We start from the raw sequence: 115,343 nt of genomic DNA on the forward strand, positions 1-115,343 counted from the left end.
GCGGCGTCCGCGGTCTCGGCGTTGTCGGTGAACAGCGCGCTGCCGTCGGCCGTCACGGTGATCGAGTCGGCGGCGAAGCCCTTCTGCGCGACACCACCGTCGGTGGAGTAGCGGAAGCGGAGTTGGATGCTCTTGCCGGCGTAGGCGTCGAGCGGGTACGACAGCTTCTTGTAGCCGTCGACCGTGCCGCTGAGGGCGGGGTTGCCGCTGCCGTCACGCGGGATCGCCTGACCGTCCACCGTGCCGTCCACGGCGGTCCAGTTGGCGCCGCCGTCGGTGGAGACCTCGGTGTAGAGGTAGTCGAAGTCCTTCTCGATGTCGTAGAAGCCGTCGAGGGTCAGCGTCGCCGACGCCTTGCCGGTGAGGTCCACGGAACGCGTCAGCGTGTTGCGCAGGTCGTTGCCGCTGCCGCTCCACCACTGGTTCGCGCCCTCGGCCGGGGCGACGATCTCGGTGGTGACCTCCTTGTCGGGCAAGGAGACCACGAGGGCCTGCTTGTTCTTGGTGTTGTACTCCGCGACGCCCAGCGTGTGCTTCGACTTCGTCGCGGCCTTCGCCGTGCCGTAGTTGAGCCAGCCGAGCTGGAGCTTGTCCCAGGCGGTCATGTCGCCGGGCAGGTCACCGATGGTGTCCTCGCCGGTGCCGAGCCAGGAACCGGAGGACATCAGGGTCCAGAAGCCGGTGGAGTTCTCGCCGCCGGCGGTGTCGTAGTGGTCCGGCAGACCGAGGTCGTGGCCGTACTCGTGGGCGAAGACGCCGAGTCCGCCGTTCTCCGGCTGGATCGTGTAGTCGCCGACCCAGATGCCGGTGTCGCCGATCTGGGTGCCGCCGAGCTTGTTGTTGTCGGGGCCCGTGGCGCCGGCGTCGGAGCCGAAGGCGTACCAGCGGTGCGCCCAGATGGCGTCCTCGCCCTGTGCGCCGCCGCCCGCGGACTCGTCCTCACCGGCGTGCACGATCTGGAAGTGGTCGATGTAGCCGTCGGCCTCGTTGAAGTCGCCGTCGCCGTCGAAGTCGTAGCGGTCCCACTGGTCGTACTCGGCGAGCTTGGCCTTGATCTCGGCGTCGGTCTTGCCGGCCGCCTTCTGGCCCGCGGCCCACGCGGTGACGCCGTCCTGCACCGCGAACCAGGCGCAGTTGTCGGGGTCGCACTTGTTGGAGCCGTAACGGGCCTCGTTGTAGGGCACCTTGACCCAGTCGGCGACCTCGCCCTCGACCGAGTAGCGGCCCGAGGACTGCTTCTCGTAGTAGGCCTTCATCGAGGAGGAGCCCTCGCCGAAGTACAGGTCCTGGAAGTGCTCCTGGTTGTAGTCCGCCTGCCAGGCCGTGCTGTTGTCCTGCGCACGGTCCGGCTCGGCTATCTGGTTGTGCAGCGGGCCGGGCGTGCCGCCGTAGCGGGGGTCCGTCTGGTCGCCGAACTCGACCAGGATCGTGAAGATCTTGTCGGTCTTCTCGCGGCCCAGCTCGACGTACTTGCTGTCGCCCTTCTTGCTCTTCAGCTGGACGACCTTGGAGCCGTCGCGCTCCTTGACCTGGGCGTCGCCGGAGAGGACCTGGTTCAGGGCCTCCTGACGCTGCGCCTCCTGGGTCTTGCTGAACGGGCCGTCGAGGTCGTGGTCCTCCGTCTGCTTGGCCGGCTGCGGGTCGTGCCGGTTCACGGCAGCCGGCTCGGCGGTGGTGTCGGCCTGCGCCACGGCGTAGGTGGAGATGGTGGCCGTGGCGGCGGCGAGCGCGACGGTCGTCGCGGCCGCTCTGAACGTCCAGGGTCTTCTGGTCACTTGAGATCCTCCCCCGCGTCAGGGCACGCGGAAGGGGGTCCGGTCATGGAAAGTCCGCGTGCGCGTGAGAGACGCGTGTAGTCAAGTGACGACATTTGACTAGAGGTTGAATGGAAAAGACAGACCTTGACTTGAGCAGGTCAAGTGCATTACTGGGGCCTTGCTAGCGGGCGCGTGGGCCCGTCCACTGGGTGGACGATGTGACTCGATGCGCCCCCCATGCACCGATACTGTTGGTTAGGTCACGCTTACCGTTCGTTCCGCTCGGGCATGCCTGCGATTAGAGTCGGTTGGCGGAATGTTCGGCAGCCGGCGGAATGCCAGGCCGGCGCCCCCTCTCACCCCCATTTTCCGAGGACACGATTGCCATGCCTCGTCCGACTGCGCCTCGACCGAACGCCGCACAGCTCGTCTACGGTTCATGCACCGTGATCTTCTCGACCCTCGCCATGCTGCTGCTGTCACAGACAGGTTCAGGTGTGGGGATCGCGGTCATCGCCCTCGCGGCGCTCGCCCTCGGGCTCCTCGTCGCCATGACGGTTCCCCTGCCCAAGCCGAGCAGCGCACCCGCGCCCTCGGCGGAGGCCGCACCGGAGCGCGTACCGGTGAACTCCGGCAAGGCGGCCTGAACTTCACCAGCTGAACTTCAAGATCCGGTCTTCGCGATCCGATCTGCTACGACGACCGGCGGGCCCGTGGAATCCACGGGCCCGCCGGTCGTTCCTGCCGTGCCCTCGCGGTCAGCCGGCGCTGACCACCACCGTCTTGGCCGCCTTGTCGTGCAGGCCCTGCTTGTACGGCTTGTCGAAGAAGCTCCAGCCGCCGCAGATCGCCGTCCAGATACAGGCGCAGCAGAAGGCGAACGGAAGCCACAGCACCAGCGCCCGCACCAGTGCCGTCTGCACCGAGGGCGTGGAGCCGTTGTCCAGGTTGGCCACCCGCATCTTCAGCCACTTCTTGCCCAGCGTCTGCCCGGTCTTGGAGATCAGGAAGGTGTCGTAGGCGACGTAGAGCACGGCGGCGACCGCGGACTGCGCGAAGGACTTGCCGTACTCGACCTCGTCGGCGCCGACGTTGTACTCGCTGACCCCGAATCCCCAGGTGAGCAACCAGACGACGATGCCGACGAGGATCATGTCGATGATGCGGGCGAGCGTACGCCGGCCGCTGTCGGCGAGCGGGGGCATGCCGGCCAGCGGATCGCTCGGGTACGAGCCGCCGCCGTACGGGTCACCGCCGGCGGGACCGCCTCCTTGGTAGGGCGGGGGCTGGCCGCCGTACGGCGAGCCCGATCCCTGTTCTGGCGGGGGCTGCTTCCTGAACGGGTCCTCTTCCGGCGGCTGCTGACCGGAGCCGGGGGGCGGTTCACTGCTCATGGCCCGAGTGGACCGCGAACCTCCCGGCTCCGCATCCGGCGAGCGGCCGTCCGGAGTACGGAATCAGCTGGTGCTTACGACGTAGACGGTCATCCGGCGACGAACGTATGTGCGGCCTTGTCGTGCCAGCACTGGCGCCATGGACGGTCGATCAGGCACCAGGCGGCGCCCACGACACCGACGACCAGCAGTCCGGGCACGCTGTAGACCAGCCAGCGGCGGACGGCCGCGCCGAAGGACGGCGGCTCATGGCCCTCGATGTCCCGCACGTCCAGACCGAAGAGCTTCTTGCCGAGGGTTCGGCCCCACTTGGCGGTGGGCAGCGCCTCGTAGGCCACGCCGAAGAGCAGCAGGACGGCCAGGACGATGCCGAGATACGTCGATGTCGTGCCGTCGAGCAGCCAGACGGTGACGGTCTCGCCGGACAGCTTGGCCGCGTCGATCTTCTCGTTGACGTGGTCGATCGCCTTGGTGCCGAGGGGGACGGCGGCGACGGAGGTGACCGCGGCGAGCACGAGGGTGTCGACGAGCCGGGCGGCGAGCCGCTTGCCGAGCGGGGCCGGGCGGGCCGACGCCTGGCGCATGGCGGCCGCCTGGAAGATGTCCTCCACGGGCGGCTTCCAGGGCGCCACGGGACGGCCCTCGTCCGGCCCTCCGGCGAGCCGGTGCACCTGCTGGGCCCAGGACGGCTGACCGCCGCCGGCGCCGCTCGCCATGGGCGTGGCGGACTGGGGGGCGCCGGGCTGCGAGGGGACGGCGGGGGCGGGCTGCTGGAGGGCGGCCGACGGCGGCTGCTGAGGGCCGGGGAGAGGTTCGGGAGCGGCAGGGGGCTGGGCGCCTGCCGCACGGGCGGCAGCGGCCTTTCCGGCACCGAAACCGGGGGCTCCCGGGGCGGCGGCAGGGCCACCGGCCGACGCGGCGGCACCGCCCGAGCCACCGCTCTGCGCACCCGTCCCGCCCGTGCCCGCCGAGCCCGCGGTCGTTCCGGCCGCGCTCCCGCTCTGCGCCCCCGCTCCCCTGGTCTGCTGGGGTGTGCGCGGGGAGAGCGCGCGGAATTTCATCGTGCCCTCGTTGGTGCCCTCGTCATTGCCGGTGTCGGCAGCCGCAGACGCAGCCGCCCGGCCCGGCCCGGCCGTCGGTCGGCGGAAGAGGAACGTGTTGCCGGAGTCGACGTCGTCCGACTCCGCGGGCGGGATGGACGCCGTACCGTCCGTGCGGGCGGACCGGCCGTCCGGCTGGGCCGGCAGTTCGGCGGACGCCCTCGGGTCGGCTCCCTGTGCGGCTCCCCAGGAGACGCGGTGGTCCTGGTCGCCGCCGAAGCCGGACTGCCGGGAGCGGTCGGCGCCCCACGCGGCCGCGGGCTCCGGCCGGCTGCCGTGCTGGGCGTCGGCCCGGCTGGGGGCACCGGACGAACCCTGCGAGTTCGCCGGTTCCTCGTCGAAGAAGTGCGGGCCCGTCTCCTCGACCTGTCCCGGAGCCGGGCCGGAGCCGGGCGGCGGGGCGAGCGGCTCGCCGTCCGTCGGGGCGGGGCGGCTGGTGCCCGGTACCCAGGCAGCACCGTTCCAGTACCGGACATATCCGGGAATGGAGGGGTCCGGGTAATAGCCCTCGCGGGGCCTGTCGTCACCTGGGGCCGGGGTTGGGGCGCTCATGTCCGTCGTCCCGTATCTGCTCGGGGGTCGTATAGGGGGCTCCACATCTATCAGACCGGCGCAACAACCACCGCCGGTCCCGTAGGACCCACCCCTTTCCGGGCAACCTCGTACACGGACTTCACACGTCCCGGAACTCGGCGAAAAAACTTCAGCGAACCCGCGTAATGGTTCCGGCCCTTCCTCTCTCTCCACTCGTACGGGCCCGCACCAGGGCTCACGAGACTGACACGAGAGAGGAAACACGCGCTATGCACAGCGTGGTAGAGCGGGAGCTGGAACTGAAGCTGATCCTGTCGCCGGAGCGGAGCATCCCGGTCCCCGCCCGGCTCAGCTTCCGCAGCGACGACCCGTACGCCGTCCACATCTCCTTCCACATCAACTCCGACGCCCCGGTGCACTGGACCTTCGCCCGGAGCCTGCTCGTCGAGGGCGTGTTCCGGCCCTGCGGGCAGGGTGACGTCAGGGTGTGGCCGACGAAGGCCGAGGGCCGCAGCGTCGTCCTGATGGCGCTGAGTTCACCCGACGGAGACGCACTGCTCCAGGCGCCGGCGCCACAGGTGTCGGCCTGGCTCGAGCGCACGCTGCGGGTGGTGCCCCCGGGGAGTGAGGGCGGGCGGCTGGGGATCGACGACGCGCTCGACCAGCTGCTCGCCCAGTGAGCCGTAAGGCAACGAGATCAGAACAACTTGCCCGGGTTCAGGATGCCCAGCGGGTCGAAGACGGCCTTCACGCCCCGCTGCATCTCCACCCCCACCGGGCCGATCTCGCGCGCCAGCCACTCCTTCTTCAGGACGCCCACGCCGTGTTCGCCGGTGATCGTGCCGCCGAGTTCCAGGCCGAGCGCCATGATCTCGTCGAAGGACTCGCGGGCGCGCCGGGACTCCTCGGGGTCCTGCGCGTCGAAGCAGACCGTCGGATGGGTGTTGCCGTCGCCGGCGTGGGCGACGACCCCGATGGTGAGCTGGTACTTCTCCGCGATGCGCTCGGTGCCTTCGAGCATGTCGCCGAGCCGCGAACGGGGCACGCACACATCGTCGATCATCGTCGTGCCCTTGACCGCCTCCAGCGCGGTCAGCGACAACCGCCGTGCCTGGAGGAGCAGTTCGGACTCGGCCGCGTCGTCCGCCGGTACGACCTGGGTGGCGCCGGCCGCCTCGCACAGCGCGCCCACCGCGGCGAGGTCCGCCGCCGGGTCCGGGGTGTCGAAGGCCGCCAGCAGCAGCGCCTCCGTGGACTCCGGCAGCCCCATGTGCGCCATGTCGTTGACGGCCTTGACCGTCGTACGGTCCATCAGTTCGAGGAGGGACGGCACGTGTCCGCCCGCCATGATCCGGCACACCGCGTCGCACGCGGCGGCCCCGGACGCGAACTCGGCGGCCAGCACCAGCTGCTGCGGCGGCTGCGGCTTCAGGGCCAGAGTCGCCCGTACGACGATGCCGAGCGAGCCCTCCGACCCCACGAACAGCCGGGTCATGTCGTACCCGGCGACGCCCTTCGCCGTACGCCGGCCGGTGGTCATGAGCCGCCCGTCGGCCAGGACGACGTCCAGGCCGAGTACGTACTCGGCGGTGACCCCGTACTTCACACAGCACAGACCGCCCGACGCCGTGCCGATGTTGCCGCCGATCGTGCACATCTCCCAGCTGGACGGGTCCGGCGGGTAGTACAGGCCGTGTTCGCCCACCGCGCGGGACAGGGCGGCGTTGATGACGCCGGGCTCCACGACGGCGATGCGGTCGACCGGGTTGATCTCCAGGATCCGGTCCATCTTGGTCAGGGACAGCGCGATGCAGCCGTCTGAGGCGTTCGCCGCGCCCGACAGGCCGGTGCGGGCGCCCTGCGGGACGACCGGGACGCGCAGTTCGGTCGCGACGCGCATGACGTGCTGCACCTCTTCGACCGTGCGCGGCAGGACGACCACCGCGGGCGCGCCGGCCGGACAGAAGCTGGCCATGTCGTTGGCGTAGGAGGCCGTGACGTCGGGGTCGGTGAGGACGGCCTCGGCGGGCAGACCGCCGAGCAGACGGTCGACGAGGTTGCCGGTCGCCGCTGTGCTTTTGGAGCGGGGCGCTTCGCTACGGCTCATGATCACAGGTTCGCACCCACGGCCATCGGTGTGAACCCCGTCCGCACACTGCTTCGGGTACGGGAATGTGGTCGTCGTATCGACGCACAGTGATCGCCATGGAGAACCACGAGGAAGCGCCGGACAAGGTGCGCAGGCCCGTTGCCCGGAGGGTGCTGATCGCGGCGGTCGCCGGGGCCGCCGTACTCGGCGGACTGCTGGTGCTGCTGCCCGGGGAACGGCCGGACTCGAGGCCATCCGCCGCGGCGCCGGGGGCGCAGGCGCTGACGGCCGTCGGGGCCGGGGTGCCGGCCGCGCTGCCCGACCTCGCGGCGCTGATCGGCGAGCGCGAGGCCCGGGTGCGTGCGCATCCCGAGGACGCGCGGTCATGGGCGGTGCTCGGGACGGCGTACGTCGAGCAGGGGCGCCGGGTCGCGGAGCCGTCGTACTACCCGCGGGCCGAGCGGGCACTGCGGACGTCGCTGCGGACGCGGGCGAAGGGGACCGCGGCGAGGGCGGAGGCGCTGACCGGGATGGCGGCGCTGGCGAACGCGCGGCGCGACTTCCGGACGGCGCGGAAGTGGGGGCGGGACGCGCTGAAGCTGGACGCGAAGCGCTGGACGACGTATCCGGTGCTCATCGACGCCTACACCGGGCTGGGTGACCACAAGGCCGCCAAGCGCGCCCTGGACGAGCTGCTGGAGCTGCACTCCGGTCCTGCCGTGCTCGCGCGGGCCGCGGCCGTCTACCGCGACCACGGCTGGCGCGAGGACGCGGCCGCCTCGCTGGCCGACGCGGCGGCGGGCGCCGAGGCGCCCGCCGAGAAGGCCGCGTATCTGGAGCGGGTCGGGCAGTTGGCCTTCGAGCGCGGGGACCTGGAGGTCGCGCTGCGGCACTTCCAGGAGGCGGTCCGTATCGACCCCGACCAGCGGGCCGCGCAGGCCGGACAGGGGCGGGCGCTGGCGGGGCTGGGGCGGACCTCGGAGGCACTGAACGCGTACCGGGTGGCGCTGGCCAAGCAGCCGTTGCCTCAGTACGCGCTGGAACTGGGCGAGTTGTACGAGTCGCTGGGCCTCGACCAGGCCGCGCGCGTGCAGTACGACCTGCTGCGGGAGCGGGTGCGCGAAGCCTCGGCGGGCGGGGCCGACGAGGAGCTGGTCCTCGGGCAGTTCGAGGCCGACCACGGGGATCCCGAGGCGGCGGTGGAGCGGCTGCGCGCCGAGTGGCAGCGCCAGCCGGGGATCGCCGTGGCCGACGCGCTGGGGTGGGCGCTGCACCGGGCCGGGCAGGACGAGGAGGCGCTGAAGTTCGCGGTACGGGCGACGGACAAGGAGCACGGGGGTGGGGTCCGCAGCGCGCTGTACGTGTATCACCGGGGCATGATCGAGGGCGAGTCGGAGTTGTACGGGCCCGCCCGGCGGCACCTTCAGGAGGCGCTGCGGATCAACCCGTACTTCTCGCCGTGGCGGGCTCCCGCGGCCCGGGAGGCGTTGCGGGGACTCGGCGATCTGCCCGTCGACGAGCCCCCGCCCGCCTAGTAGGGCCTGGTCACAGGTTGCCGCGCTTCTCCTGTTCCCTCTCGATCGCCTCGAACAGGGCCTTGAAGTTGCCCTTGCCGAAGCCCATCGAGCCGTGGCGCTCGATGATCTCGAAGAAGACGGTCGGCCGGTCCTGGACCGGCTTGGTGAAGATCTGGAGCAGATAGCCGTCCTCGTCGCGGTCGGCGAGGATCTTCAGCTCGCGCAGGGTCTCGACGGGGACACGGGTGTCGCCGACCCACTCGCCGAGGGTGTCGTAGTACGAGTCGGGGGTGTCGAGGAAGCGCACGCCGGCCGCCCGCATCGTCCGTACCGTCTGGACGATGTCGTTCGTGTTGAGCGCGATGTGCTGGACGCCCGCGCCGCCGTAGAACTCCAGGTACTCGTCGATCTGGGACTTCTTCTTGGCGATGGCGGGCTCGTTGATCGGGAACTTGACCTTGAGCGTCCCGTCCGCGACGACCTTGGACATCAGCGCGCTGTACTCGGTGGCGATGTCGTCGCCCACGAACTCCTTCATGTTCGTGAAGCCCATGACCTTGTTGTAGAAGGCCACCCACTCGTTCATATGGCCGAGCTCGACGTTGCCCACGCAGTGGTCGATGGCCTGGAAGGTGCGCTGGGCGGGCGGTTCGACGAGCGGGTCGGCGGCGATGAAGCCGGGGAGGTAGGGGCCGTCGTAGCCCGACCGGTCGACCAGGGTGTGCCGGGTCCGGCCGTAGGTGGCGATCGTGGCGAGTACGACCGTGCCGTGCTCGTCCTTCAGCTCGTACGGCTCGGCGATCGAGCGTGCGCCGTGCCCGACGGCGTACGCGTGGGCCTTGCGGGCGTCCGGGACCTCGATGGCGAGGTCGATGACGCCGTCGCCGTGCTCGGCCACATGCTCGGCGAGGAAGTGGCCCCAGGTGGAGGCGGGTTTGATCACCGAGGTGAGGACGAAGCGGGCGGAGCCGTTGGTGAGCACGTAAGAGGCGGTCTCACGGCTGCCGGTCTCCGGTCCGGAGTAGGCGACGAGCTGCATGCCGAAGGCGGTGGAGTAGTAGTGCGCCGCCTGTTTGGCGTTGCCCACGGCGAAGACGACCGCGTCCATTCCCTTGACCGGGAAGGGGTCGGCCTGCCGGGCGGTGTCGGGAGTGTGGTCTGTGTCAGCAGAAGATACGGCCATGGCGAAAGCCTCGCGCCGCCCTGCAAGGTGCGCAATAGTTTGCGTCATCGCTGGGCAATGTGACCAGTGCAGTTAGCGTTTCGTCGGGCTTCCTGTACAGGATGACCACTCGGGAGGGCCGTATGGGGATCGATCATCTGGACGGGCGCATCATCGTGCTGCTGGCGCGGGAGCCGCGGATCGGGGTGCTGGAGATGTCCCGGCGGCTGGGGGTCGCCCGGGGGACGGTGCAGGCGCGGCTGGACCGGCTTCAGTCGAATGGCGTCATCCGCGGCTTCGGTCCGCAGGTGGATCCGGCGGCCCTCGGCTATCCCGTCACCGCGTTCGCGACGCTCCAGATCCGGCAGGGGCAAGGGACGGACGTACGGGCGCACTTGGCGACCGTGCCGGAGGTGCTGGAGCTGCACACGACCACCGGCACCGGGGACATGCTGTGCCGGCTCGTGGCCCGGTCCAACGCCGATCTTCAGCGGGTGATCGACCTGGTTGTCGGTTTTGATGGCATCGTCCGGGCCTCCACCGCGATCGTCATGGAGAACCCCGTTCCGCTTCGGATCATCCCACTGGTCCAGCAGGCGGCACTGGGGGCGCAGGCGGCGGAGGGTTCGGTCGGACGGGAGTGACCGAGCCTCTGGGGTGACGCGTGAGCTTCTGGGAGTACCTGGGCAACCAGCATCAGCAGTTGCTCGCGGACGCCTATCAACACGCGAGTGCCGTCTTCCAGTGCATGGTCGTGGCGACCGTGCTCGGCGTTCTGATCGGCATCGTGACCTACCGGAGGGAATGGTCCGGAAGCCTCGCCACCACGACCACCTCGACCATTCTGACCATCCCGTCGCTCGCCATGATCGGTCTGCTCATCCCGATCGTCGGTCTCGGCGTGCCGCCCACGGTGATCGCCCTGACCCTGTACGGGCTCCTGCCGATCGTGCGCAACTCGATCGTGGGGCTGCGCGGGGTCGATCCGACGCTGGTGGACGCGGCGACCGGCATCGGGATGTCCCGGGTGATGCGGCTGGTCCGGATCGAGCTGCCGCTGGCCTGGCCGCCGATCCTGACCGGCATCCGGGTCTCGACGCAGATGCTGATGGGCATCGCGGCCATCGCCGCCTACGCCTCCGGACCCGGCCTCGGCAATGTGATCTTCCGCGGTCTCGCCTCGCTGGGCAGCAAGAACGCGCTCAACCAGGTGCTCGCGGGCACGCTCGGGATCATCGTCCTGGCGCTGCTGTTCGACGCCGCGTACGTCCTGATCGGACGGCTGACCATTCCCAGGGGGATCCGTGCCTGAGACAGCGACCTCCGGTGCCTCCATCGAGCTGGAGAACCTCACCAAACGGTATCCGGGCACTCCCGCCCCGGCCGTCGACAACGTCAACATGGAGATCCAGGCGGGTGAGCTCGTCGTCTTCGTCGGCCCGTCGGGCTGCGGGAAGTCCACGACCCTGAAGATGATCAACCGGCTGATCGAGCCGACCGGCGGCCGCATCCGCATCAACGCCGAGGACGTCACCGACATGGACCCGGTGAAGCTGCGCCGCAACGTCGGGTACGCGATCCAGGCGTCCGGTCTCTTCCCGCACATGACGGTCGCCCAGAACATCGCACTGGTCCCGGGGATGATCGGCTGGCCGAAGGCGCGGATCAGATCGCGGGTGGAGGAGATGCTGGACCTCGTCGGGCTCGACCCGGGCGAGTTCCACGGCCGCTATCCACGCCAGCTCTCCGGCGGTCAGCAGCAACGCGTGGGCGTGGCACGGGCGTTGGCCGCCGATCCGCCCGTACTCCTGATGGACGAGCCGTTCGGTGCGGTCGACCCGATCACCCGCGATCACCTCCAGGACGAGTTGATCAGGCTCCAGCACGAGTTGCACAAGACGATCGTCTTCGTCACCCATGACTTCGACGAGGCGATCAAGCTCGGTGACCGCATCGCCGTCCTGCGCGAACGGTCCCACATCGCCCAGTTCGACACCCCGGAGGCGATCCTCACCAACCCGGCCGACGACTTCGTCTCCGGGTTCGTCGGGGCCGGGGCGGCGCTGAAGCGGCTCAACCTCACCCGGGTACGGGATGTGGAGATCACCGACTATCCGACGGTCACCGTCGACGACCCGCTCCAGCAGATCTTCAACAGGCTCCGCTCCAGCGGCACGAACGAGATCCTGCTGCTCGACAAGCACCGACGGCCGTACAAGTGGCTCCGGCGCGGCGACATGATGCGCGCCAAGGGCTCACTGGCCCGCGCGGGCACGCTCGTGCACGACACGGTGACCCGGGACGCGACCCTCCGCGACGCGCTGGAGGCGGTCCTCACCGACAACGCGGGGCGGGTCGCGGTGACCGGGCGGCGCGGTGAGTACACGGGCGTCGTCGACATGGAGACGCTGATGAACTCCGTGCACGAGCTGCTGGAGGCCGACCGTCTGGAGGCCATGGAGCACCAGCACGAACTGGAGGAGCTGCGGGCCCACCAGACGCATGCCGAGCAGGAGGGCGTCGGAGGGGAGAAGGCGTGAGGGGAGAAGGCGGGGCCACCTCCGCCGACCGGCGCCGCCCCGAGGGCGAGCACGAGGTCAAGGGGCACGTCTTCCGGGACGAGGGCGAGGTGCCGGGCGACCAGGAACCGCCGCCGCCCGCGCCGGTCGTGACGAAACGCCGGATCGGCTGGCAGAAGCTCACCTTCCTGCCGGCCGTCCTCGTCGCCGTGCTGCTGGCCACCTGGCTCTGGTTCGAGCAGGCCGACCTGGACCCCATCTCCGAGAACGCGCTGTCGGACGGCGAGGTGTCCAAGCTCCTGTGGGAGCACATCCAACTCACCGCGATCTCCACCTTCTTCGTGCTGATCATCGCGATCCCACTGGGCATCCTGCTGACCCGCGGGGCGTTCCGGAAGGCGACCCCGGTGGCGATGGCGTTCGCCAACATGGGCCAGGCGACGCCCGCGATCGGCCTCCTCGCCCTGCTGGTGATCTGGCTCGGCATCGGCCGGCGGGCGGCCCTGATCGGCATGATCATCTACGCCGTGCTGCCCGTGCTGTCGAACACGATCGCCGGCCTGAAGGCCAACGACCCGACCCTGCTGGAGGCGGCCCGCGGCATCGGCATGTCCCCGATGGGCGTGCTCTCCCGGGTGGAGCTGCCGCTGGCGGTCCCGCTGATCCTGGCGGGCGTGCGGACGGCGCTCGTCCTGAACGTCGGCACGGCGACGCTGGCGACCTTCGGCGGGGGCGGCGGCCTGGGCGTCCTCATCACCACCGGCATCACGACCCAGCGGATGCCCGTGCTGATGCTGGGTTCGATCCTCACGGTCGCCCTCGCCCTGCTGGTCGACTGGCTCGCCTCGCTGGCCGAACTGCTGCTGCGGCCACGGGGACTGGAGGTGGGGACATGAAGCGGCTGCGCGTAGTGCTCGCCGTGGCCCTCGTGGCGGGCTGCGGTCTGACCAGCGGTTCGCCCATGGTGGACGACGTCCGTCCCGGCTCGATCGGACAGGGCGAGCCGCTCAAGGGCGCCAACCTCACCGTCACGTCCAAGGAGTTCACCGAGCAGCTGATCCTCGGCGCCATCATGGGCATCGCCTGGGAGGCGGCCGGCGCCGAGGTGCTCGACCGCACCGGCATCCAGGGCTCCATCGGCGCCCGCGAGGCCGTCAAGAGCGGGGACGCGGACGGGATGTACGAGTACACGGGCACCGCCTGGATCACCTACCTCGGCAACAGCAAGCCCATCACCGACCCCGAGCAGCAGTGGGAGGCGGTGCGCGAGGCGGACGCGAAGAACGGGCTGACCTGGCTGCCCCCGGCGTCGCTGAACAACACCTACGCGCTCGCCATGAACCAGGCCAACTTCAAGAAGTACGGCACGAAGACCCTGTCCGAGGTGGCCGCGCTGGCGAAGTCCGATCCCGGCGCGGTGACGCTGTGCGTGGAGAGCGAGTTCGCCAACCGGGCGGACGGGTTGCCGGGGATGCAGAAGGCGTACGGCATGGACGTGGCCGCGAGCAACATCACGCAGATGGACACCGGGATCATCTACACCCAGGCGGCGAAGGGGAGTTGCACCTACGGGGAGGTGTTCACCACCGACGGGCGCATCAAGTCGATGAACCTGGTGGTGATGGCGGACGACAAGAAGTTCTTCCCCAACTACAACGCGGCGCCCGAGATCAACACCAAGGCGCTGAAGAAGCACCCGGCCATCGCGAAGGTCCTCGACCCGATCACCAAGCGGCTGGACAACGCGGTGGCGCAGGAGCTGAACGCCAAGGTGGACGTCGACGGGGAGGACCCGCACCAGGTGGCGTTGGACTGGCTGAAGGAGGAGGGGTTCGTGAAGGAGGGGTGAGGCAGGCCGCCCGACATACGGAGTAGCGGGGCGGGGGTCAGCAGCTCGGTACCGAGCCCTTCCCCTGCTCCAGCGCCACCAGCGCACTCACCGCACCCTTGAGCGTGGTCACCGGAATCAGCCGCAGCCCCTTGGGCAGCTCCGACTCCGCATCGCCGCACTCGTCCTTCGGGACCAGGAACACAGTCGCCCCGTCCCGCCGCGCGGCCTGCGTCTTCAGGGCGACACCGCCGACGGCGCCGACCGTCCCGTCGGCGTCGATCGTCCCGGTGCCGGCGATGGTACGACCGCCGGTGAGCTGGCCGCCGCTGCCGTCGCCGTCGAGCTTGTCGATGATGCCGAGGGAGAAGAGGAGCCCGGCGCTGGGGCCGCCGACGTCGGCGAGCCTGAGCGTGACCTTCACGTTCTGGTCGCTGAGGTCGAGGTAGTTCAGCGCGGCCTCGGTCGCCGCGTCCTGGGACTCACGCATCTGCTCGGTGTTGTGCTGCTCGATCTCCTTGACGTTCTCGCCGCTCGGATAGACCGAGTCGCGCGGCATGACCGCCTTGTCCGTACGGAACCACGCATCGATCACATCGCCGAGCGAGACGTCGGTGTCAGGGTTGGTCGCCTCGATCGTCGTCATCCGCAGCTGCCCACTCGTGTCCCGCGTCGGCGCCCCGGAGATCGTGATCACCTGCGTCCCCCTGTTCTCCCCCAGCACATCCGCCGTCAGCCCCGGCTGCGTCAGCGAAAACGGCAACGGCGCGAACACCGCGGTCCCGATCAGACCGACAACGGGCAGAACACAGGCAACCAGTGCCTGCGGGCGCGTGAGACGAGAGAGGAGCACGGGATCAATCTAACGGGCGGGGGTGGGGAGGGTGGGCGGGGGCGGTCATGCCGCCCAGCTGCAGACACTGGCCGGCCTTGCTGCGGGCATTCGTGCCGCCTGGGGCGGCACGGGTGGGCGCAGGCGGCACCCCGTCAGCGCCGGGCTGCGCGACCGGCCCCCGGCCGGCACCAACCCACCGCGCCCTCCAGCTCCGGGCTGCGTGACCCGCCTCCGGCCGCCACCAACCCACCGCACCCACCGTCAGCGCCGGGCCGCAAGCCCCACCCCTCGCCGACGCCAACCGTCACCGCAGCGCCTCCGCAACCTCACGCGCCGCGTCCACCACCCTCGGCCCCACCCGCTCCGGCACCGCGTCCGCCAGCATCACGACCCCCACGCTCCCCTCGACCCCGGTCACACCGATCAACGGCGCCGCGGCCCCGCTCGCCCCCGCCTCCAACTCCCCGTGCGTCAGCGTGTATCCGGGCTCCCCCACCGTCCGCTGCCGCGCGGAGAGGATCGCCTTCCCGGCGGCCCCCCGCTCCAGCGGATGCCGAAAGCCCGCCCGATACGCCACGTGATAGTCGGTCCAGGTCGGCTCGACGACCGCCACGGCGAGCGCCTCCGCCCCGTCCACCAGCGTGAGATGCGCGGTCGCCCCTATGTCCTCGGCCAGCGACCGCAGAGCCGGCAACGCCGCCTCCCGCACCAACGGATGCACCTGACGGCCCAACCGCAGCACCCCGAGCCCGACCCGGGCACGTCCGCCCAGGTCACGTCGTACGAGTGCATGCTGCTCAAGCGTGGCGAGCAACCGGTACACAACGGTCCGGTTCACGCCCAGTTTGTTGGAAAGCTCGGTGACGGTCAGCCCGTGGTCCGTATCGGCCAGCAGCTTGAGGACACGCAGTCCCCGGTCGAGCGTCTGAGAGGTCTCCGCGGTCACGACGCCCACTCCTTAGTGGTGAGGTCGACGGCCCCCTCGCGACGGATGCGTCACCGAGTCCCGTCAGTGACGCGCTTCAGAGGCCGCCGATCGGCCGGCGGCCCGGACTTCCGGACCGCGTCGCTTCACGGCTGCGCTCCGCGGCGGCGCTGCCACGGGGCGTGTGCGTAGCGGGACAGTAGCGAAGGCGGTTCGCTGAGCGGAAGGCTCCGTCCAGAATCCGGTCAGCGGCCGGTACGGACCACGTCCCTTTGCCTTGACGGGTAAAGCCATTTACGCCGACATGTACGACGTCCCAGCACTCGCCGTGCACCACACCCGCACACAGCGCACACGCCGCAGGTCGTGCACGCCCCCGCGCCGAATCGACACGGCGGACGTCACTTCATACGGGTGGCCCACTCCTGCACCTTGGCGATCCGCTGCCGCAGCTGCCCCGCCGTCGCCTCCGCGCTCGGCGGGCCGCCGCACACGCGCCGCAGCTCGGTGTGGATGACACCGTGCGGCTTGCCGCTCTGGTGGACGTACGCGCTCACCATCGTGTTGAGCTGCTTGCGCAGCTCCATCATCTCCTTGTGGCTGACCACCGGCCGCCGCTCGGCGGGCAGTTCGAGCAGGTCGGCCTCCTCGTCCGGCTTCTTGCGGCTGTGCGCGATCTGCCGGGCCTGCCGCTTCTGGAGCAGCAGTTGCACCTGGTCGGGCTCCAACAGCCCGGGAATACCGAGGTAGTCCTGCTCCTCCTCGCTACCGGGGTGGGCCTGCATGCCGAACTCGGCGCCGTCGTACAGCACTCGGTCGAAGACGGCGTCCGACTCCAGCGCCTCGAAGGGCAGTTGGTCCTGCTCGCCGGTGTCCTCGTCCTGCTGCTGCTCGGCCTCCTGAAGGAGCTTGTCCTCCTCGGCGTACGGGTCCTCCTCGCCCTCCTTCTTGGGCTTGTCGAGGGCGTGATCGCGCTCGACCTCCATCTCGCCTGCGAAGGTGAGCAGATCGGGAACGGTCGGCAGGAAGACGGAAGCCGTCTCCCCTCGCCGCCGGGACCGTACGAAACGGCCGACCGCCTGCGCGAAGAAGAGCGGCGTGGAGATGGTCGTGGCGTACACCCCGACCGCGAGCCGCGGCACGTCGACGCCTTCCGACACCATCCGCACCGCGACCATCCAGCGGTCGTCGCTCGCGCTGAACTCGTCGATCCGGTTGGACGCGCCGGCGTCGTCGGACAGGACGAGTGTCGCCTTCGTGCCCGTGATCTCGCGGATGAGCTTGGCGTACGCACGCGCCGAGTCCTGGTCGGAGGCGATGACGAGCGCACCCGCGTCCGGGATCCCCTTGCGGACCTCGGTCAGCCGCTGGTCGGCGGCGCGCAGCACGCTCGGCATCCACTCGCCGCGCGCGTCGAGGGCGGTACGCCAGGCCTGGCTGACGGCGTCCTTGGTCATCGGCTCGCCGAGCCGCGCGGCGATCTCGTCACCGGCCTTCGTACGCCACCGCATGTTCCCGCTGTACGACAGGAAGATGACGGGCCGGACGACACCGTCGGAGAGCGCGGACCCGTACCCGTACGTGTAGTCGGCGGCGGACCGCCGGATCCCGTCGTTGCCCTCTTCATAGGCCACGAAGGGAATGGGGTTGGTGTCGGACCGGAACGGCGTACCGGTGAGCGCGAGCCGACGCGTGGCCGGCTCGAAGGCCTCCAGGCACGCCTCGCCCCAGGACTTGGAGTCACCGGCGTGATGGATCTCGTCGAGGATGACGAGGGTCTTGCGCTGCTCGACGCGGTTGCGGTGCAGCATGGGCCGTACGCCGACACCGGCATACGTGACCGCGACCCCCTGGTAGTCCTTGCCGAGCGGCCCGGCGCTGTACTCCGGATCCAGCTTGATCCCGATACGCGCCGCGGCCTCCGCCCACTGCTTCTTCAGATGCTCGGTCGGAGCGACGACGGTCACCTGCTGCACGACGTGGTGATGCAGCAGCCAGGACGCCAGCGTCAGCGCGAACGTCGTCTTCCCGGCACCGGGCGTCGCCACGGCCAGGAAGTCACGCGGCTGCTCCTGGATGTACTTCTCCATCGCCCCTTGCTGCCAGGCACGCAGCTTGCCGGCGGTACCCCAGGGGGCACGGCCGGGGAACGCGGGTGACAGATGATGCGACGACGAGGAACTGGCGGCGGCGGTGGTAGTCACGGTCTCCGGTGAAAGGGTCGAATCTAGGGGGCCGCGCGGAGCGCGTCGTTCAGGGTGGTGGTGGGCGACGGGCGGGCGGCTCTGCTGGGTATGACAACCGGGCCACCCTACCGGCGCCGGGTTTCCGTCAACGGGCGGACTGTGCCGGGTCACCCTGGATGGGACTGAGGTCACATGGCCTCGTGCAACGCCCTCAACCGGAGGGCGAGCAGCCCCACGTCCTCCAGGCTTCCGGACGCCACCTCGATGACGAGCTTGTATGCCTCGTCCTGATTGACGTCGAGCATCTCCGTGCCGTTGAAGTCGAGGAAAACGACGGTGCACATCCACGCCATGCGCTTGTTGCCGTCCACCAGGGGATGGTTCGCGGCCAGCGACTGAAGCAGTGCGGCAGCCTTCTCGAAGAGGTCCGTGTACGCCTCGACGCCGAACATCTGCGACTGGGGCCGGTGGACGGCCGAGCTGAGCAGACCCAGGTCACGTACGGCAACCTGCGTCTGCTCCCCGCACGCCGGCTCCGCCAGGTCCAGCACCTCCTGGACCGTGAGGTACTTCATCTACTCCCCCAGCCTCCGCAGCAGGTCGGCGTGGCCCGCTGCGTACTTCGCGCCCAGGCGTCTGACCGTGGCCCGGTCGGCCTCCTGCTCCAGATACCGGTCGATCGCCTGAAGCACTATGGCGTGCATACTGCGCCCCTCCTCCTCGGCACGCAGCTTGAGCGCCTCCTGCTGGTCGTCGCGCAGACGAAGGTTCATAGCCATACCACGACGGTACCACCATTGGGGCCACCGTGGTACCGGATTCAATTGGCCCGCAGCCGCGTGGTCACCCACGCCCCCACCAACGCCACCCCGGCCATCGGCAGGAAAACCACGGCGAACGCGGCCGGATGCGAGCCCGAACCCGTCGCCTCCGCCGCCTCCGTGGCCGCATGCGCCACCGCGCCCCCGCCCAGCGCCGCGAAGGCCGCGCCGCCTGCCGCCAGCAGCAGCACGTTGGACAGTCCGTCGGAGATCTGGAGGGCGGCGGAGTTGGTGCCGGCCTCCTCGGGCGCGGAGAGCTCGAGGAGCAGCACGCTGGTGGAGGAGATCACCAGGCCCATGCCGAAGCAGCCCACGCCCCAGGCGACGGCGAGGGTCCAGACCGGCACCGCCTCGATCAGCACGCTCGGCGCGGCGGCGATCGCGGCCGCCACCAGCACCATCCCGAGGGTCATCAGCCGTTCCCGGTACGGCGCCACCCGCGCCCGCGACTGCACCCACGACCCCAGCGCCCACGTCCCCCCGCCCGCCGCGAGCGAGAACCCGGCCAACGTCGGCGACAACCCCCGCTGGGTGACCAGCATCAGCGGCACGAAGGACTCGGCGGCAATGAAGGAGCCCGCGGCGACCCCACGCAACAACACGACGGACGGCAGCCCCCGAGAGGCCCGGTAAGTCCCACGCGGCAACAGCCCGAGAGCAGCCGGCACCAACAGCGCGGCGCCCGCCGCGCCGGGAACCAGCGAGATCCACTGCAGGTCCTGGGCGGCGTACTGCAGCAGCCCCGCACCGAGGGAGATACCGAGGGCGAGCCGGATGCGGCGACGGTCGAAGGAAGCCCGGGAGGCGTGCCCGGAGTCCCCTGCCACCGTTTCCGGCGTGTCCGCCATGTCCACCGGCCCCGCCGCCCGACGCCGTATCTGCGGCAGCGCGAGTGCCAGCGGGAAGACGACCAGCACCGGGATGCCGACGAACACCCAGCGCCAGCCGAGGTGTTCGGTCACCGCGCCCGACGCGAGGGGACCGACGACGGACGGCACGACCCAGCTCGCCGCGAACGCCGCCATGATCGCCGGTTGCAGCCGCCCGGGGTAGGCGCGGCCGACGACGACGTACAGCGCGACGATCACCAGTCCGCCGCCGAACCCCTGCACGGCCCGCCCCAGGATGAACAGCCACATCGCGCCTGCGGTGCCGGACAGCAACAGGCCGGCCGCGAAGGCGGCGATGCCCGTGGTCAACGCCCCGAGCGGGCCGCGCCGGTCCGACCACTGACCGGAGAGCACCATTCCGAGCAGGCTCGTCGTGAAGTACCCCGAGAACGCGAACGCGTACAGCGACACCCCGTCCAGCTCCCGCGCCGCCACCGGCATCGCCGTGCCGACGGCGGTTGCCTCAAAGGCGATCAGCAGCACGACCGAGACGATGCCGATGCTGAGCGCGCGGTAGCCACGGCTCAGGACGGTCTCGTCGGGCTCGGCGGCCGCAGGGGGGTCGGTGAGGTTCGCGACGCCGGTGTCGCGTGGTTCGAGGCCGGTCATGCCCGCCAGCGTAAGGGCCACAACACCCTTTGACCCCTGTCGAGAGAACGGCCCCACCTAGACCCTTGGTCGTACGACCGCCCCACCCGCCCCCGTTTCATGAACGCCGTATGGCAGTCCCATTGCACCGCCCCCACTCCCCTTGAGCCCCTCCCCACCCGCACCCTACGGTCAGTACACGAAGCAAGGCCGTGTGCCCGAGTGGTTTAGGGGCTCGCCTGCAAAGCGAGTTACGTGGGTTCGATTCCCGCCACGGCCTCTGACTGCCTGCCGATGAAGAACGAAATCATGGTTGACCTAGAGTGCGTGCCACGAAATTCGAGCACGTTTCCTTCGGCCTTCAGGCAGGGGGCCGAGAATGTCACACCGACGGTCTCTCAACGGTCCTTCTCGATCAGTTCAGCTTGCCCCTGGAGTCAGCGCATTCAGTCAAGGCGCCTTCGCCTTTTGGCACAGATGACTCAACGCTCTCGCCACGCACACCTTGCACTTGATTCGCCATATTCTTGACTCGATCTCAAGATGTGCTGTATTACACCCCTTAGGCCTCGACGAGGCAAGGGGAAAGAATCACGGGGGCATGATTCACATGGCCGAATCGACAACTCGTCGCGCCTTCTTGCGGCGCGTCGGGGCGACTCTAGTTGTGGGCGTGGGCGTTACATCTACCACTGCACACGGATGCAAATCACCTCGGCCGAGGAATAGGTCGCGCTTTCCGCGCCGTCGAAACCCCCCAAGCATCCCGCAAGACACATCCGACTCAGAATAACCGCGAGCAGGCCGATATACACGTTTGGGGGCCGAGGACGTGAGTGATGATCCCCCGGTTCCGGACCCTGTGCCGGGACAAGGTGAAACCCGATCTCCGACATCGCTTGATAAATTCAATGCGTCCACAGGAGCCGTGAGTGCCGCTGCCGCACTGGGCAGTTGGGCACATTCACTCAAAGACGAGACTCCAGACGTCCCAGGCGATGCATCGGCTTCATCCGATGGTCTTGTGTCCCAGATACTCGACGCCGGCGGCGAGGTCGTGGATTTCCTACAGGACCTGTTTGGATGGTGACCTGATCAGGCTCAGTTCACGTCCCGCAGCTCTTCCCTCCGCAGCAGCCACAGCGTGAACGCCAGCGTGGAGAGGTCCGTGGTCAGAGGGCGCGGCAGTGCGTCTCGCTCGGTCCAGTACAGGACCGTGCCCGTCGTGCCGTCGATCACGAGGCTGGTGTCGGGGGTGATGTGGCCGAGGCGTATCAGGCGGTCCGAGTCGGGCGGGAGCGCGAGGTCGGCGTCGTGGTCGTCCGTGCCGTACTCGGCGAGTGTCCGTGGCGGTACGTCGGTGTCCAACGTGAACCAGGCGGCCTCTTCCGGCAGGCCGATGTCGCGCAGGAAGCGGCGGGTCGGTTCGTGGGTGAGGGTGGCGGGGAAGTCGACGTCCTCGAAGGAGACGATCGCTCCGGTGCCGAACTCCTCGTCCAGCAGGCGCGGAGGCAGGTCGAGGGCCAGGCCGCTGCCGGGCTCCGCGATCCAGGCGAGCGGGCGGACCAGGGCGCCCATGCTCCGGAACGCCGGCATCGCGCCGCCCGTCCCCTGCTCCCACACCGTCAGCAGCCGCCGTGAGGCCACCGCCACGGCCCCGGGCCCGAAGCGCCCCGCATACGCCGCGAACTCGCCCCGCAGCCCGGCCAGTTCATCGGCCGCCGCCGCGAACCACGCCAGCGTCCGCAGCCGACCCTCCCGCCGCAGCTCACCGGTGCCCGACAACCCCCCACACACCGCCCCGTCCACCCCGAACGGACTCAGCTCCTCGTCACCCCGCAGCCCGTGCCCCGGTGGCGCGGCCACTTGGAACGGATCCGGATCGGCCCCGGTCAGGGCGGTCACCGCGAGGCAGGTCGCGCTGGTCGTGCTCATGGAATCCCCCGTGCATGCATGGTCGTTCACAGTCCCCGAGCGGGGCACGGCGTCGCAGCCGTCGTGCGTACGCAGTCAAAGACGCGCATCGCACCGGCGCGGTCGCAGCCGCACCGTCCCCACGCCGAAAACACTACGCCGCACCACTGACAACGGCCCGTAGCCCGGCAACGCCAAGGGTGTTACGTCGCACACAGCCGGTCACGCGAAGTAGATGCCGCCCAGCACGACCACCACCGCCGCGAACACGAACACCAGCACCCACACCAGCAACTTCCCCACGCCGGGCGACGGTTCGTACCGCGGTGGCTCGGGGTCGGGGGCAGTCACTGGCCGGTCACCACCGCCGCCTGCGGGCGGATCGGGAGGCGGTTGACGGGGCGGCCCGTCGCGGCGCGCACGGCGGAGGCGACGGCCGCCGGGGACGTCACCACCGGTACCGCGCTGGCGGCCTTCGCGCCGAACGGGGCGACGACGTCCCGCTCCTCGACGAGTTTGACGATGCGGATGTCGGGGGCGTCGAGGGAGGTGGGCAGGGCGTAGCCGGTCAGGTCGGGGTGGCGGATCAGACCGCGTGCCGTGCGCAGGTTCTCCGTCAGCGCGATGCCCACGCCCTGGGTGACGCCGGCTTCGATGCGCGCCGTCAGCTGGACCGGGTTCAGCACGCGCCCCACGTCCTGGGCCACGGCCAGTTCGACGACCCGTACGGAGCCCAGTTCGATGTCGACGTCCACGACCGCGCGGATCGCGCAGAAGGCGAGGCCCACGAAGGCGTCGCCCTGGCCGGCTTCGTTCAGGGGTTCCGTCGGGTGCGGGCGGCACTGGGCGGTGGCCCACAGTTCCTTGCCGTCCATCGCCTCGGTGACGGTGGTCGACAGGACTCCGTCGTACGACGTGATCTTGCCGTCGGTGATCTGCAGCAGTTCGGTGGACATGCCGAACTTGTGGGCCAGCGGTTGCAGCAGCTGTGTGCGGACCATCTTCGCCGCGCGCTCCACCGCGCCGCCGGACACCCAGGTGTGGCGGCCCCGGCAGCCGGCGCCCGCCGGCGGCTGGTCGGTGTCGACCGGGGCGACGTGCACCTCGTCGATGCCGAGTGTCTCCTGGACGATCTGCCGGGCGAGGGTGGTGAAGCCCTGGCCGGTCTCGACGGCCGCGCAGAGCACGGTGGCGATCCCGTCCTGGACCTTGACCGTCGCCGTGGAGACCTCGTCGGCGCCTTCGGCTCCGAGCATGTGCACCATGCCGAGGCCGTAGCCCACGCCCCGGCGCACCGCGCCCGGTTCGCCCGCGCCCTCGGGGCCGCCGGGCAGCAGCCAGTCCTCCTCGGGCGTGTCCTTGGGGAGCGCCGGGAGGGGGAAGTCCCGTACCGCCTGGAGGAGTTCGGCGACCGGGGCCGGGCAGGTCACCGACTGGCCGGTCGGCAGTACGTCGCCGGTGGCCAGGGCGTTGCGCAGGCGCAGCTCGGCCGGGTCGACGCCCAGCTTCTTCGCCAGCTTGTCCATCTGGGCTTCGTAGGCGGCGGCGACCTGCATGGCGCCCTCGCCGCGTACGTGGCCGGAAGGCGGGTTGTTGGTGCGTACGGCCCAGCCCTCGATGAACGCGTTCGGGACGACGTACGGGCCGCAGGCGAAGGACACCGCGGCGGCCAGCGCCTCCGAGGAGGTGTCCGCGTAGGCGCCCGCGTCCAGCAGGATCTGTGCCTCGACCTTGACCAACCTGCCCTCGGCGTCCGCGTGGTGGCGGTACCGCAGGAGGGTGGGGTGGCGGTGGGTATGGCCCAGGAAGGACTCTTCGCGTGTCGCGGTCAGCTTGACCGGGCAGCCGGTCTTCAACGCCAGCAGGCCCAGCGGGAGCTGGAAGCCCTGGTCCTCGCGGTCGGCGGTGGCGCCGGGGACGCCGGTGACGACGACCTTCACGCGGTCGGGCTCCAGGCCGTAGCAGGCGGCGGCCGTGTCGCGGTCGGTGTGCGGGTCCGTGGACGCGAGGTACAGCTCGACGCCGCCGTCCGGGCGCGGCACCGCGAGGCCCGCCTCGGCTCCTATGGGCGCCGGGTCCTGGCGGCCGATGCGGTACTGGCCCTCCACGACGATGTCGCCGGCCGCGTCCGGGTCGCCGTGGCGCAGCGGGATGTGGCGGATCAGGTTGCCGTCCGGATGCAGCGCTTCGGCCTCGAAGGCCTGCTCCGGGTCGGTCACCGGGTCGAGTACTTCGTACTCGACGATGACGGCGGCCGCGGCCATCCGCGCGGTGTCGGGGTGGTCGGCGGCGACGGCGGCGATGGGCTCGCCGTGGTGGCGTACGACTTCGGAGGCGAACACCGGGCGGTCGACCGCGCCCCGGCCGTACCGGGCGGCGCCGGGCACGTCCTCGTGGGTGACGACGGCGCGGACGCCGGGCATCTCGCGCGCGTGGGACGTGTCGATCGACACAATGCGCGCGTGCGGGTGCGGCGAGCGCAGGACGGCCGCCCAGAGCAGGCCTTCGGCCCACAGGTCGGCGGCGTACGGGAAGGTGCCCTCGGTCTTCGCGCGCGCGTCGGCGGCGTGCAGGGACGCGCCGAGGCCGTGCGGGATCTCCTCGGGGGCGGGGGCTGCCTCCGCGGCAGCGGTCGCGGTGGCGGCTTCGTTGCTCACGCCTGGCCTCCGTCCTGTCCGTACGCCTGGTCGCGCGGCTCGAACGCCGACGGGTTGACGCCGCCGGCTCCGGGGCCCGCCTGGTGCGGGATACGTGCCTCGTCGGTGTCCGTCTCACTGGCGGCCGCGCTGTGCGCCTCGCGTTCGGCGACGACGTCCTTGACGGCGTCCAGGACGCCCCGGTAGCCGGAGCAGCGGCACAGGTTGCCGCACAGCGCCTGGCGGGCCTCGAGTTCGGTCGGCGCCGGGTTGCCCTCCAGCAGGTCGTGCACGGTCATCGCCATGCCCGGCACGCAGAAGCCGCACTGCACCGCGCCGCACCGGGCGAGCGCCCGCTGCACGTCCGAGGGCTGTCCGTCCTCCGCCAGGCCCTCGACCGTACGGACCTCGCTGCCGGCCGCGGTGACCGCGGGCACCAGGCAGGAGGCGACGAGCCGGCCGTCGACCTGGACGTTGCACGCGCCGCACTCGCCCTGCGAGCAGCCGTCCTTGGCGCCCGCGAGACCGAGCCGCTCGCGCAGTACGTAGAGCAGCGACTCGCCGATCCAGGCGTCGGTGACGGGCCGTTCGACGCCGTTGACGCGCAGGACGTACGAGGCGAGCGGGTGCTCCTCGCCGGGTGGCGTGGGCGCGTCGTCCGGGGTCTGCGACGCGACGCGCTCGTCGCCGGTCTCCGCGTCGGTTCCCGACTCGGGCTCCGCAGAAGGCTCTACGGCGCCCTCAGCCGCCTCCGCGGCCCCTTGGGCGCCCTCAGCCGCCTCGGCCGCCTCACGGGCCTCCTGAGCGAGCTGTGCGGCGGCTACGGCGGTCTCGTGCGCCGACCGTGAGTCCGCTGGGGGGTGTCCGTCAGCGGGCTGTTGGTCGTGGGGCTGATCGTGCGGGTGCCGGGCGGGCGCGTCGCCGTGCTGTCGGGCGGGGGCCTGCGCGTGCTGCGCGGCGGCCTCCCCGCGCCCGTCCGTGTGCGGCTGAGCGGGAGAAACCGGATGCTGCTGCGCCGGAGTGCCCGGGTGGGCCCTCGTGTACGCCTGCGCGGACACCTCGCCGTGCGTGCGGCCGGGTGCGTCCACGGCGGGACCTGCCGCCTCGGCCGGAGTCGCGGTGTGTGTCGCGTCCTGCCCCCACGGCTGTCCGGTCGCCTCGGGCGCCCAGGGAGCGGCCGCGCCGCCGGGCAGTGTGGCCGGCGGCGTGCCGCCCCACTGCTCGACCAAGGACGATGTGGTGAACTCGCCCGATTCGTCCGGAAGGTCACCTCCGGCGACGGGAATCGACCACTGTCCGGTCACATCGTGACCCGACGCGGCGCCCGCATGATCGGTCGCCGATCCCGCTGAACCTTCGACGGTCTCGAAGTTCCACTGTCCGGTCGCCCCGGGGTTGTACGCGAACCGGTCGTTCCCGGCGTCCTGGGGCACGGCGTTCGGGTCGGGCCACTGCACGCCGTCGGCCGGCGACGGCCAGCCGCCGGGGGCGCCGGGGTCGGTCCCGGCGGGCATGGCGGGGTTGACCGTTATCGGCGGCGGCACATACCCGTGGCCCGGCGCCGCGAGCGGACTGTCGGCGGAGGCCAGGAGGGCGTCGATGCCCCCTTCGGGGAGTTTCACGAAGGCGGTGGCGCCGTCGTCGTAGTCACCCTGAGGCAGCGGATCCCAGCGGCCGCCGCCCTGGGGCGCGCCCTCTCCGTGCTGGTCGTCGGTCACGACAGTGCCCTCCCCAGTGCTCGTCGGGCCAGCGCGGCGACGGTGCGCCGCAGGTGCATTACGGCGGGCGGAAGCTGCGGTACGGAGCCGTCCTCGGCCGGTACCGGGTCGGGGATGCAGGCCGCGGCGACGTACTCCCCGAAGGCGGCCAGCGCTTCGGGGACGATCGCGCGGTTGTTGTCCCAGTCGATCAGCCGGGCGACCCACTGCTCGGCGTCCAGGGGCCTGAGCGGCATCGGCGCTATGGCGCCCACGGCGCACCTGACTCCGCGCCGGGCGGGGTCGAGGACCAGCGCGACCGAGGCGGCGGCGCGGCCGGGGCCGGTGCGGCCGGTCGCCTTGAGGAAGACCTGCGGGGCGTGCAGCAGCGGCACGCGCACGTACCCGATGAGTTCGCCGCCGCGCAGCATCTCCACACCGGCCAGCAGGTGCGACACCGGGACATCCCGGCGGGCCCCGCCCGGGCCCGCGATGACCAGCGTCGCTTCCAGGGCCGCGAGCACGGGCAGCGCGTCCCCGGTGGGGGCGGCCGTCGCGATGTTGCCGCCCAGGGTGCCCGCGTTGCGGATCTGCGGCGGGCCCGCGGCGCGTGCGGCGGCGGCCAGCGCCGGGATGAGGGCGGCGAAGTCGGGGCGGCCCATGCGGGCGTGCGTGAGTCCCGCGCCGAGCAGCGCATGGCCGTCCTGGTACTGCCAGCCGCGGATCTCGCTGATCCGGCCGAGGCCGACCAGCGCCGCGGGCCTGAGCTGCCCGGAGTTGACGGCGGCCATGAGGTCGGTGCCGCCGGCCACGGGGACGGCGGCGGGCATGGCGGTGAGCGCCGCCACGGCCTCGTCCAGCGTCGTGGGCAGCGTGACGGCCTGCGCCGCCTGCGGTGCGCTCGTGGTCAAACCGACTGCCCCTTCCCGCTGCCCCACCTGGTCCCACCTGTGCTGCCGTACGGTACGTGCTGACAGGGCGGACGTGGCAACTCTGGCACATCTTCGCAGGACCCGAACGCGGGGGTCCGCTAGGAGGCATTCGCCCCCCTCACCAGCGAGATGGTCCGTTTTCGCACGACATCAACCGTGCGCGCTAATTGCCACTCTTCGGTGACGCTTGGGGTCTTTTTCCACGGCCTGTTCCATTACCTGTTCGGGGGCGCCCCCTCGATGGGACGGCCCGGCACGCCCGGCCGCCGCTGCCACGGCAACGGCCCCGTGGGCGGCCGATAGCCGACCCCCAGAGCGTCAAGTCGCCGGTAGTGGACGTTCATCCGCCGCTCGAAGTCGACGAAGTCCCGCTCCGCGGGGGCGGGCAGGCCGGTGCTCCAGGCCACCTCGGCGAACGCCGCGAGCCTCGGGAACGCCTGGTAGTCCACGCGCGCGTGATCCTCCATCACCTCGGTCCACAGGTTGGCCTGAGTGCCCAGCACATGGCCGGCCTGTTCCTCGGTGAGCTGCGGTGGAACCGGCTCGAAGCGGTAGACGTCCTCCAGGGTGCGCACGTACCCGATGGGCACGGGCTCGTCCTCGCCCGGAGCCTGGCGGTGGTCCAAGTACACCTGCTGCTCGGGGCACATGACGACGTCGTGGCCGGCCTGCGCGGCGGCGATTCCGCCCTGGTACCCGCGCCAGGACGACACCGCGGCACCCGGCGCCAGGCCGCCCTCCAGGATCTCGTCCCAGCCGATCAGCCTGCGCCCGCGCGCGGTGAGCCAGCCGTCGAAGTGCGTGATGAACCACGACTGGAGTTCGTCCTCGTCCGCGAGCCCGAGTTCCTTGATGCGGGCCTGCGCGGTCGGCGACTGCTTCCACTGGTCCTTACGGCATTCGTCGCCGCCGACGTGAATGAACTCCGAGGGGAACAGGTCGAGGAGTTCCTCGAAGACCCCCTCGTAGAAGCGCAGGGTGTTGTCAGTGGGGGCGAGTACGTTCGGAGAGATCCCCCAGTTGTCCCAGACGGAGAGGGCGGTGGTGTCGACGACGTCGGTGTTGCCGAGTTCGGGGTACGCGGTGATGGCCGCCTGCGAGTGTCCCGGTACGTCGATTTCGGGGACGACGACGATATGCCGCTCGGCGGCGTAGGCGACGATCTCCCGGATGTCGTCCTGGGTGTAGAAGCCCCCGTGCGGCTTCTCCTCCCACAGCGGTGAGGCGCGGTGGCCGAATTTCGTGCGCGCCCGCCAGGAGCCCGCCTCGGTCAGCCGCGGGTACTTCTTGATCTCGACACGCCAGCCCTGGTCGTCCGTCAGATGGAAGTGGAAGACGTTGAGTTTGTGGGCGGCCATCAGATCCAGGTAGCGCAGGACGCCGTCCTTGGGCATGAAGTGCCGGGCAACGTCGAGCATCAGGCCGCGCCAGCGGAATCGTGGGGCGTCCTCGATCGTGACGTGCGGCACGGCCCAGGTGCGGTCACGACCGAGCGGGGCCCTGCGATACGCGTCGGGGCCGAGGAGTTGCCGCAGTGTCTGGGCTCCCCAGAAGACGGCCGCCGCGCTGCCGCCCTCGATCAGTACGCCGGTCCGGTCGCTGACGAGGCGGTACTCCTCGCGTCCGAGCACGGGGTCGAGCTGGAGCCCGATGCCGTCGACCTCGCTGTCGTCGAGCTCCCTCGCCTCGCTCAGCGGCAGACCGGTGGCCTGTCTCAGGGCGGTGCGCAGCCAGTGGCCGACGCTCTCCGTCCCGGTGCCGGCGTAGAGCTGGGAGTGCACCGTCAGCCGTACCTCGCCGGAACCGGCGACGACGCCTCGGGGGGCCGGAATCAGTTCAGTCACGTCAGTCCTTTACCGCTCCGCCCAGCCCGGAGACCAGCCGTCGCTGTACGAGTACGAAGAACACCAGCACCGGAATCGTCATCACCGTGGACGCCGCCATCACCCCGCCCCAGTCCGGCTCGTCGGGCTTGTAGAAGACCAGCAGAGCCATCGGCAGGGTCGACTGGGAGGTGTCGCTGATGATGAAGGACTTGGCGAACAGGAAGTCGTTCCAGGCCGAGATGAAGGAAAACACGCTGGTCGCCACCAACCCCGGGAAGACCAGCGGGAAAAGGATCTGCCACAGGAATCGCGCCCGGCTCGCTCCGTCGATGTAGGCGGCCTCCTCCAGCGCCTCCGGAACGGCTTTCACGAACCCCCGCAGCATCCAGATCGCGAAGGGCAGCGAGAAGGCGATGTGCGGCAGGATCAGCGAGCCCAGGGTGTTCAGCTGGCCGAAGTCCCGCATGAGGAAGAACAGGGGGATCGTCAACGCCTCGACGGGCACCATCTGGGCCACCAGAAACATGATCAGGAGGGTGGTCCGGAATCGGAAGCGGAATCGGGTCACCGCGGTCGCCGCGAGAAACGCGATCAGCGCGGAGGCGAGCACGACCGTGCAGGCCACCACCAGACTGTTGACGAAGTAACGGCCGAATTCCTGCTGTTCGAAGACGCGCCGGAAGGAATCCAGCGAGGGCGCGAGCGTCCACGGCCGGGGCTCCGTCGACTCGATCTCCCCCGCCGGTTTGAAGGCGCTGAGCACCATCCAGTACAGGGGAAAGGCGACGACGACCGCGATCAGCAGCGCCGACGCCTCGGCGGCCAGCCGCCAAGGACGCCGTACCAGACCACGCACGAGATTCACAGCTCCTCCCCCTGTCTGCGCAGCAACCGCAAGTACACGAGCGTGACCGCCAGCAGGATCAGCAGCATCACGACGCCGATCGCCGAGCCGAGGCTGTACTGCGAGGACGCAAAGGCCTTTTGATACGCGTACACGTTCAGGACGAGGTTCTGTCCGGCGATGCCGCCCCCGTTCGTCATGACGTAGATCTGGGTGAAGACCTTGAAGTCCCAGATCACCGACTGGATGGTCACGACCACGAGGATCGGCCGGAGCATCGGCGCGAGCACCGAACGCCAGATGCGCCACTGCGAGGCACCGTCCAGCGCGGCGGCCTCCAGCACCTCACCCGGTACGGCGCGGATCCCGGCGTACACCGTCACCATCACGAACGGGAAGGAGCACCACACCACTTCGAGCAGGACGAGGAAGAAGGCACTGACGCGCCCGTACGTCCATGAGTAGTCGCCGAGCCCGAGGACCCGGTTCACCGGCCCGAAGTCGGGATCGAACAGAAGCAGCCAGACCGTCGATCCGGTGATCGCCGGAGTGGCCCACGCCCCGAGCGCCGCCAGCATCAACGCCAGCCGAGGCACCGCACGCACCCGCGTGAGCAGCACGGCGAGGGCGCACCCGACCGCGAGCGTCGAGACGACACACGCGGCGGCGAACAGGACGGTAGCCAGCAGCACCTGCCAGAACTGCTCGTCGCCGAACAGCTCCGCGTAGTTCCCGAACCCCTCGAACGTGGTCGGTTCCCCGCCGCTGACCTGAGCCTGCGTGTACTGGAAGAACGAGATCAGCCCGAGCTGGTAGATCGGATAGACGAGCAGCCCGCCGAGAACGACGAGGGCAGGGGCGAGATAGAGCCACGGCGCCTTCTGACTCCGTCCACGAGGACGCCGGTAGGGGCGCGGGGAACTGCGCGACAAGCCACCGACAGCCCGCACCCGCGAACGATCCGCAACCCCCGACCCAGTAGGCGCCGTCACCCGGCGGAGCCAAACGCGTCGTTCATCTTCGTCGCCGCGCTCTTCGACGCCCCCGCCACGTCCTTCTTACCGCTGATGACCTCCTGGAACATCGTCGGCAGCACCAGCGCGGAGTCGATCTGCGCCCACGCGGGCGAGGCCGGCACGAACTTCGTTCCCGCGGACAGCGTCTGCGCGAACGGCTTCACGTACGGCTCCTTCGCCGCCACCTGCTGCCGCACATCCGCGAACGTCGGCAGGAACCCCATCGCGTCGAACAGCGAGGACTGGGTCTGCTTCGAGGCGAGCTGTTCCATCAGCTGGACGGCGAGCGTGCGGTGCGAGGTGGACTTCAGCACACCGATGTTGTTGCCGCCCGCGAAGGCCGGCGCGATCGAGCCGGACTCCACTCCCGGCAGCGGCACGACCGCGTACTTGCCCTTCACCTTGCCCGCCTCGACGGCGGTGTGGCTGAAGTCGCCGCCGATCGCCATGCCCGCCTTGCCCGCGGCGAACGCGGTGATGGTGTCGTTGCCGCCCATGCCGGCGCACTTGGCGGCGGGGCAGTTGTCGTCACCGAAGAGGGAGGTGTAGGCCTTGATGCCCTTCTGGGCGTCCGCGCTGTCGATGGCGGAGGCGTACGAACCGCCCTTGCCCGTGGCGAGTTCACCGCCGTTGGCCCATATGAACGGCATCGCGCCGTACGTGTAGGCGCCGCCCACGACCAGGCCGTACAGGTCGGGCTTCTCGGCGCGGATCGTGCGAGCCGTCTCAGTGAGCTCGGCCATGGTCTTCGGGACTTCGAGACCGAGGTCCTCGAAGACGTCCGTCCGGTAGTACAGGGCGCGGACGCCGACGTAGAGGGGCGCTCCGTAGATCTTGCCGTCGACGGTGACCGACTGCTTCGCGGTGGGATCGGTGTCCTTGGCCTCGCTCCAGTCGCCGAACTCCTTCGTGACGTCGAGGAGTCCGCCGTCCTTCACATAGCCGGCCGTGTCGGTGTTGCCGTACTCCATGACGTCGGGAGCGGACTCGGGGTCGTTGAAGGCGGCCTTGACGCGCTGGGCGCGGGTCTCGATCGGGATGTACTCGACGTTGACCTCGGTGCCCTTGTGAGCCTTCTCGAAGGCGGCGACCACGGAGTCGACGACCTTCTCCTTCGGCTGGTTGCCGACCTCCTGGAAGAGCCAGACCCGCAGCGTGCCGGACTTCTCGTCCTCGTCGGAGGAGGAGTTGTCGGACGTCTGGGGGGCGCAGGCCGTGACGACCAGGGCGGCGAGGAGGAGGGCGGGGAGTCTGGGAGAAAGCTTCATGGAGTAGTCCTCCGGAGTGCGTTGCAACATACGCAATGGCGGTTTCACTCTGCACAACACAACGGAGGTTAAGGACTGCATTAACGCGACCACAAGAGGTCTCAACCACTCTGTGACCGGCTGACGCACCCTGCGCAACGCACGGACAGCACAAAGGCCCCCAGGGCACGCAAAACGCGCCTCAGGGGCCCCACTCGTCTCCGACCGGCCGAAGGGCCACCGAGCCGAAGGGCTACTTGTCGCCCTTGCCGCCCTTGCCCTTGTCGTCGCCGCCGGCGCCCATGGACTCGTAGATCTCCTTGCACATGGGACACACCGGGTACTTCTTCGGGTCGCGGCCCGGCACCCACACCTTGCCGCACAGCGCCACGACGGGGGTGCCGTCGAGGGCGCTCGCCATGATCTTGTCCTTCTGGACGTAATGGGCGAAGCGCTCGTGGTCACCGTCGCCGTGGGACACCTGCGGCGTCGGCTCTACGAGGGTCCCCGTACCAGTCCCGCGCTGCGGCTGGGTCTCAGGCTCAAGAGTGCTCATAACAACCAGGGTACTGAAGCTCACATGTATCAGTTGAGCGAAGGGTCGTCCGGGTACGTCGCGACCATCGCGAGTTCGTTGCGCTGGCGGCGCAGGACCGCGCGCCAGAGTCTTTCCGGCGACGGGGAGGACACGTCGCCGGGCTCCGACTCGACCACGTACCAGGCGCCTTCCACCAACTCGTCCTCCAGCTGACCGGGTCCCCAGCCGGCGTAACCCGCGAAGATGCGCAGGGAGCCGAGGGCCGAGGCGAGCAGTTCCGGCGGGGCCTCCAGGTCCACGAGCCCTATCGCGCCGTGCACTCGGCGCCAGCCCAGCGGGACGTACTCGCCGGAGGGCTCGCCCGGGATGACGGCCACGCCGAGGGCCGAGTCCAGCGACACCGGGCCGCCCTGGAAGACGACGCCGGGCTCGCCGGCGAGACCCGCCCAGCCCTCCAGGATGTCGCCGACGTCCACCGGGGTGGGGCGGTTGAGGACGACACCGAGCGAGCCCTCCTCGTCGTGGTCGAGAAGGAGCACCACCGCGCGGTCGAAGTTCGGGTCCGCCAGGGCGGGCGTGGCCACGAGCAACCGCCCTGTGAGCGAGGACACCTCGGTCATGGCAGACATGATCCCGCATCTTCCCTTCGCTGGGGGAGGCAATGGGCGTACGGGAGTGAATGCAGCTCAGGGCTCACAGGTGCGTCCCGGGCGCACGACTCGGCCGGTGACCCCATGTGCCCGATTGTGAACGGTTCGTGTTGTGACAGAGCTATGACGCCGCTGAGCGGTACTTGGGCTTACGGAAGGGGGGTCGACGGCGATTACTCTGTCTCTCCGGCCCTGCCCCACTCATCGGAACGCGAGATACATGACCGTCAACGACGATGTCCTGCTTGTCCACGGCGGAACCCCGCTGGAGGGCGAGATTCGTGTCCGCGGTGCGAAGAACCTCGTACCGAAGGCGATGGTCGCCGCCCTGCTGGGCAGCGCACCGAGTCGACTGCGCAACGTTCCGGACATCCGTGACGTGCGTGTCGTACGCGGTCTGCTGCAACTGCACGGGGTGACGGTCCGTCCGGGTGAGGAGCCGGGCGAACTGGTCCTCGACCCCTCGCACGTGGAGAGCGCGAATGTCGCCGACATCGATGCCCACGCGGGCTCTTCGCGCATCCCCATCCTGTTCTGCGGTCCGCTGCTGCACCGCCTCGGACATGCGTTCATCCCCGGTCTCGGCGGCTGTGACATCGGCGGCCGGCCCATCGACTTCCACTTCGAGGTGCTGCGGCAGTTCGGCGCGAAGATCGAGAAGCGGGCGGACGGTCAGTACCTGGAGGCTCCGCAGCGGCTGCGCGGCACCAAGATCCAGCTGCCGTACCCGTCCGTCGGCGCGACCGAGCAGGTGCTGCTGACGGCCGTCCTCGCGGAAGGCGTGACAGAGCTTTCGAACGCCGCCGTGGAGCCGGAGATCGAGGACCTCATCTGCGTCCTCCAGAAAATGGGCGCCATCATCGCGATGGACACCGACCGCACCATCCGCATCACCGGTGTGGACCAACTCGGCGGCTACACCCACCGCGCCCTCCCGGACCGCCTGGAGGCCGCCTCCTGGGCGTCCGCCGCGCTGGCGACCGAGGGCAACATCTACGTCCGTGGCGCACTGCAGCGGTCGATGATGACGTTCCTCAACACCTACCGGAAGGTGGGCGGTGCCTTCGAGATCGACGACGAGGGCATCCGCTTCTGGCACCCGGGTGGCCAGTTGAAGTCGATCGCACTGGAGACCGACGTCCACCCCGGCTTCCAGACGGACTGGCAGCAGCCGCTGGTGGTGGCCCTCACCCAGGCGACCGGCCTCTCCATCATCCACGAGACGGTCTACGAGTCCCGGCTGGGCTTCACGTCCGCGCTCAACCAGATGGGCGCCCACATCCAGCTCTACCGCGAGTGCCTCGGCGGTTCCGACTGCCGCTTCGGGCAGCGCAACTTCCTCCACTCGGCCGTCGTGAGCGGCCCCACGAAGCTCCAGGGCGCGGACCTCGTCATCCCCGACCTCCGCGGCGGCTTCTCCTACCTCATCGCCGCCCTCGCCGCTCAGGGCACCTCCCGCGTCCACGGCATCGACCTCATCAACCGCGGCTACGAGAACTTCATGGAGAAGCTCGTGGAACTCGGCGCGAAGGTCGAGCTGCCCGGCAAGGCGCTCGGCTAGCGACACCCCGTAGATACGCCGATGGGGCGGCCACCCAGACTTCGGGTGGCCGCCCCATCGGCGTTACTGCAACGCTGCTAAGGGGCGCGGGGAACTGCGCGAGAAACCACGACGAACCCGCAGTCGCCCACGGCGCCAAGCCAGCGCAGCGATTGGGCGCCCTTACTTACCCTTGGCCGCTTCCTTGAGCTTGGAGCCCGCGGAGACCTTCACGCTGTAGCCGGCGGGGATGTTGATCGGGTCGCCGGTCTGCGGGTTGCGCGCGGTGCGAGCGGCACGGTGGGTGCGCTCGAAGGTCAGGAAGCCGGGGATGGTGACCTTCTCGTCGCCCTTGGCGACGATCTCGCCGACGGTCTCGGCGAAAGCGGCCAGAACGGCGTCGGCGTCCTTGCGAGTCACCTCGGCGCGGTCGGCCAGCGCGGCCACCAGCTCACTGCGGTTCATGTTGTTACTCCCGTGTTCTTCTTGCCGTATGAGGCGTGCCACGCGGCGGAGCCGCATATCGGGCACTACGAAGTCGATGCTGCCAGGGCCCTCGGACATTCCCCGGACCCGGGTCCGCCATCGGACCCTCGCGCCCAGGGAGGCATCCTGCCCCTACCTGCGGCGGGAAAGCCAATCCGGCACCCGTAGGAGTCGTGAGAACACCCTTGGGAGTCACACGAAAAGAGGGTTGAGCCTGGCCGCAACGATAAACGGCCGCCAAAGGCCCTGCGTTCCGCGACGCGCCGACGTGGGGCCTGCCGTGGCGATCCTCACAACAGGCACACACCGACGAGCTACGACGCCGACGCCCCCGCCGCCTTGGCGGCCTCCCGCACCGCACCCGCCACCGCACCCGCGACCTTGTCGTTGAAGACGCTGGGCACGATGTAGTTCGGGTTGAGCTCGTCCTCGGTCACGACGTCCGCCAGGGCCTTCGCGGCTGCGAGCATCATCTCGGTGTTGACCGTGCGGGACTGGGCGTCGAGGAGACCGCGGAAGACACCCGGGAAGACCAGCACGTTGTTGATCTGGTTGGGGAAGTCCGAGCGGCCGGTGGCCACAACCGCCGCCGTCTGGCGGGCGATTGCCGGGTCCACCTCGGGGTCGGGGTTCGCGAGCGCGAACACGATGGCGCCGTCGGCCATCGCGGCCACGTCGTCGCCGTCGAGGACGTTCGGGGCGGAGACGCCGATGAAGACGTCGGCGCCGCGCACGGCCTCCTTGAGGGTGCCGGTGACGCCCTCGGGGTTGGTGTTGTCGGCGATCCAGCGCAGCGGCGAGTCGGGGGCGGCGTCCACCAGGTCCTCGCGGCCGCCGTGCACGACGCCGTGGATGTCGGCGACGACGGCGTGCTTCACGCCCGCGGCGAGGAGCAGCTTCAGGATCGCCGTACCGGCCGCGCCGGCGCCGGACATGACGACCCGTACGTTCTCAACTCCCTTGCCCACCACGCGAAGTGCGTTCGTGAGCGCCGCCAGCACCACGATCGCGGTGCCGTGCTGGTCGTCGTGGAAGACGGGGATGTCGAGGGCCTCGCGCAGCCGGGCCTCGATCTCGAAGCAGCGGGGGGCGGAGATGTCCTCGAGGTTGATGCCGGCGAACCCGGGGGCGATCGCCTTGACGATCTCGACGATCGCGTCGGTGTCCTGGGTGTCCAGGCACAGCGGCCAGGCGTCGATGCCGGCGAACCGCTTGAAGAGGGCCGCCTTGCCCTCCATGACGGGCAGCGCGGCCTTCGGGCCGATGTTGCCGAGGCCCAGCACCGCCGAGCCGTCCGTCACGACCGCAACGGAGTTCCGCTTGATGGTGAGGCGGCGCGCGTCCTCGGGGTTCTCGGCGATCGCCATGCAGACGCGGGCCACACCCGGCGTGTAGACCATGGACAGGTCGTCACGGTTGCGGATGGGGTGCTTGGACTGCATCTCGATCTTGCCGCCGAGGTGCATGAGGAACGTACGGTCGGAGACCTTGCCGAGCGTGACGCCCTCGATGCCGCGGAGCTGCTGGACGATCTCGTCGGCGTGGGCCGTGGAGCTCGCCGCGATGGTGACGTCGATCCGGAGCTTCTCATGGCCGGACGCGGTCACGTCGAGGCCGGTCACCGAGCCTCCGTGGGACTCTACGGCCGTGGTGATCTGGGAGACCGCGGTTCCACTCGCGGGCACCTCCAACCGGACCGTAATCGAGTAGGAGACGCTGGGCGCCGTTGCCATGGCCGACTTCCTCTGCTTTCACCGGGTGACGCTGGGTACGCCGTCCGATGGTCGCACCTACTGTCGGGTAGCTGGTAGCCGCCCCGGATTGCGAACGTTTTGTTCTCGGTCACATGGCAATGAGTGAGGCCCACGTCACCAGGTGACGTGGGCCTCACTCGCGTTCAGTGACACCGACCCGCCATGCTCGCCTCGCGGCAAGTGGTCGCTCGTAGCGACGAAGGTTGGGCCCGGGGGCTTGGATCGGGCCGGTGTCACATCCAGGCTAACAAACAGATCCCGTAAGGCCATTCCCGTCCCGAGAGTTCGTCCCAGGGTCACGCGGAAGGGCCCCTGCGTCAGTCCCGCAGCAGGTCCGGCACCCCGTTCCCGTCCGGGGCGTCCCGCTCCCCCGACACCACCGTCAGCTGCTGAGTGGCCCGGGTCAGTGCGACATACAACACACGCAGGCCCGCCGGGCTCTCGTCGGCGATCTCCGCGGGCGAGACGACGATCGTCGCGTCGTACTCCAGGCCCTTCGCCTCCAGGCTGCCGAGCGCCACCACGCGGTCGCCGAGGCCGGCGAGCCAGCGGCGGGCCTCCTCGCGCCGGTTCATGGCGACCACGACGCCGACCGTGCCGTCGACGGTGTCGAGCAGCCGTGCGGCCTCGTCGCGGACGGTCCGGCCGAGGGAGGCGCTCACAGCGGTGAAGCGGGGCTGCACGCCGGTGGACCGGACCGCCCTGGGCGACTCGGAGCCGGGCATGGCCAGTGCCAGTACCTTCGCCGCGAGCTCGGCGATCTCGGCCGGGTTGCGGTAGTTCACGGTGAGCTCGAAACGGCGGCGCGGACGGGTGCCGAGGGCCTCGTCGCGGGCCTGGGCGGCCTCGTCGGGGTCGGACCAGGAGGACTGGGCCGGGTCGCCGACGATCGTCCAGGTGGCGTGCCGGCCGCGGCGGCCGACCATGCGCCACTGCATGGGGGTGAGGTCCTGGGCCTCGTCCACGATGACGTGCGCGTACTCCACGCGCTCCTGCGCCAGCCGCTCGGCCCGCTCCCGCTGCGACTCCTCGCGTGCGGGCATCAGCTCCTCCAGCCCGGTGAGCTGGTCGAGCGGGTCCAGCTCGCGTTTCTTGCGGGGGCGGGCGGGGGCGCCCAGGATCGCCCGGAGCTCGTCGAGCATGGCGATGTCGTGCACGGTGCGGCCGTCCCGCTTGAGTGAACGGGCCACCTTGCGGACCTCGCCGGGGTTGAGGATCCGCCGGGCCCAGCGGCCGAGCCTGCGTTCGTCGGCCATGGCGGCCAGGACGTGCTCCGGCGTCAGCTCCGGCCACCAGGCGTCGAGGAAGGCGATGAAGTCGTCCTCGGTCGTGATGTCCTCGTCGAACGAGGACCGCAGCTCGGCGGCCAGCTCGGGGTCGGTGTGGCGGGTCGCGGCACCCGACCGGTCCCACAGCGCGTCCAGGAGAAGCTTGCGGGCGCGCGGGCGGAGCAGGTTGACGGGGGCGGTGCCGCTGAGGGCGGCGTGGCGGATACGTTCCAGCTCGGCCGCCTCCAGTTCGAGACGGCGCCCGAACGCGACCACGCGCAGTCGGGTGGGCGGACCGGTGGGGGCCGGCGCCGATCCTGCCGTCGCGTCGTCGTCCTCCTCACCGAAGGCGAGCTGGCCGGAAGCCGGACGACCGGAAGCTGGACGACCGGAAGCGGAGCGGTCCGGGGCCGAACGGCCCGAGGCGGCGCCCGGGCCCAGCTCCAGCGCCCCCCGCGCCGCCTTCCGCAGCACCTTCAGCATGCGGTACGAACCCTTGGCGCGGGCCACCGACGGGGAGTCGTAGAGCGTGGCCTCCGCGCCGTCGACGAGGGAGCCGATGGCACGGATGGCGACCTGGCCCTCCTCGCCGAGGGAGGGCAGGACGCCCTCGGTGTACGCCACCAGCAGCGGGGTCGGCGAGACGATGAGGATGCCGCCCGCGTACCGGCGCCGGTCCTGGTAGAGGAGGTAGGCGGCGCGGTGCAGGGCGACGGCGGTCTTGCCGGTGCCGGGGCCGCCCTCGACGTAGGTCACGGAGGCCGCGGGGGCGCGGATGACCAGGTCCTGTTCGGCCTGGATGGAGGCGACGATGTCGCGCATGGTGTGGCTGCGGGCCTGGCCGAGGGCGGCCATCAGGGCGCCGTCGCCGATCACCGGGAGCTCATGGCCGTCCAGTGTGGCCTTCAGCTCGGGGCGCATCAGGTCGTCCTCGACACCGAGGACACGACGGCCCTTGGAGCGGATCACCCGGCGGCGCACCACCCGTCCCGGATCGACCGGGGTCGAGCGGTAGAAGGGAGCCGCGGCGGGGGCGCGCCAGTCGATGACCAGGGGTGCGTAGTCCTGGTCGAGGACGCCGATACGGCCGATGTGGAGGGTCTCGGCGATGTCGGCCGTGCCGTCGTCGCGTACGGCGCCGTCGGCGGGCTCGATCGCGGTGTAGGCGCCGTCGGGCCCCTTCTTGCCGTCCTTGCCGAGGAGCAGGTCGATCCGGCCGAAGAGGAAGTCCTCGAATTCGTTGTTCAGGCGGCTGAGGTGGATACCCGCCCGGAAGACCTGCGCGTCACGCTCGGCGAGTGCGCCGGGTGTGCCGACCTGGCCGCGCTTGGCGGCGTCGTGCATGAGGAACTCGGCCTCGTGGATCTTCTCCTCGAGTCGCTGGTACACCCGGTCCAGGTGTTCCTGTTCGACGCTGATCTCCTGGTCGCGAGCGGAGTCGTCGCGTACGGAGTTCTGGGAGGAGTCGAGCGCGGTTTCCTGCTGAGCCTGTGCGGCCACCGGGCCCCCTTCTGACGTGCTGGGCAGCCGTCAAAGGTACGCGAAGGGGGCCCCGGAAAGCTATGCGTCTACCTCTACGAGCCGCTTCCCTTCGAAGGTCATGACCTCGAAGTGGTCGATCTCGTTCGGGGTGAAGGCGGCGCCGCCGTGGACGTAGAGCGGGTTTCGCGCCTGCTCGGTCTTGGCGTTCTCGATGCCGTAGCCCCATTTCGGGACGGACCAGGAGGTGATCGTCTCGCGTTCGCCGTTCTTGCCGACGGCGATGAGGGAGCACTTCAGCGGGCCCTTGACGTTCTTGAGCTCCAGGACGGCGTGGGTGCCCCAGGCCTTGGACTCCAGTCCGACGGTGGCGCTGACCTTGGTGGTCGGGTCGGTCGCCGAGATCTTGTCGGACATATGGTCGAAGGCTTCCTTGGCGGGGCTGGCGGCCAGCGTCTCGTTGCCGCCGGAGCCCTGGTCGCCGGCCGTCGTCGCCACCGCGGCCACCGGACCGCCGATGATCAGCGCTGCCGCGGCCGCCACCATGTAGAAGGAGCGGCGACGGGTCATGGCGCGTCGCTCGGCGACTTCGTTGACCAGCTTCTCCGCGAGGCGCGAGCTGGGCTTGGTGGACAGCGACTCGCCGATGGCGGGCGTGCCGGTGCCGGGCAGGTCCGCGAGGGCGGCCAGCATCGGCTCCATCCCGGCGAGTTCGTCGAGTTGCTGGGCGCACCATTCGCAGGTCGCGAGATGGACTTCGAAAGCGGTTGCCTCGGCGTCGTCGAGAATCCCGAGGGCGTAGGCGCCGACGGTCTCGTGCTCATTCGGGCCCGGAGATCCCTGCATGGGGCCAGACATACCCGGACCACCCGAGCCGAATCCCTGATGTCCCCCGTAAACACTCATCACGCCGTCACCCCCCGCTCCTCCAGTGCCAGCTTCATCGACCGCAGGGCATAGAACACCCGTGAGCGCACCGTGCCACTCGGTATGCCAAGCGTCTCAGCCGCCTCATTGACCGTACGCCCCTTGAAGTACGTCTCGACGAGCACCTCCCGGTGGGCGGGGGTCAGGTCGTCGAGCGCATCCGACAGCGTCATCAACCACAGCGCCTTGTCGATCTCGTCCTCCGCGGGGATGACCTCCAGCGGCGACGGATCGACCTCCTGCGGCCGGGCCTGCCGGCTGCGGTGGCCGTCGATGACGATGCGGCGTGCGACCGTCACCAGCCAGGGGCGTACCGATCCGGTCGCTCGATTGAGCTGACCGGCGTTCTTCCAGGCACGGATGAGTGTCTCCTGCACGACGTCCTCGGCGCGCTGCCGGTCCCCGGCAACCAGCCGGAGTACATAAGCGAGCAGAGGTCCGGCGTGCTCTCGATACAGCGCACGCATCAGCTCCTCATCTGGTTCCGAGGGCTGGGACATGCGATGTCGGGCCCTCGATCCACGTTCATTGGCCACGACGGAATCCTTGCGCACGCCCACCTCCGATGTCCGGGGGTTCCCCCAGTCGGTCGCTCGACTACCGGTACGGAGGGGGGCCGTTGCGTGTTCAAAGTGACACGACAGTTTTCTTCGTGGTGACGTGACGAGGGAGGACATGGGCGCACATTCCCCCCGCCTTGTCTTTACATTCCCGCCACAGTGGCAAGATCGACGCCTTTGCCGGCGGCATGCCGCAACCTCACGGAGTGTTATCGAAATCACTTCGACAGCCGTTTCACATACGGCACTTATGGGACACCTAGGTTCGGGCGATGGCCGCGCGGCGCCGATGCCGGGCCACCCGTTCGCGGTTCCCGCAGACCTCACTGGAGCACCAGCGCCTCCTGCGACCCCGTGAAGTGTCGACGTAGACGATGGGGCAGTTGTCCCCTTCGCACTGTCTGAGACTGGCCCGGGCGACGGGGTCGGTGAGCAGCTCGACGGTGTCCCGGGCGATCGCACCGAGCAGCGCGGCGTACTCCGGCGGGTCCAACTCCCGCACCAGCGTGCCGTCTTCGCCGCGCAGGGCGCGCGGGGCCGGTGGTGCGGTGCGGGCGAGCTCGTTGACGCGGGCGATCGAGAGGTCGTACGGCGGTGTCGTGGGCGACAGCCTGCCGTGCACCAGCCGGCCGATGTGGCTGCGCAGTTCACGGAAGCCCGCCAGCCAGGAGGCGTCGGCGTGGGTGAGCGGGGTGCCCGGCGGGACGAGGCCGGAGCCGGTGATCCAGGCGCGCAGCACCTCGACGGAGTCGACCTTTTCGCCGGGATGGGTGGTCGCAAGGAGATCCAGACAGATCCGCCCGGCGTCGAACCGCAGCTCGTATGCGGACGTGGCCGCGCCCGTGGCCGTGCCCAGTGCCATGTGCCTGTCACCGCCTAGGTCCGGAGAACCGTTCCTCTAACAGTGCCTGCCCGTCCTCGCGCCCGGAACCCCTCGTACCGCCCGTGCATGGACGTCCGCTTATGCGGGCGCGGGTCTGGGCCATGTTCCGTCCACCGCGCTGCCCGTTGACTGACGGCATGACAGAGAACAGGACAGAGAACAGGACCGCCGGCGGATTCGTACTGGGTGCGGCCACGGTCGCGATGGGTCTGGGTGCCGGGGCCTTCTACACCTTCGCGTGCGCGGTGATGCCGGGCCTGGCCCGCAGCGACGACCAGGTGTTCGTCGATGCCATGCGGAACATGAACGACGCGATCCTGAACCCGGTGTTCTTCCTGAGCTTCTTCGGGGCGCTGCTGCTGACCGGGGTGTCGGCGTGGCAGCTGCGCGCGGCGCCCCACCGCAAGTGGGTGTGGGCGGGCCTCGCGGCGTACACCCTCACCTTCCTCATCACCGTCATGGTGAACATCCCGCTGAACGAGGAACTCGCCGACACCGGCAACTCGGCGTCGACCGCGCGCGAGGACTTCGAGGACATGTGGGTGGCCTGGAACGTCGTACGGACGCTGCTGTCGACGCTGGCCCTGGCGTTCCTGGTCCGGGCCCTGGTCCTGCACGGCCGTCAGACGTCGGCGTACTTGGCGTCGGCGGCCGGGTCGAGGGCGAGCCGGTAGCCGCGCTTGACGACGGTCTGGATCAGCTTGGGCGCCCCGAGCGCCGTACGCAGCCGGGCCATGGCCGTCTCCACGGCGTGCTCGTCGCGGCCGGCGCCGGGCAGGGCACGCAGCAGTTCGGCCCGGGCGACGACCCAGCCGGGCCGCCGGGACAGGGCCCGCAGCAGGGACATTCCGGCGGGCGGTACGGGTTTCAGCTCCCCGTCGACCAGGACCGCGTGCCCCCGGATCTCCACCCGGTGCCCGGCGACCGGCAGGGACCTCGCCCGGGCGGGCAGCTCCTTGCACAGCAGCTGGACGAGGGGGCCGAGCCGGAAGCGCTCGGGCGAGACCGTGTCCACGCCCACCGCCTGGAGCGGCAGCGCGGTGACCGGGCCGACGCAGGCGGGCAGCACGTCGTGGTGCAGGGCGGCGAGCAGCTCGGGCTGCAGACCGCGCTCCTCGGCACGGTTCAGCAGGGACGCGGCGGCGGGAGCGCTGGTGAAGGTGAGCGCGTCCAGGCCGCGTGAGACGGCGGCGTCGAGCAGCCGGTCGACGGGGCCGATGTCCTCCGGCGGCATCCACCGGTAGACGGGCACTCCGACGACCTCCGCTCCGGCGGCCCGCAGCGACTCGACGAACCCCGGCAGCGGCTCACCGTGCAGCTGTACGGCGATACGACGCCCCTCGACCCCTTCCTCCAGCAGCCGGTCGAGCACCTCGGCCATGGACTCGCTGGACGGCGACCACTCCTCGGTCAGCCCGGCGGCTCGTATCGCACCCTTCACCTTCGGCCCGCGCGCGAGCAGCTCCACACCGCGCAGCCGGTCCAGCAGGTCCTCGCCGAGCCCCCATCCGTCGGCGGCCTCGACCCAGCCCCGGAAACCGATCGCGGTCGTGGCGACCACGATGTCCGGCACGTTGTCGACGATGTCCTTGGTGGCGGCGAGCAGCTCGCCGTCGTCGGAGAGCGGCACGATCCGCAGGGCAGGGGCGTGCAGCACGGCGGCACCGCGCCGCTGGAGCAGCGCCCCGAGCTCGTCGGCCCGGCGCGCGGCGGTGACGCCCACGGTGAACCCGGCCAACGGGCCGTGTTCCGGTTGCTGCTGTTCGTCGTACATAACTCTCGTCCCGCACTCGAGTCGGTGCACCGCATGGCCTGGATGAGGCATTTCGGCTCTTCTGCCTCTTCTACCTACATGCCGAACGAGCCTGTCAACGGTGCGTGACAGGCTCGGTTCGACTTGATGTCGCTGGTGTTACGTCACACCTCGGCGTAGCTGAGCTGCGGCTTCTTCTCCGAGGCGACCGAGGTGGCCAAAGCCTGGACGGCCGGGCGGCGAAGGTATACGGCCCAGGTGACCACGAAGCAGACGCCGTAGAAGGCGAGGAAGGCGACGAACGCGCCGGTACCGGAGCCCACGCTCAGGAACGACTGCCGGAAGGCGAGGTTGATCCCGAGCCCGCCGAGCGCGCCCACCGCGCCGATGAGCCCCATCGAGGCGCCGGAGAGCCGGCGGCCGTAGGACGCGGCCTCCTCGCCCTCGAGCCCCAGGGCGGTCGCCTTGGCCTGGTAGATGCCGGGGATCATCTTGTACGTCGACCCGTTGCCGAGGCCGGTCAGCACGAACAGGACGATGAAGGCGGTGGTGAACAGCGGCAGCGACTTCTGCATCGACGCGATCACGATGACGGCCGTGGCGACCGCCATGCCGACGAAGTTCCACAGCGTGATCTTCGCGCCGCCGAAGCGGTCGGCGAGCGCACCGCCCACGGGCCGGATCAGCGAGCCGAGCAGCGGGCCGATGAAGGTGACGTACGCGGCCTGGAGCGGCGTACGCCCGAACTGCGTCTGCAGCACCAGCCCGAACGCGAAGCTGTACCCGATGAACGACCCGAACGTCCCCACATAGAGGAAGGACATGATCCAGGTGTGGGCGTCCTTCGCGGCCTCCTTGGCGGCGCCGGTGTCGTTCTTCACGGACGAGATGTTGTCCATGTACAGCGCGGCCAGGACCGCGGCGACGATGATGAAGGGGATGTAGATCCCGAGCAGCACGCGCGGTCCGCCGCTCGCGCCGATGACCGCGAGGCCGACCAGCTGCACGACGGGGACACCGATGTTGCCGCCACCGGCGTTCAGCCCGAGCGCCCACCCCTTCTTCCTGAGCGGGAAGAAGGCGTTGATGTTGGTCATGGAGGAGGCGAAGTTGCCTCCTCCGATCCCGGCGAGCATGGCGCAGAGCAGGAAGGTCGTGAACGATGTTCCCGGCTCCATCACGATGAAGGCGGCGATCGTCGGGATCAGCAGCAGCGAGGCGGAGACGATGGTCCAGTTCCGGCCACCGAAGACCGCGACCGCGAAGGTGTAGGGGACCCGGACGACCGCGCCGACCAGGGTCGCCATCGACACGATGAAGAACTTGTCGGCCGGGGTGAGCCCGTACTCCGGGCCCATGAAGAGCACCATCACCGACCACAGGGTCCAGATCGAGAACCCGATGTGCTCGGAGAGGACGGAGAAGAAGAGGTTGCGGCGGGCCACCTTCTCTCCGGTCTCGTTCCAGAAGGTCTCGTCCTCAGGATCCCAGTGATCGATCCAGCGGCCTCCCCTGCTCTGGGCGGGGACCTGGCTAGGGGCTGTCATGACGCCTCCACGGTGCTCCGGGGCTCGGGCGGTTCTTTACGGTGCTGAGCGGTATGAGTCCTGAAGGTAGGGAGGGCGCGTTTCCGGTCTGTGGCGCCGGGTGACCGGAAAGGAACTTTGCTCTCACCCTGGAGGAAGGGGGGATGAGAGGTCGTACGCCGAAACGAGCGCCGCGGGCCGTCCTCTGTCCCTGAGGAGGGCGGGCAGCACCGGGGCACGGATGTGGGACTGTTCCCGGCCCCGGAACCCCGGTCATGGAGCCGCAACCTCATTCGCCGTAAAGGTTCTCCATGCCCACGACGAGCACCCGCCCCGCGTCCGCGGCCTCCGCAAGCTCCGGTGCAACGGCAGTGCGCGCATACAGGGCGAGGACGCACCCCTCCGCGTCCCACCCCTGCGCGCACAGCAGATCGCGAATGTGCTCAAGCCGCCGTAGATCAGCGACTGTTCGCGTCTTGTTCGTCGCCTTCGCCTCGCCGAGCAGGGTGATCCGCGCACCCTTGTCACGCGCCCGGGAGGCACGGCTCATGGCTACGACGTCAACTTCGTGGCCCCGGTGTTCCCGGCAGGCCACGGTCGTCGTGCCGACCTGCCCGATGTCGTCGAGACCGCGCTCCCTCCCATGTCTGAGCGTCCACTGCCGGGCCAGGTCCTCGAAGTGCGGCCCCAGCACCTTGGACGAGAAGGTCTCCCGCGATCGTTCCCACGCCGCCCGCCCCTCCCGCATCTCGAAGTCGACGAGATTGGGTCGCACGATCAGGTCATGGAACCGCACGACGGGATCCGCGACGGTGATCACAGGTTTGCGCTGGAGCAGCAGATCCTGGTCGTAGCGGATGAAGGCGGCGGCTTTCATGATGTTGAGGTGGTACGTCAGTGACTTGGCGTCCATACCGACGAGCCCGCCGATCTGCGTGGGGGTGGCGGCGCCGGACGCCACGGCCTCCCAGATGGCGTGATAGGTGGCGCGGTCACTTATCCGCGGATCCTCGGCGAGCAGGTACTCGGGCTCGGTGAAGAGAATGTGGGAGGGGTTGAACACACTCCGCGCGAGCCACGCGTAGACACCCTCCTCTCCTCCCTCGGGGTCCGGCGGCTCCCCCACGACGTCCCGGTACCCGGCCGCGCCCCCAAGAACGGCATCCACGAGAAAGGCCGTGTCGGGGTTGCCGGCCAGTCCCCAGTACTCCGCCGCGTCCCGGAACCCGAACGGCCCGATCCGCATGTCCAGAACCGCTCGGCCGCGCAGCGCCTGGTCTCCGGCGAGCAGGGTCGACATGGTCGAGATCGCGGAGCCGCACAGGATGATCCGTAGCGGCGGCTTGCCGGTGGACGGACCGCGCTGGTCGTAGAGGGCCTGGAGGACGGACGGCAGTTCCGGGGAATGGGCGACGAGGTAAGGGAACTCGTCGAGTACGAGCAGGGGAGGTGGCGCTTCGTCACGACGGCTGGTCAGCACGTCGGCCGCGGTATCCAGCGCCTCCACCCACGACGTGAACCGCCCGACCCGGAATCCGAGCCCCTGCGCAAGACCGTCGGCGAACCGGTCCAGAGCCATGGCCCGGCTCTGCTGGAGAGCGAGCGTGTAGACACCGTCGACGGCTCGACAGAGATGCTCCAGCAGGAACGACTTGCCATGCCGCCTCCGACCTCGCACGACGCCGATACGCAGGCCGGGCGCGGAGTCGGTGCAGAAGCGGGCGAGGTCCTCCCACTCGTGAACGCGGCCGAAGACGGCTGCGGGCTTGGGGATGGGCATGGGCGCCGCCTGTCGGGTGTGAGGCGTGGATGCCAGGTTAGCCTGATTCTAGTTAGCCTAATCAGATTACGGCTAACCAAGCAGCGACTCGCGTCCAGTCACTCTCCGTGTCGGCCCACTCGCCCACCTCGAGCCACAGGAGCTTCCGGACGCCCCGCCCGAGCAGATCGTCCGCGACCTCTGCCCCCGCCACGCCCGGAACCATCCGGCCACAACTGTGGCTTCCGTCTTGCCGCCAAGTCCTCCGCCCAGCCGAACGCGACGACGCAGAACCCGATGAGCACCCAAGTGATGGCCAGTACGGGCCACGGGCTCTCCAGCAACCATGAGAAGTGCTGCCACATCACGTCGATCTCCCAGAGCCGGTCCCACTGTGTGGCGGCCACGAGGATGCAGGTGTTGTGCCAGAGATAGATCGTCACCGCACGGGAATTGAGCAGGGTGATGGGCCGGTCCCAACGGCGCAGTCGGCGGGGCCATTCGGACCAGGACGGGCTGACGTGCAACAGGAGCATGACCGTTCCGCAGGACCAGAGGGCCTGGGCCAGGGGCATGCTGTCGAGGTCGTGGTCCATGGTGAAGTTGTGGTTGAGGGCGTACCAGAGTCCTGTCAGCGCGACGGCCGGCGCCACGGACGGGACGACGTAGCGCGGCAGGCGCTGGAGAATGCCCTGCTGGTACGCCATGCCGAGGATCCAGCAGGCACCGAAGGTGCTGAAGTCCGTGAGCGCCGAGGGGATCCGCTCCCCGGGCAGGGTGATGTAACCCAGCTCGAACGCCAGCGACAGCATGATCGGCGCGGCGATCGTCGCCAGCGGAAGCGCACGCAGGGCACGCAGCAGGAACGGCGAGAGCAGGACGTACCAGAGGTAGGCGCGGAGGTACCACAGGGGTCCGGCGAGATCGATGGCCCAGTCCTCGCCGATGAAGCCCTGAATGCCGGGCAGCCCCTCGGCGTACGGCGGGTCGCTCAACGGGAGGATCCAGTACGTGAGGTGAAGCCACCACCAGCCCGGGTGGCCGTCCGAGTCGGGCCCCCAGCCCTGGAGGACCATGCCGGTGACGCCGACGACGCCCAGCAGCCAGAGCGGCGGGAGCAGTCGGCGGATGCGGCTCTTGATGACCTGCGCGGCCGGGCGCTTCAGTGAACGGGCCATGAGGTTCCCGGCGAGCGCGAACATCACGCCCATGGAGGGGAACAGCAGCGGGAGCCAGGCCCAGCCCGTCAGGTGGTAGAGGACGACGCGGAACAGGGCGAGTGCCCGGAGCAGGTCGAAGTAGCGGTCCCGGACCGGTGCACGCGGGGACTCCTGAACGGCCGGTTCCGTGGGCTCGGCCGCGGGCGTCGGATCGAACGATGGCGGCGCCGCCTGACGGGGCACGAAGGCGTCCTGTCCGGTCCCGGTCGTCGCTGTCCACGGAGGTCGAGGCGGGGGCTGACTCATCCGACCGGCCTCCGGTCCATCCGCTGCTCGCCCACGCCCGGCCGTCCGCCGGGCAGTCCCACCGCGCCGGTGCGGCGCAGCTTCTGCCAGCGCAGGCGGCCTCCGGTCAGCGCGGTGATCCAGGACTGCAGGAGTACGACATACATGAGCTGTCGGTAGAGGATCTGCTGGAGTGGGAGCGAGATCAGATGGGTCATCGGTTCCCGGTCCAGACGGAACGCGTATGCCGCGCACACCGCCTGGATGGCCAGTACGCCGGCCCACGCGACGATCGTCTGCTCCGTCGGGCCGAACACCAGCCCGTACAGCAGGAATACGTCGATCAAGGGGGCCAGCAGGGGCGCGAGCACCATGAACAGTGACACCAGGGGGAGGCCCACGCGGCCGAAGCGGCCGGACGGTCCGCGTTCGACGAGTGCGCGGCGGTGTTTCCAGATCGCCTGCATCGTGCCGTACGACCAGCGGTAGCGCTGGGACCACAACTGCTGGACGGTTTCCGGGGCTTCGGTCCAGGCGCGCGCGTTCTCCGCGTAGACGACCCGCCAGCCGTCGCGGTGCATCGCCATGGTGATGTCCGTGTCCTCGGCGAGCGTGTCGTCGCTCATACCGCCGACCCGTTCGAGGGCGGTCCGCCTGAACGCTCCCACCGCGCCGGGGATCGTCGGCATGCAGCGCAGCATGTCGTACATACGGCGGTCGAGGTTGAAGCCCATCACGTACTCGATGTGCTGCCAGGCGCCGATGAGCGAGTCCCGGTTGCCGACCTTCGCGTTGCCCGCGACCGCACCGACGCGCGGGTCGCCGAACGGCTGCACCAGCTCGCGGACCGTGGCCGGTTCGAAGACCGTGTCGCCGTCCATCATCACGACGATGTCGTAACGGGCGTTCGCCAGACCGCGGTTGAGGGCGGCCGGCTTGCCCGCGTTCATCTGCCGCACGACGCGTACGCCCGGCAGACGGAGGTCCTCGACGATGCGAGCGGTGCCGTCGGACGAGCCGTCGTCGATGACGAGCACCTCGATGGGGTGATCGCTCGCCACCAGTGATCGGACCGTCTGCTCGATGCACTTCGCCTCGTTGTAGGCGGGGACCAGGACGGACACCGGTTCCGTGACGGGCGCTCCCCAGGCGAAGTCGCGGTGCCGGACCCGTCGGGCGTGCACCAAGGAGAGCAGCAGCATCAGCCCGAAGCGGGCGATGACCAGGGCACCGATCACCGCAAGGCCCACGACGAGGACGCCGGTCGTCTTCTCGGAGGCCTGGACCAGGAAGATCCACGCCTTGCCCTTCCAGAGGTCGAGGCCGGTGACCTGAGTGTGTGCGCTGGGCGCCTTCAGGGCCCGGGTCAGGGTGTCGAACTGGTAGCCCTTGTCCTGGAGTCCTGAGATGAAGCGGTCGAGCGCGGCGACGGTCTGTGAGCGGTCGCCGCCGGAGTCGTGCATCAGCACGATGGCGCCGTCGCCGTTCTTGGGGGTGGCCCGGCGGATGATCTCGTCGACACCCGGCCTGCGCCAGTCCTCGCTGTCGGTGTCGTTGACGATCGTGATGTAGCCGCGCTTGCCGATGTACTCGGTGACGGGCCACGAGTTGTTGTCCATGTCCTTGGCGAAGGAGGAGTACGGCGGCCGGAAGAGCGAGGTGCGGATACCGGCGGCGCCGGCCAGAGCGAGCTGGTTCTGGGACAGTTCCCAGTCGATGCGGCGCTGCGACTGCAGTGAGAGGTCGGGGTGATTGAAGGTGTGCAGGCCGATTTCGTGGCCCTCGTCGACCATGCGCTGGACAAGGTCCGGGTAACGCGAGGCCATGGTGCCGGTGATGAAGAAGACAGCGTGCGCTTCATGCTTCTTCAGTACGTCGAGGACCTTGGGGGTCCACTCGGGGTCCGGGCCGTCGTCGAATGTCAGGACCAGCTCGCGCTCCGGGACACCCAGACTGGTCGTGCGCTGCGACCGGGTGTCGATCACCGGGCCGCCATGCAGGATCTTGTCCGGAACCTGGTCGTTGGCGGCCGGTGTCTGAACTCGGTGGTCCGCAAGGACCTCACTGTGCACATACCCCCGCAGCATCAACATCGCCATCAACGCGACAAGGACGAGCGAGGGCAGCAACAGACGCATGGGCAGGCGGCGGCGCCTGGAGCCGTCGGGGGCTCCGGTTGCGGGCCCGGGACGGCGGGTGCGGGATGCCATCAGAGGACGTTCTCCGGGGACGGGGAGGGTGCCGAGGTGCCGTTGGGCTCCTCGGCGACGGGGCTCGGCTCGCTCGCGCCGCCGGCCACCGTGTCGGTGTCGGTGCCGATCGCGGACTCACTGGATGAGGGCGAGGGTTCGCCGCCGTCCGTCGGGCTCGGGTCGGGCGAGGGGGACGTCGGCGGGTCGGGCGACGGGTCCGGGTCCACGGGGTTGCCGCTCTCCCCGGTGCCCGGGTTCTGGGTCGTCCGGGTCGCCGTCGGCTCGGGTGCGGTGGACGTGCCGGGGTTCTCGGCGCCGGCCGAGGCGCCGGGGGCGGTGGCGGACGCGCCCGGTGAGGGCGTCACGCCCACGCCCGGGGACTCGGTCGTGCCGGGTGAGACGAGCCCGGTGTCGGTGGACGGCACGGACTCGGCGGGCAGCGGCGGGCTGTCGACCTCGTCGGCCGGCTGCTCGTCCTGCTGGCCCGGCACGGGCAGCCAGGGCGCGTTGGAGTTGCCGGACACGAGGGTGGCCAGGATGACCACGGCGTAGACCGCGCAGGCGAGGCCCACGGCCATGCCGATCCGGCGGTATCTGCGGCTGCGGCGGCCCGACTCGTCGACGAACACCGGTCCGTCGGAGGACGAGGAGGAGGAAGAGGATGAAGAGGACGAGCTGCTGTGCTTGCCGGCCGGTCCGCCCCCCGCCGCCTGCAAGCGCATGTTGTCGAGTTGCAGTGCTATGCCGTCGAGCTGGACCGTCACCTCGTGCGGGTCATGGGTGTGCTCGGCCGTCTCGCCGGACTCCGCCCAAGGGTCTCTGGGAGCGGGAACCCGCGGGAGCATCTCGGTCTCGTCGACCCGTGAAGCCGAAGGCGACGCCGACGCCGACTCCTGCCGCGCTCTCATCCCTCCGGTCTCCGGAAAGGCCTGGGTGCCGGCACCCGGACCGTCGGCGGGCGCAGCACCCGTCACCGGCAGCTCCCGGGTCCCCGAAGCGGCCTCGGGCCACTCCGGTTGGGCGTCTTCTCGCCAATTCTTCACGCGCACGCACATCCCCCCACGGGACAGTTCTGGGCGCGCACACGACTCCGAGCACACGTCGCCGAACCGAGCCCCCACCCGGTTCGCGCGCCCCCCTTACCACACCGTGCTCGGGGCACGAATGTAGCGCACGCGGAGGATCCGTGGTCGCCACGTGTCAGTTATGCGCACTCATTGTGTTCACGTCAATGGCTGGAATCCATCCATCGGTGGGCCTCCGCAGCCACCCCTCCTCGGCCGCGAGCTCGGCCGCGGCCCGTCGAAGAGCGTCGAATCCGGGGTGCACCAGCCCCTTCCGCCACACCAGTGACACGAGTGACAGGGGGACGGGATCGATGAGGGGTCGCACCACCGTCGCAGGCATGGCCGGAAAATCCACCACGGCCAGGATCGGGTTCCGCATCTTGGCCATGATCCGCTGGAACTCCTCGTCACCCACCGCAAGCGGAGCGGGTGCGGCGACCTCGATGCCGCGCCCCTCGAACAGCCGGTGGGCCAGGTCGGTCCACTCCGGTGTACGTGGATTTCCGGCCCCCGCGTACACGGTCTCGCCCGCCAGCGCATCGAGCGTCACCACGTCGGATCCGGCCAGCCGGTGATCCTCGGGCAGGACGACCGCCATCGGCTCGTACCGCACCGGCTGGTGGTCCAACTGGGCCCGCAGTGCCGGGTCCAGGCCCGCGTACCGCCCGAAGGACGCGTCCAGCCGCCCCGCGACCAACTCCCCCGCCGCTCCGGTCAGCCCGCTCTCGAAGCGGGCCATCAGCTCGTGTTCGGGGGCGAGTTCACGCGCCCGGTGCAGCACGCGACGACCGGTGACGAGACCCGGCGAGTTCAGGTCCACCAGCAGCGGCCGGGCCTGCCCGAAGGCCACGAGCAGCTCCTCCTGCGCCGCCAGCACCCGACGCGCGTACGGCACCAGCCGCTCCCCGTCCGCCGTCAGCGTCACCTGGCGCGTGGTCCGTACGAACAGCTCGGCGCCCAACTCCCGCTCAAGTCGCCGTACATCACGACTGAGCGCCTGCTGGGCGACGTAGAGCCGGGCGGCGGCGCGGGTGAAGTGCAGCTCTTCGGCGACGGCGAGGAAGGCGCGCAGCAGGCGGGGGTCGAGGTGGGCGGGCATGACGGGCAACTTACAACTCAGGTGCGTGAATCGGAACGGAGGACTTACAACTGGTGCGTGAATCGGAACGGAGAACTTACAACTCAGGTGCGTGAATCGGTACAGAGAAGGTGTTGGACCCCTTGATCCCTCACGGGCGACGGTTGCTCCATGTCCAGCCCCTACCGTCACCTCTTCGCCCTCCCCGGCACCCGGGCCTTCACGATCGGGAACCTCATCGCCCGGCTCCCGATGGGTATGTTCAGCGTGAGCGCGATCCTCATGATCGCCGGTTCGCGTGGCTCGTACGCCCTCGCCGGCGCCGTCACCGCGACCGGCCTCGCGGCGACCGCCGTGACCGCCCCCTGGATCGCCCGGCTCGTCGACCGGCACGGACAGGCCAGGATCGCCGTGCCCGCGACCACCCTCGCCGCGCTGGGCAGCGTCGCGCTGCTGCTGTGCGTGCACCACGACACCCCGGACTGGACGTTGTTCGCGGCCTACGCCGCCACCGCCACCACGCCCAACCTCGGCGGGATGTCCCGCGCCCGCTGGGCCCACCTGCTCAAGGGCGACGACCAGGCCCTGCACACCGCGATCTCCTTCGAACAGGCCACGGACGAGCTGTGCTTCATGCTGGGCCCGGTCCTCGCGGCGTTCCTCTGCGGAACGCTCTTCCCGGAGGCGGGCACGCTGGTCGGCGCCGTACTCCTGCTCACCGGCATGCTGCTGTTCGCGGCGCAGCGCTCCACCGAGCCGCCGGTGCAGCAACGACAGAGAGGGGCGAGAGCTCCTCTCCGCAGCCCCGGCATGCCCCCGCTCCTCGCCGCCTGTCTCGCCATGGGCATGGTCTTCGGCTCGATGGAGGTCGTCACGCTCGCGTTCGCGGACGCACAGGGTCACAAGTCGGCGGCGGGCGCGGTGCTCGCCCTCCAGGCGGCCGGCTCCTTCGCGGCCGGACTGCTGTACGGCGCGTGGCAGCCGACCGGTCCCGCCGAACGCCGTTACCCGTACTGCACAGCCGCCATGACCGCCCTCATGACCCTCCCCCTGCTCGCCGCCACCCTCACCGGCTCACTCCTGGTGCTGGCCGGCGCCCTGCTTCTCGCCGGAATGGCGACGGCGCCCACGATGGTCACCGGCATGACCCTGATCCAGCGGCGCACCCCGGCCGACCGGCTGAACGAGGGCATGACCCTGGCCGTGACCGCGCTGCTCGGCGGTATCGCCGGCGGCAGTGCGCTGGGCGGCTGGACGACGGAACACGTGTCGGCGACGGCCGGCTTCTGGATACCCGTCACGGCCGCCGCGACGGCACTGGTGATCACCGCGCCCGGAACGCTCCACCGAACCGATTCCCGTCCAGCCCATTGACGCCCCCGACGGCCCGCACCTACCTTCGCCCGTCGAAGCGCTTCGACGTCATGCATCGAATCGATTCGACGAACGCTGCGTGACGACCCACATCCATCCGACTCCGACCCCCTGGAGGCACAGGATGCTGACGGCACGAAGGTGTGTGACGGCCACTGCGGTGATGCTTGCCGGATCGCTGCTGCTGACCTCCTGCGGGGACTCGGGCAACGGGTCCTCCGAGGACGGCAAGTCGTTGAAGCTGTGGCACTACGAGGCCCCGAACAGCGCGATGGGCCAGGCCTGGAACGAGGCCGTCAAGGAGTTCAAGGCCCAGCACCCGGGCGTGAAGGTCGAGTTCGAGGACAAGGGCTTCGCGCAGATCCAGAAGACCGCCCCGATGGTCCTCAACTCCTCCGACGCGCCCGACGTCATGGAGTACAACAAGGGCAACGCGACGGCGGGGCTCCTCTCCAAGCAGGGCCTGCTCACCGATCTCACCGCCGAGGCCCGCGAGCGCGGCTGGGACAAGAAGCTCAGCGCGGGCGTCCGTACCACCAGCGTGTACGACGCGGCCGGAATCATGGGCTCCGGCAAGTGGTACGGCGTGCCCAACTACGCCGAGTACACGATGGTCTTCTACAACAAGGACCTCTTCGCCAAGTACAAGATCCCCGAGCCGAAGACGTTCGACGAACTGACCGCCGCCATGGACACCTTCGTCGAGCACGGGATCACCCCGCTGGCCAACGGCGGCGCCGAGTACCCGGCCCAGCAGTACCTCTACCAGCTGGCCCTGTCGAAGGCCGACCGCGCCTGGGTCGACGCGTACGAGCTGTACAAGGGCAAGGTCGACTTCCACGACGCCGCCTGGACGTACGCCGCCGAGACCTTTGCCGACTGGGTGCGGAAGGGCTACATCGGCAAGACCTCGACCAGCGCCGACGCGGAGCGGACCGGGGTCTCCTTCCTTCAGGGCAAGGCGCCGATCCTGTTCTCCGGCAGCTGGTGGTACGGCCGCTTCCAGGACGAGGCGAAGTTCGACTGGGGCACCTTCCTGTGGCCCGGCTCGAACCTCACCCTCGGCTCCGGCGGCAACCTGTGGGTGGTCCCCCAGGGCTCCGAGAACAAGGAACTGGCCTACGACTTCATCGACATCACCATGTCCGAGAAGATCCAGAACCTGCTGGGCAACAAGGGCGGAATCCCGGTCGCGGCGGACCCGTCAGCCATCACGGACCCCAAGTCCAAGACCCTCATCGACAACTTCAACACCCTTTCCCAGCGCGACGGCCTGGCCTTCTACCCGGACTGGCCCGTCCCCGGCTTCTACGACGTCCTCGTCTCCGAGACCCAGAAACTGATCACGGGCAGCGAGAAACCGGACGGCTATCTGGACGCATTGCAGGAGGCGTACGACAAGGACGCGCCGAAGCAATGACGGTCACCGTCGAACGGGGCGCGCGGACGGCCGGCAAGGGCAGCACTCCGGGACCCCCGCGTCGCCCCCGTGACTCGTACGCGCTGTTCCTGCTGCCGGGCGCCCTCGCCTTCCTCGCCGTCGTCATCGTCCCGTTCCTGATGAACACGGGCGTGAGCTTCACCGAGTGGCAGGGCGTGGGCTCGCCCGACTGGACCGGGCTCGCCAACTACCGCGAGCTGATGGACGACAGCGAGTTCTGGGCCTCCTTCCGGCACAGCCTGTTCATGGTCGTCGCCATGGCCGCCGTACCGACGGTGATCGGTCTCGTCCTCGCCGCCGCCCTGTTCGACTACATCGGCAAGCACTTCGGCGACAAGATCACCGCCGTCCTCCGCGCCTGCTTCTACCTCCCGCAGGTGCTGCCGATCGCGGTCGCCGGCATCGTCTGGAGCTGGATCCTCGCGCCCGACAACGGCTCCCTGAACGAGGCGCTGAAGGCGATCGGGCTGGGCAGCTGGCAGCAGGACTGGCTCGGTGATCCCGACCTCGCGCTCTACAGCGTCATGGGCGTGATGGTCTGGGTGCAGATCGGCTTTCCGCTCGTCGTCTTCATGGCGGGGCTGCAACGAGTGGACCCGCAGCTGTACGAGGCGGCCGAACTGGACGGCGCCGGCTGGTGGCGCCGCTTCTGGCACATCACGCTGCCGCAGATCCGCCCGGAGATCTACGTCGTCCTGACCTGGTGCACGATCGCCGCGCTCAAGGTGTTCGGGGCCGTGTACGTGCTGACGAAGGGCGGGCCCGGAGGCGCCACCGACGTGCCCTCCTACTTCTCCTTCACCACGTTCTTCGAGAAGACGCAGGTCGGCTACGGCGCCGCGATCTCCACCGTGCTGACCGTGATCATCCTGCTGCTGTCCCTGGCCGGCCTGAAGCTCCAGACCCGCGCCGAGGACGCCGAGGAAGGGGTCCGCGCATGACGACCGCCCTACGCCGCTACCCGGTGCTCGTCGCCCTGTGCATCGCGGCCCTCTTCATGGTCGTACCCTTCGCGATCGTCGCGATCAACGCGGTCAAGTCCCCGTCGGAGTACGCCCAGAACGGTCCCCTCAGCCTCCCCGACGGCGTCTACCTCGACGGCATCAAGGACTTCTGGGAGCGCGTCGACTTCGGGCAGAAGCTGATCAACTCGGTGCTGATCAGCGGTGCGGTCGCCGTGCTGGCGGTGGTCCTGTCCGTCCTCAACGCGTACGCGATCGGCATCGGCCGTATCAAGGGCCGCACCTGGGTGCTGGCCTTCTTCGTGCTGGCGAACATGCTGCCGCAGGAGGCGCTGGTCTACCCGATCTACTACCTGAGCAAGGAGGCGGGTCTCTACGACACCCGGCTGAGCGTGATCATCGTCTTCACGGTGATCCAGGCGGCCTTCGGCACCTATCTGCTGTCCGCCGTCCTCGCCCGGTTCCCGCGCGAGATCATCGAGGCCGCCCGGATCGACGGTGCCAACAAGTGGCAGGTGCTGTGGCGGGTCGTGGTCCCGGTCAGCCGACCCACCCTCGGCGTCCTGCTCGTCTTCTTCTTCATCTGGACCTGGAACGAGTTCCTGCTCCCCCTGGTCATGCTGATCTCCAACGACAACCAGACCGTGTCGGTGGCCCTCGGCGTCCTCCAGGGCCAGCGTCTGATGGACGCCACGATGACGAACGCGGCGGCCCTGCTCGGTGTCCTCCCCGCCCTCGTCTTCTTCCTCGTCTTCCAGCGGACCCTCACCCGCGGCATCGCCGTGGGAGCGGTCAAGTAAGGGGTATGCGCGTGAAGTTCACCGACGGCTACTGGCTGCTGCGCGAGGGCGTCACCGCGGCCCACCCGGTCGAGGTCCTCGACGTCACGGCCACTGGGGGTACCCCCTCCGGGGGAGGCACGCTGGAGATCCATGCGCCGACCAAGCCCATCCGCCACCGCGGCGACCTGCTGAAGGGACCGGTCGTGACGATCAGCGCACACACCCCGATGCCGGACGTCATCGGCGTCACCTTCACCCACTTCGAGGGCGAGCAGCCGCGCGGCCCCGAATTCGAGGTGCACACGGAAGAATTCGCGGTCCACACGGAGTACGACGAGGAGCACGCGACCCTCACCTCCGGAGCCCTCTCGGTCCGGGTGGCCCGCACCGGCCCCTGGCACGTCGACTTCCTGGCGAACGGCCGCACCCTCACCACCAGCGGCCCCAAGGGCATGGGCATCATGCGGGACGCGGACGGCGCTCACTACCTGCGCGAGCAGCTCAACCTCGGGGTGGGCACATCCGTCTACGGCCTCGGCGAACGCTTCGGCCCGCTCGTCAAGAACGGCCAGATCGTCGACATCTGGAACGCCGACGGCGGCACGGCCACCGAACAGGCCTACAAGAACGTCCCCTTCTACCTCACCGACGCGGGCTACGGCGTCTTCGTCGACCACCCGGGCAAGGTCTCCTTCGAGGTCGGCTCGGAGACGGTGTCACGGGTCCAGTTCAGCGCGGAGACACAGCAGTTGACGTACTACGTCATCCACGGCCCGACCCCGAAGGACATCCTCCGCAAGTACACGGCCCTCACCGGCCGCCCGGCCCTCCCGCCCGCCTGGTCGTTCGGCCTGTGGCTGTCGACGTCCTTCACGACGTCGTACGACGAGGAGACCGTCACGTCCTTCGTGGACGGCATGCGGGAGCGGCGACTCCCCCTCTCCGTCTTCCACTTCGACTGCTTCTGGATGCGCGAGTTCAACTGGTGCGACTTCCGGTGGGATCCGCGGGTGTTCCCGGACCCGGAGGGCATGCTGGCGCGGCTGAAGGCGCGGGACCTGCGTATCTGCGTGTGGATCAACCCGTACATCGCGCAGCGCTCGCCGCTCTTCGCGGAGGGCAAGGCGCTCGGGCATCTGTTGCGCAGGCCCGACGGGAGCGTCTGGCAGTGGGACCTGTGGCAGCCCGGGATGGCGCTGGTCGACTTCACTTCACCGGCCGCCCGCGACTGGTACGCCTCGAAGCTGGCGGCGCTGCTCGCGCAGGGAGTCGACTGCTTCAAGACCGACTTCGGTGAGCGGGTGCCGGTCGACGTGGCGTGGTCCGACGGCTCGGACCCGGAGCGGATGCACAACTACTACACGTACCTCTACAACCGGACCGTCTTCGAGGTGCTGCGCAAGCACCGGGGCGAGACGGAGGCCGTGGTCTTCGCGCGGTCGGCGACGACGGGCAGCCAGCGATTCCCCGTCCACTGGGGCGGCGACTGCGAGGCGACGTACGAGTCGATGGCGGAGTCGCTGCGCGGCGGGCTGTCGCTCGGGCTCTCCGGCTTCGGCTTCTGGAGCCATGACATAGGCGGCTTCGAGGGCACACCGACCCCCGCCCTCTTCAAACGATGGCTGGCCTTCGGCCTCCTCTCCTCCCACAGCCGGCTGCACGGCAGCTCCTCCTATCGCGTGCCATGGCTGTTCGACGAGGAAGCGGTCGACGTGGCACGGCACTTCACCCGGCTGAAGCTGCGGCTCATGCCCTATCTGTACGAGGCCGCGCGCGTCGCCCACACCGAGGGCGTGCCGATGATGCGGGCGATGGTCCTGGAGTTCCCGGACGATCCCGGGTGCGCGCATCTGGAGCGGCAGTACATGCTCGGGCCGGATCTGCTGGTCGCGCCGGTGTTCTGCGACGAGGGGGAGGTGGCGTACTACGTGCCCGAGGGCACCTGGACCCACTTCCTGAGCGGGCGGACGGTGACCGGACCGCGCTGGGTGCGCGAGCGGCACGGGTTCAGCAGTGTGCCGCTGCTTGTCAGACCCGGGGCGGTGATTCCGGTGGGGGCGGTGGAGGACCGGCCCGACTACGCGTTCGCGGAGGGGGTGACACTGCGGGCGTTCGGTCTGGAGCGCGGCGAGCAGGTGACGGTCCGGGTCGAGGACGTGACCTTCACCGTCGTACGCGAAGGGGACACCCTGCGGGCGTCGTCCAGTGATCCGTCGGCGCCGTGGGCACTGGCGGCCGGGGAGCGGGTCGCGAACGCCGCGGCGGGGACCGGTTTTCTGATGGTGGAGCTCGGCTGATGGTCAAGATCACTGATGTCGCCCGGCGCGCCGGGGTCTCCCCCAGCACCGTCTCCTACGCCCTCAGCGGCAAGCGGCCCATCTCCGAGGAGACCCGGCAGCGTGTCGAGGCGGCCATCCGCGAGCTGGGCTACCGACCGCACGCGGGCGCCCGGGCGCTGGCCAGCAGCCGCTCGAACGTGCTGGCGCTGGTGGTGCCGTTACGGGCCGGGATCCATGTGCCGGTGGTGATGCAGTTCGCGGTGTCGGTGGTGACGACGGCACGGCGGTACGACCATGACGTACTGCTCCTCACCCAGGAGGAGGGCGAGGACGGGCTGCGCCGCGTCGCCGACACGGCAATGGTGGACGCGCTGATCGTGATGGACGTACAACTGCACGACCCTCGGCTGCCGTTGCTGCGGGGGCTGGACCGGCCGTCGGTGATGATCGGCTTCCCGGCCTCTCCTGCCGGACTGACCTGCATCGACCTCGACTTCAAGGCGGCCGGCGAGGCATGCGTGGAGCATCTGGCCAGGCTGGGACACCGGGTCGTGGCCCTGGTCGGCTCACCGCCCGAGGTGTACGTCCGGCAGACCGCGTTCGCCCAGCGCGTGGTCCAGGGCTTCACTGCCGCCGCCGACCGTAACGGGCTCGCCTCCGCCGTCCACCCCTGCGAGGCCGCGCCCGGTGCCGCCCGCCGTGTCGCCGAGCAACTCCTGCGTGAGCAGCCCGCGCTGACCGGCGTCGTCGTCCACAACGAACCCCTCCTCGAACCCCTCATCGACGCCTTCGAGCAACTCGGCCTGCGCATCCCCGGCGACCTCTCCGTCACCGCCATCTGCCCCGACGAACACGCCGAGAACCTCCGCGTCCCGGTCACCTCCGTCGCCCTACCCTCCGCCGAGATCGGCACCCGGGCGGTGGAGCTGCTGATGAAGAAGCTCAGCGGAACGGAGGTACGGGAGGCGACACTGCTGGCGCCCCGGATGACGGAACGGGGGAGCACGGGGCCGCGGGAGCTTGCGTGAACGAACAGGGGCCCGCACTCGGGTGAGTGCGGGCCCCTGCGATGCGGCTAGTCGTCGGCCACCAGGTACTTCACCTCGGACACGACGAACTCGCCGTAATCCAGGGCCGTTCCCAGCGCCTCCAGCCTCGTGTACTCCTCCGGGGACAGCTGCGCCCGGGACTCGGTCCCCGCTCGGTGCATCGCTCTCAGCAGGAGCCGGAACGCGAGGTCGGGAGTGCAGCGGTGGGCGCACTCGGCCAGGTCCCGCCGGATGGTGTCCGGCAGAATCCCGGCCCGACCGATCTCGGCCAGGACCTCGTCCGCCAGCTCCACACCGTCCCCGGCACCGATGGCGTCGGTGCTCGGGGCGGCGTCGTGCTGATGCGCGGCCAGCCAGGCGTCGCACAGGCCGATGAGCGTCTCCATCCACCGCGCGCCCGATGTGACGCCGGTACGTCCGCCGGAGAAGAATTCCGGTCCGGTCGCCGTACCGGCCTGCCACAGGGCCTCGATCGTCGCCGAGGGAAGACCCCTCAGCAGCAGCCGCGCGTCCCGCCGGACCGCGAGCACGCTCTCCTGGTCCAGTCCCTCCCAGAAGTGGTACCGGACCGCCGTGGCGGCCTCGGGACCGTGATGGGTCCAGTCCTCGTGGAACATGCTCATCAGCCAGGTCACGCCGAAGTCGAACTCGTCCGGCCGCTGCACCTGACCGGGCCCGTGGTCCTGCACTTGCTCGTCATCTCCTAGGTCGGGAACGCGGTGTACACATAGAAGCCGTTCTTGTGGCCCTTCTTCCGCTTGAGCAGGATCCGGTAGGTGTTCTTCGCGTCGGAGAAGCTCCCGTCCGCCTTGGCCACATAGCCGAGGGAGTCCGACCCGAACACCCCGGTCAGCGGCTTCTCCTGCTTGCTGCCGCGCAGCCAGTTCTGGATCTCGCCGGCCTTGGTGGCCAGCGCGTGGTCCACGACCGCCTGGGCCGTCGCGAGGTCGGTGAAGACCCCGTTGGGGCCTCCCTTCTGAACGGCGAGCTGCGTCGCCCGCGCGCGGCTGCTGACGAATCCGGCGCCGACACCGGCAGTGTGCTCGTCGAGCGTGTGCGCCAGCCCGGGGAACGCCTGGGCGTCGCCCGCCAGGTCGTTGCAGTTGTGGACGAGGACCGGCGTGCTGCCCGCCACGGCGTAGAAGGTGTGCAGGCCGGACACCGTCAGGTCGTACACCGTCCGCGGTGCCGCCTCCTGCCGGTCGTGGAGCGCGGCCACCGTGCGGAGGGTGCCCTCCGGGGTACGCAGCCGGTCGCCCGCGCGCAGTTCGGACGCCAGGATCCAGCCTCGGCCGGTGACATGGAACTTGTGTCCCGGCGTGCTCGTGAGCCGTCCGCCGTCCGCCAGGGTGACGTCCAACAGGTCCTCGGCGGGGTGCTGGAAGGTGCGGGTGACCGGTTCACCGCGGGTGACGCCGGTGGCGGGGTCGGAGGCCAGCAGCCGGTCGCCCGGGCGCACGTCGCGGATGGCCCGGCGGCTGCCGTCGGACAGGACCACTTCGGTGCCGCCGGGGAAGCTGTTGACCCTGCACGCCGTGCGCAGATCGTCGTACACCCGGACACTGCGCTCGATCTCGGCGAGCGTGCGCGCGTCGATCTCCAGCACGCGGAGCGCCTTCATGGCGTCGGCGACACCGATGCCGGTGCGCATCGCGGCGTCCACGGCGCGGATCCCGTCGACGACCTTCGCCGCGGCCCCGCCCAGCGGCAGCCAGGTGGCGGCCCAGGCGCAGTCTCCGTAGCTGCCCGAGCCGTCACCGTTGATCTTGTGGTAGCAGCCGGTGAAGTCGCCGATGATCGAGTTGAAGATGCCCTTCCACAGATCCACGGTCGCGTCCCACGAGGAGATCTTGACCGTCTTGCTGGCGTCCTTGATCGTCTTCGTGGTGAGGAAGAACGTGTCCTCCCTGGGACAGCCGGACTCGGTCGCCGGGACACTGGGGTTGGCGCACAGGTAGTAGCTGACGGTCACGTCGAAGTGGACCTCGTACACCAGGTCGCAGGGCAGCCGGGAGCAGTCGTCCGGGAGCCGCTGCGGGTCGCCCCGCTGCTTGATGTCGTCGATGACGGAGAACACGCCCCCGACACCGGTGCCCGACCCTGTCTGCACCTGCTGGTTGGCGTCGTTGCGCCCGGCCTCGTCCGCCGCCTGCTGCGCCGAGTCCGCGTACTTCTGCGCGTCCTTCGCCGCCTCCTCCGCGAGCGTCGCCTCCGCGTCCGCACGGTCGGCCGCGGCGCGGGCGTCCTTCGCCGCCTGTTCGGCCTCCGAGGCCGCGGCGCGGGCCGCCTCGGCGTCCAGGGCCGCCTGGTCGGCGGAGTCACGGGCGTCCTTGGCGTGGCCCTCGGCACGGCCTGCCGCGCGGTCGGCCGCTGCCGCGTCCGCCGTGGCCTGCTGGTCGTACTCGATGGTGCGGGCCAGTGAGCGCTGCGCCTCGGCCGCGTACTGTGCCGCCTCCGCCGAGTAACCCAGCGCCTCCTTGGCCGACTTGCGGGCCTGGGCCGCGAATCCGGCGGCCTCGCCGGCCAGCACCAGGGCTGCCTTCGCGTCACCGGTGGCCGCGTTCGCGGTGCTCTGCGCCTGCGCCGCGACCTTCGCCGCGTTCGCCGCGTGCGCCTCGGCGACCGCCACCTGCTGCTCGGCGATCGTCTTCGACGACTGGCCGGTCAGGACCGCCAGCCCTGCCGCGGAGTCGGTCGTGACATACGGCGAGCCGAGCTGGATCGCGTCGTTCGCCGGAGCCGCTACCTGCTGCGCCGAGTTACGGGCGTCCGCCGCCGCCTGCGCGGTCGTGTAGGCGTGACCGACGGCCTCCGCCGCGCCCGCGACGGCCTTCGCCGCCTCCGCACGGGCCACGTCGGCGTGTGCCTTCGCCTCGGCGGCGTGCTTCTCGGCCTCGTCGGCCAGCTCGACCGCCGTGGCGGCTGCCTGGGCGGCCACCTGCGAGGCCTTGATGGCGTCGGCCGCCGAGGCCGTCGCCGTACGGACCGCCGCGTCCGCCCGCAGCTTCGCCGCGTTCGCCGCGTCCGACTCCGAACGGGCCCGCTTGGCCGCCGCCTCGGCGCGCGTCGCCGCCGCGTCGGCGTCGGCCGCCGCCCGCGTCGCCGCATTCGCCTCGATACGGGCCGATGCCGCGGCCGACTCGGCGTCCGTGGCGGCCTTGTCCGCCTCGTTCGCCGCCGCCCGTGACGCCGCCGCCTGGTCATCGGCATCGTGCGCCTCGGCGTACGCGTCCTTCGCGTCCGCCTTCGCCCGCGCCGCGTTGGCCTTGCTCTCGGCGTCCCACGCGTCGTCCCGCTTGGCCTTGGCGTTGTCCCGGGCCGCCTCGGCGTCCTGACGGCGCTCTCGGGCCGTCGTCTCGGACGACTCGGCCCGGTCCTTCGCGCTCTTGGCCTCGGTGGCGTACCCCTCGGCGTTCTGCCGGTGCTGGGCGGCCTCGGCCTGCCTCTGCGCGGCGGTCTCCATCTCCGCCTTGGCCGTCTGCTCTTCCTTCTCCGCGTTCAGCCGGTGGGCCCGCGCGTCGGCAGCCGCCGCCTTCGCGTCCGCTTCCGCCTTCTGCGTCTCGCCGAGCTTGGCCTTGGCCAGGTCCCGGGCGTCCTTCGCCGTCTGCGCCTGTACGGCGGCCGCGTCGGCGGCGGCCTTCGCCTGCTCCCGCGCCTGCTGGGCGGCGGCCGTACGGAACGCCGCCTTCGACGCCGCGGTCTGCGTCACCGCACGCGCGGCGATGGTCTTGCTGTCCCCGGCGGCGGCCCGGGTGGCCGCGTCGGCGGTCTCACCGGCCTTCACCAGCGCGTCGAGCGCGGCCGAGGACGCCTTCGTGACCTGTGCCTTCTGCTGACCGACCAGCAGTCCACGGCCGCGCGGGGCACCGGCCTGATCGGCGATCCTGTACGCGGCCTGCTCGGCCGTGTCCGTGTCGGTGGCCGCCTTCTTCGCCGCGGCCGCCTGCGCCTTGAGCACGCCGAGCTGCTTGGCGGACGCGGCCTGGGCGGTGGCGACACCCGCCTTGGCCTTGGCGAACTGGGCCGAGGTCGGGTAGTCCAGGTTGTCGGTGCCCTGGTGACCGGACGGGACGATGTCGAACTTCTGCGGGGTGGTGCCCTTGCAGTCCCACATCCGGCCGTCGCGGCTGTTGTCGTACGTGGCGAGGTCGAGGCAGTTGCCGGTGCCCGTGTTGAACAGCCGGGTGGTGCCGTGGGTGTCGTACTCCCACTTCTGGGCGCCGCTCTGGTTGCACGTCCAGATCTGTACGCCCGTGCCGTTCGCGGTGCCGGAGCTCTTCACGTCGAGGCACTTGCCGGAGTTGACGTTGACCAGCGCGTCGCCGACTATCTGCCACTTCTGCCCGACGCCGCCGTTGCAGGTGTAGATCTGCACGATCGAGCCGTTGGTCTTGGCCCCGCTGCCCACCTCGAGGCACTTGCCGGAGGCGCCGTTCGCGTGGATGACCATCGGGCTGTCGCCGATCCAGCCGGGACCGCCGGCGGACCAGTAGTTCTGCCAGCGGGTGAGGTGGTCGGCGATCCAGGACTGGCCCAGCATCTCGCCGAGCGCCTTCGAGCCCGCCGCCAGCGCCTTGACCGCGTCACGGTTGGCGGTCAGGAGCTGATTGCGCTGGGCTGCCTGGCCCGCGACCTCCTGCTGCCACTCCGCCGACGCGGCGGCCACCTGCTTGCCGAGCACCTTGTTCGGGTCGACCGGGCCGCGCCACGCACACGCCGCGAACCGGGTCTTCAAGTCCTCGACGGCCAGCCGGTATTCGACCGTTCCCGGCTCGGCGGCCGTACGCGGGAAGCCTCCCGACGACAGGAAGAGCCGCGCGTTGTCCGCGCCTGTCGGCTCCAGGCCGTCGTCCACCAGGTCGCCCCACGCCTGGTGCTCGGCGAACGCCCGGTTCCACTCGGACGTGGGCAGCGACGGGTCCGGAGAGCTGCCGTAGAGCGGGGCACCGAGGTCCTTGACGGCCTTGATGGTGGCCTCGTCGGCCTTCTGGGTCGGGTCCTCGTAGAGGTCGTCCTCGCTCTTCCAGAACTGTTCGTAGATCCACTGCGAGAGACCGGTCTGGCTGTGGAAGCTCTTCTCGTCGCTGCCGGGCAGCCCCGGCGGGTCCTCGAAGTCCGCGACGCTCTTGAACCCGCCCGGGGTCGGCAGCACCGACACCGGCTTCTGCCACTCCTGGAGGCGGGCGTAGAGCGCCTCGCCCTCCTTGTCGGCGGCGTCCTTGTCCTGCCGGTACGCCGTCGACAGCGGAGTGTCGGTCCAGTACTCCCGGTTCGCCGCCGTGCGCAGCTTGTCCGGGGTCTGGTTGAGCGCGTTCTGGGCGGTGGTGAACATGCCCGCGCCGCCGATGCGCAGCGCGTCGGCCATCAGACACTGGTCCTGGCGCAGCTGCTCGGCACCCTTGGCGTCGAAGCCGTCGTAGCTGTCGGCCACGGGGACCGCGTCGCCGGCGTCACGCGCGTACCGGTCCAGCAGGTCGGGCTGGGCCGCCAGGCCGGCCAGCACGGCCACGGCCACGGTCGAGGTGATGACGGGTCTGAGGAGTCCGATCGGTCGTGATCTGGCTCTGAGAAACCCTCGTCTGGGGCGCACAGGAGCATCCCTTCATCGCGGAAATGGGCAGACGGGGGTGCCTGTACGGAGGACGGATAGGCCACGGCGTTCCCCCCGGTCGCCGGTCGGCGCGCACGACGGTGGAACTGGTCGGGATCCACCGGGCGCGCTGATCACAAAACCCCAGCTGAAGCGGACAGGACAAGTGGAAATTCCGGGCCGGAGGTCGATGGCGTGAACGTGTCAGTGGGATTCATGAGTCGCGAGGGGCGCAACTTTCGTACCAGGAGCAGGACTTACTTGTGCAGGACCCGTGAAGGTCCGGCAGGTGACGGGTGAACGCCGAAGATTAATTGGCCGGAATTCACCCCTCGCCCACCGGACCGTCGTACGCCGGTCCGCCCCGGTCAGCAGAAGGCGGGCTTGCGCCACGCGCACTCGAGGTCGGTGCCGTTCGCCGCCTTCGGTTGCGTCCTCGGTTGCGCCTTCGGTTCCACCAGGGCGGCGGCCTCTGCGGTCGACTTCGCGAGGGTCGTCACGATGGCGTCCTCCAGGGGCTTCACCGACGAGACCAGGTAGTTGTTGAGGACGATGCTGTAGACGAGTTCACGCCCCCCGGCGTCGGTCACATACCCGGACAGCGCCGAGGCGCCCGTCAACGACCCTGTCTTCGCACGGGCGTTGAGCGCGGCGGCCGTCCCGCACATCCGGGTTCGCAGCGTGCCGCCGACGAAGCGGTCGGGGTCGCAGGCGACCGGCAGCGAGCGGTACCAGTCGGCGTACCAGGGCTCGGCGCGCACGGCGAGGAGCAGCTCGACGAGTTGCCCGGCGGTGAAGTTGTCCATCCGCGAGAGCCCGGACCCGTCGACCTGCCGCAGCTTGGCGACATCGACGCCGACGCCCTTGAGATAGCCGCCGATCGCGGCCAGCCCGGCGCTCCAGCTCCCGTCCTTCGAGACCTCGTACCCCATGGCCTTGGTGAGGATCTCGGCGTGCATGTTGTTGGACAGCTTCATGAACGGGATCAGCAGGTCCTTGAGGGCCATCGAGTCGTGCGCGGCCAACTCCGTTGCCGTGCCGGGTGTCTGGCGCCCGAGCCGGGTCGGCCCGGTCACCTTGACGCCGTGCGCGGCGAGCGCGTCCCGGAAGACGGCGGCGGCGTATCCCGTGGGCTCCCACACGGCGGCCCACTCCTTGATGCCGGACCCGCCCACGGGTGTCGTACCGCTGACGACGATGTCGTTCGTGCCGTGCTCCCGCTCGACGGTGAGGTCGTTCGCCCCGCCCGCGGCGACGGTGGTGGCCCGGACATCGAGGTCGACGTAGTCGGTGTCGGGCGTGACGGTGACGACCGGCTCGTCACCCGCCTCGGCCCCCGGCGCTACGGTCACGATCACGGTCCCGGTGTCGTAGTCGGTGTCCGGCGCCACACCCAGCGCGCTGATCTGCGCCGAGTAGTAGGCGGACTCGTCGTCGGCGGCCCAGGAGCGGCCGAGCCGCACACTGTCGAACCTGGTGTCGTCGGCGAGCAGCCGCCCGTCGACGCGGGTGACACCGGACGCGGCGACCTGGGCGGCGAGCTTGTCGTAGTCGCCGGCGAGCAGGGTCGGGTCGCCGGTGCCGCGCAGATACAGATCGCCGCGGAGCACGGAGCCCTGCCGCCGCCCGGCGGCCAGCACATCGGTGGTGAACCGGTACTCGGGTCCGAGGATCTCCATCGCGGCCGCCGAGGTGGCCAGTTTGGTGTTGGAGGCGGGCATCAGCCGGGTGGTGGGCTGGTGCTGGTAGAGAAGGTCACCACTCGTCGCGTCGGCGACGACGACGCTCGCCGTCCCGCCCTCCATCCGCGTATCGCCCAGGACGGTGTCGATGGCCTCCGGCAGGCCGGTGCGATCCGAGTCGGCACCGGCCGACGAGCCGGGCCCGAGGACGGCGGCGACAAGCGCGACCGCAAGGGGCCAAATCCACAGTTTTCCAGGGGCGTTGAAGAGTCTTCCGGAACATCTCACGGGTCTGCTCATGGCACAGCACCATCCCTGATCGCGCCGCCCGGCAACAGACCGCCTGCGCGCGTCAGCCCTCCAGCCCCCAGGCCCGCCCCATGCGGTACGCGGCGCACAGGTTCACATCGAGGAGATAGGCCCCGGCCGTCCCGCACTGCTCGCTCCCGCTCCCGGGATCGACGGGCTGCCCGTGCCCCATCCCGGTCAGGCTGTACGTCTCCACGACCGCGGCACCGCCCGCGCCCCGGAAGACCTGGTGCGGATACCCGGCAACGCCGTCGCTCACGTCGACGACCTGGTCGGCCCCGTGCACATCGGTCCACTGCTCCACCAGGTCGCCCATGTTGACGGGCTTCACGGTGTAGTCGGCCGTGCCCTGGAAGACGACCAGGGTGGGCCAGGGCCCGCCGTACCCGGGCCGGGCGGCACGCACCCGGTCGCCCCACTGCTGCGGGGTCTGCGTGGCACCGACGTACATGCACACATACGGCGACCCGGCGGCCTGCGCACACCCGTACGGCAGCCCGGCGACGATCCCGCCCGCCGCGAACTTCTCCGGGTACGCCGCCATCATCACGGCCGTCATCCCGCCCCCGGCGGACAGCCCGGTGACGTAGACGCGCGAGCCGTCCCCGCCGACATCGCCGAGCTGCCGGTCGACCATCTGCGCGACGGAGGCGGCCTCGCCCTGGCCGCGCGCGATGTCGCCGCCCTGGAACCAGTTGAAGCAGTTCGACGCATTGTTGCCGCTCTGCTGCTGTGGCAGCACGACGGAGAAACCCCACCGGTCGGCGAGCTGCGTCCACCCGCTGCCGGTGCCGTATCCAGCGGCGTCCTGCGTACACCCGTGCAGCGCCACGACGACGGGCCGCCCGGCGGGGAGCCCGTCGGGGACGTACCGGAACATCCGCAGCGCACCGGGGTTGGTACCGAAGCCGATGACCTCCTGAAGGGAGGCGGCAGAGGCTCTGCCCGGGCTCAGAAACCCGGCGAGAAGGGCGACCAGGAGGGTCACCAGGACACTGATTCGACGTGCGGCTCTGGTCTGAGTCATGGTGCGGGACGGTAGAACCGTGAACCACGGGCGGATATGTCGCCGGACAACACAACGAGGGCCCGGCGAATGTGTGATCGCCGGGCCCTCGTGTACATGGGAATTGTGGAGATGGCGGGAATCGAACCCGCGTCCAACGGTGCAGAATCAGGGCTTCTCCGAGCGCAGTTCGCTACGATTTTCTCGGCCCCGGAGATCTCGCGAACAAGTCTCCGACGGGCCCAGTCACTGTTTGATTTCCCGACGAGTCCCGTGACCGGGCTCGGCGGTTTAGTTCCCTAGATTATGCCAGGATCCGGGTCGGGAACACCCCCGGGCTGACACCCATTTAGGGTCCTTCAGTCGCTGTTATTAGGCAGCGAGGGCGAAGGACTGGGAATCGCTCTTGGAATTGGCGATTATTGGTTGCGACATATGGTTTACGAGATCATTGCCGCTTCCTCGGCTCGCTTCCCCTGCTTCGACAGCCGCTGTCGAAACCGATCATCCCCATGTTTTGTTTTCAATGCTCACACCGGACTCATCCGGTGTTGTCACCAGCATACGTGACCAACGCACGCCGATGCCACCGTATTCCCCGGTGGCTACTGCGCCCGCTGCTTCCGCTTCGCCGCCGCGATCGCGCGGTCCGACTCCCGGCGGTCCTGCTTCTCCCGCAGGGTCTGCCGCTTGTCGTACTCCTTCTTGCCTCGCGCGAGGGCGATCTCGGCCTTTGCGCGACCGTCCTTGAAGTACAGGGCGAGGGGCACGATGGTGTGCCCCGTCTCCTGGGACTTCGCCTCCAGCTTGTCGATCTCCTCGCGGTGCAGGAGCAGCTTGCGCTTGCGGCGCGCGGAGTGGTTGGTCCAGCTGCCCTGGCTGTACTCGGGGATGTGGGCGTTGTGCAGCCACGCCTCACCCGAGTCGATCTGGACGAAGCCGTCGGTCAGCGAGGTCCGTCCCTGACGCAGTGACTTCACCTCGGTGCCGGTCAGGACGAGCCCGGCCTCGTAGGTGTCGATGATCGCGTAGTCGTGCCGGGCCTTCTTGTTCTGCGCGACGATCTTGCGCTTGCCGTCCTTGGCCTTCGCGGCCCCGCCGCCCTGCTTGGGCTGGGACTCCTTGGGTACGTACATTCCCTTGCTCATAGTGCTGGCCATTTTCGCACTAGAGGGGGGCCCGAGGGAAAGGCGATTACGAAGCGTCCCCGAGCCCGCTCAGCACGGTCTCCGCCTGCTTCAGCGCCCCGGTGTCGGCCTCGAGGTCGGGCGTGATCCCCTTGCCGTCGACTCCGCGGCCGGACGGCGTGCGGTAATGCCCGACGGTCAGCTCGGCGACGGAGCCGTCGGGCAGCCGGGTCGGCATCTGCACGGACCCCTTGCCGAAGGTGCGGGAGCCCACGACGACCGCGCGACCGCGGTCCTGGAGGGCGCCCGTGAGCAGCTCGGCCGCGCTCATCGTGCCGCCGTCGACGAGCGCGACCAGGGGTCTGGTGGTGTCGCCGCCGGTCTCGACGTGCAGGGCGTGCTGCCGGCCGTCGACGTCGTACGTGGCGACGAGGCCGCTGTCGAGGAAGGCGGAGGCGGCGGTGACGGCCTCGGTGACCAGCCCGCCGGAGTTGCCGCGCAGGTCGAGGACGATCCCGGTGCCGGCCGGGGTCTGCTGCACTGCGTCGCGCACCACGTCGCCCGAGCCCTTGGTGAACGCGTCGATCGCGATGACGGTGGCGCCGTCGGCGAGATTCCGGACGGTGACCGAGTCCGTGGACAGACGGGCCCGGTGCAGAGTGAGGCTCCACGCGTGCGTGCCGCGCTCCAGGCCGAGCCGGACGGGCGTACCGGCGGCCGCGTCGGTCGCGTCGCCGCGCAGCAAGGAGACGACCTCGGTGACGGGCCGCCCGTCGACGCGGGCGCCGTCGACGCTGCGCAGCCGGTCCCCGGCCCGGATCCCGGCGCCGGCCGCGGGCGACCCGGAGCTCACCTTGGTCACCTCGATACGGCCGTCCCGCTCACGGCGCGCCCACAGGCCGACGCCGGTGTACTCGCCGTCGAGGGCCTCTTCGAACTCCTCGTACTCGCCCTGCGAGTAGACGGCGTCCCAGCGGTTGCCGCTGCGGCTCACCGCCCGTTCGGCGGCCTCCATCGGGGACTTGCCGGCGGCCATCGCCTCGGCGGCGGCGTCGGTGACCGTCTCGTGCCGGCCGGCGGAGGCGGAGGAGCGGGGCGCGCCCGACGCGGTTTTCCGGTCGGGCCCGGGAAGGGAGCCGGTCGCGGCACCGGCGACGAGCACGCTCGCGAACACCAATGTCAGGGCGGCCCCGCGGCGAATGCGGCGGGGCTGACAGAACAGGTCACGGCCTGACATGCCGGTGAGTCTAGGACAACGCGAAGGGCCGCACGGCCGGTTGACCGGACGGCCCTCTTGGCGTGCGTCACACCTTCAGGTACTTGCGCAGCGCGAAGAACGCGGCCAACGCCGGCATCAGCAGGCTCGTCGCGAGGATGAGCGGCAGCTTTGTCAGTACGGCGTCCCAGCCGATGAAGTTGATCAGATTCAGCTTCTCGGACAGGGCGAGACCGTGGTCGATGATGAAGTACCGCGCGACCACCAGGAAGCCGCAGGCGACCCCACCGCCGATCAGCCCGGCGACCGCGGCCTCCATGATGAACGGCGCCTGGATGTAGAAGCCGGAGGCGCCGACCAGCCGCATGATCCCGGTCTCACGCCGCCGGCTGAACGCCGAGACGCGCACGGTGTTGACGATCAGCATCAGCGCGACGACCAGCATCAGCGCCATCACGGCCCGCGCCGCCCAGTTCATGCCGTTGAGCAGCCCGAAGAGGTTGTCCAGGATCCCCTTCTGGTCCTGCACCGACTGCACCCCGTCGCGCCCGTCGAAGGCGGTCGCGATGACCTGGTACTTCTCCGGGTCCTTCAGCTTGATCCGGTACGACTCCTGCATCTGGTCCGGCGTGAGCGAACTGGCCAGCGGGGAGTCGCCGAACTGCTCCTTGTAGTGCTTGTACGCCGCGTCCTGCGACTCGTAGGTGATCGAGTCGACCACGGACATCTTCTTCAGGTCGCCGAGGATCTGGTCCTTCTGGTCCTTGGTGACCGCGCCCTTGGCGCAGTTGGGGTCGGACTCGGCGTCGCTCTTGTTGCAGAGGAAGACCGAGACGTTGACCTTGTCGTACCAGTAGCCCTTCATCGTGCTCACCTGGTCGCTCATCAGGAGCGAACCGCCGAACAGGGCGAGGGACAGGGCGACGGAGACGATCACCGCGAAGGTCATCGTCAGATTGCGGCGGAGACCGACACCGATCTCGGACAGAACGAACTGGGCGCGCATGGCGTCTCTTTCAGGCCTTTCCGTGGACGGGGGTGCGGGTCAGTGCTGGTAGCCGTAGACGCCGCGCGCCTGGTCGCGGACGAGGCGACCCGTCTCCAGCTCGATGACGCGCTTGCGCATCTGGTCCACGATGTTCTGGTCGTGCGTCGCCATCACCACGGTCGTGCCCGTCCGGTTGATCCGGTCGAGCAGCTTCATGATGCCGACGGAGGTCTGCGGGTCGAGGTTGCCGGTCGGCTCGTCCGCGATCAGCAGCTTGGGCCGGTTGACGAAGGCCCGTGCGATGGCCACGCGCTGCTGCTCACCGCCGGACAGCTCACCGGGCATCCGGTCCTCCTTGCCGCCGAGCCCGACGAGGTCGAGCACCTGGGGCACGGACTTGCGGATCTCGCCGCGCGACTTGCCGATGACCTCCTGAGCGAAGGCCACGTTCTCCGCGACCGTCTTGTTCGGCAGGAGACGGAAGTCCTGGAACACCGTCCCCAACTGGCGGCGCATCTGCGGCACCTTCCAGTTGGAGAGGCGCGCGAGGTCCTTGCCCAGCACGTGCACCTGACCGTGGCTGCACCGCTCCTCGCGGAGGATCAGCCGCAGGAAGGTGGACTTTCCGGAGCCGGAGGACCCCACGAGGAACACGAACTCGCCCTTCTCCACTTCCAGGGACACATCCCTGAGTGCGGGGCGGGTCTGTTTGGGGTAGACCTTGGAGACGTTGTCGAATCGGATCACGGATGCACCACGGGTCGCCGGGGGTAGATGAGCGTGACCATACGCGACCCGGGAGCACCGGCGCAGGCACCGGAGGGGTTGCGCGAGGGTTGTGCACTTTTGTAACGCCCATCGGCCACACACGACCCGCAACGGTGAGGAAATGAACAGCCACCTCTCCGGAAGCGCCCGCGCGACGCCCGGAGGAACCTGGCATTGTGGAGAGGGGAACGTTCTCGGACCCCACGGCGTTCTCTCGGTGGAACCGTTGCAAGGAGGGCGAGGCGCATGACGTACGACCGGCTGGTGTGCGCGAACTGCGCGGCGCCCGTGGCCGAAGGCCGCTGCCCGGTCTGCCGGGCGAACCGCGAGCGACTTCAGCAGGAGAACCTCTTCGCGGGGCTCAACCCGATGACGCTGATCGCACTGCTGGCGATCCTGATCGCGGCTGTGGCACTGCTGGCGCATCAGACCGCCTAGGGCGGACTCACAGACTTACAGAGGCACGCGAAGGGCCCGGAGCGACTTCCGCTCCGGGCCCTTCGTCACGCACTGTGCATACGTTCCGTACGCGCGCGGCTACCGTCAGGCAGCCGCACCGCCGCGGCCGCCCATGAGGCGCGGCAGAATGCGGAAGCCGATACCGCCGGCGATCATCGTGGCGGCACCGATCAGCAGGAACGTGGTCTGAGCCGCACCGGTCTCGGCGAGCTCGTCACCGCCGCCCTGGGCAGAGGTGTCGACGGCGTCCGAGCCGGTGTCCGTCAGGGAGGACGAGCCCTCCTGCTGGGCGGAGGAGCCGCCGTCGGGGTCGGCGTTGTTGCCGCCGCCGTTGCCGTTGCCGTTCCCATTGCCGTTTCCGTTACCCGGGTCCGAGGGCTCCTCGGTCGGCTGCGTGGGCTCGTCCGTGGGCTCGGTCGGCTCCTCGGTGGGCTCGGTGGGCTCCTCCGTGGGCTCGGTCGGCGGGTCCGTGGGCAGACCGGTCGGCGGGTCCGTCGGCAGGCCGGTCGGGACGGGCGGGTCGGTCGGCGCAGGAGACTCGTCGCCGCACAGGATGCCGAGGAAGCAGTCGTCCTCAGCAGGTGCGGCCGAAGCGGCGCCCGCAGCGGTCAGCGAGGCACCGGCGGCGATCACGGTCGCGGCGGCGATCCGCGCGACGCGGATGCGCGTCTTGTTAGTCATCTGGTTGCTACCCCCAGTAGCTGATCGTCAATGAGGCGGCGCTCAGGGCTGTGATCGACGGAGGTGGCTGCGCCGAAGGCCCCCGGTTCACATGCGCCCCAGAGATACGCATGCCGCGCTTTACCCTTCCCATTTTTCAAAGCAACGTCAAGGCCGTTTCCGTTCGCGATGTCCAATTACGGGGACTATGCGATGGGTTGGAGTCTGTGAGTGTGATGTAAAACCCGGACATGCAGCACGCAAAAGGCAACTGCCGCCGAGATGGCGGCAGTTGCCTTGTCGACAAAGTTACTTCTCCTGCTGCTTGCGCCAGCGAATTCCGGCCTCCAGGAACCCGTCGATCTCGCCGTTGAACACGGCCTCCGGGTTGCCGACCTCGAACTCGGTGCGCAGGTCCTTGACCATCTGGTACGGGTGCAGGACGTACGAACGCATCTGGTTGCCCCAGGAGTTGCCGCCGTCGCCCTTGAGCGCGTCCATCCTGGCCTGTTCCTCCTGGCGGCGCCGCTCGAGCAGCTTGGCCTGGAGGACGTTCATCGCGGTGGCCTTGTTCTGGATCTGCGACCGCTCGTTCTGGCAGGAGACGACGATGCCGGTGGGCAGGTGGGTGAGCCGCACCGCGGAGTCGGTCGTGTTGACGCCCTGGCCGCCGGGCCCGGACGAGCGGTACACGTCCACCCGCAGCTCGGACTCGTCGATCTCGATGTGGTCGGTCTGCTCGACCACGGGGAGGACCTCGACGCCCGCGAAGGAGGTCTGCCGGCGCCCCTGGTTGTCGAAGGGCGAGATCCGGACGAGCCGGTGCGTGCCCTGTTCGACGGAGAGGGTGCCGTAGGCGTACGGGATCTGCACGGCGAAGGTGGTCGACTTGATGCCGGCCTCTTCGGCGTACGACGTCTCGTAGACCTCGGTCTTGTAGCCGTGCTGCTCGGCCCACCGCAGGTACATGCGCTGAAGCTTCTCGGCGAAGTCGGCGGCGTCGACGCCACCGGCCTCCGCGCGGATGTTGACGAGCGCTTCCCGGGCGTCGTACTCGCCGCTGAGAAGAGTCCGCACTTCCATTTCGTCCAGGGCCTTCTTGACGGCGGAGAGCTCGGACTCGGCCTCGGCGCGGGTGTCCGGGTCGTCCTCCTCGTCCGCCATCTCGAACAGCACGGCAAGATCGTCGATCCGCCCGCGCAGCGCCTCCGCCTTCCTGACCTCGGCCTGGAGGTGGGAGAGCTTGCTGGTGATCTTCTGCGCCTCGTCCGGGTTGTCCCACAGGGACGGCGCGGCCGCCTGCTCCTCGAGCACGGCGATGTCTGCCCTCAGCTTGTCGAGGTCCAGAACGGCCTCGATCGACTCCATGGTCGAGGAGAGGGACTTGAGCTCTTCGGATACATCGACGACTGCCACGCCTCCAGCCTAACGGCTCCGCCAAGCGGCCAGCGCCGGGTGAGTGTCGCTTTCCTGTGACCCTCAGTTCGCGCCCGCGTCCCCTGGCCGAGTCCCTTCAGGCCGGGACGGGTGCGGGCGGCGGGGGCGCGACACTCATGGCGCCGCCGGTGCCGAGTTCTTCGTGTCCTGCGGGGTCGCTCCCGCGTCGTCCCCCGAGGTCGCCAGCCACGTACCCACCCCGGCGGCCGCCACCAGCAGCGCCGCGGCCACGCCCACGGCCACCCTGCGCCGCCGGGTCACCGCCCGGTTCCGCGCGGAACCGGGACGCGGCGCGCCCGCGGCCCGCGGCACCCGCGCCGTCCCCCGGGCACCCCCGGCCAGCTCATCGGGCCCCGGCACCCTCATCGACGTATGCGTGTCCCGGTTGGAGTCGGCCGGCTTCGCCCCCGGCACCAGCGGCACCGCACCCCGTCGCCGGGCGCGCTCACCGCTCTTCGGGGGCGGGACCTGACCGTCGCCCGCCTCCTGAGGTGTCTCCTCGTCCGACTCCGCGTCCGGCTCGTCCACGTCCAGCGGCGGCATTCCGACCAGCAGCGGCAGCATCTCCCGCAGCCGCGCGCCCATCTCGGAGGCCCGCAGCCGCGAGGCCGGCGCCTTGGCGAGGCACTGGACGAGCAGCTGCCACAGCTCGTCGGGGATCCCGGGGAGGGGGACCACCGTCTCCGTCACATGGCGCCGCAGCACCGCCCCGGGATGTCCGCCGCCGAAGGGAGTGAAGCCGGCCAGCAGCTCGTACAGCACGGTCGCCAGCGCATAGATGTCGACCGCCGCCCGCGGGGGCAGGCCCTCGACGATCTCCGGCGCGAGATAGTCCGGCGTACCGATGATCTTCGTCGCCCGGGTCCGCCGCGGGGAGTCGATGAGTTTCGCCACACCGAAGTCGGTCAGCAGGGCACGGTGCGAGCTCCCGGGCCCGAGCGGGCCCTGCATGTCGAGCAGCACGTTCTCCGGCTTCACGTCCCGGTGCACGACCCCGGCGGCATGCGCGGCCGCGAGCCCGTCCGCGATGTCCGCCACGATCGCGACCGCGGCCTCGGGGGCGAGCCGCCGGTCGCGGTCCAGCCGGGTGCGCAGATCGGTGCCGCGTACGAGATCCATGACGAGCGCAAGGTCGTTGCCGTCGACCACCAGGTCGCGCACGGAGACGACGTTCGGGTGCTCGAGGCCGAGCAGCGCCGTGCGCTCCTGCACGAAGCGGCCGACGAGCTCCTGGTCGGACGCGAGGTCCTCGCGCAGCAGCTTGATGGCGACGGGCCCCTCCGGCCCCTCGCCCAGCCACACCGTGCCGGCGCTGCCCCGCCCCAGGATCTGGTGCGCGGTGTACCGGCTGCCGATTTTCCGTGCCAAGGCTGCTCCTACCAGACGCGTGTTAGTCGCTAAAACTACGCGTCAGAAGAGCCAACCTTCACCGTCGAGGCGGAAATCACCCGCCAGGTGTCGACAAATCACCAACCCCGTCACCACGGAGGTGAATTCAGGGAATGGCGTCAGTTGGAGCCCGAGTCCCCGCCGCCGAGTTTCTCGACCCATCCGGTGACCGTGCTGAACATGTCGCCGATCTGGTCCCAGTAGCTCTTGCCCGTGCCGATCCAGTCCTGAAGCGGGCTCAGTTCCCAGACCAGCCACCCGGCGACGAAGAGGATGACGATCGTGAAAAGGCATCCCTTCAGACAGCCGAGACCGGGGATCTTCATCGGGTTGGAGCTGCGCTGCCGCGACTGCCGGGGCTCGCGCGGCGGCGGCTGCTGCGGCTGCTGGGGCGGTGCGTACCGCTGGGGCTGCTGCTGTTGTGGGGCGTACTGCTGCGGCTGTTGCTGCTGCGGATAGCCGTAGCCGGGCTGCTGCGGCTGCCGGCCGCGCGGCTGCTGCTGGGGCTGCGGCGGCTGCTGCGGTCGGGAGACCTGCCGCTGGGGCCGACGGCGCAGCGGGTCCTGGCTGGGGTCGAGGTACTGGACCTGCGTCTGTTCGTTGCGGTCGCGGGCGGCCCGCAGCTGGTTCTGCCAGGGGTGCGGGTCCTCGGGCCGCCCGGGCTGCTGGCCCGGCTGCCCCTGCGGCACCGGCGGCATGACGGCGGTCGGGTCGGCCGCGCCGGCCGGGCCACTGGTGTGGGGCATGACGCTGGTCGCGGCGTTCGGGTCGTAGTTCCCGTGCGGCAGCACCTGCGTCGGGTCGCCGGCTCCGGGCACGCCGGGTACCGCGGTGGGCGCCGGGTCGGGCGCGAGGAGCATTCCGACGCCCTCGGCGGCGGCGATCTGCGCGGAGTTCGCGTGCACCCCGATGCCCTCGGCGACGACGCGCAGCCCGCGGGCGAGGCTCTCGGCGCTGGGCCGTTCGTCCGGGTTCTTGCGCATACAGCGCTCGATGACCGTCCAGAGCGCGTCGGGGACGGTGGAGGGGCGGCGCGGTTCGGCGCTCAGATGCTGGTGCAGGACCTCCAGGGCCGAGCCGCCGGAGAACGGCGGACGGCCGGTGACCAGCTCGTACAGCAGGATTCCGGCGCCGTAGATGTCGACGGCGGAGGTCTGCGGGCGGCCCTCGGCGGACTCGGGCGCGATGTACGCGGGCGTGCCGACGAACTCCTGGGTGCGGGTCAGGCCCGGGGAGTCGGCGAGGCGCGCGATGCCGAAGTCGGTGAGCATCGGATGCATCTGGCCGCCGTCCTGGCGGAGCAGGACGTTCGCCGGCTTCAGGTCGCGGTGCACGACGCCGTCGGCGTGGCTGGCGCCGAGCGCGTCGGCGATCTGGGCGGTGAGCAGGGACGCACCGACCGGGCTGAGCGGACCGTTCTCACGCAGGTAGCGATGGAGGTCGGGCCCGTCGATCAGGTCCATGACCAGGGCCAGCAGATCGCCCTCGACGACCAGGTCACGGACCCGGACGATGTTCGGGTGAGTGAGCCGCAACAGGACGGACCGCTCTCTGAGGAAGCGCATCACGATGTCGGGATCGTTTGCGAGCTCTTCCTTGAGGACCTTGATCGCGACGGTCTCGCCGGGCTGCCCTTGCACGGCGGCCTCGGCGCCCGCGGTCTCCCGCTGGCGGGCTCGCCAGACGGTGCCCGTGGCGCCGCGTCCGAGCGGCTCCTCGAGCAGGTACTTGCTGCCTACCGGCCGCACGTCATGAGCTCCCTGCTGCTTGCCTGTGTTTCGCTGCTTGCCTGTGTTTTCCGAACCACTGTAGTGCCGCCACGCCTGGCACCGGGCTGTCGTCCGGCTGTCCCTGCGTCCTTGCCGGCGTATGTACATGTTCGAAGGAAAGACGCTCGACTCGGTCCGTCGGTTGCCGGACCCGGACGTGAGCGATCCCAAGTGGCTCCCGAACGATCACAGGTGCAGTACTGGTCAGGCACTTTTACGGGCAGAGCCGACCAATCAAGATCACTTGCCCTCCGGCGGGGGGCGCGTTGTCAGTGGCAGGTGCGAGGATGCCTTCAGTACTGGCCGACGTGCTCGTGTGGGGTGGGGGGAAGTCCGCGCCGCGCCCGCGCAGAAGGGACCGCTGACGCGATGCAGATCCGGCTGACCGTCATAGACCCCCTGGGGGCGCCCTCACCCGGCCGTGCCGCGAGCTGCGACGTACTGGTCACAGCGCCCGCGGGCACGGCGCTGTCCGCGGTCGCGTCGGCACTCACCTCGGCGGTCTCCGGCAGCGACGGCCCGGCCGTGCTGTTCGCCGGCGCGGAGCGGCTCGACGACCGGCGCTGCACGCTGGGCGAGCCCCCGCTGATAGACGGCGCCGTGCTGTCCCTGGCCTCCCCGGCCGAGCCCGAGCCGCACCCCGAGGTCGACGACGCCCCGACCCGCCTGGACATCGTCGCGGGCCCGGACGCAGGCGGCGTCCACCTCCTGCATGGCGGCCAGATCCACATCGGCCGCTCCGCCGACGCCGACGTCGCCCTCGACGACCCGGACGTCTCCCGTCTCCACTGCGCGGTCACCGTCGCCGCCGACGGCCGCGTCACGGTCGCCGATCTCGGCTCCACCAACGGCACGACCCTGGACGGCAGCCGGGTGAGCACCCGCCCGGTCCGCTTCACCCCGGGCACCCTGCTCCGGATCGGCGAGTCCGCACTCCGGCTCGCCCCGGCCGGCGGCCCCGGAGCGCGTCTGCGGACGGCACCCGACGGCGAAGGGCATGTGCGGGTGCCTGCCGGGGACGGCGAGACCACGGGAGCGACACACGCGCGTGCGGCGGCCCACCCGGCCAGGTCCGGGCCTTCCGGCAGCACGTCCCACGCTTACGGCACGGCAGCCTGGGCGACACCGGGGCAGAGTTCCGGTGCATCGGCGGTGGTGCCGGAGCAGGGCGGCGCCCCGCACATCGAACGCCGTGGGACAGCAGCCGACGCGGCTCGCGATGCGGCCTCGAGGGGGCGCACGGACGGAGGCGACACCCACGGGGGCCGCTTCGGAGCGGGCGGACCGACGGCGACGTCCGGCGCCAGGCCCACCGACGGTGGGCGCGATGGTGGGCACTTGCGTGCCGGTGCCGGGAAGGGGCCCGACGACAGCAGTGCTTTCGGTACGGCAGCCGACGGCGGGCCCGTCGACACGGTCTCCGCCACGACGGCCGTGCACTCACTCGACGGCACCACTTCCGGAGACACCCACGGAGGCGCCAACCCCGGTACGGATGCCGGTAGTTCACCAGGCGCCCCCGACCCCCGCACGACCACCCCCGGCACCGGCAGCGCAGCCTTCGACCAGGCAGCGCACGACCGGCTCGGTGATCCGGCCTCCGATGCGGTGGGCGGGGAGGCCTCGGCGCACCCCGCTGACGGCAGGAGCCGGCGCAAAGGGACTCCCCTCCGTGGGACCGATGTGCCGCAGGGCGTGCGGAGGCGCGGTGGGCTGACGGCGTGGGCGCGACGGTTGGCCGGAGGGCGCACGGAGCAGGGGGCGGCCGGGCGCGAGGCGTACGACGAGGACGTGGCCGAGGTCGCGGCGAAGCCTTCGGTCACCGCATCCTCCGTGCCGGAGGTCTGGCCGGACCCGGCGGCGCTGCTGCTGACCGCGCTGGGTCCGGGGCCCCGGCTGTGGGAGCGCGGCCCGGGACACCCGGAGGCGCTCACCGTGCGGTTGGGCACCACCGACCGCGCCGCACCCGACGGCTCCGGCCTGCTGCCCGCCGTGCCGGTGACCGCAGATCTGCGCGAGGTCGGGGCGCTGGGGCTGGCCGGCCCGCGCGCGCGGCTCGCCGGGCTGGCCCGCACGGTCGTGGCCCAACTCGCCGCGCTGCACTCCCCCGACACCCTGGAAGTCGTCCTGATCAGCGCGGACCGCGCCCGCCCGGTCGAGGAGCGCACCGCCGAGTGGGCCTGGCTGGGCTGGCTCCCCCACCTCCGCCCGGGCCACGGCCAGGACTGCCGTCTCCTCCTCGCCTACGACCGTGAACAGGCCACCGCCCGCACCGACGAACTACTGCGCCGCCTGGAGGACCACCTGGCGGAACTGAGAATCGGCACCCCGGCCGCCGAGGGAGCCACCACGGCCAACACGGTCAACACGGCCACCAGGCAGGGCACATCCGCGACCGGAACCGGTCCGGCGACGGCCATCGGACCCGACGTGTCCATCCCCTCCGCCCGCCGCGACACGGCGTCGTACGACACACCCGCGAACCACCCCGACCCCCAGGAGCCGGTCCGCGGCGCGGCCCACCGGCCGTCCTGGGCCGCGGACGACGAAGCCGTCCACGGCGAGGGCCGATTCGCGGGGCCGTACACCGTGGTCATCGTGGACGGAGACCCCGGTGGTGCCGATGTGCGGGAGGCGGTGGCGCGGCTGGCGGCTCAGGGCCCGCGGGTCGGCATACACGTCGTGTGCCTGGCCGAGACGGCTCCCGCCTCCCCGGCCTCGCCGGTGACGGAGACGTACGAGGCGGCGTGCGGGGCCTCCCCTGCCTTCCGGGACTGCGGTGCCGTCGCGCTGCTCAGCGGTGATGTCGCCACGGCGCTGCGGCTGATGCGGGTCGCGGGCGCGGGGTCGTCGCTGCCCGGCCCGGTCGGACACGGCACGGTCGCCACGGTGGACGCCGTCTCGCTCGCGTGGGCGGAGCGGTTCGCGCGGGCGCTGGCACCGCTCAGGACGGACGGTGCGACGGGAGAGCGGCAGGGCAGGGTGTCGGTTCCGTTGCCCCAGGTGACCCGTCTGCTGGACGAGTTGGGGCTGGCCCGGGCCACCCCGGCGTCGCTGATGGCGCGCTGGGCGGACGCGGCCGACGACGCGGAGGCGCTCGGCGGGCGGGCCCTGGCCGTGCTCGGGGCCGGGCCGCGCGGGCCGGTGAGCGCGGACCTCGTCGCAGAGGGACCGCATCTGCTGGTCGAGGGACCGCACGGCAGCGGACGTACGGAGCTGCTCAGGGCCGTGGTCGCGTCGCTGGCCGCCGCCGAGCGGCCCGACCGGTTGAGCATCGTGCTGATCGACGGCCGGGACAGCGTGGGCGCGGGCAGCGGACACGGCGAGGGCTTGCGGGTCTGTACGGACGTACCGCATGTGACCACCCATCTCGCCGCCAACGACCCCGTCCGTATGCGGGAGTTCGCGCAGTCGCTGAGTGCCGAGCTGAAACGCCGGGCCGAGTTGCTGGGGCGGGCCGACTTCGCCGACTGGCACACCGGGCGGGAGCTGTCCGGCCGTATGGTCGCCCAGCGATCGGCGGGTGCGAGTGCTTCCGGTGGTGCCGGGGACATCGACGCGCCGCCCAGTTCGACGATCCGGCTGCGGCCGGCCGCCGCTCGTCAGCAGGCCGAGGTGATACCTCCGTTGCCGCGGCTCGTCGTGGTCGTGGACGACCTGGACGCGCTGGTGTCGCCCGCCCTCGGTTCACCGGGCAGGCCGGCCGCCGGGTCCGTGATGCGGGCGCTGGAGGCCGTGGCCCGGGAGGGTGAGCGGCTCGGCGTGCACCTGGTCGCCGCGTCGGGGGTCGGCGGTCGTACGGCGCGGACCGAGCCGGCCCAGCAGGCGACGCTGCGGGTCACTCTCGACCCGCCCGCGCCGGGTCAGGACGAGCCGGCGCCGGGACGGGGGCGGTTGTCGTTCGCCGACGGCCGGGGAATGCCCTTCCAGGGCGGCCGCGTCACGGGCCGGATTCCCCGTACGGCGACGCTGCGGCCGACGGTCGTACCGCTGGAGTGGGAGCGCATGGGCGATCCCCCGGCCCGCCGTCCCGTCCGGGAGTTGGGGAACGGTCCGACGGATCTTGCATTGCTGGCAAGTGCGTTGGAGAGGGCGGCGCGGGAGGTGTCGGCGGTGTCGGTGCCCTCGCTTCTCTAGGCGCGAGCCGCGACGCACCCGAATCCCGCCCGCCCCCGGAGGGCTTGGTCACGACGCCATCACGATCACCGTCTTGACACTGAACGCGCTCTTGCCGACCCCAGGCACCCGGCGTAGACCAGATCGCACGGGACAGCGTTCGGACGTTCGACGAGGAACGAAGAACGGGGCAGTGATGCGCAGCACGTACAGCACCATCCGGAAGCAGACGGCCGCGAAAGCCGCAGCCACCGTCCTCACGGGAGCACTCGCACTCACGCTCACCGCGTGCGGCGGAGACGACGACAGCGGAAACGAGCAGGCGGGCAGCGGCGAGACAACGGGCACCACCGTCACCCTCCCCAAACTGAACGGCGCGAGCCTCGAAGTCGCCGCCGTCTGGAGCGGCGCGGAGCAGGACAACTTCAAGAAGGTCCTCGCGGAGTTCGAGAAGCGCACGGGCGCCAAGGTCTCCTTCGTGCCCGCGCAGGACCCGATCATCAACTTCCTGGGTTCGAAGGTCGCGGGCGGCCAGCCGCCGGACATCGCGATGCTCCCTCAGCCCGGCGCCATCAAACAGGCCGTGGACAAGAAGTGGGCCAAGCCGCTGGGCGCCGAGGCCAAGGCCGAGCTCGCCAAGAACTACTCGCAGGGCTGGCAGGACATCGGCAAGGTCGGCAGCGAGCAGTACGGCGTCTACTACAAGGCCGCCAACAAGTCCCTGATCTGGTACAACACCAAGGTCTTCGAGAACGCGGGGGCCACGGAACCGAAGACCTGGGACGAACTCCTCACCGCCGCCCAGACCATCTACGACTCCGGTGTCACGCCGTTCTCCGTCGGCGGCGCCGAGGGCTGGACCCTCACCGACTGGTTCGAGAACATCTACCTCTCCCAGGCGGGCCCGGAGAAGTACGACCAGCTCGCGCAGCACGAGATCAAGTGGACGGACCCGTCCGTGAAGGACGCGCTGACCACGCTGGCGCAGGTCTGGGGCAAGAAGGACTATGTCGCCGGCGGTGCGAAGGGCGCCCTCCAGACGGACTTCCCGGCCTCGGTGACGCAGACCTTCACCGGCGGCGACCAGCCCAAGGCCGGCATGGTCTACGAGGGCGACTTCGCGCAGGTCAACATCGGTACGGCGGGCGCGAAGGTCGGCACGGACGCGAAGGTGTTCCCCTTCCCGGCCGTGGGCGACAGCGCCCCCGTGGTCTCCGGCGGCGACGCGGCGGTGATCCTGAAGGACTCCAAGGCGGCGCAGGCACTGGCCACCTTCCTGGCCTCCCCGGACGCGGCGACGATCCAGGCGAAGCTGGGCGGCTATCTCTCACCGAACAAGAACGTGGACAACTCCGCGTATCCGAACCCGGTGCAGCAGAAGATCGCCAAGGCGCTCATCGACTCGGGCGACGAGTTCCGCTTCGACATGTCCGACCAGGCCCCGCAGGCCTTCGGCGGTACGCCCGGCAAGGGCGAATGGAAGGCACTCCAGGACTTCCTGACGAACCCGAAGGACGTCGCGGGCACGCAGGCCCAACTGGAGGCCGACGCGGCGGCCGCCTACGGAGGCTGACGCGATGACGTCCGCCACGGCGGCAGGGGGCCCTCCGCCCCCTGCCGCCCCCAAGTCGCGCAAGAGTGTGACCGGCACCCGGAAGACCGTGGCAGCGCTGTTCCTGCTGCCCGCTCTCGTGCTGCTGGGCGCGCTCGTGGTCTACCCGATCGGGTACTCGGTCGTCCGCAGTTTCTACGACCAGTCGGGAAGCGGTTTCGCCGGATTCGACAACTACGAGGCGCTGTTCACCGACGACGGCATCCGCACCGCCCTGAAGAACAACGTCATCTGGGTGGTGTTCGCGCCGACGGTCGCCACCGCACTCGGTCTGATCTTCGCGGTGCTGACCGAACGGGTGCGCTGGGGCACGGCGTTCAAGCTGGTCGTCTTCATGCCGATGGCGATCTCCATGCTGGCGGCAGGCATCATCTTCCGCCTCGTCTACGACCAGGACCCGGAGAAGGGCGTCGCGAACGCGGTGTGGGTGGGCATCCACGACACGTTCGCCGAGTCGTCCGCGTTCCCGAAGGCCCACCCGGGCCGTGAGTCGCCGCTGGTGGCACAGAGCGGCGGCTTCATCACCAAGGCGACGGTCCACACCGGGGACACCGTCACCCTCCCCCTGGTGGGCGTCGCCCCCGAGCAGATGCCCGGCGACGCGAAGAGGGCCGTGTCGCCGCAGGCCGACCCGGGCCGGATCACGGGTACGACCTGGCAGGACTTCACCCGCGGCAAGGGCGTCGGCACGCTCGGCGCACCCGACGCGACCGAACTCGGCTACCCCGGCATGAAGATCGAGGCGGTCAAGGACGGCAAGGTCGTGGAGTCGGCGAAGGCCGGCGCGGACGGCACGTTCTCGCTGTCCGAGAAGGCCGACGGCGCCCAGCTGAGGCTTCCGGCGAGCAACTTCAAGGAGGCGTACAACGGCCTGGACTGGCTCGGCCCCTCGCTGGTCACGCCGTCGATCATCGGGTCGTACGTCTGGATGTGGGCCGGTTTCGCGATGGTGCTGATCGCGGCCGGGCTCGCGGGCATCCCCCGCGAACTGCTGGAGGCGGCCCGTGTCGACGGCGCCAGTGAGTGGCAGGTGTTCCGCAGGGTCACGGTCCCCCTGCTGGCGCCCGTCCTCGCGGTCGTCATCGTCACCCTGATGATCAATGTGCTGAAGATCTTCGACCTGGTCTTCATCATCGCCCCGGGCTCCGCTCAGGACGATGCGAACGTCCTCGCACTGGAGCTGTACCGCAAGGGCTTCTCCGAGGACCAGCCCGGCATCGCCAGCGCCATCTCGGTGTTCCTGCTGCTGCTGGTAATCCCCGTCATGTGGTTCAACATCCGCAGGCTCAGGCGGGAGGTACGGCGATGAGCGCCCACCTGTCTTTCTGCTGGGGGTCCGGGGGTTATCCCCCGGGAAGGCGCAGTAACATTCGTCGGCTCAGGCGGGAGGTACGGCGATGACCACACATGCCGACAGGCTCTCCGAGCCGGCACCGGTCGAGGCGGTCAAGGCGAAGCAGTCCCTGGGCTCGCGCCTCGCCGAAGGGGTCAGCGGCGGGCTGGTGCGGGTGTTCCTCATCCTCGTCGGCCTGTTCTGGCTGGTCCCGACGATCGGTCTGCTCCTCTCCTCGCTGCGTCCCCCGGAGGAGATGACGATCAGCGGCTGGTGGGACGTCTTCAGCAAGCCGTCCCAGCTGACCTTCGAGAGCTACGACAAGCTCCTCCAGAACAGCGACATCACCGACTCGCTCGTCAACACCCTGCTGATCACGGTCCCGGCGACGGTCCTCGTCGTCGTCATCGGCGCGCTCGCGGGCTACGCGTTCGCGTGGATGGAGTTCCCGGGCCGCGACTGGTGGTTCCTGGGAGTGGTCGGTCTGCTGGTGGTGCCGGTGCAGGTGGCGCTGATCCCGGTCGCCGAACTCTTCGGCAAGATCGGCCTGTTCGGCAACATCATGGGCGTGGTCCTCTTCCACACGGGCTTCGGTCTGCCCTTCGCGGTGTTCCTGCTGCGGAACTTCTTCGCGGAGATCCCGAAGGAGCTACTGGAGGCGGCCCGGCTCGACGGTGCGGGTGAACTGCGGCTGTTCGTCCGGGTCGTGATGCCGCTGGGCGGGCCCGCGATCGCGAGCCTGGGCATCTTCCAGTTCCTGTGGGTTTGGAACGACATGCTGATCGCGCTGGTGTTCTCCGACACCAACAGCCAGCCGATCACGGTCGCCCTCCAGACGCAGATGCGTGCGTTCGCCGACAACGTCGACATCCTGGCGCCGGGCGCGTTCATCTCCATGGTGGTCCCGCTGGTCGTGTTCTTCGCGTTCCAGCGACAGTTCGTGTCCGGGGTGATGGCGGGCGCGGTGAAGTAGTCCGTACACGGGGACGTCACAGGGGTGGGCCGACACCGGCCCACCCCTCAACATTCACCCACCATCCCCCGTATGCCGTACGAAACGTAACCAAGTCACTCCACTGGCCGTTCCCGGGGCCGGAACGCCCGCGCCGACCCATGGATGTGCCTTGCCCAGGTTCAGTGTCATCGTCCCCGCGTACCAGGTTCAGGCGTATCTGCACGAGTGCCTGGAGTCGGTGCTCTCCCAGTCGTGCCCGGATCTGGAACTGATCGCCGTGGACGACTGCTCGCCGGACGCCTGCGGTGCGATCGTCGACGAGTTCGCGGCCCGCGACCCGCGTGTACGGCCGCTGCATCTGCCGGCCAACGGGGGCCCGGGCCGGGCCCGCAACGCCGGGATGGCCGAGGCCACCGGCGACTATGTGCTGTTCCTGGACGGCGACGACACCCTCACCCCGGACGCGCTGCGCACGATCGCCGACCGGCTGAAGGAGACGGGTGATCCGGACGTCCTGGTGTACGACCACGCGCGCACGCACTGGTCGGGCGAGACCCTCCGCGACCAGTCCGCCGAGCACCTCACCGAACAGGGGCCGGCGCCCTTCCGCCTGGAGGACCGGCCGGGGCTGCTGAACCTGCTGACGGTGGCCTGGAACAAGGCGTACCGCCGGGAGTTCGTCGAGCGTGAGGCCTTCGCCTTCCCGCCGGGCTCCGGCTGCGACGATGACACCCCGTGGACCTACCCGGTCCTGATGACCGCCGGTTCCCTCGCCACCCTCGACCGGGTCTGCGTGCACCACCGGCAGCGCCGCCGGGGCGGCATCCTCGGCACCACCGACCGCCGCCACTTCGATGTCTTCGAGCAGTACGACCGTCTCTTCGCGTTTCTCGACGGCCGCCCCGAGCTCGCCGGATGGCGGCCGCTGTTGTTCCGCCGGATGGTCGACCACCTGGTGACGGTGTACGGCAGGCGGGCCCGGCTGCCGCGCGCGGCCCGCACCGAGTTCCTGCGCAAGTCCCGGGCGCACTACCGCCGTTACCGCACGCCGGGCTCCCCGGTCCCGCCGGGCTCGCGTGCCCGGCATGTGCTGATCCGGCTGGGCCTGCTGCGCACGTATCGGCTGCTCCGCCTCACCTCGGCCGTGCACCGCAGGGCGGTGAGGCGGTCGGTCCGGCTGCTCCGATCGACGCGCGCCATGGCACTGCGGCTCCACTACCGCATCCAGCTGCGCCTTCCCCTGCGCGCCGATCGCGCCGTCTTCTCCTCGCATCGGGACCGCGGCCACGGCTGCAGTCCGGGTGCGCTGGAGGGCGCGTTCCGTTCCTTCGCCCCGCACATCCGCACGGCGTGGATCGCTCGCCCCGAACACCACCACACCGTCCCGACGGCGACGCGTCGTCTGCGGCCCGACACGGCCGCGTACTGGACGGCGCTGGCCCGCTCCAAGTACCTCGTCACCAACGCCGAGTTCGACGGTCCGCCGGTCAAGCGGTCCGGTCAGATCGTCGTCCAGACCCTGCACGGCACCCCTCTCAAGCACATGGGCCTGGACCTCCAGGAGCGCCCGGCGGCCGCCCGCGACACGGACTTCGGCGCGCTTGTGCGCAACGTCGACACATGGGACTACGTCGTCTCCGCCAACCGCCACTCCACACTGACCTGGGAGCGCGTCTACCCGGGCGGCTACACGACGCTCGCCCACGGCTGCCCCCGCAACGACGTGTTCCAGCGGGCCACTTCGGCGGACGTGGCCCGGCTGCGCGAGACCCTCGGCATCCCCGCGGACACGGTCGCGATCCTGTACGCGCCGACCTACCGCGACTACCGCCGCACCCAGCGCAGCGCCCTCGACCTGGAGCGCGTCGTACGCCGGCTGGGCCCCCGCTTCGTCGTCCTGGCCCGCGCCCACCCCCGCCACGGCGGTCCGCTCACCGGCCCGACGGCCCGTGTCATCGACGTCACCGACCACCACAGCGTCGAGTCCCTGTGCCTCGCCTCGGACGCCCTGGTCACCGACTACTCGTCGATCATGTTCGACTACGCCAACCTGGACCGCCCCATCGTCGTCCACGCCGCCGACGAGGACTGGGCGGCGTACGAGGCGGCCCGCGGAACCTACTTCGACCTGCGCTCCTTCCCGCCGGGCGCGGTCGCGCGCAGCGAGGACGAGCTGATCGACATCTTCGCCACCGGCCACTGGCGCGGCTCCCGCTCCGCTCAGCTGCGCTCCGCGTTCCGTGAGCGGTTCTGCCCGTACGACGACGGACGCGCCGCCGAGCGGGTCGTACGCCGTGTGGTGCTGGGCGAGGCGGACGCGGCCCTGCCGCCCGTCGTACCGCCCGCGGAGCGCCACCCGGTCCCGTCGCCCGCGCGCACACGGCTGACCATGATCCCGCAACCGGCCGAAGCTCCCCGCTGACCCGCGGCCGCGCAACCGGCCGAGCACGTCTGAACACCGTTCTCACACCAGGGAGTTCCCTTGCCCTCCAGTCCGTCACGGCCCACTCCCAGCAGGCCGCACACCTGGCGTCCGGCGGGACGGCCCGGACGAGCGACCTCATGATGCTCCGCACCCGCCTCCGCTACCGGTGGCATCTGCAGCGTCCGCTGGATCCGGACCTCGCGGTGTACTGCGCCTACTGGGGCCGCGGCTACACCTGCAACCCGGCCGCGATCCACGCCAAGGCCCGCGAACTCGCCCCGCACATCCGCTCGGTGTTCCTGGTGGACGCGGAGGCGGCTGCCACGATGCCGCGCGACGTGGAGTACGCGGTGATCGGCAGCAACCGGTACTGGGAGCTGCTGGCCCGCGCCACCTACCTGGTCAACAACGCCAACTTCGCGAGCCGGGTGGTGAAACGGCCCGGCAGCGTCCACCTCCAGACGCAGCACGGCACCCCGCTCAAGACCATGGGCATCGACGAGCCGACGGTCGGCGGCCACGACCGGCTGCTGCGCCGGGTCCGCCGCTGGGACTTCAGCCTCTCCTCCAACCGGCACTCGACACGGATCTGGGAGCACGCGTTCCCGGGCTCGTACGAGACCCTGGAGTACGGCTATCCGCGCAACGACCGGTTCTTCACGGCGACCTCCGACGACGTGGTCCGGATCCGCCGTGAGCTGGGCGTACCGCGCAGTGCGAGGGCCGTGCTGTACGCGCCGACCCACCGCGCGGGCTTCGATCCGGACCTGGACCTGGAGGCCTTCTGCGCGGCGGCCGGTGACGACGTGGTGGTCCTGCTGCGCGCCCACTACTTCCACGACCGTCGGGCGCTGCGGACCGGCGGCCGGATCATCGACGTGACCGGCCACCGCTCCGCCGAGGACATCTGTCTGGCGGCCGACGTCCTGCTCACCGACTACTCGTCGATCATGTTCGACTACGCCAACCTGGACCGTCCGATCGTCGTGTACGCCGACGACTGGGAGGCCTACCGGGAGACGCGGGGCGTCTACTTCGATCTGCCGGCGGCGCCGCCGGGCCCGGTCGCCCGCACTCCTCAGGAGCTGGCGCGAGTGTTCCGCGACCGCTCGTACACCGAGTCCCATGCCCTGCGGGCCGCCTTCCGGCAGCGCTTCTGCCAGTTCGACGACGGCCTGGCCGCCGAGCGGGTGGTCCGGCGGATCCTGCTCGGCGAGCCGCCGGAGGCGATCCCGCCGGTGGTCCCGCTCGCAGAACGGACCCCGGCGCTCACCCGATGAGGTGAGTTGAGGCACAGTCGTCGGCTCCGGGCGGGAACATACGACAAATGCCCCCGATGCTTCTCTGTCCGCGGTGAGCTCCGGAGTCCTCACCCGGCGGGCCGTGCGCGGCGCGACGGCGCTGCGCGGCGGCCGCCTCTGGCGTCCGACGCCGTTCCAGGTCTTCGGCTTCCTGTTCTGGCTGCTGATGTCGCTGGCGTACTGGCGGGTGCCGCCGTGCTGCGACGCCGGGCAGCATGCGGCGGTCGTCGAGCGCATCACGGCGGACCTGCTGCATCCGCGCCATCCGACGGCGGACCTGCCGGGTGCGGGCAGCCCGTACTACTCGCCGTACGCGGTGGTGCAGGGCGCGTTCGCGCGGCTGACCGGGCTGACGGGCTGGGAGGTGGTGCGGCTCGCCGGGCCGCTGAACCTGCTGGTGCTGCTGACCGGCCTCGGCCGCTTCGTGCGGGTGCTGACGCCGCGCCCCTGGGCGCCGGTGCTCGCACTCGCCTCGCTGACCCTGCTGTGGGGCACCGCCCCGCGCAGCGGCGGCCTCGGGCTGCTGTCGATGACGAGCGATCTCGGCTATCCGTCGGCCTTCGCGACCGGGCTCGCCCTCTGGGCCTGGGCACTGACGGGTACGCGGGCCCATGACATCCGGCCGGTGCGCTACGTCGGGCCGAGCGGGCTGCGCGGCTTCTCCGGGTACGCGGGGCTCGGTGCGCTGTACGGGGTGATCCTGCTCGTCCATCCGGTCACGTCGGTGGCGGCGGCGGTGGGCATGGTCTCGATGATCGCCGGACGGCAGCGGGGATGGCGTCCCGCGGTGGCCGTCCGCTGGGCTCTCACGGGCGTCGTGGCCCTGCTGGTCGCCTGGTCCTGGCCGTACTTCGACGTGTTCGCGCTCGCCTGGGACGGCGCCCTCGACCCGGTGCACCGGCGGCTGTACACGGACCTGGGCGGACAGTTCTGGCCGGCCGTGCTGCTGGGGCTGCCGGCGCTGTGGCTGCGAAAGCGGCGGTCGTCCCGGCGGGATCCGCTGGTGCTGATGTTCGCGCTCGACTGTCTGGTGGCGGCGTACGGCGGGCTGAGCGGCCGCTACACCTACGGCGGGGTTCTCGGACTGACCGCACTGCCCTTGCAGTGCGCGCTCGCGGTGGAGCTGGCGGCGCCGAGGCCCTGGCCGGTGTGGCGGCGGGCGCTGGGGGTGGCGGCGGCCGCGGGTGCCTGCCTCGGGTTCCTCACCGTGCAGGCGGGGGCGGTGGTGCCGCGCTCACTGGACCCGGTCGGCTTCCGGCAGCCGCCGCGCTGGCCGTCGTACGACTGGGCGGCCCAGCACATCGGGCCCGGCGAGGTCGTGATCACCGACGGCCGGCACGCCGGTCGGGCGATCGCCGGTCACGGGCCGAACCTGGCTGCGCCCGTCCGGCCGGATCCGGCGCTGGACGAACGAGAGCGCGGGCGCCGGCTGGCCGACGTCCGCGCCTACCTCTCCCCGTCGTCGACCCGCGCCGAGCGCTCCGCCGTCGTCCGCCGCTACCGCGTGCGCTGGCTGCTGCTGACGCGGCAGCGCACCCTGCCCGAGGAGGCGGTGGTGGTGGCGTGGAGCGAGCGGACGGGGGAGGTGCTGGCGCGGGTCGGTTGAGGGGTCGGTCGAGGGGGGTTACTCGACGACGATGTCGACGTCGATGTTGCCCCGGGTGGCGTTGGAGTAGGGGCACACCTGGTGGGCCTGCTCGACCAGCTTGCGGCCGGTCGTCTCGTCCAGACCGTCGGGCAGCTCGACGCGGAGGGTCACCTTCAGGGCGAAGCCCTCGCCCTGCTTGCCGATGCCCACCTCGGCGGTGACGGCGGCGTCGCTGACGTCGACCTTCGCCGCGCGGCCGACGACACCGAGCGCGCTGCCGAAACAGGCGGCGTAACCGGCCGCGAACAGCTGCTCCGGGTTGGTGCCCTGGCCGTTGCCGCCCATCTCGACGGGGATGCCGAGGCCCAGGTCCAGCTTGCCGTCGGAGGTGACGGCGCGGCCGTCGCGGCCGTGGGTGGCGGTGGCGACTGCGGTGTAGATCGCGTCCATGGAAAGACCATCCCTCTCAGATCACGGTCGAGGCGGCGTTTGTGGTGCCGCCCGATGACCACAAGTAGAGCACGCAATTCAGTTGTGCGCAACTAAATGACGGGCAAGAGCTATCCTGTTCTCATGACCACCACGCCCGCCTCGGACTGGCTCCGCCTCGACCAGCAGATCTGCTTCTCCCTGAACGCCGCTTCGCGCGCCTTCGGCGGCCTCTACCGCGTGGTCCTCAAGGACCTCGGCCTCACCTACCCGCAGTACCTCGTGCTGCTGGTGCTGTGGGAGCACGGCGAGCTGCCCGTGAAGAAGCTGGGCGAACACCTCCGCCTCGACTCCGGCACACTGTCCCCGCTGCTCAAGCGGCTGGAGACGGCCGGCCTGGTCCACCGGGAGCGCAGCGCGCGCGACGAGCGGTCGGTGGAGGTTCGGCTCACCGAGGAGGGCACCGCGCTGCGCGAGCGGGCGCTGGAGGTACCGCGCCGGATCGCCGCCGCGACGGGCTTCGACATCGACGAGGTCCGGGAGCTGCGGGAGCGTCTGGACCGCCTCACCACAGCGCTGGACACGGCGGCCGTGCAGGCCGGCGACTGAGGCCTGATTCACTTGGACCGACCACTGCACCACGCACGGGCCAACTGACGAGGGGACGGCCGCACATGACCTGGCTGATCACCGGCGGCGCCGGTTACATCGGGGCGCACGTCGTACGCGCCATGACCGAGGCGGGCGAACAGACAGTCGTGTACGACGACCTGTCGACCGGCATCGCCGAGCGCGTCCCGGACGGCGTCCCGCTGGTCGTCGGTTCGACCCTCGACGGCGAACGCGTGGCCCGCGCGCTCACCGACCACGCCGTCACCGGCGTCGTGCACCTGGCCGCGAAGAAGCAGGTCGGCGAGTCGGTGGAACTGCCGCTGCACTACTACCGGGAGAACATCGAGGGCCTGCGCGTCCTCCTCGAAGCGGTGACCCAGGCGGAGGTCCCCTCCTTCGTCTTCTCCTCCTCCGCGGCGGTGTACGGCACGCCGGACATCGAGGAGGGGGCGCTCGTCACGGAGGAGACCCCGTGCGTGCCGATGTCGCCGTACGGCGAGACGAAGCTGGCCGGCGAATGGCTGGTCCGCGCGACCGGCAGGGCCACCGGCCTCGCCACGGCCTCCCTGCGCTACTTCAACGTCGCGGGCGCGGCCGCACCGGAACTGGCGGACACCGGCGTCTTCAACATCGTCCCCATGGTCTTCGAGAAGCTCACCGAGAACGCACCCCCGCGCATCTTCGGCGACGACTACCCGACCCCGGACGGCACCTGCATCCGTGACTACATCCACGTGGTGGACCTGGCGGAGGCCCACGTGGCGACGGCCCGCGCCCTTCAGTCCTCCCCCGGCCGCGACCTCACCCTCAACATCGGCCGCGGCGAGGGCGTTTCGGTCCGCGAGATGATCGACCTCATCAACGCCGTCACCGGCTACGACCGCCCCCCGACCGTCACCCCCCGCCGCCCCGGCGACCCGGCCCGAGTCGTCGCCTCCGCCGACCGCATCACCGCCGAGCTCGGCTGGAAGGCCAGGCACGACATCCACGACATGATCACGTCGGCGTGGGAGGGATGGGTGCGGCTGCATCCGGGGGCGGCGCGCAGCTGAGCGAGGACCGGAGCTTCTCGGAGCCGAACACCCTCTGGTCTGCGGCCAGTCGGCTCGCCAGCCGCCGCACCACGGCGAGCTGGGCGGTGGCATGTTTGTGGAGCAGCTCGTCGAAGGTCCGCGCGTGTTCCGGTGAGGAGAGGAACACCGGGACGGCGAGCAGGTAGCCGCCGTGCCGGGGGACGATCAGCGGGGCAGGGCCGCGTCCGCCGTCGGCCGGCAACTCCTCGGGGCCGGGGACCTCCGGCGAGCCCTGCGGCGTGACGAACTCATGGCTGCACCGCAGCCGTTCGATGCGGTCGCGGCTGTCCTGCTGCGCGGCGGCCTCCAGAGCCTGCTCGGTCTCGGGGTCCGCGAGTGCCTCCTTGACCCGGCGGGCGAGGCGGGCGTCACAGGTGTGCAGCAGCGGGGCGAAATGCCCGGGGGCGACACGGTGGCGCCGGGTGACCGCGCTCTCGTAGACGGAGACGGTACGGGCGGTGGTGGTACGCGGGCGGTGCCCGGCCTCGGTCAGCCGCACCAGCAGGTCCCAGTCCTCCAGGCCGGAGGTCACCCGCCAGCCGCCGACGGACTCCACGAGGCCGCGCCGGTGCGCGAAGCGGCTGGGCTCGAACAGCGGGTCCAGGTACTGGAGTTCGGGGTGCCAGCACAGGTCCCACCAACGGCTGCGGCGGGTTACCCGGCCGTCGTCGTCAACGGCCGTGTAACCGGTGACGGCGAGTTCGGCGCCCTGCTGGAACAGACGATGCAGCTGGTGCAGATGGTCGGGGCGCCAGATGTCGTCGTGATCGAGGTAGGCGACGTACTTTCCCCGGGCCCTGCGCAGCCCCTCCTGCCGGGGGCCGCTCGGGTGGCCGGTGTGCGGCAGCTCGATCACCCGGACGCGGGGGTCTCCCACCCGCACCGCCACCTCGGCCGTGTCGTCCGTGCTGCCGTCCGAGAGCACCAGCAGTTCGAAGTCGGTGACGCTCTGCGCGAGCGCGGAACGCAGCGTCGGCAGGATGCGCGCCGAGCGGTTGTACGTCGGACAGATGACGGTGAACAGCATCTGATCGGTATCGGTCATCGCGGGCTCTCCCACAGCGGCAGGGCGCATCGGGCGTCGCGTACCGCCGCTTCCGCGACGACGAGGCCGGCGAGGCCGGTACCGAGGTCGAGAGAGAGCTTCAGCGCCTCGTCGCCGAGGGCGATCCGGTGCGGGCCGAGCGGGGTGGTGTGCCAGGCGGCCTCCTCCAGGGCACGCCGCACCGCGATCTGCGAGGCGGGCTCCTCGGGGGCGACGGCGAGCAGCAGCTGGATCAGGCCGAGGCGGCCGTTCATCAGGCCGTTGTGCGCGGCCGTGGTGTGCTGGGCCAGGGTGGTGATCCGGCGCAGGGGTTCGACGAAGCGGTCGTCGCCGGTCAGCCGCACATGATCGTGCAGGCCGAGGCCGAGACCGGGGGCACCGGTGCCGATGCCGGTGCCGAAGGCGGGGAAGGCGGCCCTCACCGGGGAGGCGCCGGAGGTGAAGCCGAAGCGGGTCGCCTCCAGGTCGAGCAGCCGCTCCGCCAGTCGCCGGTACTCGGGGTTGCCGAGCGCCACGGCGGCACGCAGTGCGAACACGGCGATGCCCGCCGCCCCGTCGACCAGACCTGCTGCGATCCGCTCCTGTTGCGGCGGCAGCAGGTCGGTGAGCCGGGCGGCGAGGCGGTCGGCCGCCGTCAGCTCACCGGTGTCCAGCAGGTGGGCCCCCAGTCCGCTCAGACCGGAGCCGAGAGACAGATCCTGAACGGACTCGGCCGACCGCACCGCGCGTTCTCGGCAGTACAGGGCCAGCTCGGGGTCCCACTCCCGTACGGCGTGGGCGATACCCGCGAGTCCGCCGTGGAAGCCGACCGGTATGTCCTCGGTGGCGTGCACCCGGCGGCGCAGCCAGTCCACGTCCTCGGGGTCGGCCTCGCCACCGCAGCGGTGCAGCGCCCACAGCACTCCGGCTGCGCCGTAGGCGAGGCCGAGTCCGCCGCCCGGCTGAAGGAACTGGCGTACGTCACCGGGGTACAGGCGGTCCTCACGCCCGGGGGTCCGCCAGGCGCGCAGGGCGTCCGCGAGGCGGTCCACGTCGAAGCCGTCCTCGGCGGGCGGCGCGGACACCGCCACCGGCTCGGCGGCGCGTGCCAGGCGTCGGCCGGCGGGCGCCACTTCCGACACCTGCCCTCGGGAAGCGCCTGCGTCCGCAGCCGCACACGGGGACGCGAACCCGGCCCCGGACACCTCACCCGACGGCGCCAACTGCTCGGTCACCCCCGCGAAGTACTCGTCGCCCACCCCGAACCTCTCGGCCGCGGCCCGGCACAGGTCGGCGGCGCGTTCGGCACCGAGGGGCAGCAGGCGGGTCATCGGCAGCAGCAGCCCGATCCGCATGCAGCCGAGCGCGTACCGGTCGACCGCCCGGCCCTGGTACCCGGCCGGGGCCCGGTAGCCGAGGACGCCCATGGTCTGCCGGTAGCCCTCGAGGTCCCGGGATGCGGACTCGAAGTCGATGAAGTGCACCCGCTCCGCCTCGTCGACCACGATGTTGCCCGGGTGCAGATCGCCGAAGACCCAGCCCCGCTCGTGCATCCGCGCCACGGTCCGGGTGACCTGCCCGATGAGGTCCGCGATCCACTTGGCATAGGCCTCGGGGGACAGCGAACCGTCATGGCTGATGAAGGGGTTGCGCTCCAGGGCGAGGTCCATGAGGGTGCGGCCCTCGATGTATTCCCGCCCGAGGAACTTGTGCTCGACGCCGTCCACATAGGCGTCGACGGCCGGTACACCGGACAGTCCGGCCAGGTCGGTGAGGGCGGCGCGTTCCGTCTCGAGGCGGGCGATGGCATCGCGGCCGCTCTCGTCGAGGCCGCAGTGCGGGCGCGCCTCCTTCAGCAGGATCTTCCGTCCGGGGCTGTCCTGAGGCTCGGCGAGGTAGACACCGCCGCCGTTGGAGAAGTGCAGGGCGCGGCTGACCGTGTACGGGAAGTCGGCCAGTCGGCGGCCGTCGCGCGCTCGCAGCGACTCCCGCAGCACCTCGGGGAGTTCGGCCCAGCTCGGCGGGTGGAAGCCGGGGCGGCGCTCGTCCGGCACGAGCTTGCCGTCGGGGTCCTCGATGCACTCGATCTGCCGACCGCTCTCGTCGGTGATGCGGCGGGAGACGAAGGCGCCGTAGCGCACGTAGAGGGGACCCTCGTGGTAGCGCAGGTCGGACAGGATCGTCGGGCCCTCGCTGCCGCCGATCAGCGCGTCGAGTTCGCGCAGGGTGGTGGCCAGCGCCTCGTCGGTGGGCGGGTAGACGGTGACGAACTTGCCGCTGCCGCCGCGGTCGGCGTACTTGCTGTTGCGCCGGCTGAGGGTGGCCGGGCCGGCCAGCGTCTTGAAGGGGACACGCTGCTCGAAGCAGTACTGCGAGACACGGTCGAGGAGTTGCTCGGCGTTGCCGGCGGTGGCGCTGACGTGGATCTTCCAGCCCTGCCACATGAGGGGCAGATCCGCGCGGGAGTACATGATCCACTCCGGGAGCACCGTACGGGTCCAGCCCTCGGGCAGCGGTGCGCGGTGCAGTGGGAAGTAGCTCTCCGGTCCCTCGATGTCGCGCTGCTCGTAGAACGGTGAACCCGGCCGGCAGTACTGGAGGTAAGTGAGGTACATGTCTTTGCCCTGTCAGTGGAACGGCAGCACGAGGCGCTCATAGGCCCAGCGCGGGAGGGACATCGACCGGGAGTGCAGTCGCGCGCTGCCGCGGCCGGGCCTCATCGGCCCGTCGAGCCGGAGGGAGTAACGCTTGCCCTGGACGCGCACGTTCTCGGTGGTGACCGGCAGCAGCCCGCCGAGCGGGACGGAGGTCCTGTGCGCGTCGGGCGAGCTGATGGTCGCGGTGCCGAGCGTGCGGCGCAGCATCATTCCGGCCTTCTGGAGCTCGACGCGGTCGCCCGTCCGCACCGGCCGGAGTTCGGGGCCGGAGGGCACGTAGAGGTAGACCGTGCCGTCCCGGCGGATCTCGTACGCGGCGACCTGGCTGCTGGACACGTGCAGCTGCGTGCTGCCGAGGGCCAGTGCGACGACGCCGACGACGAGCAGCGCGAGCCGCACGGGGCGCGGCCGGTTGCCGCGGAAGGACTTCACCAGGCCCGCGCCGGCCTTGAAGACCATGAGCAGCAGCATGCCGGCGATCAGGCTGGACAGCAGGGTGCCGAAGTACCCCAGCGACATCAGCGCGTCCAGCCACTGGCCGAGTCCGCGGACCACGAGGACCACCGGGGTGACCATGCAGCCGAGGCCGAACAGCGGCAGCCAGCCGGGCCCCTTGATCCGGTACGTTCGGCCGGACAGCAGGGCGACGAAGCCCTCGCGCAGCGAACCCAGGGCGGCGTCGCGCAGGTTCGGCCGGTTCAGGTAGCTCATCAACCCGATGTAGCCGTCGAGCTTGACGAACGGAACGAGGTTGATCACCGCGGCGGCCGCGTTCACCAGGGAGAACAGCATGAGCGCGTCGCCGACACCACCCCGCCCCACGACACCGGCGGCGCAGGCCGCGGCCCCGCTCACCCCGGCCTGAACCGCGATTCCCGCCAGGGAGACCTTGGCCCGCTGGAGGTGGTTGAGCCGCCAGGAGTCGGAGACGTCGCAGAACATCGCGGGCGAGAAGTAGAAGAGCATCACGCCCATCCGGCCCGGACGCCCGCCGTAGTGGGCGAGCAGACAGGCATGGCCGAACTCGTGGGCCACGGTGGTGAGGAACACCCCGGCGAACACCGTTCCCAGAGTGGCCGGCGACACCGGGCTGCCGAGCACCGCGACCACGTGTGCGTGCTGTCCGACGAGCACGAAGGCGCCGGCCACGGCGAGTGCCACGACCAGCCACCCCAGCGTCCGGGGCGAGGCCAGCCGTAGGGCGTTGATCCGCCGCGCGGCGGCGTCACCGGAGCGCAGCACGGCCAGCTGAAAGGTCAGCGGCGGTACGTACTTCACCCGTCGGATCTTGCGATGGCGACCGCCGGGCCGGTCCTGGGCGGTCCCGGCGAGCAGCTGCGCCTTGTCCAGCGACCGTACGGCCGTGTGGACCAGTTCCGGTGTCCACGGCTTGCCCAGCCGCTCGGCCAGGCCCTGTGCGTCGGCTCCGTCGAGTTCCCCGGCCAGCCTGGCCAGGTCGGCGCCGATACGGAAGTACTGGTGCTCGCCGCGCTGCACCACCCAGGGCTCGCCGTCCGCGACGGGAGGGTGCACCCGTATGCCCGTGTTGAGGCGCGGGCGCTCCAGGTGCGCGGTGCCGTCCTGCTCGGCCGGCTCCTCGGAGCGCCGACGCCGCACCTGGGCAAGGTTCATCCGATGTCCCTGCGGCGCAGGTCGGTGCGTGCCGCCACGGCGAGTACCACGACCCACAGCACGGACACGGCGAACGCCGCCCAGATCGGCAGCAGGTCCGGCTTGGGGTCCCGGTACAGCGAGCTGAGGGCGATGGTGAACAGGTACTGCGCCACCTCGGGAACCAGGCGCTGCACGGCCGGTTCGATGCCGAGCATCAGCACCAGCACGGCAAGCACGGCAAGCGTCTGGTGGCGCACCAGCCAGCCGACCGTCAGTCCGAACACTCCGGACAGCAGTACGCAGACCACGACGCCGAGGAGGGTCTTGGTGCACTCCCCGTTCCAGACCAGGTCCTGCTCACCGGAGCGGGCCGCCAGGGCGTGGTTGGCCAGCGCGCCGCCCGCGGCGACCACGGCGAACAGGGCCGAGGTGCACACTGCGGCCACCAGCTTGGCGAGGAAGACCTGGCCCCGGCCGCCGTAGCTGAGGACGGTGCGGGCGAGGGTCCGGCCGGAGACCTCACGGGTGACGATCAGGGCGCAGGTGATCGCCGAGAACAGCATCAGCATCATCCAGCCACGGATGATGTCGCCGGTCACGGCGCCGGAGGCCATGGCGGCGGCGTTGTCGCGGCCCTGGGTGTAGTAGCCGTAGCCGGTCAGGGCGCACCACGACGCCCCGCCGGCCAGGGAACCGATCAGGGCCCGGCCGGTGGTGACCTTGGTCAGTTCGGCGCGGGAGAGCAGAGCGAGCCGGCTCATGCAGCAGCCCCTTCGACAACCTCGAAGAACCGTTCTTCGAGCGGGAACCGTCCGCCGGCCGTGAACTCGTGCAGCGAACCGGTGTGCACGATCCGGCCGCGGTCGAGGAGCAGTACGTCGTCCACGGTGTTCTCCATCTCTCCGAGCTGGTGGCTGGAGACCAGCACCGTCTTGCCGGAGACGGCCATGTTCCGGATGAAGCGGCGGATCCAGCGGATGCCGTCCGGGTCGAGGCCGTTGGCCGGCTCGTCGAGCATGAGCAGCTCGACCGTCGGCACGAGCAGCGCCGTCGCCAGGCGCAGGCGCTGCTTCTGGCCGGTGGACAGGCGGGCACAGCGCTGGCGTTCGTGGCCGCGGAGCTCCACGAGGTCGATGACTTCGGCCGTCCGGGAAGCGGGCACACCCAAGGCCCGGGCCCAGATGGTCAGTTCCCTCTGGACGGTGGCCGCCGGGAAGAAGCCGATCCCGTCCATGGCCACGCCGACCCGGTGTGCGTGCTCGGGGCCGGGTGCGGCACCGAAGATCTCCACCGTGCCGGAGTCGACGGTGGCGGTGCCGAGCAGTGACTTCATCAGGGTCGTCTTGCCCGCGCCGTTACGGCCGAGCAGGCCCACCACACGGCCCCTCGGTACCTGGAAGGAGATGTCCCGCAGTACCCGCCGCTCGCCGAAGGACTTCGACACGCCGGCCACCTGGATGACCGGCGGCTCGGCGGGCGGAACGGGCTGGGCGCACCGGTCAGTTGTCACGGCGAAGCACCTGCACCAGCGCCCCCAGGCAGCCCGTGGCGATGAGGATCCCCGCCGTCACCAGCGGATAGCGGACCCAGCCGCTCCATGTGTCGCCCAGCAGCAGTACGGCGATGACACCGCCTGCCGCGACGAGGGCGAACAGGGCCAGTCCGGAGGCCAAGGGGGCCGTAGTGCCTTGCTCGTTCATGATTCTCCAAGCTGTCGTACGAATGCCGGGCCGGCCGGGGCACCGCGCGTTGCCCCGGCCGGCTCGGCCTTTGATCAGGTGGCGACGATCGCGCTGACCGCCGTGTAGGCGGCAGCGGAAGCACCGGCAGTCGAGATCACGGCGGCGGTCGCGCCGAAGCCGGTGGATACGCCACTCCAGAAGCCGGGGGCCTCAAGCGTCTCCAGCTCCTGGAGCGCCAGCTCCAGACCGGACTCCTGGAACACCGCGTCGGTGCTCTTCATATGGCTCTCCTTGGGATACAAGGTGGGGCTGATGGGTCGGTGATCAGGTGGCGACCGTGGCGGCCGTCAGGGCCCAGCTGCCGTAGGCGGCTGCGCTCGCGGCCGTGACGCCCACACCGACACCGACGTTCGTCCACAGGCCCGGAGCCTCAAGGGTCTCCAGCTCCTGCAGACCCAGCTCGAGAGCGGCGCTCTCGTGCGCGGTCTTCATGTCCAGCATGTTGTTCTCCTCCCCCCTCTGACGAGGTGTGATCAATTCACCCGCGCGGTACGCGGGAGTCCGAGTGCGCGATGCGCAGTTGGCCGAGCATGCGGCGCAGGTCCTCGGCGTCGAGCCCGGCCAGCATCGGCAGCCCGCCGCCCCACATCCGCAGGCAGGACCGGACGACGGCCTCGATGTCCACGTCACTGGGCAGTAGGGCCGGAGCGACACCGAGCAGGTCCAGCCAGGCGGCGAACCCCTCGGCCGGGTCCGCGGGCACAGCCGCGGGGGTCGCGGCGCGCAGAGCCGACCAGGTACGCCCGACCCGCTGTGCACCCACGGCGGTCCGGTCCGCGAGGTGACTCCAGTAGCCCGGCACCAGGTTGGCCAGGGCCGTCATCTTCCGGACGCCGAGGTGGTGCGAGAGGTTGTTGGCGAGGAACCAGACCTTGACCGTGAACGGCATGCGGTCCCGCAGGAGTTCGACCCGCTGCGTGGCGAGGCTCAGGTCCGCGAGCTCCGCGCGCTGCCCCGCCGTGGCCGTGCCCGTCCCGCTGATACCGCTCAGCACCCCGGCCACCCGGGCGGCCGGCCTCAGCGCGTGTTCGTCCGTGTCCGTCCACGGCCCCTCGCTGCCGACCACGGGTCCGACGCTCCGCAGAATGATCTCCAGACAGCCCTCCACGAGCAGCTGTCCCGACAGGCCCTCGGTGCACCGTGCGTCGAGCAGCGCAACGTCCGGTTGCAGCGCCAGGCTGGTCAGGGCCCGTTTCTGCCCCCGGTGCACAAAGCTCACGATGTTGCTGGCCTCGGCAGCCGTACCGAGCGTGGTGGGTACGGCGACCAGCGGCAGGGGCCGCGGGCGGTCCGGGCCGATCACCCAGCCGCCGCGCTGCGGCGCGGACACGATCCGTGCCGTCAGCGGATCGGCCACGGCCAGGGCGAGCTTGACGGTGTCGAGCAGCGAGCCGCCGCCCACCGCCACCACCAGTCGTGTCCCCGCCAGCCTGCCCGCCAGCAGCTCGGCGTCGGCGAGAGTCCGCGGCCGGTGCACGGGAAGCGGGCGGACTTCCACCCCGCTGTCCGCGAGCAGCCGACGGCACTCGGCCAGACCGGGGTTGGAGTCCAGGGCCGCGTCGTGGGCCAGCGCGACCGGGCCGCCGCCACCGGTGGCGAGTTCCGGCAGCACGTCAAGGCCCCGGTGCACACGGCACCTGTTGATCAACGCACTCATGCCGTGGCGGCCTCGGCCTGTGCGTCGATACCCGCCCGGACCGCGGTGAGCAGTTCGTCGACCTCCGTGGCGGAGTAGGTCAGCGCCGGGATCAGCTGGATGCCGTGCGGACCACCGTGCACCTGGGCGCCCGCCCGGCGGATGTGCCGGATGAGGCCGGGCACGTACGCCGGTGCGAGCGGGGCACCGGCGTCGAGCGGGTCGGCGAGTTCGACGGCGCGGAAGCACCCACGCCCGCGCACCGCGCGTACCCGCTCGTCGGTGTGCTGCCAGGCCGCGAGCCGTGTGTCCAGGGCGGCCGCGACCGCACGCCCGGATTCGACGGCCTTGAGACGGTCGAATTCGTCCAGGGTGGCTGTCACGGCGGCGGCCGTCACGGCGGTGCCCGCCTGGGTCTCGCCGTGCAGCAGCAGGGCTCCGGTGGACGAAAAGCGCCTGGCGATCCGCTCGTTCACGAGCAGGGCGGAGGCGGGCATCGTGCCGTTGGTCAGGCCCTTGGAGGCGATGACCAGGTCCGCCGGCCGCTGCCAGGTGTCGGAGGCGAACATCTCGCCGGTGCGGCCGAAGCCGGTGGCCACCTCGTCCGCGACGAGCAGTGCGCCGCTCTCGTCGGCCAGGACGCCCAGCTGTTCCAGGAAGGAGTCGGTGAGTTCCACCGCACCGTTGCCGAGCTGCGGCTCCACCACGACCGCGGCGATCTGCCGGCCCACGGCGGCGAACAGCTTGCGCAGCGCCTCCTCGTCGTTGGCGTCCACATGCCGTACGAGACGCGTGTCGACGCCGTAGCCGCGCTGGCCCAGGTCCTCACCGGTGAGGGCGTGCGCACCGAAGGTCAGTCCGTGGTAGCCCTCGTTCAGGCCGACCACCAGCTTGCGTGCGGGTTCCCCGCCGAGCTCGTGATACTGCCGGGCCAGCTTCATGACCAGGTCGTTGGCGCTGCCGCCGGAGACCGAGAAGATCACCCGGGCGTAGTCGTGCGCGTGCGCCGCGAGCAGTCGCTCGGCGGCCTCGCGGGCGGGCGCGTTCTCGTAGCGGAAGATGCCCGCGTACGAGTGGGTGTGCAGGGTTTCGGCGACGGCATGGGCGATGGCCTCGTTGCCATAGCCGAGGTTGGCGTTCCACAGTCCGCTGGTCCCGCACAGCACCTCGTTGCCGTCGGCGTATCGGACGCGGTGCCCGGCCGCGCCGACCACACAGATGCTGTCCTCGTCCGCCTCGGCGAGCGGCATCATCATCGGCCACAGGCTTCCGGTCATCGTGCCCCCTCCTTGCGCGCGCGGATCAGCGAGGCGGCATAGCGCTCGCCGGGCAGGGTCGCGATGTGCTCGACGACGAGCCCGGCCGCCGTGAGATCCGCGAGAAGTTCGTCGAGGGGCAGGACCCGGATGTAGGAATGGCAGACGGTCCTCGGCCACTGTGGCCCGCTGTCCGGCCCGACGACCACGGTGTAGCGCCCGCTCCGGTCGGGCGCGACGAGGTCGTGCACCAGGTAGACGGCTCCCGAGGCGCCGCGGACCTCCAGCGTCCGCTCCGCCAGGTCCCCCGCGTCCGCACCGATCTGAGTGTTCGTCAGGACGAGGATGCCGCCGGGTGCCAGGTTCTCCCAGGTCCGTCGGAGCATGGCCTGCCGCTGTGGCCGGGTCAGCAGCGACACCGAGGTGGTGCCGAGCACGGCCGCCGCAACGGGCCGGGGGGCCACGTAGTCGGTGATGTCCCCCTGAATCGCCGTGCAGCGTGCGGCGGTCGGGACAGGCAGCCGGTCGAGCCGGGTGCGCAGCAGGTCCAGCATGGCCGCAGACAGGTCGACGGCCAGGACCTCGCGGCGCAGAGCCAGCAGGGGCAGCGTCAACCGTCCTGATCCCGCTGCCAGTTCGAGGATGGTTCCGGAGCCGGTCGCCCGCACCTCGCGCAGGATGTCCTGCACCTCGGAGGGGTCGCCGAGGGTGAAGTCGTGGTAGATCTCCGCGCCCCGCGGCTCGTACATGTCACAGACCACGGTGCCGGACGGCAGCCCGGCCACCGTCTGCGCTGCGGACGTGCCGGCGTACTGGGCGGGCAGCGCGGGGACCGGCGATGTCGCACTCATGTCGCCGCTCCGACGGCCGCGGAGCCTCGCTCCAGGAAGGTGCGCGCCTGCGCCCAGGCGGCGCTGTCCTCGCCGGACTCCGGCTGGACCAGGGCGCGTTCCAGCGTCAGCGCGGCCTCGGCACCGGCCTCGAAGGTACGGCCGCCGACGGGCTCGTAGACGAAGTACGTCTCGCCGGAGCGCAGCAACACCGGCGCCTCGGGCAGGGCCAGGTCCGGCGCCTGGGCACCGGTGTCCAGGTGGCTGTTGAACCGCAGGCCGAAGCCGGAGACCTCGCAGACCTCGTGACCGCGGGCGCGCAGCGACTGCAACGCCTGAACGGCTGAGTGGTATCGCCCGAGCCAGGTCCGGCCCGCCACCTCCTGCTGGAGGGCGGCGTCGACCGGCAGCCGCTCGGGGCCGAGCCCGGCGGGCTCGGCCGGCGCCCGGTTCCGGCCGGACCTGCTGAGCACAGGACCCGGTGTGCCGACCCGCGCGCCTTCACTGTCCAGGTAGAGCCGCAGACCGGGGCCGTCCACGGGGGCCGCGCCACCGGCCGCCGCCACATCCGCGAACTGCACCGCCGGGTTCGTCAGTACGTCCGGCCAACTGCCATCGGCGAGCGCCGCGTCCGCGTCCGCGAGGAACGCCTCGACGTCCTCCCGGTCGGTGAGCCGGACAGCGGTGGGCCCCAGCAGGACAAGGAAACCGGCGATGCTGTACGCCTGGATCTGGAGGAAGAAGTCCTCGCCGATCTGAGCCTCGGCGCCCGGCTCCACCAGCGAGCCCTGATACGGCACGACGGCGGCCACGCCAGGGGCCTCGCAGCCGGACGGCGCGAACACCAGGGTCTCGGGTCCCACCAGTCCTTCGGCGGTGGCCCGTTCAAGGGCCCGCGCGTCCTCGGTCACCACGGTGGCCGCACCCTGCTCCGGCAGCCGCAGCCCGAAACCGCGGCCGGTGATCCAGGACATCAGGTGCTGCTTGTAAGGGGTCATCAGGCGACTGCCCTCTCGAAGTGCCGCAGGAGCACGGCGAGTTCACGTACGGCGACCTCCGGGCCGTACACCGCGGACACCCCAGTGGTGTTGAGGACGATCTCGTCGACTCCGGCGTCCCGGTACGCGAGCAGCTTCTCGGCCAGCTCGTCCTCGTCGCCGTAGAGGAAGCCGTCGTGTGCGACGAGCTCACGGGCGTCCACGGCCGGGTCGCCGGTGATCTCGAGCCCGCTGCTGCGCAGCATGCTCTGGTAGTGCGGCAGCGACAGGTGCGGTCTGTTGCTCGCCAGCGCCAGCTGTACGGGATCCCGGTCGTCGGCGGCCAGGGCCACCGGCGCGATGGCCACGATCCGTGGCCTGCCCTCCCGCTCCGCGCGGCGCGCGCCTTCGGAGATGGCCGGGGCCAGTGTTCCGGCGACGTAGGCGGCCGGCGTCAGCCAGGTGATCGCCGCGTCGGCCACCTCGCCTGCCACCCCCGCCGCGCCCTTGCGCAGTACCCCGAGCCCGACCTCCACCTGCGGCGCAGGGTAGGGCTGCAGCTGTCCGTGCACCTCGAAGTGCTCACCGGAGACGTCGAGTTCCTCGCCGTCGAGCAGCCTGCGTACGGCGCCCAGGTACTCCCGACAGGCGCCCAGCTGACTGGAGTACTCGCGGCCGAGGACCGACCGCTGCAACTGCAACGCCCCCGCACCGAAGCCGGCGACCACGGGCTGACCGGTGGTCAGAGCCAGCGAACGCGCCTGCACCGCGGCGTCGTAGGGGTGCCGGAACGGCATCAGGGAGACCCCGAAGCCCATCGGGAAGCGGAAACCCGCGCCCGCGAGGTAGCTGTAGACGTGGTAACCCTCCGTCAGGAGCCCTTGGCCCTGCCACAGCCGGGCAGCCGAGGACCAGGTCACCAGACCGGCGAACGGAAGCGCCTGCTCGGGCCGTTTCGGAACGAACGGCAGCATTACCGAAGTCTTCATCAACCCAATTCCATCGAGCAGGCCGAGAAATGGTCCATGAGGACGTTTATTTCCGGGCAGCAGAACGAACACGGCACGACATTTGAATTCTCGGGAACCGAAAGAAGGTTCGGCCCGTTCCGCCAGATCCGACGGCGCTTCCCATAGGGATCAGCGACGCGAAAGTGGCACAAAGGTGACGCAAGGGCGACACGGGGTTCCGGGACGCCAAGGCGCACCGTTCAGAACTCCGTCAGAGCCGGAAGTGAACGCTCACTTCACGGATTCGCCCCAGCTCAAGGCGACAGCAGAGCTATCGGCAAAGTAAAATCGAAAAACGCGAACGGCCGAACGGCGCCACGAAAAATCCCCCGTACCATGCTCAAGAGAGCAGTCGATCTCCACCATATCCGCGCGCGACATAATCGCGCAGCGCAGGGACAGATTCCCCGTGCCCGGAATTCACATATTCGCCACAGGCTCGACAGTCATGGTCAGTGACAGCCGATTAGTCCCGCGTTTGAGTGGCGAACCGGTTCAGCACCCAAAAACTCTCACACCGAGGGCGATGAATGCAACTGATCAACAACGAGAGTGGCGCAGGCCACTCCAGCCATACCTGGTTAATAATTCAAGCGCCTATCCGTTGCACGGCTCCGCCCAGCCCCTCGACGTCCGTCGTCCTGGAGGGCTGGTCGGGTTACTCGGAGTAGCCGATCCCGCGCCGACCCGATCAAACGGCGGTCGGTACGCGCGGCTTACTCACAGCGCCTCAAGGGCCCGCGTGGTGGCGCGCGCCAGCGCGGCCAGATACCCCTTGGGCAACTTCGGGCCGCGGATCACCACCGAACGCCAGTACAGGGGCCCGGAGATGAGATCCAACGCCAGATCGGCGTCGATGCCCTCCCGTACCTCACCTCGCCGCTGCGCCGCCGCGACGATCCCGCTGGCGACGCCGTCCTGCCCCTCGCGCACCGCCTTCTGCATGGCCTCGGCGATCTCGGGATTGCGGGCGGCCTCGGCCTGGAGGTCCGGGATGATCTGCGAGGCGACGGGGTGGCGCAGGGCGCGGGAGGTCACCTCGTACAGCAGCCGCAGGTCGCCCTCCAGGGAACCCGTGTCCGGCGCGGGCAGGCCCTGTACGGCGATGGCCGAGACCAGGTCGAGCACCAGGTGCAGCTTGGAACGCCAGCGGCGGTAGACCGCCGTCTTGCCGACACCCGCGCGGCGCGCGATGCCCTCGATGGACATCCGCGCATAACCGACGGCCGCGAGCTCCTCGAAGACGGCAGCCCGGATGGCCTCCGTCACGTCCGCCCGCAGCACGGCCGCACCGGCCGGGGGCCTGCGGCGCCGGCGCTCGGCCACCTGCGTCCTGGGCTCGTCGGCGTTCGTCGTCATGCGGACCAGCATAGGGCGTTACGACGAAACGGTTGCGTTCCGACGTTAAATCGGAATACTCTCCCGTTGCGACGATACGGTCCCGTCCCGACGTAAGAGAACGTGAAGAAACGCGTAAGGAAACGGCAAGGGGCCAAGGGCCGGACGTGCGCACCCCTCCCCCCGAGCGAAAGCAGCGGATGTGAGCCAGGTCCTCCACACACCGCCCCCCACGGCGGCCCCGGCCGAAGACGATCTCGCGGCGCTCGCCGCCCGCCACGGCCTCACGGTCAGCGGCGCCCGTCCGTCCCTGCCCGAGTACGTCCGCCAGCTGTGGGCCCGCCGTCACTTCATCGCGGCGTTCTCGACCGCCCGGCTCACCTCCCAGTACAGCCAGGCGAAGCTCGGCCAGGTCTGGCAGGTCATGACCCCGCTGCTGAACGCGGCGGTCTACTTCCTCATCTTCGGCGTGCTGCTGGGCACCAAGAGGGGCGTGCCGGACTACGTGCCCTTCCTGGTCACGGGCGTGTTCGTGTGGACCTTCACGCAGAGCTCGATCCTGGCGGGCACCCGGGCGATCTCCGGCAACCAGGGCCTCGTACGGGCGCTGCACTTCCCGCGCGCCGCACTGCCGATCTCCTTCTGCCTCCAGCAGCTCCAGCAGCTGCTGTTCTCGATGGCGGCCCTGGTGGTCATCCTGCTGGCCTTCGGGGTGCCGGTCGCCTTCTCGTGGGTGCTGGCGATCCCGGCGCTGATCCTCCAGTTCACGTTCAACGCGGGCATGGCGATGATCATGGCCCGGCTGGGTGCCAAGACTCCGGACATCGCGCAGCTGATGCCGTTCGTGCTGCGGACGTGGATGTACATCTCCGGTGTGATGTGGAGCATCGACCACCTGCTCAGCAAGCACAACGACCTGCCGTCCTGGGTGGGCCCGGTGCTCCAGGCCAACCCTGCCGCCGTCTACATCGACCTGATGCGCTTCGCACTCATCGACAGCTTCCACGCGAGCCAACTGCCGCACCACGTGTGGCTGATCGCGACGGGCTGGGCCCTGCTCGCCGGAGTCGGCGGCTTCATCTACTTCTGGAAGGCTGAGGAGACGTACGGCCGTGGCTGATCACACCCCTGAGAACATCCCCACCGTCATCGCCGACGGCGTCGACATCGTCTACCGCGTCAACGGCACCGGTGCCGGACGCGGCTCGGCCACCGCCGCCCTCAACCGCATACTGCGCCGCAAGAACGCCGAGAAGGCGGCCGGCGTCCGCACGGTGCACGCAGTGAAGAACGTGTCCTTCGTCGCCTACCGCGGCGAGGCGATCGGCCTCATCGGCACCAACGGCTCCGGCAAGTCGACCCTGCTCAAGGCGGTCGCCGGCCTGCTCCCGGTGGAGAACGGCTCCATCTACACCGACGGCCAGCCCTCCCTCCTCGGGGTCAACGCCGCCCTGATGAACGACCTCACCGGCGAGCGCAACGTCTACCTCGGCGGCCTCGCCATGGGCATGTCCCGCGAGCAGGTCAAGGAGCGCTACCAGGAGATCGTCGACTTCTCCGGCATCAACGACAAGGGCGACTTCATCACCCTCCCCATGCGGACGTACTCCTCCGGCATGGCCGCCCGGCTGCGCTTCTCCATCGCCGCCGCCAAGGACCACGACGTCCTGCTCATCGACGAGGCCCTCGCCACCGGCGACGCCAACTTCCGCAAGCGCTCCGAGGCCCGCATCCGCGACCTGCGCAAGCACGCGGGCACGGTGTTCCTGGTCAGCCACAACAACAAGTCCATCCGCGACACCTGCGACCGCGTGCTGTGGCTGGAACGCGGCGAACTGCGCATGGACGGGCCGACGGAGGACGTCCTCAAGGAGTACGAGGCGTTCACCGGCGACAAGGCCGCCAAGCCGAAGCCCAAGCCCAAGGCTTCACCGCCGAAGGTTCCGCAGCCTTCGTAAGCCCCTTCTCTACGACGACCAGGGCGCCCCGAGCCGTTGTGGCTCGGGGCGCCCTGGTCGTCGTACCACCGTCTACGAATGCGTGCGCAGCAGCGTCCGCATCGTCCGCATCGCCACCGACAGGTTGGCCAGGTCGAACGAGTCCGAGCCCTGGATCTCGTCCAGCGTGGCGCGGGCGCGGCCGAGGATCGCCGCGTTCTTCTGCTCCCAGAGCTTGAAGCGCTGCTCGGGGGTGTCCGTGCCGTTGCCGACCGCGAGGACGTCCGACGTCACGGCCGAGTGGGCCGCGTACAGGTCCTCGCGGATGGAGGCGCGGGCCATGGACTGCCAGCGGTCGGCGCGCGGCAGCTCGATGATGCGGTCCATGAGCTGGGTGATGTGGAGCCGGTCACCGAGGTCGTAGTAGACCTCGGCGACGTCCAGCGGCTCGCGTCCCATCCGGTCGGCCACCGAGACGATGTCCAGCGTCGGGAAGGCGGAGGAGAACCCGGCCACGCGGGTGGCGAGTTCCTCCGGGACGCCGGCGCCGGTCAGCTCGTCGTGGATCTGCTGGTACCACTCCAGATCCGCGCCGCGCAGCAGCTTGGGCAGCTGGGACCAGACCTGCTCGACCCGCTCGCCGAAGAATTCGACGGTCTCGGCGAGCTCCAGCGGCTGCGGCCGGTTGTTGAGCAGCCAGCGCGTGCCGCGCTCGCAGAGCCGACGCGAGTGCAGCCGGATACGGGTCTGGACGGCGGCCTCGGCCTTGTTGTCGAGCGCCTCCACCCCGTCCCACACCGCGGCCGCGTGGAAGATCGTCCGGGCCGCGGTCTGCGCCCGCACGATCTCCTCCAGCGAGGCTCCGGTCTCCTCGCGCAGCCGGTGCAGGAAGCTCGTACCGCCGGTGTTGACCGTGTCGTTGACCAGGACGGTCGTCACGATCTCGCGGCGCAGCGGGTGGCTTTCGATGTGCTCGGGGAACTTCTCGCGCAGCGCGGTCGGGAAGTACGCGTAGAGCAGGCCGCGCAGATAGGGATCGTCGGGCAGCGAGGTGTGCAGCAGCTCCTCGGCGACCGTGATCTTCGTGTACGCCAGCAGGACCGCCGTCTCCGGACTGGTCAGACCCTGTCCGGCGCTGAGGCGTTCGCGGATCTGACGGTCGGTGGGCAGGAACTCGATGGCCCGGTCGAGGTGGCCCTCCCTGACCAGGTGGCGCATGAAGCGCTGCTGGGCGTGGAGCATGTCCTTGGACTGGAAGAGCGCGTTGGCGATCGCCGTGTTCTGCGCGTAGTTGTTGCGCAGGACCAGTCGGCCGACCTCGTCGGTCATCTCGGCGAGCAGCTTGTTGCGCTGCTTGACGGTCATGTCGCCGTCCGTGACCACGCCGTTGAGCAGGATCTTGATGTTCACCTCGTGGTCGGAGGTGTCCACGCCCGCGCTGTTGTCGATCGCGTCCGTGTTGATCTTGCCGCCGTGCCGGGCGAACTCGATCCGGCCGAGCTGGGTCAGACCCAGGTTGCCGCCCTCGCCGACGACCTTGACGCGCAGGTCGGCGCCGTCGACACGGATCGCGTCGTTGGCCTTGTCGCCGACGTCCGCGTGGCTCTCCGTGGCGGCCTTGACGTACGTCCCGATGCCGCCGTTCCACAGCAGGTCCACCGGCGCCTTCAGGATCGCCTTCATCAGGTCGGCCGGCGTCATCTTGGCGACCTTGCCCTCGATGCCGAGGGCCTCCCGGATGTGGGCGTTGATCGGGATCGACTTGGCGGTGCGGGGGAACACTCCGCCGCCCGCCGACAGCAGCTCGGTGTTGTAGTCCGCCCAGCTGGAGCGCGGCAGCTCGAAGACCCGGCGGCGCTCGGCGTACGAGGTGGCCGCGTCCGGGTTCGGGTCGATGACGATGTGCCGGTGGTCGAAGGCGGCGACCAGCCGGATGTGCTCGCTGAGCAGCATGCCGTTGCCGAACACGTCACCGGACATGTCACCGATGCCGACGACCGTGAAGTCCTCGGACTGGGTGTCCACGGCCAGCTCCCGGAAGTGCCGCTTCACGGACTCCCAGGCGCCGCGCGCGGTGATGCCCATGCCCTTGTGGTCGTAACCTGCCGAGCCGCCGGAGGCGAAGGCGTCGCCGAGCCAGAAGTTGTAGCTGCCCGCCACCTCGTTGGCGATGTCCGAGAACGTCGCCGTGCCCTTGTCGGCCGCGACCACGAGGTACGTGTCGTCAGTGTCTGGACTGTCATGCCGTACGACGTCGGCGGGCGGGACGACCTCGCCGGCCACCATGTTGTCGGTGATGTCGAGCAGCGCCGAGATGAAGGTCTTGTAGCTGGCGATGCCCTCGGTCAGCCATGCGTCCCGGTCCACGGACGGATCCGGCAGCTGCTTGGCGACGAACCCGCCCTTGGCGCCGACCGGCACGATGACGGTGTTCTTCACCATCTGCGCCTTCACCAGCCCGAGGATCTCGGTCCGGAAGTCCTCACGCCGGTCGGACCAGCGCAGGCCGCCGCGCGCGACCTTGCCGAACCGCAGGTGCACACCCTCGACCCGGGGCGAGTACACCCAGATCTCGTACGCCGGACGCGGCGCCGGGAGATCGGGGATCGCCTGCGGGTCGAACTTCATGGAGACGTAGTCGTGCGGCTGGCCGCCGAGCGCCTCCTGGAAGAAGTTGGTGCGCAGGGTCGCCTTGATCACGGTGAGGAAGGACCGCAGGATCCGGTCCTCGTCGAGCGATGCGACCTGGTCGAGGGCGGCATCGACCTCTTCGAGGAGGGCGTCGACGATCTCCCGGCCCGCCCGCTGCCGGTCCGGCGACATCCGCGCCTCGAACAGCGAGACGAGGAGGCGGGTGGTGTGGACATTGTTACGGAGGGTGTCCTCCATGTAGTCCTGGCTGAACGTGGACCCCGCCTGGCGCAGGTACTTGGCGTACGCCCGCAGCACCATCGCCTGCCGCCAGCCGAGACCGGCGCGCAACACCAGGGAGTTGAAGCCGTCGTTCTCCGCCTTGCCGGTCCAGGTGGCGGAGAACGCCTCCTGGAACCGCTCACGCCCGTCGTCGCCGAGGTAGTCACCGCTGGCGCCCGGCAGCTGGGGCATGCGCAGCCCGAAGTCGTAGATCCAGGAGACCGTACGGTCCGAGCAGCGCAGCTCGTACGGCCGCTCGTCGATGACCTCCACCCCGAGCCGGTTGAGTACCGGCAGGACCGCGGACAGGGAGACGGCGGCGCCCTTGCGGTAGATCTTGAAGCGGCGCTCCTCGGGTGCGGCGCCCACCGGTTCGTACAGGCTGAGCGAGAAGTTGTTCTCCAGGCTCAGCTGTTCGAGGTGGACCAGGTCGGCGACCGCGGCGCGCGGGGAGTGGTCGGCCTTGTAACCCTCCTGGAAGGCGTTGCCGTACTTGCGCAGCAGTTCGGCCGCCCGCTCCTCACCGCACTCGGCGTTCAGCGCCTCGGAGAACCCGTCGGCCCACGAACGGGCCGCCTCCACCAGCCGCCCCTCGATGCGCTCCTTGTCGGCGTCGCTCAGCTCCGGCAGCTCGGTGCCCTGCGGGACACGGACGACGAAGTGCAGCCTGGAGAGGATCGACTCGGTGTTCCACGCGGTGAAGTCGACGCTGGTGCCGTCGAGTTCCTCCTTGAGGATGTCGATGATCCGCAGCCGTACGCCCGTGGTGTAGCGGTCGCGGGGCAGGTAGACGAGGGCCGAGTAGTAGCGGCCGTACTCGTCCTGCCGGAGATAGAGCCGCAGCCGGCGTCGCTCTTGCAGATAGAGGACGGAGGTGACGATGGACCGCAGCTCGTCGACCGGCGTCTGGAACAGCTCGTCGCGCGGGTACGTCTCCAGGATCTGGAGCAGATCGCGCCCGTCGTGGCTGTTGGGCGAGAACCCGGCGCCCTTCAGCACCTCCGCCACCTTGCGCCGGATGACGGGCACCCGGCGGACGGACTCGGTGTAGGCCGCGGACGAGAAGAGCCCGAGGAAGCGGCGCTCGCCGACGACCTCGCCGTTCTCGTCGAACTTCTTGACCCCCACATAGTCCAGGTACGACGGCCGGTGAACGGTGGACCGGCTGTTGGCCTTCGTCAGGATGAGGAGCTTGTGCTCGCGCGCCTTGGCACGGGCGTCGGCGGGTAGCCGCTCGAAGGAGGGGCTGACGGGGTGGCTGTCCTCACCGGCGTGGTGCGGATCGGACCGCAGGATGCCGAGCCCGGTACCGGCGACGGCGGCAAGGGAGTCGTCGTCCCGCAGCTGGTACTCGCGGTACCCCAGGAATGTGAAGTGGTCGGCGGCCAGCCAGCGCAGCAGCTCGCGGGCCTCCTCGACCTCCTGCTCACGCAGGTCGGAGGTGGGCTCCGTGGGCAGTTCGTCGGCCATCCGCAGCGCCGCGTCCCGCATCTTCTCCCAGTCCTCGACGGCCTCG

Annotated in this window: 90 protein-coding genes, 1 tRNA gene, 1 other RNA gene and 1 pseudogene (2 of these 93 running past the window's edge); 29 read left to right on the top strand and 64 right to left on the bottom strand. The window is 70.3% G+C overall.

What is annotated here, in order from left to right:
* A protein-coding gene (locus tag ACIHFB_RS39655; RefSeq protein ID WP_365283330.1) for an immune inhibitor A domain-containing protein crosses the window boundary here: on the bottom strand, positions 1–1,775 show its 5' portion. Its footprint begins 568 nt before the window's first position; the window shows 1,775 of its 2,343 coding nt (coding positions 1–1,775); it begins with the start codon at positions 1,773–1,775; its stop codon lies off the left edge, out of view.
* A 368-nt stretch (positions 1,776–2,143) separates the two neighbouring features.
* Between ACIHFB_RS39655 and ACIHFB_RS39660 the strand changes: the two genes are divergently transcribed.
* Positions 2,144–2,404 carry a hypothetical protein gene (locus tag ACIHFB_RS39660; RefSeq protein ID WP_365283332.1) on the top strand — a complete coding sequence of 87 codons (261 nt, stop codon included), beginning with the start codon at positions 2,144–2,146 and terminating at the stop codon, positions 2,402–2,404.
* Between the two features lie 111 nt (positions 2,405–2,515).
* Here ACIHFB_RS39660 and ACIHFB_RS39665 read toward each other — a convergent pair whose 3' ends face one another.
* Both ACIHFB_RS39665 and ACIHFB_RS39670 read right to left on the bottom strand, forming a co-directional pair.
* Positions 2,516–3,151, bottom strand: coding sequence for an RDD family protein (locus tag ACIHFB_RS39665; RefSeq protein WP_365283334.1), 636 nt, complete (start codon positions 3,149–3,151; stop codon positions 2,516–2,518).
* An 89-nt stretch (positions 3,152–3,240) separates the two neighbouring features.
* Positions 3,241–4,803, bottom strand: coding sequence for an RDD family protein (locus ACIHFB_RS39670; protein WP_365283336.1), 1,563 nt, complete (start codon positions 4,801–4,803; stop codon positions 3,241–3,243).
* 251 nt (positions 4,804–5,054) lie between these two features.
* Between ACIHFB_RS39670 and ACIHFB_RS39675 the strand changes: the two genes are divergently transcribed.
* Positions 5,055–5,465, top strand: a complete 411-nt coding sequence (locus tag ACIHFB_RS39675) for an SsgA family sporulation/cell division regulator (protein ID WP_365283338.1) — start codon at positions 5,055–5,057, stop codon at positions 5,463–5,465.
* A gap of 17 nt (positions 5,466–5,482) precedes the next feature.
* Here the strand turns inward: ACIHFB_RS39675 and ACIHFB_RS39680 are convergent, their stop codons facing one another.
* On the bottom strand, positions 5,483–6,898 hold the full coding sequence (locus ACIHFB_RS39680; protein WP_365283340.1) for an FAD-linked oxidase C-terminal domain-containing protein: 1,416 nt from the start codon (positions 6,896–6,898) through the stop codon (positions 5,483–5,485).
* Positions 6,899–6,990: 92 nt separating this feature from the next.
* Here ACIHFB_RS39680 and ACIHFB_RS39685 point away from each other — a divergent pair, with 92 nt between their 5' ends.
* Positions 6,991–8,409: a tetratricopeptide repeat protein gene (locus ACIHFB_RS39685; RefSeq protein WP_365283342.1), complete on the top strand. Its 1,419-nt coding sequence runs from the start codon at positions 6,991–6,993 to the stop codon at positions 8,407–8,409.
* A 10-nt stretch (positions 8,410–8,419) separates the two neighbouring features.
* Here the strand turns inward: ACIHFB_RS39685 and hppD are convergent, their stop codons facing one another.
* Positions 8,420–9,574 (bottom strand): 4-hydroxyphenylpyruvate dioxygenase, encoded by a 1,155-nt coding sequence (gene hppD, locus ACIHFB_RS39690; protein WP_400129435.1) that lies wholly within the window; start codon positions 9,572–9,574, stop codon positions 8,420–8,422.
* 122 nt (positions 9,575–9,696) lie between these two features.
* Between hppD and ACIHFB_RS39695 the strand changes: the two genes are divergently transcribed.
* The 5 genes from ACIHFB_RS39695 to ACIHFB_RS39715 all read left to right on the top strand — a co-directional run bounded on the left by ACIHFB_RS39695 (position 9,697) and on the right by ACIHFB_RS39715 (position 13,921).
* Positions 9,697–10,197, top strand: a complete 501-nt coding sequence (locus ACIHFB_RS39695; protein WP_400129436.1) for an Lrp/AsnC family transcriptional regulator — start codon at positions 9,697–9,699, stop codon at positions 10,195–10,197.
* Positions 10,198–10,217: 20 nt separating this feature from the next.
* On the top strand, positions 10,218–10,865 hold the full coding sequence (locus ACIHFB_RS39700; RefSeq protein ID WP_400129437.1) for an ABC transporter permease: 648 nt from the start codon (positions 10,218–10,220) through the stop codon (positions 10,863–10,865).
* The gene (locus tag ACIHFB_RS39705; RefSeq protein ID WP_365283350.1) at positions 10,858–12,093 is read left to right on the top strand and encodes a betaine/proline/choline family ABC transporter ATP-binding protein; all 1,236 of its coding nucleotides are present in this window, start codon (positions 10,858–10,860) and stop codon (positions 12,091–12,093) included. The genes ACIHFB_RS39700 and ACIHFB_RS39705 overlap by 8 nt, the downstream gene beginning before the upstream one ends.
* An 89-nt stretch (positions 12,094–12,182) precedes the next feature.
* Entirely contained in the window at positions 12,183–12,968 is a 786-nt protein-coding gene (locus tag ACIHFB_RS39710) for an ABC transporter permease (RefSeq protein ID WP_365283515.1), read from the top strand.
* Entirely contained in the window at positions 12,965–13,921 is a 957-nt protein-coding gene (locus ACIHFB_RS39715; protein WP_400129438.1) for a glycine betaine ABC transporter substrate-binding protein, read from the top strand. The genes ACIHFB_RS39710 and ACIHFB_RS39715 overlap by 4 nt, the downstream gene beginning before the upstream one ends.
* Before the next feature lie 37 nt (positions 13,922–13,958).
* Here ACIHFB_RS39715 and ACIHFB_RS39720 read toward each other — a convergent pair whose 3' ends face one another.
* From ACIHFB_RS39720 to ACIHFB_RS39745, 6 genes are all read right to left on the bottom strand, one after another.
* Positions 13,959–14,753 (bottom strand): S16 family serine protease, encoded by a 795-nt coding sequence (locus ACIHFB_RS39720; protein ID WP_365283354.1) that lies wholly within the window; start codon positions 14,751–14,753, stop codon positions 13,959–13,961.
* 286 nt (positions 14,754–15,039) lie between these two features.
* Positions 15,040–15,681, bottom strand: coding sequence for a helix-turn-helix domain-containing protein (locus tag ACIHFB_RS39725; RefSeq protein WP_365283356.1), 642 nt, complete (start codon positions 15,679–15,681; stop codon positions 15,040–15,042).
* Positions 15,682–16,061: 380 nt separating this feature from the next.
* Positions 16,062–17,864 (bottom strand): DEAD/DEAH box helicase, encoded by a 1,803-nt coding sequence (locus tag ACIHFB_RS39730; protein ID WP_365283358.1) that lies wholly within the window; start codon positions 17,862–17,864, stop codon positions 16,062–16,064.
* 170 nt (positions 17,865–18,034) lie between these two features.
* Positions 18,035–18,421, bottom strand: a complete 387-nt coding sequence (locus ACIHFB_RS39735; protein WP_400129439.1) for a type II toxin-antitoxin system death-on-curing family toxin — start codon at positions 18,419–18,421, stop codon at positions 18,035–18,037.
* Positions 18,422–18,619 (bottom strand): Arc family DNA-binding protein, encoded by a 198-nt coding sequence (locus ACIHFB_RS39740; protein ID WP_013003224.1) that lies wholly within the window; start codon positions 18,617–18,619, stop codon positions 18,422–18,424. It abuts the gene before it with no gap.
* 47 nt (positions 18,620–18,666) lie between these two features.
* Complete coding sequence (locus ACIHFB_RS39745) at positions 18,667–20,166, bottom strand: MFS transporter (RefSeq protein ID WP_400129440.1); 1,500 nt, start codon at positions 20,164–20,166, stop codon at positions 18,667–18,669.
* Positions 20,167–20,353: 187 nt separating this feature from the next.
* Here ACIHFB_RS39745 and ACIHFB_RS39750 point away from each other — a divergent pair.
* Positions 20,354–20,425: transfer RNA gene (locus tag ACIHFB_RS39750), tRNA-Cys, on the top strand.
* Between the two features lie 821 nt (positions 20,426–21,246).
* Here ACIHFB_RS39750 and ACIHFB_RS39755 read toward each other — a convergent pair.
* From ACIHFB_RS39755 to ACIHFB_RS39805, 11 genes are all read right to left on the bottom strand, one after another.
* Entirely contained in the window at positions 21,247–22,080 is an 834-nt protein-coding gene (locus ACIHFB_RS39755; RefSeq protein ID WP_400129441.1) for an SUKH-4 family immunity protein, read from the bottom strand.
* Between the two features lie 201 nt (positions 22,081–22,281).
* Positions 22,282–22,410, bottom strand: a complete 129-nt coding sequence (locus tag ACIHFB_RS39760; protein ID WP_365283364.1) for a hypothetical protein — start codon at positions 22,408–22,410, stop codon at positions 22,282–22,284.
* On the bottom strand, positions 22,407–24,716 hold the full coding sequence (locus tag ACIHFB_RS39765; RefSeq protein ID WP_365283366.1) for a molybdopterin cofactor-binding domain-containing protein: 2,310 nt from the start codon (positions 24,714–24,716) through the stop codon (positions 22,407–22,409). The genes ACIHFB_RS39760 and ACIHFB_RS39765 overlap by 4 nt, the downstream gene beginning before the upstream one ends.
* Positions 24,713–26,413: a 2Fe-2S iron-sulfur cluster-binding protein gene (locus tag ACIHFB_RS39770; RefSeq protein WP_400129442.1), complete on the bottom strand. Its 1,701-nt coding sequence runs from the start codon at positions 26,411–26,413 to the stop codon at positions 24,713–24,715. Before ACIHFB_RS39770 ends, ACIHFB_RS39765 begins: the two co-directional genes overlap by 4 nt.
* Positions 26,410–27,303: an FAD binding domain-containing protein gene (locus tag ACIHFB_RS39775; protein WP_365283370.1), complete on the bottom strand. Its 894-nt coding sequence runs from the start codon at positions 27,301–27,303 to the stop codon at positions 26,410–26,412. The genes ACIHFB_RS39770 and ACIHFB_RS39775 overlap by 4 nt, the downstream gene beginning before the upstream one ends.
* Positions 27,304–27,539: 236 nt before the next feature.
* Positions 27,540–29,168, bottom strand: a complete 1,629-nt coding sequence (locus tag ACIHFB_RS39780) for a beta-N-acetylhexosaminidase (RefSeq protein WP_400129443.1) — start codon at positions 29,166–29,168, stop codon at positions 27,540–27,542.
* Between the two features lies 1 nt (position 29,169).
* Positions 29,170–30,015 carry a carbohydrate ABC transporter permease gene (locus ACIHFB_RS39785; protein ID WP_365283374.1) on the bottom strand — a complete coding sequence of 282 codons (846 nt, stop codon included), beginning with the start codon at positions 30,013–30,015 and terminating at the stop codon, positions 29,170–29,172.
* On the bottom strand, positions 30,012–30,926 hold the full coding sequence (locus tag ACIHFB_RS39790; RefSeq protein WP_400129444.1) for a carbohydrate ABC transporter permease: 915 nt from the start codon (positions 30,924–30,926) through the stop codon (positions 30,012–30,014). Before ACIHFB_RS39790 ends, ACIHFB_RS39785 begins: the two co-directional genes overlap by 4 nt.
* Positions 30,927–30,982: 56 nt before the next feature.
* Entirely contained in the window at positions 30,983–32,278 is a 1,296-nt protein-coding gene (locus ACIHFB_RS39795) for an extracellular solute-binding protein (protein ID WP_365283378.1), read from the bottom strand.
* Between the two features lie 232 nt (positions 32,279–32,510).
* Positions 32,511–32,813 (bottom strand): DUF3039 domain-containing protein, encoded by a 303-nt coding sequence (locus tag ACIHFB_RS39800; protein ID WP_210580022.1) that lies wholly within the window; start codon positions 32,811–32,813, stop codon positions 32,511–32,513.
* A 29-nt stretch (positions 32,814–32,842) separates the two neighbouring features.
* Positions 32,843–33,415 (bottom strand): YqgE/AlgH family protein, encoded by a 573-nt coding sequence (locus ACIHFB_RS39805; RefSeq protein WP_365283518.1) that lies wholly within the window; start codon positions 33,413–33,415, stop codon positions 32,843–32,845.
* A gap of 250 nt (positions 33,416–33,665) precedes the next feature.
* Here ACIHFB_RS39805 and murA point away from each other — a divergent pair, with 250 nt between their 5' ends.
* Positions 33,666–35,006, top strand: a complete 1,341-nt coding sequence (murA, locus tag ACIHFB_RS39810) for a UDP-N-acetylglucosamine 1-carboxyvinyltransferase (protein WP_365283382.1) — start codon at positions 33,666–33,668, stop codon at positions 35,004–35,006.
* Between the two features lie 162 nt (positions 35,007–35,168).
* Here murA and ACIHFB_RS39815 read toward each other — a convergent pair whose 3' ends face one another.
* The 6 genes from ACIHFB_RS39815 to ACIHFB_RS39840 form a co-directional block, all read right to left on the bottom strand.
* Positions 35,169–35,450 carry an HU family DNA-binding protein gene (locus tag ACIHFB_RS39815; protein WP_105974351.1) on the bottom strand — a complete coding sequence of 94 codons (282 nt, stop codon included), beginning with the start codon at positions 35,448–35,450 and terminating at the stop codon, positions 35,169–35,171.
* A gap of 335 nt (positions 35,451–35,785) precedes the next feature.
* Positions 35,786–37,204 carry an NAD-dependent malic enzyme gene (locus ACIHFB_RS39820; RefSeq protein ID WP_400129445.1) on the bottom strand — a complete coding sequence of 473 codons (1,419 nt, stop codon included), beginning with the start codon at positions 37,202–37,204 and terminating at the stop codon, positions 35,786–35,788.
* Between the two features lie 338 nt (positions 37,205–37,542).
* Positions 37,543–39,993, bottom strand: coding sequence for a HelD family protein (locus ACIHFB_RS39825; RefSeq protein ID WP_400129446.1), 2,451 nt, complete (start codon positions 39,991–39,993; stop codon positions 37,543–37,545).
* A gap of 60 nt (positions 39,994–40,053) precedes the next feature.
* Positions 40,054–40,878: a zf-HC2 domain-containing protein gene (locus ACIHFB_RS39830; protein WP_365283388.1), complete on the bottom strand. Its 825-nt coding sequence runs from the start codon at positions 40,876–40,878 to the stop codon at positions 40,054–40,056.
* Complete coding sequence (locus tag ACIHFB_RS39835; protein WP_010039908.1) at positions 40,878–41,399, bottom strand: sigma-70 family RNA polymerase sigma factor; 522 nt, start codon at positions 41,397–41,399, stop codon at positions 40,878–40,880. The genes ACIHFB_RS39830 and ACIHFB_RS39835 overlap by 1 nt, the downstream gene beginning before the upstream one ends.
* A gap of 319 nt (positions 41,400–41,718) precedes the next feature.
* On the bottom strand, positions 41,719–42,321 hold the full coding sequence (locus ACIHFB_RS39840; protein ID WP_365283390.1) for a CGNR zinc finger domain-containing protein: 603 nt from the start codon (positions 42,319–42,321) through the stop codon (positions 41,719–41,721).
* A gap of 158 nt (positions 42,322–42,479) precedes the next feature.
* On the opposite strand from ACIHFB_RS39840, the gene ACIHFB_RS39845 reads away from it, so the two are divergent.
* Positions 42,480–43,016: an anthrone oxygenase family protein gene (locus ACIHFB_RS39845; protein WP_365283392.1), complete on the top strand. Its 537-nt coding sequence runs from the start codon at positions 42,480–42,482 to the stop codon at positions 43,014–43,016.
* Here the strand turns inward: ACIHFB_RS39845 and ACIHFB_RS39850 are convergent.
* The 7 genes from ACIHFB_RS39850 to ACIHFB_RS39880 all read right to left on the bottom strand — a co-directional run bounded on the left by ACIHFB_RS39850 (position 42,965) and on the right by ACIHFB_RS39880 (position 53,183).
* A complete protein-coding gene (locus ACIHFB_RS39850) occupies positions 42,965–44,116 on the bottom strand; it encodes a uroporphyrinogen-III synthase (RefSeq protein ID WP_365283394.1) in 1,152 nt (383 codons plus the stop codon). The genes ACIHFB_RS39845 and ACIHFB_RS39850 overlap by 52 nt on opposite strands.
* Before the next feature lie 143 nt (positions 44,117–44,259).
* Positions 44,260–45,642, bottom strand: a complete 1,383-nt coding sequence (locus ACIHFB_RS39855; RefSeq protein WP_400129447.1) for a nitrate/nitrite transporter — start codon at positions 45,640–45,642, stop codon at positions 44,260–44,262.
* Between the two features lie 268 nt (positions 45,643–45,910).
* Positions 45,911–47,401 (bottom strand): ATP-binding protein, encoded by a 1,491-nt coding sequence (locus tag ACIHFB_RS39860; protein ID WP_400129448.1) that lies wholly within the window; start codon positions 47,399–47,401, stop codon positions 45,911–45,913.
* Positions 47,402–47,499: 98 nt separating this feature from the next.
* On the bottom strand, positions 47,500–48,783 hold the full coding sequence (locus tag ACIHFB_RS39865) for an acyltransferase (RefSeq protein WP_400129449.1): 1,284 nt from the start codon (positions 48,781–48,783) through the stop codon (positions 47,500–47,502).
* Positions 48,784–48,842: 59 nt separating this feature from the next.
* Entirely contained in the window at positions 48,843–51,035 is a 2,193-nt protein-coding gene (locus tag ACIHFB_RS39870; RefSeq protein WP_365283402.1) for a glycosyltransferase, read from the bottom strand.
* Entirely contained in the window at positions 51,035–51,925 is an 891-nt protein-coding gene (locus tag ACIHFB_RS39875; RefSeq protein WP_400129450.1) for a hypothetical protein, read from the bottom strand. The genes ACIHFB_RS39870 and ACIHFB_RS39875 overlap by 1 nt, the downstream gene beginning before the upstream one ends.
* A 292-nt stretch (positions 51,926–52,217) precedes the next feature.
* Complete coding sequence (locus tag ACIHFB_RS39880) at positions 52,218–53,183, bottom strand: LysR family transcriptional regulator (RefSeq protein ID WP_400129451.1); 966 nt, start codon at positions 53,181–53,183, stop codon at positions 52,218–52,220.
* A 150-nt stretch (positions 53,184–53,333) separates the two neighbouring features.
* Here ACIHFB_RS39880 and ACIHFB_RS39885 point away from each other — a divergent pair, with 150 nt between their 5' ends.
* From ACIHFB_RS39885 to ACIHFB_RS39910, 6 genes are all read left to right on the top strand, one after another.
* The gene (locus tag ACIHFB_RS39885; protein ID WP_365283408.1) at positions 53,334–54,536 is read left to right on the top strand and encodes an MFS transporter; all 1,203 of its coding nucleotides are present in this window, start codon (positions 53,334–53,336) and stop codon (positions 54,534–54,536) included.
* A 124-nt stretch (positions 54,537–54,660) separates the two neighbouring features.
* The gene (locus tag ACIHFB_RS39890; protein WP_400129452.1) at positions 54,661–55,956 is read left to right on the top strand and encodes an ABC transporter substrate-binding protein; all 1,296 of its coding nucleotides are present in this window, start codon (positions 54,661–54,663) and stop codon (positions 55,954–55,956) included.
* Entirely contained in the window at positions 55,953–56,918 is a 966-nt protein-coding gene (locus tag ACIHFB_RS39895) for a carbohydrate ABC transporter permease (RefSeq protein ID WP_400129453.1), read from the top strand. Before ACIHFB_RS39890 ends, ACIHFB_RS39895 begins: the two co-directional genes overlap by 4 nt.
* On the top strand, positions 56,915–57,739 hold the full coding sequence (locus tag ACIHFB_RS39900) for a carbohydrate ABC transporter permease (protein WP_365283414.1): 825 nt from the start codon (positions 56,915–56,917) through the stop codon (positions 57,737–57,739). The genes ACIHFB_RS39895 and ACIHFB_RS39900 overlap by 4 nt, the downstream gene beginning before the upstream one ends.
* An 11-nt stretch (positions 57,740–57,750) precedes the next feature.
* Complete coding sequence (gene yicI, locus ACIHFB_RS39905) at positions 57,751–60,018, top strand: alpha-xylosidase (protein ID WP_400129454.1); 2,268 nt, start codon at positions 57,751–57,753, stop codon at positions 60,016–60,018.
* Positions 60,018–61,028: a LacI family DNA-binding transcriptional regulator gene (locus tag ACIHFB_RS39910; RefSeq protein WP_400129455.1), complete on the top strand. Its 1,011-nt coding sequence runs from the start codon at positions 60,018–60,020 to the stop codon at positions 61,026–61,028. The genes yicI and ACIHFB_RS39910 overlap by 1 nt, the downstream gene beginning before the upstream one ends.
* Positions 61,029–61,075: 47 nt before the next feature.
* Here ACIHFB_RS39910 and ACIHFB_RS39915 read toward each other — a convergent pair whose 3' ends face one another.
* The 9 genes from ACIHFB_RS39915 to ftsE form a co-directional block, all read right to left on the bottom strand.
* Positions 61,076–61,738 carry a hypothetical protein gene (locus tag ACIHFB_RS39915; protein ID WP_365283420.1) on the bottom strand — a complete coding sequence of 221 codons (663 nt, stop codon included), beginning with the start codon at positions 61,736–61,738 and terminating at the stop codon, positions 61,076–61,078.
* A gap of 14 nt (positions 61,739–61,752) precedes the next feature.
* Complete coding sequence (locus ACIHFB_RS39920; protein WP_400129456.1) at positions 61,753–66,564, bottom strand: RICIN domain-containing protein; 4,812 nt, start codon at positions 66,562–66,564, stop codon at positions 61,753–61,755.
* Between the two features lie 443 nt (positions 66,565–67,007).
* Positions 67,008–68,621, bottom strand: a complete 1,614-nt coding sequence (gene dacB, locus ACIHFB_RS39925; protein WP_400129457.1) for a D-alanyl-D-alanine carboxypeptidase/D-alanyl-D-alanine-endopeptidase — start codon at positions 68,619–68,621, stop codon at positions 67,008–67,010.
* Between the two features lie 52 nt (positions 68,622–68,673).
* Positions 68,674–69,657: an alpha/beta hydrolase family esterase gene (locus ACIHFB_RS39930; RefSeq protein ID WP_400129458.1), complete on the bottom strand. Its 984-nt coding sequence runs from the start codon at positions 69,655–69,657 to the stop codon at positions 68,674–68,676.
* Between the two features lie 103 nt (positions 69,658–69,760).
* Positions 69,761–70,148, bottom strand: a transfer-messenger RNA (tmRNA) gene (ssrA, locus tag ACIHFB_RS39935).
* A 93-nt stretch (positions 70,149–70,241) separates the two neighbouring features.
* Entirely contained in the window at positions 70,242–70,772 is a 531-nt protein-coding gene (smpB, locus tag ACIHFB_RS39940) for an SsrA-binding protein SmpB (protein ID WP_365283520.1), read from the bottom strand.
* Between the two features lie 58 nt (positions 70,773–70,830).
* On the bottom strand, positions 70,831–72,000 hold the full coding sequence (locus ACIHFB_RS39945) for a S41 family peptidase (protein WP_400129459.1): 1,170 nt from the start codon (positions 71,998–72,000) through the stop codon (positions 70,831–70,833).
* A gap of 67 nt (positions 72,001–72,067) precedes the next feature.
* A complete protein-coding gene (gene ftsX / locus ACIHFB_RS39950) occupies positions 72,068–72,985 on the bottom strand; it encodes a permease-like cell division protein FtsX (protein WP_365283430.1) in 918 nt (305 codons plus the stop codon).
* Between the two features lie 39 nt (positions 72,986–73,024).
* The gene (gene ftsE, locus ACIHFB_RS39955; RefSeq protein WP_365283432.1) at positions 73,025–73,714 is read right to left on the bottom strand and encodes a cell division ATP-binding protein FtsE; all 690 of its coding nucleotides are present in this window, start codon (positions 73,712–73,714) and stop codon (positions 73,025–73,027) included.
* A gap of 267 nt (positions 73,715–73,981) precedes the next feature.
* Here ftsE and ACIHFB_RS39960 point away from each other — a divergent pair, with 267 nt between their 5' ends.
* Positions 73,982–74,173: a hypothetical protein gene (locus ACIHFB_RS39960; RefSeq protein ID WP_365283434.1), complete on the top strand. Its 192-nt coding sequence runs from the start codon at positions 73,982–73,984 to the stop codon at positions 74,171–74,173.
* Between the two features lie 105 nt (positions 74,174–74,278).
* Here the strand turns inward: ACIHFB_RS39960 and ACIHFB_RS39965 are convergent, their stop codons facing one another.
* The 4 genes from ACIHFB_RS39965 to ACIHFB_RS39980 all read right to left on the bottom strand — a co-directional run bounded on the left by ACIHFB_RS39965 (position 74,279) and on the right by ACIHFB_RS39980 (position 79,428).
* Positions 74,279–74,875 (bottom strand): LPXTG cell wall anchor domain-containing protein, encoded by a 597-nt coding sequence (locus ACIHFB_RS39965; protein ID WP_365283436.1) that lies wholly within the window; start codon positions 74,873–74,875, stop codon positions 74,279–74,281.
* A 288-nt stretch (positions 74,876–75,163) separates the two neighbouring features.
* Positions 75,164–76,270, bottom strand: a complete 1,107-nt coding sequence (prfB, locus tag ACIHFB_RS39970; RefSeq protein WP_365283438.1) for a peptide chain release factor 2 — start codon at positions 76,268–76,270, stop codon at positions 75,164–75,166.
* Positions 76,271–76,405: 135 nt separating this feature from the next.
* Positions 76,406–77,659 carry a serine/threonine-protein kinase gene (locus ACIHFB_RS39975; protein ID WP_365283440.1) on the bottom strand — a complete coding sequence of 418 codons (1,254 nt, stop codon included), beginning with the start codon at positions 77,657–77,659 and terminating at the stop codon, positions 76,406–76,408.
* Between the two features lie 140 nt (positions 77,660–77,799).
* Positions 77,800–79,428: a serine/threonine-protein kinase gene (locus ACIHFB_RS39980; RefSeq protein WP_365283442.1), complete on the bottom strand. Its 1,629-nt coding sequence runs from the start codon at positions 79,426–79,428 to the stop codon at positions 77,800–77,802.
* A 390-nt stretch (positions 79,429–79,818) separates the two neighbouring features.
* Between ACIHFB_RS39980 and ACIHFB_RS39985 the strand changes: the two genes are divergently transcribed.
* The 7 genes and pseudogenes from ACIHFB_RS39985 (at position 79,819) to ACIHFB_RS40015 (ending at position 92,797) form a co-directional block, all read left to right on the top strand.
* Entirely contained in the window at positions 79,819–83,586 is a 3,768-nt protein-coding gene (locus ACIHFB_RS39985) for an FHA domain-containing protein (protein WP_400129460.1), read from the top strand.
* Positions 83,587–83,761: 175 nt separating this feature from the next.
* Positions 83,762–85,138, top strand: a complete 1,377-nt coding sequence (locus ACIHFB_RS39990) for an ABC transporter substrate-binding protein (RefSeq protein WP_400129461.1) — start codon at positions 83,762–83,764, stop codon at positions 85,136–85,138.
* Between the two features lie 4 nt (positions 85,139–85,142).
* Complete coding sequence (locus ACIHFB_RS39995) at positions 85,143–86,486, top strand: sugar ABC transporter permease (protein WP_365283448.1); 1,344 nt, start codon at positions 85,143–85,145, stop codon at positions 86,484–86,486.
* An 88-nt stretch (positions 86,487–86,574) separates the two neighbouring features.
* Entirely contained in the window at positions 86,575–87,483 is a 909-nt protein-coding gene (locus ACIHFB_RS40000; RefSeq protein ID WP_365283450.1) for a carbohydrate ABC transporter permease, read from the top strand.
* Between the two features lie 151 nt (positions 87,484–87,634).
* Positions 87,635–89,887 (top strand): CDP-glycerol glycerophosphotransferase family protein, encoded by a 2,253-nt coding sequence (locus ACIHFB_RS40005; protein ID WP_400129462.1) that lies wholly within the window; start codon positions 87,635–87,637, stop codon positions 89,885–89,887.
* A gap of 44 nt (positions 89,888–89,931) precedes the next feature.
* Positions 89,932–91,170 (top strand): annotated as a pseudogene (locus ACIHFB_RS40010) (CDP-glycerol glycerophosphotransferase family protein); the annotation flags it as partial.
* A 73-nt stretch (positions 91,171–91,243) separates the two neighbouring features.
* Complete coding sequence (locus tag ACIHFB_RS40015) at positions 91,244–92,797, top strand: hypothetical protein (RefSeq protein WP_365283454.1); 1,554 nt, start codon at positions 91,244–91,246, stop codon at positions 92,795–92,797.
* A gap of 18 nt (positions 92,798–92,815) precedes the next feature.
* On the opposite strand, the gene ACIHFB_RS40020 is transcribed toward ACIHFB_RS40015, so the two are convergent.
* Positions 92,816–93,229: an organic hydroperoxide resistance protein gene (locus tag ACIHFB_RS40020; protein WP_210593580.1), complete on the bottom strand. Its 414-nt coding sequence runs from the start codon at positions 93,227–93,229 to the stop codon at positions 92,816–92,818.
* Positions 93,230–93,352: 123 nt separating this feature from the next.
* Between ACIHFB_RS40020 and ACIHFB_RS40025 the strand changes: the two genes are divergently transcribed.
* Together ACIHFB_RS40025 and galE are read left to right on the top strand one after the other, a co-directional pair.
* Positions 93,353–93,817, top strand: coding sequence for a MarR family transcriptional regulator (locus tag ACIHFB_RS40025; RefSeq protein WP_365283457.1), 465 nt, complete (start codon positions 93,353–93,355; stop codon positions 93,815–93,817).
* A gap of 65 nt (positions 93,818–93,882) precedes the next feature.
* Entirely contained in the window at positions 93,883–94,872 is a 990-nt protein-coding gene (gene galE, locus ACIHFB_RS40030) for a UDP-glucose 4-epimerase GalE (RefSeq protein WP_365283459.1), read from the top strand.
* Here the strand turns inward: galE and ACIHFB_RS40035 are convergent.
* The 14 genes from ACIHFB_RS40035 to ACIHFB_RS40100 all read right to left on the bottom strand — a co-directional run bounded on the left by ACIHFB_RS40035 (position 94,817) and on the right by ACIHFB_RS40100 (position 109,010).
* Positions 94,817–95,938 carry a glycosyltransferase family 2 protein gene (locus tag ACIHFB_RS40035; protein WP_365283461.1) on the bottom strand — a complete coding sequence of 374 codons (1,122 nt, stop codon included), beginning with the start codon at positions 95,936–95,938 and terminating at the stop codon, positions 94,817–94,819. The genes galE and ACIHFB_RS40035 overlap by 56 nt on opposite strands.
* Positions 95,935–98,532 carry a class III lanthionine synthetase LanKC gene (lanKC, locus tag ACIHFB_RS40040; RefSeq protein WP_400129463.1) on the bottom strand — a complete coding sequence of 866 codons (2,598 nt, stop codon included), beginning with the start codon at positions 98,530–98,532 and terminating at the stop codon, positions 95,935–95,937. Before lanKC ends, ACIHFB_RS40035 begins: the two co-directional genes overlap by 4 nt.
* Before the next feature lie 12 nt (positions 98,533–98,544).
* Positions 98,545–100,206, bottom strand: a complete 1,662-nt coding sequence (gene mpaP / locus ACIHFB_RS40045; RefSeq protein ID WP_400129464.1) for a daptide biosynthesis intramembrane metalloprotease — start codon at positions 100,204–100,206, stop codon at positions 98,545–98,547.
* Entirely contained in the window at positions 100,203–100,949 is a 747-nt protein-coding gene (locus ACIHFB_RS40050; RefSeq protein ID WP_365283467.1) for an ABC transporter permease, read from the bottom strand. Before ACIHFB_RS40050 ends, mpaP begins: the two co-directional genes overlap by 4 nt.
* Complete coding sequence (locus ACIHFB_RS40055) at positions 100,946–101,698, bottom strand: ATP-binding cassette domain-containing protein (RefSeq protein WP_365283469.1); 753 nt, start codon at positions 101,696–101,698, stop codon at positions 100,946–100,948. Before ACIHFB_RS40055 ends, ACIHFB_RS40050 begins: the two co-directional genes overlap by 4 nt.
* Positions 101,688–101,888 (bottom strand): hypothetical protein, encoded by a 201-nt coding sequence (locus tag ACIHFB_RS40060; RefSeq protein ID WP_365283471.1) that lies wholly within the window; start codon positions 101,886–101,888, stop codon positions 101,688–101,690. Before ACIHFB_RS40060 ends, ACIHFB_RS40055 begins: the two co-directional genes overlap by 11 nt.
* 74 nt (positions 101,889–101,962) lie before the next feature.
* Complete coding sequence (locus tag ACIHFB_RS40065; RefSeq protein WP_365283473.1) at positions 101,963–102,151, bottom strand: hypothetical protein; 189 nt, start codon at positions 102,149–102,151, stop codon at positions 101,963–101,965.
* 43 nt (positions 102,152–102,194) lie between these two features.
* On the bottom strand, positions 102,195–102,371 hold the full coding sequence (locus ACIHFB_RS40070; protein WP_210593605.1) for a daptide-type RiPP: 177 nt from the start codon (positions 102,369–102,371) through the stop codon (positions 102,195–102,197).
* Positions 102,372–102,408: 37 nt separating this feature from the next.
* Positions 102,409–103,560 carry a daptide-type RiPP biosynthesis dehydogenase gene (gene mpaC / locus ACIHFB_RS40075; protein ID WP_400129465.1) on the bottom strand — a complete coding sequence of 384 codons (1,152 nt, stop codon included), beginning with the start codon at positions 103,558–103,560 and terminating at the stop codon, positions 102,409–102,411.
* A gap of 23 nt (positions 103,561–103,583) precedes the next feature.
* On the bottom strand, positions 103,584–104,843 hold the full coding sequence (gene mpaD / locus ACIHFB_RS40080; RefSeq protein WP_365283477.1) for a daptide-type RiPP biosynthesis aminotransferase: 1,260 nt from the start codon (positions 104,841–104,843) through the stop codon (positions 103,584–103,586).
* A complete protein-coding gene (mpaM, locus tag ACIHFB_RS40085) occupies positions 104,840–105,673 on the bottom strand; it encodes a daptide-type RiPP biosynthesis methyltransferase (RefSeq protein ID WP_400129466.1) in 834 nt (277 codons plus the stop codon). Before mpaM ends, mpaD begins: the two co-directional genes overlap by 4 nt.
* Positions 105,670–106,650: a daptide biosynthesis RiPP recognition protein gene (gene mpaB / locus ACIHFB_RS40090; protein WP_400129467.1), complete on the bottom strand. Its 981-nt coding sequence runs from the start codon at positions 106,648–106,650 to the stop codon at positions 105,670–105,672. The genes mpaM and mpaB overlap by 4 nt, the downstream gene beginning before the upstream one ends.
* The gene (locus tag ACIHFB_RS40095; RefSeq protein ID WP_400129468.1) at positions 106,650–107,618 is read right to left on the bottom strand and encodes an LLM class flavin-dependent oxidoreductase; all 969 of its coding nucleotides are present in this window, start codon (positions 107,616–107,618) and stop codon (positions 106,650–106,652) included. Before ACIHFB_RS40095 ends, mpaB begins: the two co-directional genes overlap by 1 nt.
* 741 nt (positions 107,619–108,359) lie before the next feature.
* Entirely contained in the window at positions 108,360–109,010 is a 651-nt protein-coding gene (locus ACIHFB_RS40100; protein ID WP_365283485.1) for a TetR/AcrR family transcriptional regulator, read from the bottom strand.
* Between the two features lie 169 nt (positions 109,011–109,179).
* On the opposite strand from ACIHFB_RS40100, the gene ACIHFB_RS40105 reads away from it, so the two are divergent.
* A complete protein-coding gene (locus ACIHFB_RS40105) occupies positions 109,180–110,097 on the top strand; it encodes an ABC transporter permease (RefSeq protein WP_365283487.1) in 918 nt (305 codons plus the stop codon).
* Positions 110,090–110,935, top strand: a complete 846-nt coding sequence (locus tag ACIHFB_RS40110) for an ABC transporter ATP-binding protein (protein ID WP_365283489.1) — start codon at positions 110,090–110,092, stop codon at positions 110,933–110,935. The genes ACIHFB_RS40105 and ACIHFB_RS40110 overlap by 8 nt, the downstream gene beginning before the upstream one ends.
* A 72-nt stretch (positions 110,936–111,007) precedes the next feature.
* Here ACIHFB_RS40110 and ACIHFB_RS40115 read toward each other — a convergent pair whose 3' ends face one another.
* On the bottom strand, positions 111,008–115,343 hold the 3' portion of the coding sequence (locus ACIHFB_RS40115; RefSeq protein WP_365288496.1) for an NAD-glutamate dehydrogenase. Its footprint extends 611 nt past the window's final position; 4,336 of the gene's 4,947 nt are visible here — the last part of the coding sequence; its start codon lies beyond the right edge, outside the window; its stop codon occupies positions 111,008–111,010.

Source organism: Streptomyces sp. NPDC051963 (assembly GCF_044593495.1).
Lineage (GTDB): Bacteria > Actinomycetota > Actinomycetes > Streptomycetales > Streptomycetaceae > Streptomyces.

What these genes read in the sequence shown, in the direction of transcription:
- ACIHFB_RS39990 (WP_400129461.1), top strand. Translation starts at nt 83,762, where the DNA reads ATGCGCAGCACGTACAGCACCATCCGGAAGCAGACGGCCGCGAAAGCC.
- ACIHFB_RS39930 (WP_400129458.1), bottom strand. Translation starts at nt 69,657, where the DNA reads ATGACTCAGACCAGAGCCGCACGTCGAATCAGTGTCCTGGTGACCCTC.
- ACIHFB_RS39840 (WP_365283390.1), bottom strand. Translation starts at nt 42,321, where the DNA reads ATGGCACTGGGCACGGCCACGGGCGCGGCCACGTCCGCATACGAGCTG.
- mpaB (WP_400129467.1), bottom strand. Translation starts at nt 106,650, where the DNA reads ATGACCCCTTACAAGCAGCACCTGATGTCCTGGATCACCGGCCGCGGT.
- ACIHFB_RS39875 (WP_400129450.1), bottom strand. Translation starts at nt 51,925, where the DNA reads ATGAGAGCGCGGCAGGAGTCGGCGTCGGCGTCGCCTTCGGCTTCACGG.
- ACIHFB_RS39895 (WP_400129453.1), top strand. Translation starts at nt 55,953, where the DNA reads ATGACGGTCACCGTCGAACGGGGCGCGCGGACGGCCGGCAAGGGCAGC.
- ACIHFB_RS40000 (WP_365283450.1), top strand. Translation starts at nt 86,575, where the DNA reads ATGACCACACATGCCGACAGGCTCTCCGAGCCGGCACCGGTCGAGGCG.
- mpaM (WP_400129466.1), bottom strand. Translation starts at nt 105,673, where the DNA reads ATGAGTGCGACATCGCCGGTCCCCGCGCTGCCCGCCCAGTACGCCGGC.
- ACIHFB_RS39820 (WP_400129445.1), bottom strand. Translation starts at nt 37,204, where the DNA reads ATGGCAACGGCGCCCAGCGTCTCCTACTCGATTACGGTCCGGTTGGAG.
- ACIHFB_RS39675 (WP_365283338.1), top strand. Translation starts at nt 5,055, where the DNA reads ATGCACAGCGTGGTAGAGCGGGAGCTGGAACTGAAGCTGATCCTGTCG.
- hppD (WP_400129435.1), bottom strand. Translation starts at nt 9,574, where the DNA reads ATGGCCGTATCTTCTGCTGACACAGACCACACTCCCGACACCGCCCGG.
- ACIHFB_RS39910 (WP_400129455.1), top strand. Translation starts at nt 60,018, where the DNA reads ATGGTCAAGATCACTGATGTCGCCCGGCGCGCCGGGGTCTCCCCCAGC.
- ACIHFB_RS39665 (WP_365283334.1), bottom strand. Translation starts at nt 3,151, where the DNA reads ATGAGCAGTGAACCGCCCCCCGGCTCCGGTCAGCAGCCGCCGGAAGAG.
- dacB (WP_400129457.1), bottom strand. Translation starts at nt 68,621, where the DNA reads ATGAGCAGACCCGTGAGATGTTCCGGAAGACTCTTCAACGCCCCTGGA.
- ACIHFB_RS40025 (WP_365283457.1), top strand. Translation starts at nt 93,353, where the DNA reads ATGACCACCACGCCCGCCTCGGACTGGCTCCGCCTCGACCAGCAGATC.
- ACIHFB_RS39670 (WP_365283336.1), bottom strand. Translation starts at nt 4,803, where the DNA reads ATGAGCGCCCCAACCCCGGCCCCAGGTGACGACAGGCCCCGCGAGGGC.
- ACIHFB_RS40050 (WP_365283467.1), bottom strand. Translation starts at nt 100,949, where the DNA reads ATGAGCCGGCTCGCTCTGCTCTCCCGCGCCGAACTGACCAAGGTCACC.
- mpaP (WP_400129464.1), bottom strand. Translation starts at nt 100,206, where the DNA reads ATGAACCTTGCCCAGGTGCGGCGTCGGCGCTCCGAGGAGCCGGCCGAG.
- ACIHFB_RS40060 (WP_365283471.1), bottom strand. Translation starts at nt 101,888, where the DNA reads ATGAACGAGCAAGGCACTACGGCCCCCTTGGCCTCCGGACTGGCCCTG.
- ACIHFB_RS39660 (WP_365283332.1), top strand. Translation starts at nt 2,144, where the DNA reads ATGCCTCGTCCGACTGCGCCTCGACCGAACGCCGCACAGCTCGTCTAC.
- ACIHFB_RS39995 (WP_365283448.1), top strand. Translation starts at nt 85,143, where the DNA reads ATGACGTCCGCCACGGCGGCAGGGGGCCCTCCGCCCCCTGCCGCCCCC.
- ACIHFB_RS39755 (WP_400129441.1), bottom strand. Translation starts at nt 22,080, where the DNA reads ATGAGCACGACCAGCGCGACCTGCCTCGCGGTGACCGCCCTGACCGGG.
- ACIHFB_RS39695 (WP_400129436.1), top strand. Translation starts at nt 9,697, where the DNA reads ATGGGGATCGATCATCTGGACGGGCGCATCATCGTGCTGCTGGCGCGG.
- ACIHFB_RS39985 (WP_400129460.1), top strand. Translation starts at nt 79,819, where the DNA reads ATGCAGATCCGGCTGACCGTCATAGACCCCCTGGGGGCGCCCTCACCC.
- ACIHFB_RS39795 (WP_365283378.1), bottom strand. Translation starts at nt 32,278, where the DNA reads ATGAAGCTTTCTCCCAGACTCCCCGCCCTCCTCCTCGCCGCCCTGGTC.
- mpaD (WP_365283477.1), bottom strand. Translation starts at nt 104,843, where the DNA reads ATGACCGGAAGCCTGTGGCCGATGATGATGCCGCTCGCCGAGGCGGAC.
- ACIHFB_RS39835 (WP_010039908.1), bottom strand. Translation starts at nt 41,399, where the DNA reads ATGTCCCAGCCCTCGGAACCAGATGAGGAGCTGATGCGTGCGCTGTAT.
- ACIHFB_RS39890 (WP_400129452.1), top strand. Translation starts at nt 54,661, where the DNA reads ATGCTGACGGCACGAAGGTGTGTGACGGCCACTGCGGTGATGCTTGCC.
- ACIHFB_RS39965 (WP_365283436.1), bottom strand. Translation starts at nt 74,875, where the DNA reads ATGACTAACAAGACGCGCATCCGCGTCGCGCGGATCGCCGCCGCGACC.
- ftsX (WP_365283430.1), bottom strand. Translation starts at nt 72,985, where the DNA reads ATGCGCGCCCAGTTCGTTCTGTCCGAGATCGGTGTCGGTCTCCGCCGC.
- ACIHFB_RS39745 (WP_400129440.1), bottom strand. Translation starts at nt 20,166, where the DNA reads ATGACCGGCCTCGAACCACGCGACACCGGCGTCGCGAACCTCACCGAC.
- ACIHFB_RS39900 (WP_365283414.1), top strand. Translation starts at nt 56,915, where the DNA reads ATGACGACCGCCCTACGCCGCTACCCGGTGCTCGTCGCCCTGTGCATC.
- ACIHFB_RS39850 (WP_365283394.1), bottom strand. Translation starts at nt 44,116, where the DNA reads ATGTACGACGAACAGCAGCAACCGGAACACGGCCCGTTGGCCGGGTTC.
- ACIHFB_RS39845 (WP_365283392.1), top strand. Translation starts at nt 42,480, where the DNA reads ATGACAGAGAACAGGACAGAGAACAGGACCGCCGGCGGATTCGTACTG.
- ACIHFB_RS39735 (WP_400129439.1), bottom strand. Translation starts at nt 18,421, where the DNA reads ATGAAGTACCTCACGGTCCAGGAGGTGCTGGACCTGGCGGAGCCGGCG.
- smpB (WP_365283520.1), bottom strand. Translation starts at nt 70,772, where the DNA reads ATGTACGTACCCAAGGAGTCCCAGCCCAAGCAGGGCGGCGGGGCCGCG.
- ACIHFB_RS40095 (WP_400129468.1), bottom strand. Translation starts at nt 107,618, where the DNA reads ATGAAGACTTCGGTAATGCTGCCGTTCGTTCCGAAACGGCCCGAGCAG.
- ACIHFB_RS39885 (WP_365283408.1), top strand. Translation starts at nt 53,334, where the DNA reads ATGTCCAGCCCCTACCGTCACCTCTTCGCCCTCCCCGGCACCCGGGCC.
- ACIHFB_RS39830 (WP_365283388.1), bottom strand. Translation starts at nt 40,878, where the DNA reads ATGAGTGTTTACGGGGGACATCAGGGATTCGGCTCGGGTGGTCCGGGT.
- ACIHFB_RS40100 (WP_365283485.1), bottom strand. Translation starts at nt 109,010, where the DNA reads ATGCTGGTCCGCATGACGACGAACGCCGACGAGCCCAGGACGCAGGTG.
- ACIHFB_RS39740 (WP_013003224.1), bottom strand. Translation starts at nt 18,619, where the DNA reads ATGAACCTTCGTCTGCGCGACGACCAGCAGGAGGCGCTCAAGCTGCGT.
- ACIHFB_RS39815 (WP_105974351.1), bottom strand. Translation starts at nt 35,450, where the DNA reads ATGAACCGCAGTGAGCTGGTGGCCGCGCTGGCCGACCGCGCCGAGGTG.
- ACIHFB_RS39860 (WP_400129448.1), bottom strand. Translation starts at nt 47,401, where the DNA reads ATGCCCATCCCCAAGCCCGCAGCCGTCTTCGGCCGCGTTCACGAGTGG.
- galE (WP_365283459.1), top strand. Translation starts at nt 93,883, where the DNA reads ATGACCTGGCTGATCACCGGCGGCGCCGGTTACATCGGGGCGCACGTC.
- ACIHFB_RS39870 (WP_365283402.1), bottom strand. Translation starts at nt 51,035, where the DNA reads ATGGCATCCCGCACCCGCCGTCCCGGGCCCGCAACCGGAGCCCCCGAC.
- ACIHFB_RS40065 (WP_365283473.1), bottom strand. Translation starts at nt 102,151, where the DNA reads ATGAAGAGCACCGACGCGGTGTTCCAGGAGTCCGGTCTGGAGCTGGCG.
- ACIHFB_RS40035 (WP_365283461.1), bottom strand. Translation starts at nt 95,938, where the DNA reads ATGACCGATACCGATCAGATGCTGTTCACCGTCATCTGTCCGACGTAC.
- ACIHFB_RS39805 (WP_365283518.1), bottom strand. Translation starts at nt 33,415, where the DNA reads ATGACCGAGGTGTCCTCGCTCACAGGGCGGTTGCTCGTGGCCACGCCC.
- ACIHFB_RS39855 (WP_400129447.1), bottom strand. Translation starts at nt 45,642, where the DNA reads ATGACAGCCCCTAGCCAGGTCCCCGCCCAGAGCAGGGGAGGCCGCTGG.
- ACIHFB_RS39960 (WP_365283434.1), top strand. Translation starts at nt 73,982, where the DNA reads ATGACGTACGACCGGCTGGTGTGCGCGAACTGCGCGGCGCCCGTGGCC.
- ACIHFB_RS39715 (WP_400129438.1), top strand. Translation starts at nt 12,965, where the DNA reads ATGAAGCGGCTGCGCGTAGTGCTCGCCGTGGCCCTCGTGGCGGGCTGC.
- ACIHFB_RS39800 (WP_210580022.1), bottom strand. Translation starts at nt 32,813, where the DNA reads ATGAGCACTCTTGAGCCTGAGACCCAGCCGCAGCGCGGGACTGGTACG.
- ACIHFB_RS39880 (WP_400129451.1), bottom strand. Translation starts at nt 53,183, where the DNA reads ATGCCCGCCCACCTCGACCCCCGCCTGCTGCGCGCCTTCCTCGCCGTC.
- ACIHFB_RS39685 (WP_365283342.1), top strand. Translation starts at nt 6,991, where the DNA reads ATGGAGAACCACGAGGAAGCGCCGGACAAGGTGCGCAGGCCCGTTGCC.
- ACIHFB_RS40070 (WP_210593605.1), bottom strand. Translation starts at nt 102,371, where the DNA reads ATGCTGGACATGAAGACCGCGCACGAGAGCGCCGCTCTCGAGCTGGGT.
- lanKC (WP_400129463.1), bottom strand. Translation starts at nt 98,532, where the DNA reads ATGTACCTCACTTACCTCCAGTACTGCCGGCCGGGTTCACCGTTCTAC.
- murA (WP_365283382.1), top strand. Translation starts at nt 33,666, where the DNA reads ATGACCGTCAACGACGATGTCCTGCTTGTCCACGGCGGAACCCCGCTG.
- ACIHFB_RS40020 (WP_210593580.1), bottom strand. Translation starts at nt 93,229, where the DNA reads ATGGACGCGATCTACACCGCAGTCGCCACCGCCACCCACGGCCGCGAC.
- ACIHFB_RS39945 (WP_400129459.1), bottom strand. Translation starts at nt 72,000, where the DNA reads ATGTCAGGCCGTGACCTGTTCTGTCAGCCCCGCCGCATTCGCCGCGGG.